Origin of the sequence: Cryobacterium sp. BB736 (assembly GCF_014980265.1) — a bacterium.
Lineage (GTDB): Bacteria > Actinomycetota > Actinomycetes > Actinomycetales > Microbacteriaceae > Terrimesophilobacter.
In genome coordinates, this window is the sequence record NZ_JABXWQ010000001.1 from 230,687 (window position 1) to 342,427 (window position 111,741).

General features: G+C 67.0%; 113 protein-coding genes, 1 tRNA gene and 1 riboswitch (2 of these 115 only partly in view). Of the genes, 44 read left to right on the forward strand and 70 right to left on the reverse strand.

Annotation, left to right across the window (positions count from 1 at the left end; all coding sequences use genetic code 11):
- Positions 1-948, reverse strand: partial view of an ABC transporter family substrate-binding protein gene (locus IRG63_RS01055; protein ID WP_227411685.1) — the 5' portion only. Its footprint begins 855 nt before the window's first position; the window shows 948 of its 1,803 coding nt (coding positions 1-948); it begins with the start codon at positions 946-948; the stop codon falls past the left edge of the window.
- A gap of 258 nt (positions 949-1,206) precedes the next feature.
- Here IRG63_RS01055 and IRG63_RS01060 point away from each other — a divergent pair, with 258 nt between their 5' ends.
- Positions 1,207-1,995 carry a CPBP family intramembrane glutamic endopeptidase gene (locus IRG63_RS01060; RefSeq protein WP_193508929.1) on the forward strand — a complete coding sequence of 263 codons (789 nt, stop codon included), beginning with the start codon at positions 1,207-1,209 and terminating at the stop codon, positions 1,993-1,995.
- A gap of 117 nt (positions 1,996-2,112) precedes the next feature.
- Here IRG63_RS01060 and gcvP read toward each other — a convergent pair whose 3' ends face one another.
- Genes gcvP through gcvT form a run of 3 tightly spaced genes read right to left on the reverse strand, consistent with a single transcriptional unit; the run spans position 2,113 to position 6,523 of the window.
- Complete coding sequence (gene gcvP, locus IRG63_RS01065; protein WP_193508930.1) at positions 2,113-5,007, reverse strand: aminomethyl-transferring glycine dehydrogenase; 2,895 nt, start codon at positions 5,005-5,007, stop codon at positions 2,113-2,115.
- Positions 5,007-5,384, reverse strand: coding sequence for a glycine cleavage system protein GcvH (gene gcvH, locus IRG63_RS01070; protein ID WP_193508931.1), 378 nt, complete (start codon positions 5,382-5,384; stop codon positions 5,007-5,009). The genes gcvP and gcvH overlap by 1 nt, the downstream gene beginning before the upstream one ends.
- On the reverse strand, positions 5,384-6,523 hold the full coding sequence (gene gcvT / locus IRG63_RS01075) for a glycine cleavage system aminomethyltransferase GcvT (protein ID WP_193508932.1): 1,140 nt from the start codon (positions 6,521-6,523) through the stop codon (positions 5,384-5,386). The genes gcvH and gcvT overlap by 1 nt, the downstream gene beginning before the upstream one ends.
- A gap of 142 nt (positions 6,524-6,665) precedes the next feature.
- Positions 6,666-6,759: riboswitch (glycine riboswitch) on the reverse strand.
- A 186-nt stretch (positions 6,760-6,945) separates the two neighbouring features.
- Between gcvT and IRG63_RS01080 the strand changes: the two genes are divergently transcribed.
- The 3 genes from IRG63_RS01080 to IRG63_RS01090 are packed head-to-tail and all read left to right on the forward strand — an operon-like array spanning position 6,946 to position 9,650.
- Positions 6,946-7,716 carry an electron transfer flavoprotein subunit beta/FixA family protein gene (locus IRG63_RS01080; RefSeq protein WP_193508933.1) on the forward strand — a complete coding sequence of 257 codons (771 nt, stop codon included), beginning with the start codon at positions 6,946-6,948 and terminating at the stop codon, positions 7,714-7,716.
- A gap of 14 nt (positions 7,717-7,730) precedes the next feature.
- Positions 7,731-8,702: an electron transfer flavoprotein subunit alpha/FixB family protein gene (locus tag IRG63_RS01085; protein WP_193508934.1), complete on the forward strand. Its 972-nt coding sequence runs from the start codon at positions 7,731-7,733 to the stop codon at positions 8,700-8,702.
- Between the two features lie 21 nt (positions 8,703-8,723).
- Entirely contained in the window at positions 8,724-9,650 is a 927-nt protein-coding gene (locus IRG63_RS01090; RefSeq protein WP_168628021.1) for a cytochrome b/b6 domain-containing protein, read from the forward strand.
- 154 nt (positions 9,651-9,804) lie between these two features.
- Here the strand turns inward: IRG63_RS01090 and IRG63_RS01095 are convergent, their stop codons facing one another.
- From IRG63_RS01095 to IRG63_RS01105, 3 genes are all read right to left on the reverse strand, one after another.
- The gene (locus IRG63_RS01095; RefSeq protein ID WP_193508935.1) at positions 9,805-10,119 is read right to left on the reverse strand and encodes a hypothetical protein; all 315 of its coding nucleotides are present in this window, start codon (positions 10,117-10,119) and stop codon (positions 9,805-9,807) included.
- Positions 10,116-10,979, reverse strand: a complete 864-nt coding sequence (locus tag IRG63_RS01100; protein WP_193508936.1) for a hypothetical protein — start codon at positions 10,977-10,979, stop codon at positions 10,116-10,118. The genes IRG63_RS01095 and IRG63_RS01100 overlap by 4 nt, the downstream gene beginning before the upstream one ends.
- Positions 10,980-11,137: 158 nt before the next feature.
- Positions 11,138-11,635, reverse strand: a complete 498-nt coding sequence (locus IRG63_RS01105; protein WP_193508937.1) for a MarR family transcriptional regulator — start codon at positions 11,633-11,635, stop codon at positions 11,138-11,140.
- 39 nt (positions 11,636-11,674) lie between these two features.
- Here IRG63_RS01105 and IRG63_RS01110 point away from each other — a divergent pair, with 39 nt between their 5' ends.
- On the forward strand, positions 11,675-12,586 hold the full coding sequence (locus tag IRG63_RS01110; RefSeq protein WP_193508938.1) for a DMT family transporter: 912 nt from the start codon (positions 11,675-11,677) through the stop codon (positions 12,584-12,586).
- Positions 12,587-12,604: 18 nt separating this feature from the next.
- Here the strand turns inward: IRG63_RS01110 and IRG63_RS01115 are convergent, their stop codons facing one another.
- Positions 12,605-13,171: a hypothetical protein gene (locus IRG63_RS01115; RefSeq protein ID WP_370566188.1), complete on the reverse strand. Its 567-nt coding sequence runs from the start codon at positions 13,169-13,171 to the stop codon at positions 12,605-12,607.
- A gap of 11 nt (positions 13,172-13,182) precedes the next feature.
- On the reverse strand, positions 13,183-14,331 hold the full coding sequence (locus IRG63_RS01120) for a zinc-dependent alcohol dehydrogenase (protein WP_193508940.1): 1,149 nt from the start codon (positions 14,329-14,331) through the stop codon (positions 13,183-13,185).
- 172 nt (positions 14,332-14,503) lie between these two features.
- Between IRG63_RS01120 and IRG63_RS01125 the strand changes: the two genes are divergently transcribed.
- Positions 14,504-14,890: a RidA family protein gene (locus tag IRG63_RS01125; RefSeq protein WP_193508941.1), complete on the forward strand. Its 387-nt coding sequence runs from the start codon at positions 14,504-14,506 to the stop codon at positions 14,888-14,890.
- Positions 14,891-14,902: 12 nt separating this feature from the next.
- On the opposite strand, the gene IRG63_RS01130 is transcribed toward IRG63_RS01125, so the two are convergent.
- Positions 14,903-15,916, reverse strand: coding sequence for a PHP domain-containing protein (locus IRG63_RS01130; RefSeq protein WP_193508943.1), 1,014 nt, complete (start codon positions 15,914-15,916; stop codon positions 14,903-14,905).
- A 138-nt stretch (positions 15,917-16,054) separates the two neighbouring features.
- Between IRG63_RS01130 and IRG63_RS01135 the strand changes: the two genes are divergently transcribed.
- Positions 16,055-17,245 (forward strand): MFS transporter, encoded by a 1,191-nt coding sequence (locus IRG63_RS01135; RefSeq protein ID WP_370566147.1) that lies wholly within the window; start codon positions 16,055-16,057, stop codon positions 17,243-17,245.
- Between the two features lie 3 nt (positions 17,246-17,248).
- On the opposite strand, the gene IRG63_RS01140 is transcribed toward IRG63_RS01135, so the two are convergent.
- Positions 17,249-17,764: a DUF664 domain-containing protein gene (locus IRG63_RS01140; RefSeq protein ID WP_193508945.1), complete on the reverse strand. Its 516-nt coding sequence runs from the start codon at positions 17,762-17,764 to the stop codon at positions 17,249-17,251.
- Between the two features lie 75 nt (positions 17,765-17,839).
- On the reverse strand, positions 17,840-19,630 hold the full coding sequence (locus IRG63_RS01145) for a hypothetical protein (protein WP_193508946.1): 1,791 nt from the start codon (positions 19,628-19,630) through the stop codon (positions 17,840-17,842).
- Positions 19,631-19,735: 105 nt separating this feature from the next.
- On the opposite strand from IRG63_RS01145, the gene IRG63_RS01150 reads away from it, so the two are divergent.
- The 4 genes from IRG63_RS01150 to IRG63_RS01165 are packed head-to-tail and all read left to right on the forward strand — an operon-like array spanning position 19,736 to position 22,001.
- A complete protein-coding gene (locus IRG63_RS01150; RefSeq protein ID WP_193508948.1) occupies positions 19,736-20,839 on the forward strand; it encodes a hypothetical protein in 1,104 nt (367 codons plus the stop codon).
- Positions 20,830-21,123, forward strand: coding sequence for a DUF1905 domain-containing protein (locus IRG63_RS01155; RefSeq protein ID WP_193508949.1), 294 nt, complete (start codon positions 20,830-20,832; stop codon positions 21,121-21,123). The genes IRG63_RS01150 and IRG63_RS01155 overlap by 10 nt, the downstream gene beginning before the upstream one ends.
- Positions 21,124-21,132: 9 nt before the next feature.
- Entirely contained in the window at positions 21,133-21,600 is a 468-nt protein-coding gene (locus IRG63_RS01160) for an isoprenylcysteine carboxylmethyltransferase family protein (RefSeq protein ID WP_193508950.1), read from the forward strand.
- Positions 21,597-22,001, forward strand: a complete 405-nt coding sequence (locus tag IRG63_RS01165; RefSeq protein WP_168628036.1) for a type II toxin-antitoxin system VapC family toxin — start codon at positions 21,597-21,599, stop codon at positions 21,999-22,001. Before IRG63_RS01160 ends, IRG63_RS01165 begins: the two co-directional genes overlap by 4 nt.
- Positions 22,002-22,007: 6 nt before the next feature.
- Here IRG63_RS01165 and IRG63_RS01170 read toward each other — a convergent pair whose 3' ends face one another.
- From IRG63_RS01170 to IRG63_RS01185, 4 genes are read right to left on the reverse strand one after another with little or no spacing between them, the layout of a single operon-like run.
- Entirely contained in the window at positions 22,008-22,484 is a 477-nt protein-coding gene (locus IRG63_RS01170) for a nucleoside deaminase (RefSeq protein WP_168628037.1), read from the reverse strand.
- Positions 22,485-23,435 carry a hypothetical protein gene (locus IRG63_RS01175; protein ID WP_193508951.1) on the reverse strand — a complete coding sequence of 317 codons (951 nt, stop codon included), beginning with the start codon at positions 23,433-23,435 and terminating at the stop codon, positions 22,485-22,487.
- A gap of 48 nt (positions 23,436-23,483) precedes the next feature.
- Positions 23,484-23,663: a hypothetical protein gene (locus IRG63_RS01180; protein ID WP_193508952.1), complete on the reverse strand. Its 180-nt coding sequence runs from the start codon at positions 23,661-23,663 to the stop codon at positions 23,484-23,486.
- A gap of 7 nt (positions 23,664-23,670) precedes the next feature.
- On the reverse strand, positions 23,671-23,844 hold the full coding sequence (locus IRG63_RS01185; RefSeq protein ID WP_168628040.1) for a hypothetical protein: 174 nt from the start codon (positions 23,842-23,844) through the stop codon (positions 23,671-23,673).
- A gap of 170 nt (positions 23,845-24,014) precedes the next feature.
- On the opposite strand from IRG63_RS01185, the gene IRG63_RS01190 reads away from it, so the two are divergent.
- Positions 24,015-24,974: a zinc-binding dehydrogenase gene (locus IRG63_RS01190; protein WP_193508953.1), complete on the forward strand. Its 960-nt coding sequence runs from the start codon at positions 24,015-24,017 to the stop codon at positions 24,972-24,974.
- Between the two features lie 114 nt (positions 24,975-25,088).
- On the opposite strand, the gene IRG63_RS01195 is transcribed toward IRG63_RS01190, so the two are convergent.
- The 3 genes from IRG63_RS01195 to IRG63_RS01205 all read right to left on the reverse strand — a co-directional run bounded on the left by IRG63_RS01195 (position 25,089) and on the right by IRG63_RS01205 (position 26,935).
- A complete protein-coding gene (locus IRG63_RS01195; RefSeq protein WP_193508954.1) occupies positions 25,089-26,270 on the reverse strand; it encodes an FAD-dependent monooxygenase in 1,182 nt (393 codons plus the stop codon).
- Between the two features lie 67 nt (positions 26,271-26,337).
- Positions 26,338-26,520, reverse strand: a complete 183-nt coding sequence (locus tag IRG63_RS01200; protein WP_193508955.1) for a hypothetical protein — start codon at positions 26,518-26,520, stop codon at positions 26,338-26,340.
- A 118-nt stretch (positions 26,521-26,638) separates the two neighbouring features.
- Positions 26,639-26,935 carry a hypothetical protein gene (locus tag IRG63_RS01205; RefSeq protein ID WP_193508956.1) on the reverse strand — a complete coding sequence of 99 codons (297 nt, stop codon included), beginning with the start codon at positions 26,933-26,935 and terminating at the stop codon, positions 26,639-26,641.
- A gap of 337 nt (positions 26,936-27,272) precedes the next feature.
- Between IRG63_RS01205 and IRG63_RS01210 the strand changes: the two genes are divergently transcribed.
- Positions 27,273-28,220: a superoxide dismutase gene (locus IRG63_RS01210; RefSeq protein WP_193508957.1), complete on the forward strand. Its 948-nt coding sequence runs from the start codon at positions 27,273-27,275 to the stop codon at positions 28,218-28,220.
- 9 nt (positions 28,221-28,229) lie between these two features.
- On the opposite strand, the gene IRG63_RS01215 is transcribed toward IRG63_RS01210, so the two are convergent.
- The 4 genes from IRG63_RS01215 to IRG63_RS01230 all read right to left on the reverse strand — a co-directional run bounded on the left by IRG63_RS01215 (position 28,230) and on the right by IRG63_RS01230 (position 31,952).
- On the reverse strand, positions 28,230-29,666 hold the full coding sequence (locus IRG63_RS01215; protein WP_193508958.1) for a DUF2252 domain-containing protein: 1,437 nt from the start codon (positions 29,664-29,666) through the stop codon (positions 28,230-28,232).
- Between the two features lie 112 nt (positions 29,667-29,778).
- On the reverse strand, positions 29,779-30,696 hold the full coding sequence (locus tag IRG63_RS01220) for an arginase family protein (RefSeq protein ID WP_193508959.1): 918 nt from the start codon (positions 30,694-30,696) through the stop codon (positions 29,779-29,781).
- Between the two features lie 12 nt (positions 30,697-30,708).
- Entirely contained in the window at positions 30,709-31,335 is a 627-nt protein-coding gene (locus tag IRG63_RS01225; RefSeq protein ID WP_193508960.1) for a dihydrofolate reductase family protein, read from the reverse strand.
- A 110-nt stretch (positions 31,336-31,445) separates the two neighbouring features.
- Positions 31,446-31,952 carry a MarR family winged helix-turn-helix transcriptional regulator gene (locus IRG63_RS01230; protein ID WP_193508961.1) on the reverse strand — a complete coding sequence of 169 codons (507 nt, stop codon included), beginning with the start codon at positions 31,950-31,952 and terminating at the stop codon, positions 31,446-31,448.
- Between the two features lie 134 nt (positions 31,953-32,086).
- On the opposite strand from IRG63_RS01230, the gene IRG63_RS01235 reads away from it, so the two are divergent.
- Genes IRG63_RS01235 through IRG63_RS01245 form a run of 3 tightly spaced genes read left to right on the forward strand, consistent with a single transcriptional unit; the run spans position 32,087 to position 34,922 of the window.
- Positions 32,087-32,752 (forward strand): NADPH-dependent F420 reductase, encoded by a 666-nt coding sequence (locus IRG63_RS01235; protein ID WP_193508962.1) that lies wholly within the window; start codon positions 32,087-32,089, stop codon positions 32,750-32,752.
- A gap of 56 nt (positions 32,753-32,808) precedes the next feature.
- The gene (locus IRG63_RS01240; RefSeq protein ID WP_168628050.1) at positions 32,809-33,852 is read left to right on the forward strand and encodes an LLM class flavin-dependent oxidoreductase; all 1,044 of its coding nucleotides are present in this window, start codon (positions 32,809-32,811) and stop codon (positions 33,850-33,852) included.
- Between the two features lie 38 nt (positions 33,853-33,890).
- On the forward strand, positions 33,891-34,922 hold the full coding sequence (locus IRG63_RS01245; protein WP_193508964.1) for an LLM class flavin-dependent oxidoreductase: 1,032 nt from the start codon (positions 33,891-33,893) through the stop codon (positions 34,920-34,922).
- Here IRG63_RS01245 and IRG63_RS01250 read toward each other — a convergent pair.
- The 5 genes from IRG63_RS01250 to IRG63_RS01270 form a co-directional block, all read right to left on the reverse strand.
- The gene (locus IRG63_RS01250; protein ID WP_193508965.1) at positions 34,912-35,805 is read right to left on the reverse strand and encodes an RNA polymerase sigma-70 factor; all 894 of its coding nucleotides are present in this window, start codon (positions 35,803-35,805) and stop codon (positions 34,912-34,914) included. The genes IRG63_RS01245 and IRG63_RS01250 overlap by 11 nt on opposite strands.
- Positions 35,806-35,814: 9 nt before the next feature.
- The gene (locus IRG63_RS01255; RefSeq protein WP_193508966.1) at positions 35,815-36,405 is read right to left on the reverse strand and encodes a carboxymuconolactone decarboxylase family protein; all 591 of its coding nucleotides are present in this window, start codon (positions 36,403-36,405) and stop codon (positions 35,815-35,817) included.
- Between the two features lie 99 nt (positions 36,406-36,504).
- A complete protein-coding gene (locus tag IRG63_RS01260; protein WP_193508968.1) occupies positions 36,505-36,960 on the reverse strand; it encodes a hypothetical protein in 456 nt (151 codons plus the stop codon).
- A gap of 80 nt (positions 36,961-37,040) precedes the next feature.
- Positions 37,041-37,340, reverse strand: coding sequence for a SemiSWEET family sugar transporter (locus IRG63_RS01265; RefSeq protein WP_227411687.1), 300 nt, complete (start codon positions 37,338-37,340; stop codon positions 37,041-37,043).
- A 132-nt stretch (positions 37,341-37,472) separates the two neighbouring features.
- Complete coding sequence (locus IRG63_RS01270) at positions 37,473-37,946, reverse strand: HIT family protein (RefSeq protein WP_193508969.1); 474 nt, start codon at positions 37,944-37,946, stop codon at positions 37,473-37,475.
- Between the two features lie 329 nt (positions 37,947-38,275).
- Between IRG63_RS01270 and IRG63_RS01275 the strand changes: the two genes are divergently transcribed.
- The gene (locus IRG63_RS01275; protein WP_193508970.1) at positions 38,276-40,609 is read left to right on the forward strand and encodes an LPXTG cell wall anchor domain-containing protein; all 2,334 of its coding nucleotides are present in this window, start codon (positions 38,276-38,278) and stop codon (positions 40,607-40,609) included.
- 825 nt (positions 40,610-41,434) lie between these two features.
- Here IRG63_RS01275 and IRG63_RS01280 read toward each other — a convergent pair.
- Complete coding sequence (locus tag IRG63_RS01280) at positions 41,435-42,169, reverse strand: BTAD domain-containing putative transcriptional regulator (protein WP_168628059.1); 735 nt, start codon at positions 42,167-42,169, stop codon at positions 41,435-41,437.
- Positions 42,170-42,532: 363 nt separating this feature from the next.
- Between IRG63_RS01280 and IRG63_RS01285 the strand changes: the two genes are divergently transcribed.
- The 5 genes from IRG63_RS01285 to IRG63_RS01305 all read left to right on the forward strand — a co-directional run bounded on the left by IRG63_RS01285 (position 42,533) and on the right by IRG63_RS01305 (position 47,747).
- Positions 42,533-42,766 (forward strand): hypothetical protein, encoded by a 234-nt coding sequence (locus tag IRG63_RS01285; RefSeq protein WP_193508971.1) that lies wholly within the window; start codon positions 42,533-42,535, stop codon positions 42,764-42,766.
- Positions 42,767-43,318: 552 nt separating this feature from the next.
- Positions 43,319-44,656, forward strand: coding sequence for a glycosyltransferase family 2 protein (locus IRG63_RS01290; protein WP_227411688.1), 1,338 nt, complete (start codon positions 43,319-43,321; stop codon positions 44,654-44,656).
- The gene (locus tag IRG63_RS01295; protein WP_168628061.1) at positions 44,653-45,303 is read left to right on the forward strand and encodes a YfiR family protein; all 651 of its coding nucleotides are present in this window, start codon (positions 44,653-44,655) and stop codon (positions 45,301-45,303) included. The genes IRG63_RS01290 and IRG63_RS01295 overlap by 4 nt, the downstream gene beginning before the upstream one ends.
- A 49-nt stretch (positions 45,304-45,352) precedes the next feature.
- On the forward strand, positions 45,353-45,895 hold the full coding sequence (locus tag IRG63_RS01300; RefSeq protein ID WP_193508972.1) for a hypothetical protein: 543 nt from the start codon (positions 45,353-45,355) through the stop codon (positions 45,893-45,895).
- 103 nt (positions 45,896-45,998) lie between these two features.
- Positions 45,999-47,747 (forward strand): DUF2334 domain-containing protein, encoded by a 1,749-nt coding sequence (locus tag IRG63_RS01305; RefSeq protein ID WP_193508973.1) that lies wholly within the window; start codon positions 45,999-46,001, stop codon positions 47,745-47,747.
- A 55-nt stretch (positions 47,748-47,802) separates the two neighbouring features.
- Here IRG63_RS01305 and ychF read toward each other — a convergent pair whose 3' ends face one another.
- From ychF to IRG63_RS01320, 3 genes are read right to left on the reverse strand one after another with little or no spacing between them, the layout of a single operon-like run.
- A complete protein-coding gene (gene ychF, locus IRG63_RS01310) occupies positions 47,803-48,876 on the reverse strand; it encodes a redox-regulated ATPase YchF (protein WP_193508974.1) in 1,074 nt (357 codons plus the stop codon).
- 27 nt (positions 48,877-48,903) lie between these two features.
- Positions 48,904-49,704, reverse strand: a complete 801-nt coding sequence (locus IRG63_RS01315; RefSeq protein ID WP_193508975.1) for a hypothetical protein — start codon at positions 49,702-49,704, stop codon at positions 48,904-48,906.
- 23 nt (positions 49,705-49,727) lie between these two features.
- Positions 49,728-50,465, reverse strand: a complete 738-nt coding sequence (locus IRG63_RS01320) for a class I SAM-dependent methyltransferase (RefSeq protein WP_370566148.1) — start codon at positions 50,463-50,465, stop codon at positions 49,728-49,730.
- Between the two features lie 100 nt (positions 50,466-50,565).
- On the opposite strand from IRG63_RS01320, the gene IRG63_RS01325 reads away from it, so the two are divergent.
- Complete coding sequence (locus tag IRG63_RS01325; RefSeq protein WP_193508976.1) at positions 50,566-51,180, forward strand: 3'-5' exonuclease; 615 nt, start codon at positions 50,566-50,568, stop codon at positions 51,178-51,180.
- A gap of 187 nt (positions 51,181-51,367) precedes the next feature.
- On the opposite strand, the gene IRG63_RS01330 is transcribed toward IRG63_RS01325, so the two are convergent.
- Positions 51,368-52,858: a CoA-acylating methylmalonate-semialdehyde dehydrogenase gene (locus IRG63_RS01330; protein ID WP_193508977.1), complete on the reverse strand. Its 1,491-nt coding sequence runs from the start codon at positions 52,856-52,858 to the stop codon at positions 51,368-51,370.
- A 108-nt stretch (positions 52,859-52,966) separates the two neighbouring features.
- Positions 52,967-53,881: a LysR family transcriptional regulator gene (locus IRG63_RS01335; RefSeq protein ID WP_168628072.1), complete on the reverse strand. Its 915-nt coding sequence runs from the start codon at positions 53,879-53,881 to the stop codon at positions 52,967-52,969.
- 72 nt (positions 53,882-53,953) lie between these two features.
- On the opposite strand from IRG63_RS01335, the gene IRG63_RS01340 reads away from it, so the two are divergent.
- Together IRG63_RS01340 and IRG63_RS01345 are read left to right on the forward strand one after the other, a co-directional pair.
- The gene (locus IRG63_RS01340; protein WP_168628073.1) at positions 53,954-55,264 is read left to right on the forward strand and encodes a DNA recombination protein RmuC; all 1,311 of its coding nucleotides are present in this window, start codon (positions 53,954-53,956) and stop codon (positions 55,262-55,264) included.
- A 237-nt stretch (positions 55,265-55,501) separates the two neighbouring features.
- Positions 55,502-55,996: a DUF2087 domain-containing protein gene (locus tag IRG63_RS01345; RefSeq protein WP_193508978.1), complete on the forward strand. Its 495-nt coding sequence runs from the start codon at positions 55,502-55,504 to the stop codon at positions 55,994-55,996.
- A gap of 86 nt (positions 55,997-56,082) precedes the next feature.
- Here the strand turns inward: IRG63_RS01345 and glpX are convergent, their stop codons facing one another.
- Entirely contained in the window at positions 56,083-57,021 is a 939-nt protein-coding gene (gene glpX, locus IRG63_RS01350) for a class II fructose-bisphosphatase (protein WP_168628164.1), read from the reverse strand.
- A 221-nt stretch (positions 57,022-57,242) separates the two neighbouring features.
- Here glpX and fbaA point away from each other — a divergent pair, with 221 nt between their 5' ends.
- Entirely contained in the window at positions 57,243-58,268 is a 1,026-nt protein-coding gene (gene fbaA, locus IRG63_RS01355) for a class II fructose-bisphosphate aldolase (RefSeq protein ID WP_193508979.1), read from the forward strand.
- Between the two features lie 140 nt (positions 58,269-58,408).
- On the opposite strand, the gene IRG63_RS01360 is transcribed toward fbaA, so the two are convergent.
- The 4 genes from IRG63_RS01360 to IRG63_RS01375 are packed head-to-tail and all read right to left on the reverse strand — an operon-like array spanning position 58,409 to position 62,358.
- Positions 58,409-59,542 (reverse strand): hypothetical protein, encoded by a 1,134-nt coding sequence (locus IRG63_RS01360; protein WP_168628076.1) that lies wholly within the window; start codon positions 59,540-59,542, stop codon positions 58,409-58,411.
- Entirely contained in the window at positions 59,535-60,746 is a 1,212-nt protein-coding gene (locus IRG63_RS01365) for a sensor histidine kinase (protein WP_193508980.1), read from the reverse strand. The genes IRG63_RS01360 and IRG63_RS01365 overlap by 8 nt, the downstream gene beginning before the upstream one ends.
- Positions 60,747-60,781: 35 nt before the next feature.
- Positions 60,782-61,321: a DUF6264 family protein gene (locus IRG63_RS01370; RefSeq protein WP_193508981.1), complete on the reverse strand. Its 540-nt coding sequence runs from the start codon at positions 61,319-61,321 to the stop codon at positions 60,782-60,784.
- Positions 61,318-62,358 carry a 4-hydroxy-3-methylbut-2-enyl diphosphate reductase gene (locus IRG63_RS01375; protein ID WP_168628165.1) on the reverse strand — a complete coding sequence of 347 codons (1,041 nt, stop codon included), beginning with the start codon at positions 62,356-62,358 and terminating at the stop codon, positions 61,318-61,320. The genes IRG63_RS01370 and IRG63_RS01375 overlap by 4 nt, the downstream gene beginning before the upstream one ends.
- Before the next feature lie 299 nt (positions 62,359-62,657).
- Between IRG63_RS01375 and IRG63_RS01380 the strand changes: the two genes are divergently transcribed.
- The 6 genes from IRG63_RS01380 to IRG63_RS01405 all read left to right on the forward strand — a co-directional run bounded on the left by IRG63_RS01380 (position 62,658) and on the right by IRG63_RS01405 (position 67,690).
- Entirely contained in the window at positions 62,658-63,149 is a 492-nt protein-coding gene (locus IRG63_RS01380) for a DUF2975 domain-containing protein (RefSeq protein WP_193508982.1), read from the forward strand.
- Positions 63,150-63,482: 333 nt separating this feature from the next.
- On the forward strand, positions 63,483-64,763 hold the full coding sequence (gene xseA, locus IRG63_RS01385; RefSeq protein WP_193508983.1) for an exodeoxyribonuclease VII large subunit: 1,281 nt from the start codon (positions 63,483-63,485) through the stop codon (positions 64,761-64,763).
- Between the two features lie 10 nt (positions 64,764-64,773).
- A complete protein-coding gene (locus tag IRG63_RS01390; protein WP_193508984.1) occupies positions 64,774-64,998 on the forward strand; it encodes an exodeoxyribonuclease VII small subunit in 225 nt (74 codons plus the stop codon).
- The gene (locus tag IRG63_RS01395; protein WP_193508986.1) at positions 64,995-65,630 is read left to right on the forward strand and encodes a DUF4245 domain-containing protein; all 636 of its coding nucleotides are present in this window, start codon (positions 64,995-64,997) and stop codon (positions 65,628-65,630) included. Before IRG63_RS01390 ends, IRG63_RS01395 begins: the two co-directional genes overlap by 4 nt.
- Positions 65,630-66,274, forward strand: coding sequence for a carbonic anhydrase (locus IRG63_RS01400; protein WP_168628082.1), 645 nt, complete (start codon positions 65,630-65,632; stop codon positions 66,272-66,274). Before IRG63_RS01395 ends, IRG63_RS01400 begins: the two co-directional genes overlap by 1 nt.
- 9 nt (positions 66,275-66,283) lie before the next feature.
- Positions 66,284-67,690, forward strand: coding sequence for a class II fumarate hydratase (locus IRG63_RS01405; RefSeq protein ID WP_168628083.1), 1,407 nt, complete (start codon positions 66,284-66,286; stop codon positions 67,688-67,690).
- 27 nt (positions 67,691-67,717) lie between these two features.
- Here IRG63_RS01405 and IRG63_RS01410 read toward each other — a convergent pair whose 3' ends face one another.
- From IRG63_RS01410 to IRG63_RS01425, 4 genes are all read right to left on the reverse strand, one after another.
- Positions 67,718-68,488, reverse strand: a complete 771-nt coding sequence (locus IRG63_RS01410; RefSeq protein ID WP_193508987.1) for a hypothetical protein — start codon at positions 68,486-68,488, stop codon at positions 67,718-67,720.
- Between the two features lie 38 nt (positions 68,489-68,526).
- Complete coding sequence (locus IRG63_RS01415; protein WP_227411771.1) at positions 68,527-69,858, reverse strand: PhoH family protein; 1,332 nt, start codon at positions 69,856-69,858, stop codon at positions 68,527-68,529.
- A gap of 195 nt (positions 69,859-70,053) precedes the next feature.
- Positions 70,054-71,187 carry an aminotransferase class V-fold PLP-dependent enzyme gene (locus IRG63_RS01420; RefSeq protein WP_168628085.1) on the reverse strand — a complete coding sequence of 378 codons (1,134 nt, stop codon included), beginning with the start codon at positions 71,185-71,187 and terminating at the stop codon, positions 70,054-70,056.
- Between the two features lie 15 nt (positions 71,188-71,202).
- Positions 71,203-71,988, reverse strand: a complete 786-nt coding sequence (locus IRG63_RS01425; protein WP_168628086.1) for an isoprenyl transferase — start codon at positions 71,986-71,988, stop codon at positions 71,203-71,205.
- Between the two features lie 75 nt (positions 71,989-72,063).
- On the opposite strand from IRG63_RS01425, the gene IRG63_RS01430 reads away from it, so the two are divergent.
- Entirely contained in the window at positions 72,064-72,798 is a 735-nt protein-coding gene (locus IRG63_RS01430) for a hemolysin III family protein (RefSeq protein ID WP_193508990.1), read from the forward strand.
- Here IRG63_RS01430 and IRG63_RS01435 read toward each other — a convergent pair.
- Positions 72,779-73,075 (reverse strand): hypothetical protein, encoded by a 297-nt coding sequence (locus tag IRG63_RS01435; RefSeq protein WP_168628088.1) that lies wholly within the window; start codon positions 73,073-73,075, stop codon positions 72,779-72,781. The genes IRG63_RS01430 and IRG63_RS01435 overlap by 20 nt on opposite strands.
- Positions 73,072-73,986, reverse strand: coding sequence for a mycothiol conjugate amidase Mca (gene mca, locus IRG63_RS01440; protein WP_193508992.1), 915 nt, complete (start codon positions 73,984-73,986; stop codon positions 73,072-73,074). Before mca ends, IRG63_RS01435 begins: the two co-directional genes overlap by 4 nt.
- A gap of 89 nt (positions 73,987-74,075) precedes the next feature.
- Here mca and IRG63_RS01445 point away from each other — a divergent pair, with 89 nt between their 5' ends.
- Positions 74,076-74,474, forward strand: coding sequence for a DUF4307 domain-containing protein (locus IRG63_RS01445; RefSeq protein WP_193508993.1), 399 nt, complete (start codon positions 74,076-74,078; stop codon positions 74,472-74,474).
- Positions 74,475-74,554: 80 nt separating this feature from the next.
- A complete protein-coding gene (gene greA, locus IRG63_RS01450; protein WP_168628090.1) occupies positions 74,555-75,040 on the forward strand; it encodes a transcription elongation factor GreA in 486 nt (161 codons plus the stop codon).
- Between the two features lie 16 nt (positions 75,041-75,056).
- Here the strand turns inward: greA and ilvA are convergent, their stop codons facing one another.
- Together ilvA and IRG63_RS01460 are read right to left on the reverse strand one after the other, a co-directional pair.
- Positions 75,057-76,289, reverse strand: a complete 1,233-nt coding sequence (ilvA, locus tag IRG63_RS01455) for a threonine ammonia-lyase (RefSeq protein ID WP_193508994.1) — start codon at positions 76,287-76,289, stop codon at positions 75,057-75,059.
- Positions 76,286-77,431, reverse strand: coding sequence for an AI-2E family transporter (locus IRG63_RS01460; protein WP_168628092.1), 1,146 nt, complete (start codon positions 77,429-77,431; stop codon positions 76,286-76,288). The genes ilvA and IRG63_RS01460 overlap by 4 nt, the downstream gene beginning before the upstream one ends.
- 125 nt (positions 77,432-77,556) lie before the next feature.
- Between IRG63_RS01460 and IRG63_RS01465 the strand changes: the two genes are divergently transcribed.
- Both IRG63_RS01465 and IRG63_RS01470 read left to right on the forward strand, forming a co-directional pair.
- Positions 77,557-78,771, forward strand: coding sequence for a DNA glycosylase AlkZ-like family protein (locus IRG63_RS01465; RefSeq protein WP_193508996.1), 1,215 nt, complete (start codon positions 77,557-77,559; stop codon positions 78,769-78,771).
- Positions 78,772-78,778: 7 nt separating this feature from the next.
- Positions 78,779-79,039 carry a thioredoxin family protein gene (locus tag IRG63_RS01470; RefSeq protein WP_168628094.1) on the forward strand — a complete coding sequence of 87 codons (261 nt, stop codon included), beginning with the start codon at positions 78,779-78,781 and terminating at the stop codon, positions 79,037-79,039.
- Here IRG63_RS01470 and IRG63_RS01475 read toward each other — a convergent pair.
- Entirely contained in the window at positions 79,036-79,929 is an 894-nt protein-coding gene (locus IRG63_RS01475; RefSeq protein ID WP_193508997.1) for a M48 family metallopeptidase, read from the reverse strand. The genes IRG63_RS01470 and IRG63_RS01475 overlap by 4 nt on opposite strands.
- Positions 79,930-80,039: 110 nt before the next feature.
- Positions 80,040-80,606 (reverse strand): LemA family protein, encoded by a 567-nt coding sequence (locus IRG63_RS01480; protein ID WP_168628096.1) that lies wholly within the window; start codon positions 80,604-80,606, stop codon positions 80,040-80,042.
- Positions 80,607-80,752: 146 nt separating this feature from the next.
- Here IRG63_RS01480 and IRG63_RS01485 point away from each other — a divergent pair, with 146 nt between their 5' ends.
- Complete coding sequence (locus IRG63_RS01485) at positions 80,753-81,496, forward strand: ABC transporter ATP-binding protein (protein ID WP_168628097.1); 744 nt, start codon at positions 80,753-80,755, stop codon at positions 81,494-81,496.
- Complete coding sequence (locus tag IRG63_RS01490; RefSeq protein WP_193508998.1) at positions 81,493-82,227, forward strand: ABC transporter permease; 735 nt, start codon at positions 81,493-81,495, stop codon at positions 82,225-82,227. Before IRG63_RS01485 ends, IRG63_RS01490 begins: the two co-directional genes overlap by 4 nt.
- Before the next feature lie 4 nt (positions 82,228-82,231).
- Here IRG63_RS01490 and IRG63_RS01495 read toward each other — a convergent pair whose 3' ends face one another.
- From IRG63_RS01495 to IRG63_RS01505, 3 genes are read right to left on the reverse strand one after another with little or no spacing between them, the layout of a single operon-like run.
- Positions 82,232-83,635, reverse strand: a complete 1,404-nt coding sequence (locus tag IRG63_RS01495) for a GH1 family beta-glucosidase (RefSeq protein ID WP_193508999.1) — start codon at positions 83,633-83,635, stop codon at positions 82,232-82,234.
- Positions 83,632-84,951 carry a D-arabinono-1,4-lactone oxidase gene (locus IRG63_RS01500; protein WP_193509000.1) on the reverse strand — a complete coding sequence of 440 codons (1,320 nt, stop codon included), beginning with the start codon at positions 84,949-84,951 and terminating at the stop codon, positions 83,632-83,634. The genes IRG63_RS01495 and IRG63_RS01500 overlap by 4 nt, the downstream gene beginning before the upstream one ends.
- Entirely contained in the window at positions 84,948-86,195 is a 1,248-nt protein-coding gene (locus tag IRG63_RS01505; protein WP_168628100.1) for an alanine racemase, read from the reverse strand. Before IRG63_RS01505 ends, IRG63_RS01500 begins: the two co-directional genes overlap by 4 nt.
- A gap of 158 nt (positions 86,196-86,353) precedes the next feature.
- Between IRG63_RS01505 and IRG63_RS01510 the strand changes: the two genes are divergently transcribed.
- The gene (locus IRG63_RS01510; protein WP_193509001.1) at positions 86,354-88,390 is read left to right on the forward strand and encodes a hypothetical protein; all 2,037 of its coding nucleotides are present in this window, start codon (positions 86,354-86,356) and stop codon (positions 88,388-88,390) included.
- Here the strand turns inward: IRG63_RS01510 and IRG63_RS01515 are convergent.
- The 8 genes from IRG63_RS01515 to hisS all read right to left on the reverse strand — a co-directional run bounded on the left by IRG63_RS01515 (position 88,387) and on the right by hisS (position 95,901).
- The gene (locus IRG63_RS01515) at positions 88,387-89,079 is read right to left on the reverse strand and encodes a DedA family protein (protein ID WP_168628102.1); all 693 of its coding nucleotides are present in this window, start codon (positions 89,077-89,079) and stop codon (positions 88,387-88,389) included. The genes IRG63_RS01510 and IRG63_RS01515 overlap by 4 nt on opposite strands.
- A gap of 327 nt (positions 89,080-89,406) precedes the next feature.
- A tRNA-Leu gene (locus tag IRG63_RS01520) sits at positions 89,407-89,480 on the reverse strand.
- Between the two features lie 43 nt (positions 89,481-89,523).
- Positions 89,524-90,843, reverse strand: coding sequence for an NAD(P)/FAD-dependent oxidoreductase (locus tag IRG63_RS01525; protein ID WP_168628103.1), 1,320 nt, complete (start codon positions 90,841-90,843; stop codon positions 89,524-89,526).
- Between the two features lie 9 nt (positions 90,844-90,852).
- Entirely contained in the window at positions 90,853-92,097 is a 1,245-nt protein-coding gene (locus IRG63_RS01530; RefSeq protein WP_349236227.1) for a S8 family serine peptidase, read from the reverse strand.
- Positions 92,094-92,621 carry a DUF501 domain-containing protein gene (locus tag IRG63_RS01535; RefSeq protein ID WP_168628105.1) on the reverse strand — a complete coding sequence of 176 codons (528 nt, stop codon included), beginning with the start codon at positions 92,619-92,621 and terminating at the stop codon, positions 92,094-92,096. Before IRG63_RS01535 ends, IRG63_RS01530 begins: the two co-directional genes overlap by 4 nt.
- A complete protein-coding gene (locus IRG63_RS01540) occupies positions 92,618-93,130 on the reverse strand; it encodes a septum formation initiator family protein (RefSeq protein WP_168628106.1) in 513 nt (170 codons plus the stop codon). Before IRG63_RS01540 ends, IRG63_RS01535 begins: the two co-directional genes overlap by 4 nt.
- Positions 93,131-93,293: 163 nt before the next feature.
- On the reverse strand, positions 93,294-94,574 hold the full coding sequence (gene eno, locus IRG63_RS01545; RefSeq protein WP_168628107.1) for a phosphopyruvate hydratase: 1,281 nt from the start codon (positions 94,572-94,574) through the stop codon (positions 93,294-93,296).
- 73 nt (positions 94,575-94,647) lie between these two features.
- Complete coding sequence (gene hisS / locus IRG63_RS01550; protein ID WP_168628108.1) at positions 94,648-95,901, reverse strand: histidine--tRNA ligase; 1,254 nt, start codon at positions 95,899-95,901, stop codon at positions 94,648-94,650.
- Positions 95,902-95,944: 43 nt separating this feature from the next.
- On the opposite strand from hisS, the gene IRG63_RS01555 reads away from it, so the two are divergent.
- Positions 95,945-96,523 (forward strand): uridine kinase, encoded by a 579-nt coding sequence (locus IRG63_RS01555; protein WP_168628109.1) that lies wholly within the window; start codon positions 95,945-95,947, stop codon positions 96,521-96,523.
- Positions 96,524-96,608: 85 nt separating this feature from the next.
- Here the strand turns inward: IRG63_RS01555 and IRG63_RS01560 are convergent, their stop codons facing one another.
- Positions 96,609-97,130: a ferritin gene (locus IRG63_RS01560; RefSeq protein ID WP_168628110.1), complete on the reverse strand. Its 522-nt coding sequence runs from the start codon at positions 97,128-97,130 to the stop codon at positions 96,609-96,611.
- 9 nt (positions 97,131-97,139) lie between these two features.
- Positions 97,140-97,817 (reverse strand): MazG family protein, encoded by a 678-nt coding sequence (locus IRG63_RS01565; RefSeq protein ID WP_193509003.1) that lies wholly within the window; start codon positions 97,815-97,817, stop codon positions 97,140-97,142.
- A gap of 54 nt (positions 97,818-97,871) precedes the next feature.
- Here IRG63_RS01565 and IRG63_RS01570 point away from each other — a divergent pair, with 54 nt between their 5' ends.
- Both IRG63_RS01570 and IRG63_RS01575 read left to right on the forward strand, forming a co-directional pair.
- Positions 97,872-98,639, forward strand: coding sequence for a type II CAAX endopeptidase family protein (locus IRG63_RS01570; protein ID WP_193509005.1), 768 nt, complete (start codon positions 97,872-97,874; stop codon positions 98,637-98,639).
- A 42-nt stretch (positions 98,640-98,681) separates the two neighbouring features.
- On the forward strand, positions 98,682-100,775 hold the full coding sequence (locus IRG63_RS01575; protein WP_193509006.1) for a RecQ family ATP-dependent DNA helicase: 2,094 nt from the start codon (positions 98,682-98,684) through the stop codon (positions 100,773-100,775).
- A 76-nt stretch (positions 100,776-100,851) separates the two neighbouring features.
- Here IRG63_RS01575 and IRG63_RS01580 read toward each other — a convergent pair whose 3' ends face one another.
- The 8 genes from IRG63_RS01580 to IRG63_RS01615 form a co-directional block, all read right to left on the reverse strand.
- Positions 100,852-102,264, reverse strand: coding sequence for an MFS transporter (locus IRG63_RS01580; protein ID WP_370566189.1), 1,413 nt, complete (start codon positions 102,262-102,264; stop codon positions 100,852-100,854).
- Between the two features lie 103 nt (positions 102,265-102,367).
- A complete protein-coding gene (gene mfd, locus IRG63_RS01585; RefSeq protein WP_193509007.1) occupies positions 102,368-105,925 on the reverse strand; it encodes a transcription-repair coupling factor in 3,558 nt (1,185 codons plus the stop codon).
- Positions 105,926-106,114: 189 nt separating this feature from the next.
- On the reverse strand, positions 106,115-106,693 hold the full coding sequence (gene pth, locus IRG63_RS01590; protein WP_193509008.1) for an aminoacyl-tRNA hydrolase: 579 nt from the start codon (positions 106,691-106,693) through the stop codon (positions 106,115-106,117).
- Positions 106,694-106,702: 9 nt separating this feature from the next.
- The gene (locus IRG63_RS01595; protein ID WP_168628116.1) at positions 106,703-107,347 is read right to left on the reverse strand and encodes a 50S ribosomal protein L25/general stress protein Ctc; all 645 of its coding nucleotides are present in this window, start codon (positions 107,345-107,347) and stop codon (positions 106,703-106,705) included.
- A gap of 192 nt (positions 107,348-107,539) precedes the next feature.
- A complete protein-coding gene (locus IRG63_RS01600; protein WP_370566150.1) occupies positions 107,540-108,055 on the reverse strand; it encodes a gluconokinase in 516 nt (171 codons plus the stop codon).
- A gap of 4 nt (positions 108,056-108,059) precedes the next feature.
- Positions 108,060-108,938: a carbohydrate ABC transporter permease gene (locus IRG63_RS01605; RefSeq protein ID WP_168628117.1), complete on the reverse strand. Its 879-nt coding sequence runs from the start codon at positions 108,936-108,938 to the stop codon at positions 108,060-108,062.
- Entirely contained in the window at positions 108,935-109,861 is a 927-nt protein-coding gene (locus tag IRG63_RS01610; RefSeq protein WP_349236230.1) for a sugar ABC transporter permease, read from the reverse strand. The genes IRG63_RS01605 and IRG63_RS01610 overlap by 4 nt, the downstream gene beginning before the upstream one ends.
- 107 nt (positions 109,862-109,968) lie before the next feature.
- Positions 109,969-111,246 (reverse strand): sugar ABC transporter substrate-binding protein, encoded by a 1,278-nt coding sequence (locus tag IRG63_RS01615; protein WP_168628118.1) that lies wholly within the window; start codon positions 111,244-111,246, stop codon positions 109,969-109,971.
- 115 nt (positions 111,247-111,361) lie between these two features.
- On the opposite strand from IRG63_RS01615, the gene IRG63_RS01620 reads away from it, so the two are divergent.
- A protein-coding gene (locus tag IRG63_RS01620; protein ID WP_349236231.1) for an SDR family NAD(P)-dependent oxidoreductase crosses the window boundary here: on the forward strand, positions 111,362-111,741 show its 5' end (the start). 490 nt of this gene lie beyond the right edge of the window; only the first 380 of its 870 coding nucleotides appear in the window; the start codon lies at positions 111,362-111,364; its stop codon lies off the right edge, out of view.

A 111,741-nucleotide genomic window follows, 5' to 3' on the forward strand; every position in this document is an offset into this window, starting at 1 on the left:
GCCGTTCTCGAGCGCCTGCACTGCTGCCAGCGGGTCCGGGATGAAGCGGACGGTGACCTCTTCGATGGCCGGCTTGTTGTCGCCGACGTACTCCGGGTTCGCCTTCAGCGTGATGAACTGGTCCGCCTGGAAGTCAGTGATGACGTACGGGCCACTGGAGAGGTAGACCTCCGGGTCGTCGGGCAGCGACGTGAAGTTGAAGCCCGAGTTCCAGAAAGCGGACAGGCCGGCAAGCGCCGCGTCGTCCTCGCTCTGGATGGCCTCGATGGCTGCCTGCTTCGCCTCTTCGTTGTCCTCGATGCCGAGAGCGTTCTTTGCCATGACGTGAGCCGGCAGCGGCGCCGAGAAAGCAAGCTCCCAGTCGACGTACGGTGCCTCGTAGACCATGGTGATCGAACGGCCGTCGTCACCGATCTCCGGGGTCTCCTGGACGAGGCCAAGGCCAGCGTCCGGGGTCGCGCCGGAGTCGAAGTACACGACGTCGGTCGGGAAGGCGTCGGTGAACTCACCGGTGTCAGGGTCGGTGAACTCGGCCGGGTCGAAGTCCGGGGTGTCGAGCGCACGCGAGAGCGCGGCCCAGTGGACCAGAAGGTCGGCTGCGTCGATCGGCGTGCCGTCGGACCACTTCACGTCCTCGTTGACCGTGTACTTCACTGTGAGCGGGTCCTCGGAGAGCATCTCGTAGGTTCCGAACGACTCGTCCTGCACGAGCTCAGGCACGTTGTTGTAGTAGTTGAACCCGCTGAGTGCCATGTAGTTGATGTTGTTGTTCGCTGTGGCGTTGCCGAACGAGGTGTTGCCGTTGTACGAGTAGAACGCCTGGTTCCACGCGATCGTGACCTTCGTTCCCTCGTCGAGGCCGGATTCCGCCTGCGGGGTGCAGCCTGCTACCGCAAGAGCGGCAACGGCAGCGACCGCAATCGGCGCTCCTATGCGACTGATTTTCAATTTTCCTCCTGTGCAAGATGGATCGCAGGCAGGCCTTCCTAGCACCAACCCACGCTTGTTATAGAGAACCCTAGGTGGGGTCGACTCCGCTGGCAAAACTGTATGGCCAAACGTTACTCACTGGTAACGGTTGCGCCGGATACCTGCGTTAATACGAACTGTGTTGCGTGAAAACCGCTCCGTCCGCAGCATCCCGACGCTAATGTGCGAAAAATTGAGCGGAAACGACGCGCCGTGAGGCCGCGTACCATCATGGGAATGTCCGTCTCATCAGCACAGCCCGCGACCGGCGAATATGGTCAAGCCAACCGTGCCAGGCTGCGCGCGGAAGTGCTCATCGTCCTCGGGTTGTCGCTTGGCGCATCCGCCGTCTACTCGGTGGTCGCGATCGCGAATCGCCTGACGCGCGAGGAGGCGCTGCGCGACCAGACGGCAACACTGAATGCGCCGCTCAGCGAGCGCGAGGTGTTCGACCTCATCTACCAGCTGCTCGGCATTTTCTTCGACCTGGTGCCCGTCGCGCTCGTCGCGTTCCTGCTCTGGCGCTCCAGCCGGCCGCACCTCGGCAGGCTCGGCATCGACTTCACCCGTCCGGGGCGCGACTCGCTCGCCGGACTCGGCCTGGCCCTGGTGATCGGCATCCCGGGAGTCCTGCTCTACCTCGCGGGCCGCGAACTGGGGGTCACTGTGCAGGTTGTCCCGACGGCGCTCGACGAGTACTGGTGGACGGTGCCGGTGCTGCTGCTGTCGGCCGCACGCGCGGGCATCACCGAGGAAGTGATCGCTGTCGGCTACCTGTTCGCGCGGCTGCGTGACCTGGGTTGGAGCACCTGGTCGATCATCATCGGCAGCGCACTGCTGCGCGGGACGTACCACGTGTACCAGGGCTTCGGCGCGTTCATCGGGAACATCGCCATGGGCATCCTGTTCGGCTGGCTGTTTTCGCGGTTCGGGCGGGTGCTGCCGCTCGTGATCGCGCACGTCGTCATCGACGCGGCCATCTTCGTCGGCTACCCGTGGGCGGCCGCGACCTTCGCCTGGCTCTAGTCCCTCCCCTGAGACGACTTAACCCGTCTCAAGGAGACTTGCTGATCCAGGCATCCGGATGCCTATCAGCAGCTTCCGGATGCCCGGATTTCCTTGAGACGGGTTAAGAAAACGGGGCTAGGACAGTTCGGCGAACGCCTCGGGCGGCGGGCACGCGCAGAACAGGTTGCGGTCACCGTAGGCCTGGTCGACGCGACGCACCGGGGGCCAGTACTTGTTCCGCAGCAGCGACCGCACCGGGTAGGCGGCGGTCTCGCGCGAGTACGCGTGATCCCACTCCCCCTCGATGAGGGCGCGCGCGGTGTGTGGCGCGTGCTTCAGCGGGTTGTCGTCGGCGGGCCACTCGCCCGCTCCGACCGCGTCCGCTTCGGCCTTGATCGCGACCATCGCCTCGATGAAGCGTTCGATCTCGCCGAGATCCTCGCTCTCGGTCGGCTCGATCATGAGGGTGCCCGGCACCGGGAATGACATGGTTGGCGCGTGGAATCCGTAGTCGACCAGTCGCTTCGCCACGTCGTCGACGGTCACGCCGGTGCGATCGGTGAGCGGACGGAGGTCCAGGATGCACTCGTGAGCGACCAGCCCGTTCTCGCCCGAGTAGAGCACCGGGAAGTGCTCCCGCAGCCGCACCGCGATGTAGTTGGCGGCGAGCACCGCCGCGCCGGTCGCGTCGCGCAGGCCGTCTGCACCCATCATCCGGATGTACGCCCACGAGATGGGCAGGATGAGCGGGCTGCCGTACGGTGCGGCCGAGACCTGGGCTCCGGCGTGCTCCACGGTGCCGCCGGCGCGTGAGAAGTGCTCTGCACGCTGCGCGAAGGGATGCGACGGCAGGAACGGCGCGAGGTGCGCCTTTGCGGCGACCGGGCCGACGCCGGGGCCGCCGCCACCGTGCGGGATGCAGAAGGTCTTGTGCAGGTTCAGGTGCGAGACGTCGCCACCGAACTCGCCGAACCGCGCGTAGCCGAGCAGTGCGTTGAGGTTCGCGCCGTCGATGTAGACCTGGCCGCCGGCATCGTGCACCGCGTCGCAGATCTCGCGTACATCGTGCTCGTACACGCCATGCGTGGACGGGTAGGTGATCATCAGGGCACCGAGGGACTCGCCGTGCTCGGCGATCTTCGCGCGCAGGTCGCCCAGGTCGACGTTGCCGAGCTCGTCACACGCGACGACCACGACGCGCATGCCCGCGAGCACCGCGCTGGCGGCGTTGGTGCCGTGCGCGCTCTCCGGGATGAGGCAGATGGTGCGCTCGTTGTCGCCGCGTGAGCGGTGGTATCCCCGGATGGCGAGCAGTCCGGCCAGTTCGCCCTGGCTGCCCGCGTTCGGCTGCAGCGAGACGGTGTCGTACCCGGTGACGGCGGCGAGCCAACGCTCGAGCTGGTCGATCAGCGAGAGCGAGCCGGTGACATCCGATTCCGGAGCGAAGGGGTGGAGGTCGCCGAACTCGGGCCAGCTGATGGCCTCCATCTCGGTCGCCGCGTTGAGCTTCATGGTGCACGAGCCGAGCGGGATCATGCCGCGGTCGAGCGCGTAGTCCTTGTCGGCGAGGTACTTGAGGTACCGCATCATGCTCGTCTCGGAGCGGTGGGTGTTGAAGACCGCGTGGGTGAGGTATTCACTCGTCCGCCACAGGTCACGTGGGATCCAGCCGTCGATGTCGTTGCGCGTCGGCGCGTCGCCGTCGGCCAGCCTGCCGCCGAGCACCGCCGCGAGACCGGTGAGGTCCAGGGCCGTGGTGGTCTCGTCGACCGAGATGCTCACGTGGTCGTCGTCCACCTTGTGCAGCAGGAAGCCTGCCTCGTGGGCGTCGCGCACCAGCGCGTCCGCGCCGCGCGCTGTTGTCAGCGTGATCGTGTCGAAGTAGTTGCCGTGCACAACCGTGTGGCCCCCGTCGGCCGCCGCGTCGGCGAGCATCCGGGTCTTCAGGGTGACCTGCTGGGCGATCGTCTTGAGCCCACCCGGGCCGTGGTAGACCGCGTACATCGACGCCATGACGGCGAGAAGCACCTGCGCGGTGCAGATGTTGCTGGTGGCCTTCTCACGACGGATGTGCTGCTCGCGCGCCTGCAGGGTGAGGCGGTAGGCGGGCCGTCCGTCGGCATCCTTGGACACCCCGACGAGCCGGCCGGGCAGCTGGCGCTCCAGCCCGGCGCGCACCGCGAGGTAGCCGGCGTGCGGGCCGCCGAAGCCCATCGGCACGCCGAAGCGCTGGGTGGTGCCAACCGCGACGTCCGCGCCCAGATCGCCGGGGCTCGCGATGAGCGTCATGGCGAGCAGGTCGGCGGCGACGACGGTGAGTGCACCGGCAGCCTTCGCGGTGGCGATGACCGCTGACGGGTCCCAGATCCGGCCGGATGCGCCGGGGTACTGGACGAAGATGCCGAAGTAGTCATCGGGCAGCTCGCCCGCACCGTCGGCGAAGGCAACCTCGACGAGTTCGATGCCGACCGCATCCGCACGCCCCGCGAGCAGTGACTTGGTCTGCGGGAACGTGTCGGCGTCGACTAGGAACACGTTGGAGGTGGACTTCGAGCCGCGACGGGCGAGGAGCATCCCCTCGACGACCGCGGTGCCCTCGTCGAGCATCGAGGCGTTCGCGGTGGCCATGCCGGTGAGCTCGGAGGCCATGGTCTGGAAGTTGATGAGCGCCTCGAGCCGGCCCTGCGAGATCTCCGGCTGGTACGGCGTGTAGGCGGTGTACCAGCTCGGGTTCTCGAGCACGTTGCGCTTGATCACCGCGGGAGTGATGGTGCCGTAGTAGCCCAACCCGAGAAACGAGCGGTTGACTCGGTTGCGTGCGGCCAGGGCGCGCAGTTCCGCGAGCGCCTCACGCTCGGTGGCGGGGGCAGGCAGCGCCGTGTCGGTGTGGTCGGTGCGGATCGAGCCGGGGACCGCCGCGTCGACCAACTCCTCGACCGAGCCGTAGCCGATGGCCTCGAGCATCGTGGCCTGGGCGTCCTCGCCGGTGCCGATGTGCCGTGAGGCGAAAGCGTCGAAGTCTGTGCGCATTACTCTGCGACCAGCGCGCGGTACTCGTCCTCGGTGAGTGTGCCGCTGAGCGTGCTCGGGTCGATGGTGACCTTGATCATCCAGCCCTCGCCGAACGGGTCGTCGTTGACGAGCTGCGGGTTGTCGATGACGGCCTGGTTGGACTCCACGACCGTGCCATCGACCGGCGCGAACAGTTCACCCACCGACTTGGTCGACTCGATCTCGCCGACGACCTTGCCGCCCTCGATGGCGCTGCCAGCTGCGGGCAGGTCGACGTAGACGACATCGCCGAGCTGGTCGGCGGCGTAATCGGTGATGCCGATGGTGACGGTGTCGCCGTCAAGCGCGATCCACTCGTGGTCGCGCGTGTACTTGAGGTCGGCGGTGTTGGCCATCAGTTCTTCTCTCTCTTATAGAACGGCAGTGCGGTGACGGTCGCGGGAATCCTGGTTCCGCGCACGTCGATGGTCAGTTCGGTTCCGATTTCGGTGAGTGCTGGGTCGACCATTGCCATGGCGATCGGATGCCCGAGCGTCGGCGACAGGGCGCCGCTCGTGATCACGCCCACGTCGGTGTCGCCGTCGAACACGGCGTAGCCCGCTCGACCGGCGCGGCGGCCCTCGGTGACGAGCCCGACGAGCACACGGGCGCCATCCGGAAGCCCCGCCTCGATCGCCCCCCGGCCAACGAAGTCGCCCTCTTTGGTGAGTGCCACGACACGCCCGAGGCCGGCCTGCGCGGGCCGGATGTCGCGGCCGAGCTCGTGCCCATAGAGCGGCATGCCGGCTTCCAACCGAAGGGTGTCGCGGCTGGCGAGTCCGGCGGGGGTGAGCCCGAGCGGCTCGCCCGCGGCCAGCAGTGCTTGCCAGAGCCGTACGGCATCCGCCACGTCGACGTAGAGCTCGAACCCGTCCTCGCCGGTGTAGCCGGTGCGGGCGATGAGCACCGAACCGTCACCGAACCATCCGGCGGTGGACCAGTAGTTCTTGACGTCGCGCAGGGCGGGCTGCCCGTCCATGATGCGCAGGCCCTCGGTGGTCTCGAGCACCTCAAGCGCGCGCGGGCCCTGAATGGCGAGGATCGCGACGTCATCGCTGATGTCGCGGACGGTGAGGTTCTTGAAAGCCGCAGCGCGTTCGCTGAACGCGGCGAACGCGGCGTCACGGTTGCCGGCGTTCACCACCACCGCGTACTCGTTGTCGGCGTTGTGGTAGACGATCAGGTCGTCGATGATGCCGCCGCTGGAGTCGAGCAGCAGACTGTATTTGGCCTGCATGAGCCCCGTCGTCGACAGCTTGCCTGCCAGCGCGTAGTCAAGGAAGGCCGCGGCGTCCTCGCCCGTCACGCTGATGTTGCCCATGTGCGAAACGTCGAAGATGCCCGCGGCATTGCGGACGGCGTGATGCTCGGTGAGGTCTGAGCCGTAGCTGACCGGCATCTGCCAGCCGCCGAAATCGGTGAAGCTGGCGCCGGCAGCGACGTGCAGCTCGTGGAGCGGTGACTGCTTGCTGTCTACGGACGGGGTATCGGACACGAGTTCTCCTGGCACTTGTTCGGCGACGAGCCTGTGCGGCTACAAGAACTCCCCCTCTGTCATGGGCCTGAGAGTTTCACCGGCTGTAGCCAGTTTTCACCGTGGGCGGGATGCGCAAAGCGAATCCACTTTCCAGAGTGGCCGTGCCGATGCGGTACATGAGACCTGAGAGATTGGCGGGGAGGCTTGCTCCTTCGGTGTTCGTCGCCTGCGACGAACTCTCCCGCATCGATTGCTGGCCCGATATTCGATTGTCATCGCACAGCCTAGCAACTGAACGCGGGCATCCAACGCACTCAGCGCGACGAGCACACCAGTCATCGGTACACTGGCGCTCGGCGCACGTTCGGTCGCGACCCGGCCCGCGTTGTGCCCGCGCATCGGCGACAAGGCCACCGGCGACAATGCAAAGGAGCAAGCGAGTGAGGATAATCGCGCTGATCAAGCAGGTACCGGATACGGGTGGTGAGCGACGTCTCGACCTGACGACCGGCCTGCTCGACCGGGATGCAAGCGACAAGATCATCGACGAGATCAACGAGCGCGCGCTCGAGGTCGCACTCGCCTACAAGGACGCGAACAAGGGCACCGAGGTCGTCGTGATGACGATGGGCCCGGAGGATGCCACCGGCACCATCCGCAAGGCCCTCTCGATGGGCGCCGATTCTGGCATCCACATCGCGGATGCGTCGCTGGTCGGCTCGGATTCGGCGTGGAGCGCGGAGGTCCTGGCCGCAGCGCTGCAGCGCGAGCAGTTCGACCTCGTGGTCGCCGGCAACGAGTCGACCGACGGCCGCGGCGGGGTCGTGCCGATCATGATCGCCGAGCACCTAGGGCTGCCGGCTCTCGGCTCCCTGGATTCGGTCGAGTTGTCGGAAGGGTCGGTGCGTGGCGAGCGGGCCACGGAGTCCGGTTCGATGACGGTCAGCTCCGCGCTTCCCGCGGTGATCTCGGTGACCGAGCGGGCTGCCGAGCCGCGCTTCCCCAACTTCAAGGGCATCATGACCGCCAAGAAGAAGCCGATCGGAGTGCTGTCGCTGTCCGAATTGGGCCTTTCTGAGGCATCCGGTGGCCGCTCGGTGGTCCTGTCCACCCAGGAGCGACCGGCACGTACCGCCGGCCAAAAGATCGTCGATGACGGAAGCGCCGCCGCACAGCTGGCCGACTTCCTCGCCGCAGAGCGACTGATCTAGAGAGGGACCGAACAATGTCGAACGTACTTGTACTCGCCGAGGTCACCCCGACGGGCGAGCTCAGCGCCACTGTTCCCTCCCTGCTCGCCGCTGCCGCGAAGCTCGGCACCCCGGTCGCAGTCGTCGCCACCGCGCCCGGTGTCGGCAGCGCGCTGACCGAGCAGCTCGGCTCGCTGGGAGCGCAGAAGGTCTACCTGGCAGAGACGGATGCCGCCGGGTCCGTGCTCTCCGGCGTCCCCGCCGACGCCCTAACCTCCGCGGTCGAGGCGCTGCAGCCATCCGCTGTGCTGCTGGCCGGCTCGATCGACGGTCGGGAGGCGGCTGCCCGGCTGGCCGTTCGCACCAACGGCGGACTGGTGCACGACGCGGTCGACGTGCGCGCCGACGGCGACAAGGTGGTTGCCACCCACTCGGTGTTCGGCGGGGCGTACACCGTCGAATCCACCGTCGAGGGCGGGCTCGCGATCGTCACGGTGCGGCACGGCGCGGTCGAAGGGACGGCGGATGCCGCCACCCCGGAGGTCGTGAACGCCGACGTGAGCGTCGACGCGAGCAAGTACGCCGCCATCGACTCGTTCAACAACGTCAAGGCCGAGACCACGCGGCCGGAACTGCTCGGCGCCTCCAAGGTGGTCTCCGGCGGTCGCGGGCTCGGCTCGAAGGAGGCCTTCGACCTGGTGGAGAAGCTGGCCGACTCGCTCGGCGCCGCCGTCGGCGCATCCCGCGCGGCAGTCGACGCGGGCTATGTGCCGCAGAGCTATCAGGTGGGCCAGACCGGCGTCTCGGTGTCGCCGCAGCTGTACATCGCGCTGGGCATCTCCGGCGCGATCCAGCACCGCGCAGGCATGCAGACCGCGAAGACCATCGTCGCGATCAACAAGGACGGGGACGCACCGATCTTCGAGATCGCCGACTTCGGGATCGTCGGCGACATCTTCACGATCGTCCCGCAACTCGTCGAAGCCATCGAGGCGCGCGCCAAGTAGGCGCGGAAAGGGTCTGACTGCATGTCGCCGAAGGTCAAGGACGCTCTTCGCCAGTACTGGCCGCTGGTCTGGCTGGCCCCGTTCGGCATCATCATGGTCGCAGCGGTCGTGCTGATCGCCATCACCATCCGCGAGACGCCGCTGGTGCAGGACTTCATGACCACCTACCCCGGCCACACCGAGCTGCCGGAGTCGGCGCCGGTCGGGTTCCCTGCCTGGCTGGGCTGGGCCCACTTCCTGAACGCGCTCATGCTGCTGCTGATCATCCGTTCCGGATGGATGGTTCGCACCGTGCAGCGGCCGGATGCGTACTGGACTCGCAACCCGGCGATCCCATTCCGCACCAGGAACTCGCCGAAGAAGATCAGCCTTGACCTGTGGTTCCACCTCTCGATCGACGTGCTGTGGGTGATCAATGGCGTGGTGTTCTTCGTGCTGCTGTTCCTCACCGGCCAGTGGATGCGGATCGTGCCCACGAGCTGGGAGGTGTTCCCGAATGCGCTGTCGACGGCGATTCAGTACGCCTCACTGTCGTGGCCGACGGACAACGGCTGGGTGAACTACAACAGCCTGCAGGTGCTGGCCTATTTCGTGACGGTGTTCATCGCGACGCCGCTCGCGGTCATTACCGGGCTGCGGATGTCGCCGCTGTGGCCGCGTGACGCCGACCGGTTGAACAAGGCGTACCCGATCGAGTGGGCGCGAGCCATCCACTTCCCGGTGATGCTCTACTTCGTGCTGTTCATCATCGTGCACGTCGCGCTGGTGTTCGCGACCGGCATCCTGCGGAACCTGAACCACATGTACGCCATGCGCGACGACGAGTCGTGGTGGGGGCTGTGGATCTTCGCCGCGAGCGTCGTGGTGATGATCGGTGCGTGGCTCGCCGCGAGGCCCATCATCCTGCGGCCGATCGCGCAGCTCACCGGCAAGGTGACGAAGAACTAGCCGCTGGTCGGGGGTACGCCCCCATTCGGTGCTCGAGCTTGTCGAGACCCTCGCGCGCGGGTGTCTTGTGCTCGCGCGGGTGCATCTTCCACCCGCGGGTCGAATTCGACCCGCGTGAGGAAGTTTGACCCGCGCGAGCGACCCCCGCGGTGCGTCAGTCGGCTTCGGAGCGTTCCTTCTCTGCGCGCACCCGCCACTCGTCCAGGGTGCCGTCCTCGATGGCGGCTCGCGCAGCATCCACCTCGGCCGGAGTAACCAGCCCTTCGGCCACTGCCGCTGTGATGTCCGCCGTGGACAGCAGCACCGCCGCGAGGACTACACCTTCGGCGGTGAGGGCATCCGGAGCTTTGACGACTGCCTCCGACTCCGGCTCAGCGGGCGCGGTCGTGCAGCCGGCGAGGAGACCGGCAACGACGAAACCGGTCAGGACCGCGCTGAACAGTCCTGACCGGTTGCGCCGACGGGTCACTTGTTGGGGCCGCCCTTGCCGTTGTTGCCCTTGTTGCCGTTGTTGCCCTTGCCGTTATTGCCGTTGTTGCCCTTGGCGGGCTTGTCCGATTTGGCAGGCTTGCCGGGCTTGTCCGACTTGTCGTTGCCCTTGCCGTTGTTGCCGCGCGGCTCCACCGACGAGGTCTCCTGGATGGTGACGAGCGCTTCTTCAGTGGCTTCCTCGACGTCGCCCTCAACAGCGTCGTCCTGGATCACGATGCCGGTCTTCTTCTCAAGGTGAGCGGCCGCGCGGTCGAGGCGGGCCTTCGCAATCGACTCGTGGTGCGCGAGCTTGGCCTCAGCCTTGGCGAGCTCCTCCTCAGTCATATTCTCGGCGTCGGCAAGGAGTCGCGCCTCGTGTCTGGCTTGGAACGCGGCGATGTTGTTGACCTGCATCGCGTAACGGAACTCGTGGGCGCACAGGTTCGCGCCACCCTCGGCTGCGTCACGGCACTCGGTGAATGCAGCGTGAGCTTCCTCGTGGCCGGTGCGCCACGCTTCCTTGATCTCGTCCCAGACGTTCTTCTGCTCTTCGAGCTCTTCATCGAGCACGCCGTCAACTTCGTCTTCGGGAAGCGTTCCCGGCTCATCGACTTCGCCCTCGGCGATGTCCTCGACCGCGACAGAGATGAGGCCGGCATCCAATGCCTGCTGGACTGCCGCGGCGATCGCGGCCGCGAACGACGGGTCCTCGATGGTAAGGCCGAGGTTCTCCAATGCCGCCTCGGCGATCCAGCTGGAGACCTCTTCAGGAGTCGCCGCCTGTGCTGCGGATGCGATGCCGAACGAGCCAGCGACGAGCGAGCCGATTGCGGCAAGGCCGATGAGTTTGCGCTTCAAGTTTTCCCCCCAGAGTTGAACGCTTCAGGTGGACTGTAGCACCTGTGAATCGCCTGTGTACACCATGTTCGTCTACCCCCGGCTTGGGGCCCCGACCGCCGAATCCGCCCCTCGCGCGGGTGCATCTTCCACGCGCTGGTCGAATTCGACCCGCGCGCTCAGTCCTCGTATTCAGCCAGCCACTTGATGAGGAGCGCCTGCAGCTGCTCACGCTCTGCCGCACTGAGTGGTTCAATCAGCCTCTGCTCGTTGTCCACGTGTGCGGTGAAGGCGCGATCGATCAGCTCGCGCCCGGCATCCGTCAGCGCCACGACCCGCGCGCGCCCGTCGGCCTCACTGCGCCGCCGAGTGACCAGCCCGGCTTCGACGAGCCGATCGATGCGCTTCGTCATCGCGCCGGTCGTCACCATGGTGTGGTCAGCGAGTTCCCCCGGCGCCAGCTCGAACGGCGGGCCCGAGCGCCGCAGCGTTGCCAGCACATCGAAGTCGCCTTCGCCGAGCCCGAAATCCCGATACACCGCAACAAGCTCCTCGGTGAGGAAGTTGCCGAGCCGGTGCAACCGCCCGATGACGCCCTGCGGACTCACGTCCAGGTCGGGCCGCTCCACCGCCCAGGCCTGTTGAATCCGGGCGACGTGATCGGTCATTTCAGCCATGACTGGATTATATCTTCCAAGGAAGTTATTATATCTTCCATGGAAGGTAATGCGCGCTGGCTCCTCATCACCGCGATCGCTCCCATTGCGTGGGGCGCAAGCTACTGGGTGACGGCGGCGTTCCTCCCGCCCGACTACCCGCTGTGGGCCGCGGTCATCCGGGCGCTTCCCGGCGGGATCGTCGTCTGGCTGCTCTCGCGGAAGCTGCCAACCGGGTCCTGGTGGTGGAAGTCGGCGGTGCTCGGCATCCTCAACGTCGGCGCGTTCTTCGTGCTCGTCTACGTCGCGGCGCAACTGCTGCCGTCCAGTATCGCCACCACGCTGATGGCGACCTCCCCGGCCGTGATGATGTTCCTCGCCTGGCCGCTGCTCGCCGAACGCCCCAAGCTGCTGCCCCTCGTCGGCGCAATCCTCGGCTTCGTCGGCGTCTGCGCCACGCTGCTCACCGGCACCGAGCAGGTGAACCTTCTCGGCGCGGCGGCAGCACTGACCGCAATGATGATGTCGTCTGTCGGCTACATCCTCACCAAGAAGTGGGGAACGGATGTTGACGTGTACTCCCAGTCCTCGTGGCAGTTGATCGCGGGTGGGCTCTTCGTGATTCCCTTCGCATTCGCGCTCGAGGGCGCCCCGCCTGCCCTCGGCGGCACCGAGTTGCTCGCGTTCGGCTTCCTGTCATTCATTGCGACCGGGCTGGCCTACGTGGCGTGGTTCACCGGACTGAAGCACCTCAGCGCCGGCGCGGTCGGACTGGTCGGACTGCTCAACCCGGTCGCGGGAGTCCTCCTGGGCGTGCTCGTCGCGTCAGAATCGCTCAGCCTGCTGCAGGGTGCGGGGATCGCGATCGTGCTCGCCGGGATCCTCATCGGGCAGCCGATCGTCGCCCGGGCGCTGCAGCGTCGGAAGACGGCGTCCCGCGAGCTCGAATTGACGACGTCGAGCGCACGCTAGCCGACCGCCGACGACGAGTCAGCGGAGCGCCCGGACGACCGTTCTCCCGAGCGCAAACACGAGCCCGCCAGCCATCAGCCAGGGCCCGACGACCAGAACCGGATCCAGCCACACGTGCTTCACGTCCGCCCGCCCCCGCCCGAAGCGCGACCGAAGCCCGTCGTGCGAGAGCTCGCTGACCACCCCCGACTGTGTGATCGGCTCATCCGGTCGGCGGGTTGCCAACGACGCCACGTGACTCTCCACGGCATCCACTCGGTCTCCGAGAATCAGCAGCAGCCAATGCGCGGCGCGACCCTCGCTGTAGCGCGCGTAGGCCAGCCTCCGGATGCCTCCCGACAGGCCCTTGAGCGGGACGGTGGTGCCGAACACCGGAGGTAGGAAGCGGTGCTCGACCGAGCGCTCCCGCCGGGCCTTCTCCGGTTGCCGGTCGGGGAACTCCCAGTGCGCGCCGGTGGTCAGCGACTGCTCCCGCGGCACGGCCGGGCGGTCTTTCCGGTCGAGGTCGGCGCCCCATCCGGGGATGCGCGCACGCAGCTCCTCCTCCGACGCGATCTGCTGCGGTGCTTCTTTCGTGTACGGAATCATGGGAGCTCCTAGGCGGCTTCCGGGACGATGACCGGCTTGATGCAGTCATCGAGTTTCGACGAGAAGATGTGGTAACCCTCCGAGATGTGCTCGAGCGGGATGCGATGGGTGACGAGGTCGCTCGGCTTCAGGTACCCGTTCTGAACATGCTCGAGCAGCCGCGGCCACTGACGTTTGACCGGGGTCTGGTTCATCCGGAGCGTCAACCCCTTGTTCATCGCGTCGCCGAACTTCACCGCGCTGAACATGGGGCCGTACGCGCCGACGACCGACACCGTCCCGCCCTTCCGCACGGAGTCGATGGCCCAGTTGAGAGCGACCGGAGAGCCGCCCTGCAGCTTGAGCTTGGCCGCGGTGATGTGCTGCAGCAGGTTGCCGTCAGCCTCGGCGCCCACCGCGTCGATCGCGACGTCGGCGCCGAGGTAGTCGGTGATCTTCTTGAGGTGCACGACCACATCGTCGTGCTCATTGAAGTTGTAGGTCTCGGCGAAGGCGAAGTCGCGCGCCTTTTGCAGCCTGTAGTCGAGGTGGTCGATGACGATCACCCGGCCGGCGCCCAGGAACCAGGCGCTGCGAGCCGCGAACAGCCCGACGGGACCGGCTCCGAATACGACCACGGTGTCGCCCTGTTCGATGTCACCGAGCTGGGCGCCGAAGTATCCGGTGGGCAGTGCGTCGGTCATCATCAGCGCGTCTTCGTCGCTCAGCCACTCCGGGATGACCATCGGCCCGACATCCGCGAACGGGACCCGGACGAACTGAGACTGCCCGCCGTCATATCCGCCACAGGTGTGCGAGTAGCCGTAGATGCCCCCCACGGCGGTCGCGTTCGGGTTCACGTTGTGGCAGTTGGAGTACAGGCCGCGGGAGCAGAAGTAGCACGACCCGCAGTAGACATTGAACGGCACCATCACCCGGTCGCCGACCTTGAGATTCTGCACCGAGCCGCCGATCTCCTCGACGACGCCGATGAACTCGTGCCCGAACGTGGAGCCGACCCGCGTATCCGGCATCATGCCGTGGTACAGGTGAAGGTCGGAGCCGCAGATCGCCGCGAGGGCGACACTCACGATCGCGTCATTCGGATGCTCGATCGCCGGTACCTCTTTGTCTTCGACTCGCACCTTGTACGGTCCGCGGTACACCATTGCGCGCATGAGAGCCTCCGGGTTGGCCGATCCCGGCCAGCGTCACACGGCACCCGCGCGCACGGTCGAAATCTCGTGAAGCTCCCCCGTACCTCTCAGCCTGCGCTCACGGCCGGTTGCCGAAGGGATGACCGAGAATGCGCGGACCGGATGCCCAGCACTCACGCGAGGGGACAACGCTATGACCATCACGCACATCAACCCCGCGGCACTGCACTCCAACCCGGCGTTCTCGAACGGGATCCTGGTCAGCGGCGGCGGCAACCTCCTCTTCGTCGGCGGCCAGAACGGAACGGATGCGTCCGGCGCGATCACCGGAGACGTCGCCGAGCAGTCGGCTCAAGCGACCCGGAATGTGCTCCAAGTGGTGAGCGAGGCAGGCGGCACGGTCGAGAGCATCGTGAAGCTCACCATCTATCTCGTCACCGGGTCGGACCTGCAGGCGGCGTACACCGCGGCAATCGAGGTGTGGGGTTCCCACCCGACCACGTTGAGCATGCTGCAGGTCGCCGGCCTCGGGCGGCCGGAGGCCCTCATCGAGCTCGACGCGGTGGCCGTGATCGGCTGACAAACAGACGGGTCAGCGCGCCTGTGCCCACTCCAGCAGCCGCTCGCGCGGCCAGGTGGTGATGATGCGCTCCGGCGGGATGCCCCGCGCCGCCGCGCGCTCCGCACCATAGTCGAGGAAGGCCAGCTGCCCGGGCGCGTGCGCATCGCTGTCGATGCTGAACAGGCATCCGGCTTCCAGCGCCAGGTCGATCAGCTCATCCGGCGGGTCCTGCCGCTCCGGCCGGGAGTTGATCTCGACCGCGACGTTGTTCTCCGCGCACGCCGCGAACACACGCTCGGCGTCGAACTCCGATTGCGGCCGGGTGCCGCGCGAACCCATCACCAGGCGCCCTGTGCAGTGCCCGAGTACGTTGGTGTGCGGATCCCGGATGCCGCCGAGCATCCGTTCCGTCATCGTCGCCTTATCCGCACGCAGCTTGGAGTGCACGCTCGCCACGACGATGTCGAGCCGGTCGAGCATGTCCGGGGTCTGGTCGAGCTCTCCGCTCTCCAGGATGTCGACCTCTATCCCCTTCAGCAGCGTGAAGCCGTCATCGCCGGCGTTGATACCGTCGACGATGCCGAGCTGTTCAGTCAGCCGCTCCGCGCTCAGCCCGTTCGCGATCGTGAGGTTGGGCGAGTGGTCGGTGAGCGCGATGTACTCCCGGCCGAGCGCCTTCGCAGCCGCGACCATGAGCTCGATCGCGGCGTACCCGTCTGACCACTCGCTGTGCGTGTGCAGGTCCCCCCGAAGCGCTGCCCGGAGCTCGCCGCCGCCCTCGGTGAGCGGCCGCGCTCGTTGACGCAGGTCCTCGAGATAATCCGGCACCTGCCCCTCGAGCGCCTGCCCGATCACCTCGAACGTGCGGTCGCCGATGCCCTTCATTCGCTTGAGCCGACCATCGTGCAGGCGGTCAGTGAGCTCGTCAGTGTCGAACTCGCCGATCGCCTTCGCCGCACGCCGAAACGCCTGGATCTTGAACGACGGCGCGAGGTCGCGCTCCAGCCAGAAGGCGATCTCATCGAGCGCGGCAACCGGATCCATGTGTCCATCATGCGACGGATGCCCGACGAGCGTACGAGAAATGCTCCCGTCAACCGGCGAAAGGCCTCCCGTATAGTTGCGAGGTCAGCACTAGAACGACGGTGTTCCTCAGCGGCGAGACAGCGAGAGGGGCACAGCGTGGAGAGCGGCAACCAGAGACTTTGGAGCGGCCGCTTCCTGCTCGCAATCGCAACCAACTTCTTCGTCGCGATGGTCTTCTACCTGCCGATGACGACCATGGCGCTCTATGCGGTCGAGCGTTTCAACGCATCCGACAGCCTCGCCGGCCTTGCCTCGAGCGCGTTCATCATCGGCGCTGTCATCGCTCGAGTCTTCGCAGGGAAGCTGCTCGATCTTGTCGGTCGGCGCCGGATGCTCCTGGCGGCGCTCCTCGTGTACTCGGTGGTGGCGCTCTTCTACGCGCCGACAGGCGATCTCACAGTGCTGATCGTCATTCGCGTCGTCCACGGCATTGCATTCGGCACCGCTGCGACTGTGCTCGCGGCATCCGTGATCAGCCTGATCCCGTTCACGCGCCGCGGAGAAGGCGTGGGCTACTTCGGCTTGTCGGCGACCCTGGGGACAGCGATCGGCCCGTTCGCCGCGGTGGTGCTCGTGAACGCGTTCGGCTACGAGTGGCTGTTCGCATTCACCACCGGATGCGCGGTCGTTGCGCTGCTGCTTGGGCTGTTCCTGCGTCTGCCGGAGCGCATCCCATCCGACGACGAGCGCGCCAACCGCTGGCGAATGCGCTGGAGCGACGTGCTCGACCCGTGGGCGTTGCCTATCTCCCTGGTGATGCTGCTCGGCGGAATCGCGATCTCGGGTGTTCTGGCGTTCCTGAACTCTTACGCGCACGCGAAGGACTTGGTCGAAGCGGCGAGCCTGTTCTTCCTGGTCTACGCGGGAGGCGTCGTCGTGTCCCGCCTCATTGTCGGGCGGATGCAGGACCGGTACGGCGACAACGTCGTGATCTACCCGACGCTCGCGCTGTTCGCCGCCGGGCTGGTCGTGATCGGGATGGCGCCGGACGGCATCGTGCTGATGCTCGGTGGCGCGCTGCTCGGACTGGGGTTCGGCGGGCTGCTGCCCTCCGGGCAGGTGATCGCGGTCAGTCTTGCCCCTGATCATCGGGTCGGCACCGCAACCGCGACCTATTTCCTGATGCTCGACCTAGGCAGCGGATTCGGCCCGATAGTGCTCGGTCTGCTCATTCCGCATACCGGATATCACGGCATGTACGGACTGCTTGCCGGGGTCGTGGTCGTGGCGATGGCCCTGTATCACTTCGCGCACGGGCACAAGCGCCGCGGCGAAGCGCTCGCCTGAGCTTCAGCGTCGGCGTTCGACGATGCCGCGCACGAACGCGGCCTGCCCGGCGTGCTGGAGGTCGTCGGCGATCACGCTGACGAGTCGCACGGCAAGGGTGACTGGCGGGTCCCAGGAGGTGTCAACGATCCGGTCGAAGTCGGCGTCGTCGAGCGTGCCGACGTACTCGACGGTGCGCGCGTGGACGGCGTCGTGGTAGCCGAGCAGCTGCTCAGCGGTGACGCCGGCGAGCGCCGCGACGTCGGCCGAGCGGTGCCCGTAGCCGGTTGAGGCGACGTTGAAGGGCAGGCCGAATCGGTCCGCCCAGCCCGCGGACGTCCACAGCTGCTCGCTCCCGGCGACGCCAGCGACGTGGTCGTCTTGAATGCGGGTGAGGTGCCAGACCAGCCACCCGATCGAGTTCGCGTCAGGGTCGAGGCGGTGCGCAAGCTGGTCAGCACCAAGCCCGGACACCGCGTGATGGACGGAGTCGCGGACCCGGCCGAAAGCATCCGTCAACACGTTTGTTGCGATCGACATGGCTCAACTGTGGATCAGCCACCCGCGAGATTGCTGACGCGACTTGATGGGGACGCTCGCTGGGCGTTCGTGGCATCACGCGCTTGTGACGCCGTGCCGTTCGAGTGCACGCCGAGCCGCATCCCGTACAGCGCTCGGGCGAGCGCGGGCGATGCTATTCAGCGCAGGGAGGAACTGGGGCAATGGTGTTGGCGAAGTTTCGATGAGGCTTATGGCCATGTGAACCGCTTCGTGCCTCGAAAATCCTCCACCGTGCGCTGCTATGGCCAAGACCCCATCCAGAGCGTCCGGATGCGCCTCGAGCATGGGCCACATGGCTTCGGCGCGGACCACGGCGAAGGGCTTGGATGAAAGGTCTCCGAAGGTAGCGAAAAGGACGGACCTTGCAACTTCGTCGTTTGTCAGCCCCAGGGCTGGCGCGAAGTTGACTATGTCGGCGGCCGTCACACTCTGCAGCGGACACAGCCTCCGGAGTGAATTCCACCGGATACCTTCCCGACTGGTCACGAGGCGGATGGTCTGGGCGACCGTCAGCTCCGTCAAACGACCGATCAGGGTGTCATCCAGGACCATGCTCATCGGTGCCGGGACCGTGCTTCCGCCTTCTAGCGCGCGAAGCAGGCCAGGAAGGTCGGCGAGCAGATCGTCACAATGCGACGCGATGAGTTCTTCACGCGCAACCATTCGCGGGGTCCACCCGTATTGTTCGGGCGCGGTCCTCTTCTTCCGAGCTGTGCCCAGCGCACGAGCGCGACGATTCTCGAGCGCGAGACGAAGAGCGTCTGCCATAGTCGCGGAGACTGGCCCGTCCAGGATCGGTCTTGCTGGCTCTGGTTCTCGGTGTACCGCTGCGAGCGGCGCGAAACTGACAGCAGCCATACGAGCGATGGCGGCGTCGAGAACCCGGATTCGAGCGCTCCCGCGGGTGGCCGCCCGAACGGCCGCAAGCGCTTGGGCGGCAGCAATGCTGTCAGGTAATTGCTCGACGATAGCGATGACCCGAGGCAGGTGGCGGGTGTTGCAGGTGCGGAGCACTTCCCGCACCGTGTCGGAATACGCCTCGAAGGGGGTGGCGTGCAGCACCGCCATGACGCGTTGGCGCAGCCACGACGATTCAGTGTCGACTGTTGTGTGCACCAGGAATGGTGCCGCCACTCGCGCGAACTGCGTGCTTCGCTCTGCCCACTCAACGACATGGTCAGCATGCCATGGCGGCAGGATATCGAGCAGCCCACGCACTAGTTCCTGGTGCTCACGGAGCATTGCGGCCGCGCCCTCTAGGTTGACCGCTTCCCTGCTGTTGAACAGTTGGAAGTTGCCAAAATCGAGAAGCAACATCAGAGTCATGTCGCGGGCGTCATCGCCACTCAGCCCTTCCTCCTCGAGTAACCAATGGAGTTGGGCGACGGACATATGGAGGCGTTCTTTGGGCCCACGGTTCACCTGACCGGCGTCGTCGAGCAGCGCGCGGACGCTCCTCGGCAATTCAGGAACCCGGTCTGCACAAGGATTGTCCGATCGCACCTCCGCAAGGACTCGCGAATAGCGAAGGAGGTAGTGCTGGTCTCGTTGCTCGAGAGTCGCGAGCGCCGCGTGCAGGTTCCGGCGCGCCAGAAACAATTCGATCGTTCCCCAGCCAGCGCGCACAGCCGCTATCGACTGTTCAACGGCGTTATCCGAGGTTCCCCAGCCGTGCTCCGGCAACAGTTTCTGAAGCGCTGCTCGATCGCGCGCGCCAATGACAGGTACCCAATCGATCGGCTCCCGGCCAGACAGGTAACGGAGGACAGCGTGCTCGATCTTGGGTGAGCGAACGCGAAAGATGCCAAAGACATCCGCGAACAGTTGCTGCAGGGTCCTGGTCACTCGTTTCCCCAAGAGCTACGCCATCGTGTCCGTATGAATTTGATCACTGTATCGGCCATGAAGAGTTGTGCTCGACTATTCGGTGTCTGAGCCTATGCTCGTCGCATGCAGCCTCTCGCGTCCATCGCGGACGGACCTCGCGGCCGCCGGTTCCTCATGTCACTGCTCGCGGAGCGAGACGAGCAACTCGCGAGCGAAGTCATGCGGGAGGCAATTGCCGCAGACAGTTCAACCGGCTCGGCTCACGTCGTCTTTTCCAAGGTCGATGAAAGTGATCCAGGAATCGACCGTTCTCCGGTGACGCCGGTGTCACTGGCGCAGCGCATCCGCGACCAGGATGCCGACATTGCAGGGGCCGACTTGCTGGCGGCATTGGCCGAAGCAACCCGGACGGCCATGTATTGGCAAGAGGAGGATGGAGAGGATCAGGTTCTCGCCCGGCCAGATATCGCTGATGCCTTGGCCGGTTTCGCGCGTGCGCTCGAGCCGGCACTGAGCGCGACCTGGCTCGTCGAACCACTCGACGCTCCGGCTCAGTTCTTCGTGCAGTGGCTTGGCAAGCACCCGACATCCGAACTTGAAATGTCGGGGGCAGATGCGAAACTCCGCGCATGGAAGAGCGGAACCGTGGCCGGCGAGAGGCGCGCGGATGCTGAGTGGCCGAAGTCCCCCGGAGCACCGTGGACCGGCGAGTGGTGGTCGACACCCGCCTTGACCGAGCTTCCCATCACCACTCGCGCCCTCCCGCAGACGGGACCCGTGAGACTGCAGCTGATCGAGGACACGCTGGGATGGACGGAGGCGCTGGCAGCGCCGGTTCGGGCAGGCGAGGGCATCCGGGTCTACGAGCTGTCGGCACCGGATGCGTGGATTCGCCTCGTCGAGCGGTATGCGCTGCGCGTCACCAACTCGCGCCGGCACGACTGGTGGCGTGTGACCGGGATCGAGTCGGAGTGGTTCATCCCCGATTGGGAGGCGGTCGCGGCGGACTTCGACGCGGTGCACCTCTCGGCTACCGGATACTTGGCGACTGCCGGGCGAGCGCTGCCGGTTAACGGCGGGCATACTGTGCTTGCAGGCTGGGGCCCGGACGAGGCCTACTGGCTCACCGACGCGCTCGTGGAAGCGGGACAGCCCGTCGAATGGCACGCGAGCCTGGACGGCGCCTTGTGGTGGCCGCGCGAAGCGGAGAAGAAGCCGTGGACCTGAGCTTCACCGGCGAGATCTGGTACTGGCGCGGGCCGGCCCCGTTCTACTTCGTGACGGTCCCGGACGATGCCGCTGAGGACATCCACGAGGTCGCGGGCCTGGTCACGTACGGCTGGGGCATGATCCCGGCCATCGTCACTATCGGCGCAACCAGTTGGTACACGGCGCTGTGGCCGAAAGACGGCGGCTACATCGTGCCGCTCAAGGCCGACGTGCGTCGCGCTGAGGACATCGACGTCGACGACATTGTCGAGGTCGGGCTGTCGATCGACGACCAGGGGTAACCTCACCACATGAGCGCCCGAACGGTGCTGCGCAACGTGCCGATTCCGAAGCCGTACCTGGCCGCGCTCGCTTGCGGCGAACTCTTGCACCGGATGCGACCTCTTCCATTCGGCGGAGCACGTAGCCCGCGGCTCCCCTTCGGCGGTGTGCTCGTGTCGTGCTCGGTGGCTTTGACCGGCTGGGCGCTGCGGGCGACGCGTGACGTTGATTTGGAGCATCCGGACCATCTCGTCACCACCGGACCATACGCGCGAGGCCGCAACCCGATGTACGTGGCATGGGTGCTGCTCGCGACGGGTGTGGCCCTTTTGCGCAACTCGAGATGGCTGCTCGTGAGCGTGCCTGTGGCGGCAGCGTTGGTCCACCGGGACGTCCTGCGCGAGGAACGGGAGCTGGCGGGGCAGGACCCGGAGGCGTTCCGGCGTTACACCGCCGCTGTGCCGCGCTACCTGCCGAGACTGAAGGAGCTCAGATGACGAAATACGTGATCGACGCCGGTGTCGCGATCAAGCTTGCTGCCGACAGGCACGTCGTGCCCGACGAGCACGAGTTGCTTGCGCCGACGCTTCTGCGTTCGCAAGTGTTGTCGATCCTGCACGCGGCTGTCGGCGAGGGAGAGCTGACGTCGGCCGAGGCGAAGGAACGGCTCGACTACGTCACCGGGATGCGCCTGCGGCTGCTCGGCGACCGGGTGTTGCGCGACGTCGCCTGGAAGGTCGCCGACAGGCTCGGCTGGTCCGAGACCTACGACGCCGAGTACGTTGCGCTCACCCAGCTGCAGGCGGATGCCCTGATCACGCTCGAACCCAAGCTGGGCAAGGCGGTCGAAGGCGTCGTGCAGATCGCCCCGATCGAAGTCCTGTACCCGGGGCGCTAGCGACCGTCAGCGCTGGTGATAGCGCCGATGGAGTGCGTGGACCTCGTCGGCCAGATCCTCAACAGGGCCCTCGACAGCCACATCCGGGGCCACCTCGGTTATCGGCATGGACTTCACCGGAGAGGGCGGGACGTCCATCGCTTGCAGCCAGTCGCTCAGCTGGGCCGACGAGCTCGCGTACACGATCCGGCCGAGCCCAACCCAAGCATGCGCGGCGGCGCACATCGGGCAATGCTCGCCCGAGGTGTAGACCGTCGCGGCCGCACGCTGCCCCGGGGTGAGATTCGCCGCCGCCCAGCGGGCAATCGCGAACTCGGGATGCTGGGTCCGGTCCCCAGTCGACTCGTGGTTGTGGTCTTCGAAGAGCACCTCACCGTCGGCGCTCGCCAGGACTGACCCGAAGGGTTTGTCTCCCGTGTCCAGCGCCATCCGGGCGAGCTCTATACAACGGCGCAGGTGTGCGCGATCCGAATCGTCAATCATCTACTCAGCCTCCCGCGACCTCCGCGGCCACGAGGAGATGAGCTGGCGAGAGGCCAGGCCGATGCCGGCAACCACGATCGCGATGACCAATGGTGGAATCGAGTTCTGTGCCGTCATCAACACGCTGATGAACACCTCGCCGCCGTAGTCGAGCATCTGGTCGGGCTGCGATGCGATCGCCCGGCTTCCCACCGCAACCGACACCGACACGAGGGCGACCGGCGCGATCCACAGGATGAGCAGGCTGCCGACAGCGGCAATGACGCCCCCGATGGAGCGGATCCCACACCAAGCGATCGCAACTCCGACAATGATGGCCGGAAGGTAGCGGGCCAGGTCGAGCCACCACATCGATGCCTCGGTCACAAAAGTGCCAGGCGGCACGACGAGCGCGCTCAGCCATGCTTCGACCGAGACAGCCGCCATGGCGAATCCCAGCGTTGCGCCGGGGCGAGCGGCCCTGCCGATCAGAACCATCACGAGTGCGCCGACGCCGATCGACACCACAGCGACCGCGATCAGCCCGGTGAGATAGATGGCCGCCAGGCTATCGCCCGGCAATCCACTCGCTACCACCAACGTGCTTTGAGTGGCCGCCCCGATCTGCACGAGGAACGCCCCCAGTGCGATCCCAAGGAACCCGCGCCGGGAGAGCCGCTCACGAAATGTGCGGCCGAGGAGACCGGCGACAGCAGAGCCGAACACGATCAGTCCCACGATGAGCGTGATCGAATACTGGCTGAACGGCAGGAGCGCGATGGGCATCGCCTCTGGGTCGACGGTTGTCTCCCACAGGTTCTGCAACGGCAGGCGCATCCCCGTGATGAGCCAGGGCAGCAAGCCCACGAGAGCTGAGCCCGCTCCGATGGCCAGGCCCCATGCAAAAGTCAGCCACCTCGTGGCCGCAGCTGATGGTGCCGGTGTGTCGACTTGATCGGTGGTGCTGGTCATTTTGTCCCTCCACATTCGCTGTCTGCTCCGGATGTCGACGGCCGCCGATCAATCACCGTCGACCCCCTCACCGAAGTCGCCGGCCTCTGCGGCGGACGGCTCCCAGTCGGTGGTGGTGGATGCGACGGATTCCCCGGGCGAGTCGGCGGCGCGAAGCTGCGCGGCCTGAAGCGCACGCTCGATCGCCGCGATGGTTTCCGGATCCGCGTCCCGCCCGTCGTTCGTCATCACGCCTCTATTCCCGTCCCCGAGGGTCATCCGAGTCGTCGGATTCGTCACGAATCGCCCCGCCTTCCCCCTCCCACCGGTCAAGCTGACGCTTGTCCGCCTTGGATTGGTCGCGCTTCGGCCAGCGGGTTTGGCGCAGCTTCGCTGCAGCCTTCCTGACGCTTTCTCTGAACTTGGCCATGCCCTGACCATACGCCCGGGTCGCGCATCCGGGAAGGGTCGTCGAGCGGGGATTGCCGAGTCCTCCAGCGTGCGGCGGAGACATGCGGCAGGCACAAGGCAGACCGTCAGGCGAACTCCGGACTTGCTTGCTAGACCGGCGAAATCACCCACCCCTAGGAAGGCACTCTCATGAAGGCATGGCAATTCACCGGCACGGATAAGCCGCTCGAGCTGAACGAGGTTCCTGAGCCCAGCGCCGGTCCCGGTCAGGTCGTGGTCGAGGTCAAAGCAGCGGGGGTGTGCCACTCGGACGTTTCGACCCTTGACGACCCCGGCTGGATGGCCCTCTTCCCGACCCTCCCGCGCACCATGGGCCACGAGAACGCGGGCATCATCACCGAGGTCGGCGAAGGCATGGATCAGTGGAAGGTCGGCGACCGGGTCGGTCTCGCCCCGGTGATGAGCGACGGCGACGCCCTCGGCTACGGCAAGTGGGACGGCGGCTTCGGCCCCAGGATGGTCGCCACCGCCGACAACCTGGTGAAGCTCCCCGATGAGGTTCCGTTCGACCTCGGCGCGATGGCGACGGATGCCGGACTGACCGCTTATCACGCCATCATGGCGGTCGGCGGCGCGAAAGCGGGCATGAAGGTCGGCGTGATCGGACTCGGCGGTCTCGGTTACATCGGCGCCCGGGTCGCGGCGCTGTCCGGCGCCGAGGTTTACGGTGCCGAAGTCAATCCGGAGACGCGCAAGCTCAAGGACGAGATCGGCCTGAAGGACGTGGCCGACTCGATCGACGCGTTCAAGGACAAGGGTCTCGAACTTATTGTCGACTACGCGGGTTTCGGCACCACCACCGCGGCCGCGGTCGAGACGCTCGCAGAATTCGGCACCTTCGTGCAAGTGGGCATGGGCCGGCTGGAAGCGACCATCAACACGTACCCGCTGATCATAAACCAGCTGACGCTGAAGGGCTCGAAGTCGGGCACCAAGGAAGACCTCGAGAACCTCTACGCATTGATGAGGTCGGGCGAGCTGAACCCGCCGATGAATCTCATCACGCACGCCGACATCCCGGATGCGATCGACAAGTTGCGTGCAGGAGGCGTCGTCGGGCGCTTCATCGCGATGTACGACAACGCCTGACGCTGTCTGCCGGTGCGCCGCAGCCACGGCGCACCGGCCTCGCGCATCCGCGCCGTCCGTTGTTGACCGCGCGCCACCTTGAACCGCGGCGCGGTCAACAAACCGCCGCGCGGATTACGCGGCCGGTTCGACGGAGGCCGACGGCGGCTGCCACACCTGCACGCTGAGCGCCTGCTTGCGCAGCACTGCGGAGGGCGTCGCGCGCAACGCCAGATCACGCAGCCCGACCGCGAGCCCGCCCCGCACGTGCGCGAGAGCGCCGACCATGCGCGAGGCCAGGGCGATCGGCTGCGTCCGCTTCCGCCGAAGCTGGTCGTACGCGTTGAGTGCGCGGTCCATCGCCGCCGCATCCGGCACCGCGCTCGCCGCGACTGCACCGAGCAGGACCGCGAGCGTGGCCGCATCCTCCAGCGCTTGCCCGCCGCCCTGACCAAGGTCCGGGGTCATCGCGTGCGCGGCATCCCCCAAGAGCACGGTGCGGCCGCGCCGAAAACTGGGAATCGGCCTCGCCAGGTCGTGAATCGGCAACCGAAAGACAGTCCCGGGATCAGTCGCATCCAATAGGGAAGGGATCGGGTCATGCCAGCGCCCGAAGAGCTCCCTCACCCGCTCGAACTCGTCCGGGATCTGTGCGTCCGCGGGCATCGTGGCGACCGCGAACCAGTACACCCGGCCGTCGGCCAGCGGCGCCATCCCGAACCGAAGCCCATGACCCCAGGTCTCCCCCGCTTCGCCGGTCAAATCCACCGGGCCATCGGTGACCCCACGCCAAGCCGCGTAGCCGGCGTAGCGGAGCCCGGGATCGCCCGGCCATCCGGCGCGAGTGCGACTCCGGATGCCGTCCGCCGCGACAACGAGGTCACTCTCCACCTCGGTCTCGCCCGAGTCCTCCTGCACCCACAGCCGCGTGCCATCCTCGGACGTCCGTGTCACGGACGCACCCAGCCGAATGGTTCCCGACTCCAGCGAGCGCGCCAGCAGGTCATGAAGGTCCGCGCGGTGCACCACCCGCAGGCCAGCCACAGCGTCGGACGGAATCGTCGCGAGCCAGCGACCGTCCGGCCGTCGCTGCCCGGCGCGCAGCAGCGCACCGTCGCCCGTGGAGATCGACCGGAAATCGTCTCCCACACCGATCGCATCCAGCGCCGCGAGCCCGTTGGGGAACACAGACAGCCCAGAGCCTGGCATGGTGAGCTCACTGGCGCGCTCGTACACCGTCACCGTCGCACCGGCGCGCTGCAGCCCGATGGCAGCGGCGAGCCCGCCGATCCCGGCTCCGATGATGTGCACCCGCATTTCGGAAACCCTTCCACTACACCTTGGGGCTGAGAACGCCGCAAGACCCCGCGACGCCGAATCTGTTCTACTCGGAGCGTTCGATGTGCTCGCTCGACCGCGTCGGCGCGGTGCCGTGTGCGGAGTACTCGTCGACCTGACGTAGCGGCGCCGGAGTGCTCGTGCGGCCAAGATACAGGTCCTGGATCACATCGCCGGCGCTGACAACAGGGTCCTTCGTCGCCTGCCTTTTCTTGGTCAGGATGAGCACGATACGGACGACGTAGCCAACCGCGCTTCATTGGCCGATCCCTGCCATTCGCTCACTTCTAATCAAAGTTACACCGGCCCGGACTCACAGGTCGGGCCGGTAGCCAGGTTGGCTTCTTTCAGTCACTTTCCGTGGTCTCGGCAGCAGCACGCGGCGGCTTGGTCCGGAGCGGCGGATACCGCACAAGGGCGATCAGGCAACCGAACATGATCACGGTTGATACGACCAACAACAAGACCACGGGTACGAAGTAGGTCCAGGCCACATCGACGTAAATCTCGAGCTTTCGCGAGACGACAAGCGGACCAGCCCAGTCGCCGGTGTAATTGGCGAGGCCTGCGAGACTGGCAATCAAGGAGAAGTAGGCGAGGACCGCGGTGAGCAACGCGAGGAACGACACCACCGGTCGGTACACGGGCCCATAGTTCTTAGGGTCATAGCCGCCCCCGCTAGCCCACTTTTCCATTCGACTTCAGCCTCCCAAGACGCCTGACGCGTGGACTGGGTCACGAGCATCACCGATCTTGAGTTGGACGGTAGCGCAACTCGAACGGTGATCGCCACGACTCGCGATCACCGCCCGGGACCGAAAGCGCAGCATCCCGGTGCCAGTTTGTTGACCGTGCGCCACTTTGAACCCGCGCGCGGTCAACAAACCGGCGCGCGGATCGCGGCCTACGCCGCGAACCCCCGCCTGAGAGGGAGGTGCGAACCCTGACCATGCGCGGGAACGCAGTCGTAGCATGGCCCGCATGTCCGGTCGCATCGTCGCACGTACATTGTTCGCCGCCACACTGAGCGCGCTCCTCGCCCTTTCGGGAACGCAGATGGCCCTCGCCGCTCAGCAGTCGCCGCCCGGCCACTTCCCGGACGTGATCGCGCTGCCCAACGGCTTCCAGCCAGAGGGAATCGACATCGGGCCCGGCGGCACCGGGTACGTCGGCTCACTAGTCGACGGCGACATTTACGTCTTCAGCGTGCGCACCGGCGAGGAAATCACAACGCTCGAGGGTCCCGGCACACCGTCGGTCGGCCTGAAAATCGACAAGCACGATCGGCTGTTCATCGCCGGCGGGCCCACAGGCGAAGCTCGAGTAGTGGATGCCGCCACCGGCGACCTGATCCAGAGCTACCAGCTCACCACCGAGCCCTCGTTCATCAACGACGTCGTCCTCACCCGCGACGCGGCCTGGTTCACCGACAGCCAGCAGGCGCAGCTCTACAAGCTCCCGCTCGGTCCCGGCGGCGCGCTGCCGGACCCGGATGCCGTGGAAACGCTTCCGCTGACGGGCGACTGGGTGCAGCAGGCGGGCTTCAACGCCAACGGCATCGAGGAGACACCCAACCACCAGGCGCTTCTCGTGATCCAGTCGGCCACCGGCATCCTGTTCCGCGTGGATCCGGACACCGGCGTCGCCACCGCAGTTGACCTCGGCGGTGTGACGCTCACCGACGGCGATGGATTGCTGGTCGTGGGACGAACGCTCTACGTGGTGCAGAACTTCCAGAATACGGTCGCTGTAGTCAAGCTCAACGCCTCGGGGACCAGCGGCGAACTCGTTGACCAGCTCACCGACCCCGATTTCCAGGTGCCGACCACAATCGCCCGGTTCGGCAACGGGCTCTACCTGCCGAACGCGCGCTTCGACACTCCCCCGACCCCCGACACCGAGTACTCGGTCGTGCGCATCGACCGCTGACGCAGCGCGTTACTGAACGGCGGCGGGGGCGGCGAGGCGTCCCGAATCGATTGCCGCGATGAACGCGCGGTAGTCGCTCTCGTTCTGGTCGGCGTACGACTCGGCGAAGTCCGCAATCGCCTCGTCGAAGGCATCCGATTTTCCGAGGTAAGCCGCGATCTCGACCCTATCGCCGGTGCGCGAGTGCGCGCGCGCCAGGGTCTCGCCGCACACACGCGCGTACAGCATCGCGCCCCGGTGCATCATCGCCTCGGGATCCAGCGAACCCTTCCAGTCGTGCAGCTGGCGGACGTAGAAGTCCCGCTCGATGCCATCGTCGCCGCGAACCCGCTGCCAGCCCAAGAAGATGTCGCTCGCGGCTTGCATGCCCCGCTGTCCCCTGACCACGCGCTCACCATGGTGGGAGAACTCGCTCGGCCCCAGATAGCCCTCGAGCACCGAAGCGCCCGCCTCCTTCGCCTGGAGGAACAGCGGGTCGGAGTTGTCCTTGCCGGTCAGCAGGATGATCCACGATCGCGTGCCGACACTGCCCACCCCGACGACCTTCCTGGCCATGTGCACGTACGTGTATTCGGCCAGCGGATGGCGCCCCGTGAGCAGTGTCTGGCGGTAGGACGCCAGCATCTCGTGCATACGGTCCTCGATGTCGTCCGCTGCCTGGTGCTGCGCCACGACATCTTCCACCGGCACGACGAGCGGCGGGTCGGCCTTGATTCGCAGCCGTCCATCCTCGACCGTCACGAGCTTGGAGAATGCCCGCAGGCGGTCCTTGGTCCGAGCCTTCGTGACGATGTCGCCCCAGCCCTTGAGCTGTCGGCTGCCTGCGCGCTTGGCGTCGCGTTCGCCGAGCAGCCACGACTGTATCTGCTGGGCGTCGAGCCGGTCGTACCACGCGTCGAGCACAGAGGCATCGGCAGCGCGGCGCATCTGCTCGCGGTAGGCGCGAACGGATGCGAGCACGAGTGCCCGACGTTCGGCATCCGAGAAGGCACGGTGTCGCCCGGCGATTTCGAAACTGGCGGCGAGCCGCTTGACGTCCCACTCAAATGGTCCGGGGAGGGTCTCGTCGAAGTCGTTGATGTCGAATACCAACTGCCGTTCCGGGGAGGCGAACAGGCCGAAGTTCGAGAGGTGCGCGTCGCCGCATAGCTGGACGGTGAGGCCGCTGTGGGATGCGGTGGCGAGATCGGCGGCCATGAGCAGGGCGGCACCTCGGTAGAACGTGAACGGGGAGACCATCATTCGTGTGTGCCGCACGGGTAGAAGCTCCGGGACGCGCGTGGTCTCCTGCAGCTCGAGCAGCGCTACCGGATCGGACCGTGTTGCAGCGTCTCCCCAATCGCGTTGCGCTGACCGGGGTGTTCGGCCGCGCGCGGCCCGCCCCGCTTCGCGTCGCCGCAGGAAGTCGGCCGGCTCAATTGCCGTGTGAACCGTTTCAGCCGTCAACGTCGTTCCCTTGTCTGCGGGTGCTTAAGTAAGAACCTCGCTCGCGAACTTGGGACAGGCATCACCCAACGCGGGTGACCTGGCGACGGCGTGAATCCTTTACCGTCTGGGACTAACGGCTGCCTGCTAGCACCTGGGCCAAGTCCTGAACCAAGCGGATGATCGTCCGCGCGCACGCTCCGTCGGCATCCTGGGCAGGGTCGTAGATGACCAGGCTGATCCCGATGAGCCCCGTATGCCGCGCGGCTGATGCCATGACCGCGGACAGCTGATCCGGGCTGAGCCCGCCGGGTTCGTCGGGAACGTCCGGCACTCCCTGGGCGGGGAAGTGCTCGGGGTCGAGCACGTCCAGGTCGACATGCATCCACCAGCGCTGGTTCGAGCGCGTAACGAACTCGGCGGCCTCGCGAGCAACCTGTCCGGGCTGGGAGGCGACCGCCGTCGCATCCCGAACGTAGGCACCCAGGCCGGCAGCCGAGGCCACGTTGAATCTCCGTCGCCAGGCGTCATCCCGGGGGCCCAGGATGGCGAGGCTGCCCGGGGCAACGCTGGGCAGCAGAGCCGCTAGTGGACCGCGCAGCGTCCTGCCGGTCAACCCCAGGAGGAGGCCGATCTCGGTGTTCGCCGCTTCGCCGTCCTCCGACACGTCCAGCGGCATGGTGTCTTCGTGGCCGTCGAGCACCAGCAGACCGACCCCATCGGCGGTCTCCACCGCACCGGCCACGATGCCGAGAAGGGACGAGCAGTCGCCGCCGATGACGCAGGGAAAGGCTTCGGATGCGGCCGCCCCCGCGACCCTGACCGTGAGGTCCCGGGTCATGGCGATCAGAGCAGATTCGTTGACGAGCGTCGTGTCAGTCCCGCGCTCGGGACTCTGCGCTGGCAGCAGGATGTCTTCGTCAGTGACGACTTCCAGCGGTGCCCACGCGGCCGAGATTCCTGCGTCCCTGATGGCCTGGGCGGCCAAAGTCTGGTTCGCTGCACGGCCGTACCCGTCGAACGGGACCCCGATGATAGCGATTTGCAGCATGTCCACACCACGTCACGCCGCAGCTGCTCCGGGCGGGGCGGCCAGCACGGTGGGCACGTATTCGAGGAGCTGCAGCCGGCCGTCGAACGTCCGGCTCTCCACGAGTTCGAGAGCGACATCCGGATACTGGTCGTAGATGCGCTCGCTCCCGGTCTTGCCTGTGATGACAGGGAACAGGACCACCCGGAATCGGTCCACCAGGCCGGCTGCCAGGAGCGCCCGGCACACACTGAGGCTACCGACGGTGCGCATCGGTGAGGCGCCGCTTCGCTTCAGCTCCGCTACGGCCTCGACTGCATCTCCGTTGATCACCTCGGTGTTCGGCAGTGCCAGCGGCTGCTTCAATGACGAAGAGAAGACCACCTTGCGAGCCTCGGCGACCTCCTCGATGGATGCCTCCTCCTCCGCGGAGAAGCCTGCCTCCGGATCGTCTCGTAGAGCGACAAACCCCGCCATCTGACGGTAGGTCTTGGCTCCCATCAGCAGCGTCCAGTCCCTCTCGGGCTGCTCGGCGAGCCAGCGCAGATACTCCGGGCCCTGCAGCCCCCACCATCCTGGCCAGCCCTCCGCCGATGCATAACCGTCCAGCGAAATGATGAAATCCACCAGCAGTTCCTGGGCGTCAGCTTTCTCAATCATTCTCGATCCCTCCGCTCCTGGAACCTCATCGTCGAGGTCACTCACGGGCCGCGAGTCAAGTACGGGATGCTGAGCGCGAACCCAGCGCCGCATGTCCGCACCCCTCTTGCTCAGGGCAGATAGTCAATGGCTTCGCAGGGATTGGAGTTGGGCTGTGCGCGGTGCACGTCCATTGCGAGTCCACTGAGCAGTCTCGCCAAGGTTCCCGCGTCGTCTGCGTTGAGTCCGGCGAGAAGTTCGGCTTCGGCTGCCTCGACACGCCCTTCGTAGCGATCCAGCAGCTTCCTTCCGTGGGAAGTGGCCACGATCTTGCGTGAACGGCGGTCAGCGGGGTCCGGGGTCCGTTCGACAACCTTGGCCTCGACCAGGGTGTCCAGCAGGTAGGTCAAAACGGTGCGGTCGATGATCAGATGCGCGGCCAGCGCTTGCTGGTTCGGTGGGTCGCGGTGGACGACTGTCGAGAGCACCTGGTAGCCGCGAACTCCACCCGGCATCCCTTCGACTGCTTCTTCGAACCGGGCGTGATAGCCGCGCAGGACCATGCCCAGATTCCAGCCCAGATCCCCGGGCGGCGCTGCTGCCAAGGGTTTGCGTGAGGAGAGCCGACTGGTCGTCATGTGCTCATGATACTGCACCATGTGCTGTTCGACAGATCATCTTGCGCTGAGATAGTCTGTTTCACAACATATTTTATTTGAGACGGAGTCGCGCCGACTAGTCGGGCGCCAGCATGTTTTGAAGGGGTCTCCACATGAACACCGCCGCTACCGGCCCGCGAAGTATCGGCATCCTCGGTGCCGGGCGGGTCGGCACCGCCGTCGCCCGCCAGTCCCTAAGGGCCGGTTATCCGGTGAAGATCGCGACGACCAAACCCGTCGAGGAGATCGCGATGCTGGTTGACATCATCACCCCGGGCGCGCGCGCTGTCGAGGCCTCCGATGCGGTAAACGCGGACCTGGTGGTTATTGCGGTCCCGTTGCATAAGTACCGCTCCCTGAACCCGCGGCTGTTGGCTGGCAAGACGGTGATCGACGTGATGAACTACTGGGCCCCAGTCGATGGACTGATCGATGAATTCGAGAATGATCCGCGCACCAGCAGTGAAATCATCCAAGCGTTCCTGCCCGAGGCGCACTTGGTCAAGTCGCTGAACCACATCGGCTATCACGAGCTAGAGGAAGACGGCAAGAAGGCCGGGGCCGTCGACCGGCGCGCTCTTGCGTTGGCCGGTGACGACGACCACGCCAAGCGGATGGTGGCGGCGTACTTGGACCGGCTTGGTTACGACCCCGTCGATGCCGGACCGCTCAGCGCTGGGCGAGCCTTTCAGCCCGGAACGGAGATCTTCAACGGATCCCACACCGCCGACCAGCTCCACGCAGTGCTCGCCGCCGCCCTGGCCTCCTCCGCCTCCTGACATCCGTTCTGGCGACAAGCTCGCGCGGCACTATCAAAACCAGCAAGGAAAACCCCATGGAAATCGGCGCATACAGTTTCGGCGACACCCCACTGAACCCGGACGGCACGCCGCGGCCGACCGCCGAGGCGATCAGGAACCTGTTCGAGGCCATCGTCCACGCGGACAAGGTCGGCCTGGACTACTTTGGCGTCGGTGAGCACCACACCACGAGCATGCCGGCCTCCTCGCCCGGGACACTAATCGCCGCCGCGGCGGCGGCGACCACGCAGATCACCCTCGGCAGCGCGGCCAGCATCATCGGCACTGATGACCCGGTGCGTGTGTTCCAGCAATTCGCCACCGCCGATGCCATCTCTGGCGGCGGACGGATCGAGATCACTGCCGGGCGCGGATCCTCGGTCGAGACCTTTCCGCTGTTCGGCTACGACCTGGCCGACTACGACGAGCTGTACGCCGACAAGCTCCAGCTCTTGATGACCATCAACGACAGCACAACCGAACACGTCAGCTGGGCGGGTACCGCTCGCCCGGCTCTGGCCAATCTCGCTGTCGTGCCCCGACCGGTCAACGGCCCGCTGCCGATCTGGCTGGCCACCGGCGGCAACGCCGCGTCCTCCGCCCGCGCCGGCAGCCTGGGACTGCCCATCTCCTACGGCATCATCGGCGGGGCCCCTCACCGTTTCGCCCCGCTGGCCCAGCTCTACCGGGCATCGGCCGCCCAAGCCGGCCATCCTGCCGAGAATGCCAAGGTCTCTGTGGCCGCCCTCGGCCTGGTCGCCCCAACCAAGGGCGAAGCGCTTGACCGGTTCTACCCCGGCTGGAACAACCTCAATGTCGAAATGGGTCGATTGCGAGGCTGGCCCGCACCCGACAAACGCGCCTACCTCGCTCAAGCGGAAGCCCCCGGCGCTTACTACGTCGGAGACCCGGACGATGTCGCCGAACGAATCGTTCACCTGCACGGCCACCTCGGGCAAATGCGCCACTTCCTGCAAACCGACATCGGTGGGCTGCCCCATGAACACTTCATCGAATCACTCACGCTGCTGGCAACCGAGGTCAAGCCGCGCGTTGAGCGACTCCTGAAAGCGCAATAGAGACCTTCACCGACCACCCAAAGACAAAAGGACGATCCATGGAACTCGGTATCTACACCTTCGGCGAGATCAACCAGCATCCGGATGGCAAGGCGACCACGGATGTGACGACGCGCCTCGACCAGCTCGTGGAGTTGGCGCAGAACGCCGACCGCGGCGGACTGGACGTGATCGCCCTGGGCGAGCACCACCGACCCGACTTCGCGCTGTCGGCCCCCGAGATGGTCCTCGCCGCCATGGCCACCGTGACCGAACGCATCCGCCTCACCAGCGGCGTCACGGTTCTCTCCAGCCAGGACCCCGTTCGCGTGTACCAGCAGTACGCCACCCTCGATCATCTCTCGCACGGCCGTGCCGAGATCATCGCCGGGCGCGGCGCCTTCACAGAGTCCTTCCCCCTCTTCGGCTATGACCTGGCCGACTACGACGAGCTCTTCGAGGAGAAGCTCTCGATGCTCTTGGAGATTCGCCAACACGACACTCTCACCTGGCAGGGAAAGCACCGGCCCTCTTTGAACCAGGCATCGATCGTCCCGCGCGCCAAGCAAGAACCGCTGCCGGTGTGGGTGGCGATCGGCGGCACCCCGGCATCCGCGATGCGCGCCGGCCTGCTTGGACTGCCCATGATGATGGGCTTCTTCACCGGACCCGAGCAATTCGTCCCGCGCGTCGAGCTCTACCGCCGCGCGGCCGAGCAGGCCGGACACGACCCTGCCCAGTTGCGACTGGGAGCCAGCGGGCACATGTTCATCGGGAAGACATCACAGGGCGCCCGCGACTCCTTCTATCCCTACTACGCCGAGTACATGCGGCAGATGGGCCTGACCGGAGGCACGGTATTTCCGCGTGATGCTTACGATCACTGGATCGAGCGCGGACTGCCCGTGGGCAGCCCGCAGCAGGTCACCGACGAGATCATGAAACGCGTGGAATTGCTCGGGATCGACCGATTCCTCGGCCAGATCGACGTGGGCAACCTCCCCTGGCCGATGATCAACGAGTCCCTCGAGCTCTTCATGACCGAGGTGCTCCCGGTCGTGAAGCGAGAGACCGGCGCCGTCATCGGCTGACGGCCGCCTCCACTTCGAGTCGGCCAAGCTTGTCGGGGTTCGCGATCGAGAAAATCCGCGTGACCTTCCCGTCTTCGATGGCGAGGCTGACGACGCCGAGCAGTTGCCCATCCAGCTCCATCCGAATGCCGGGCTCGCCGTTCACCCACGTCATGACCGCGGCGAGCGCGCCCTTGGCCTTCGCCATCCCGCCAATGACGTATCGGGCCACCCGATCGGCGCCGACGATCGGCCGCTGCGCGGCGCCGCGTGCCTTTCCTCCACCGTCGGCAACGGAAACCACGTCGGGGGCGAGCACATCCATGAGGCCCTGCAGATCGCCCGTGTTGAGGGCGGCGACCAGCCGGCCTACCACTTCCTCAAATTCGGACCGGACCACGCGCACGCGGGGGTGCCGCGCCGTAACGTGGCTCTTGGCCCGGTGTGCGATCTGCCGGACCGCCGCCGGCGACTTGTCGACGGCATCCGCGATCTCGTCGTACGGCATGTCGAAGACCTCACGCAGCACGAAGACCGCGCGCTCGGCCGGACCGAGCGTCTCGAGCACGGTGAGCATCGCGATGGAGAGGTTCTCGGCGAGTTCGACGTCGTCCGCGACATCCGGACTCGTCAGCAGCGGCTCCGGCAGCCACTCGCCCACGTACTCCTCGCGGCGCCGCGTCACCGTGCGCAGGTGGTTGAGCGCCTGGCGCGTCACGATCCGCACCAGGTAGGCGCGCGGTTCACGGATCTCGGATGCGTCCACCGCCGACCAGCGGATCCAGGACTCCTGCAGCACGTCTTCGGCATCCGCGGCCGACCCCAAGAGCTCGTACGCGACGGTGAACAGGAGCCTCCGGTGGACGACGAACGGATCGTCCCCGGCGTGCGCGATGCCGACCATGCCTGGAGCCTACGCGGCGTCCGAGGCGGTTGACGGAACGGCAAGCGGCGGGAGACCGCACGCATCCGCGAACTGCTCGGAGTGGATGCCGAGCGCGACGTTCATCCGTGCGGACATGTTCATGAAGGCAACGCGCGCGGCGAGTTCGACAAGCGCGGCCGGACCGAGATCAGCGAGGAGGGCATCCGACAGCTCGTCGGTCACCGCCGGCGGCGTCTGGCTCGCGGCCTCCGCGTACTCCATCACCCTGCGCTCGGTGGCGGTGAAGACTGGGGCCTCCCGCCAGCGCGGCACCTCGCGTGCCTTCGCCTCGTTGAGTCCACGGTCGTGCGCCATGAAGTAGTTGAAGTCGAGGCAGAAACTGCAGCCGATCGTCGCGGCCGCAGCCATGGCGGCATACGATGCGAGGTTCTGATCGAGCTCGCCCCACTTTTCGACCTTGCCGCCGATGCCCATAGCGTCCTTCATGACGGACTTGTGGTGCCACAGCACGCCGACGGACTTGGGTACGAAGCCCATCTTCTTGCGGGCCGCGAACTTCACGAGCGCTCCGAACACGCCGTTGATCTCGGTCAGGGGGACGCGGGTGTCGCCGGTCATTTCTTTCTCCAATGTGTCGATGGATTGTGTCCTTCAACATGGAGACACCGGGCGGCGCCGGTCTGTGACACTCGCCCGCGAAATGTGGGGCGGGCGGCTCTACCGTGGCCGTGACACACCGAAGAGTTCCAGGGAGCCGTTGCACCCGGAGTCTCCGAAAACGCCCTCATCGAAATACGGCGCATAGCTACGCGCGAAGTGAATCGGCTCTCCAAAGCGATACTCCGGACCATCCTCGGCCGCCACCGATCCTGCCGTCACTTCCACGTCCCGGGGGACCACCACCCGATACAGATCGCCCGGTCCCTCCACCACCTCGACGTACAGGCACCCATCATCCCCGACGGTCAGTACACCCTCGTAGCGAACGTCGTCGATGACCGCCTCCGCGCCGCGGTCGCGGACAAAGGAGATTCCGGCACTCGTCTCAGCCACCAACGATGCGGCATCACGTAGCTCCCCACCGCACGACGCAAGCGTCGACGCGACGAGCAGGGAGGTCACTAAAACGGGAACGAGCCGAATGACTCGCCGACCCGGAGATTTGCCTCCCATGGTGATGACCCTACTCCCCCAATGTCGCGCGAAGGCGACGCCTGCGCACCCCCCTTGCCGCTCAAGCTCGACAGGCCTACTCAGCGATGATCTGGTGCCCCCTCGCGGGCGGGCGCGACTCGGCGGCGGTAGATGTACATCGTGATGAGCAGCGCAATCGCCGTCAGCACCGCGGCGACGTTGGCGATGATCAGCGGGAGGGCTCCGTTGACGATGCCGTACGCTAACCAGAGCAGGAACCCGACCAGAAGGATGCACACCCAGGCAGGCGACGTGCCACCGGCATCCCGGTTACGGACGATGACGCGGATCTGGAGGATTGGCGCGAGGGCCATTACAAGACCCCACGACGTAGCGACTACATCAAGCGTTTCGGACAAGATGACCCCATGACTTCAGAACAGTGGATGGTGGACGCGAGCGCCCTCACCTATCTGAAGTCGCGACGGCTCATGTCATCCCCGTAGAGAGGGAGAGAACGGTTGAGCCGGGTCACGGTTCGAGGCTATCAGTCACCGACGGAAGCCCTTATTGCCTGTCAGCGACGGGATGGCGTTCTTTATCGCTTGCGCATCGCTGTCGAGGAGCGACCTCTCCCGCTCCTCCCCCGACTCGGGATTGACGTTCCAGCCGTCTCCTGCGTAACGGGGGATGATGTGAAGGTGGAAGTGGAAGACCGTCTGAAAGGCGGCTTCGCCGTCACAGAGGAAGATGTTGATCCCCTCGCAGCGCAGGCTAGAGCGTCGCAAGGCTCGCGCCATGTCATGACCGACTGACCAGACGTGAGCACTAGTGGCTTCATCGAGATCTTCTAAGCCGATCGCGTGTCTGCGTGGCACGACGAGAAGATGGCCAGGCGTGACGGGGTACCGGTCCATGAAGACCACAATGGTCTCGTCCTCATACACCACACTTGCCTCGCCCTGTCGGGCGACGATGGCGCAGAAGGTGCACACCGGCGCCGCTGATGCCGCGTTCTGTGTCATACGCGCAATAGTTCCGGTACATCCAGACGGGCGCAACTCAGTTGCTCCCGGAGCCTAACCTCGGCCGACGGCTCGTTGGCAGGAGCGGACCACCAACCCTTATCCAGATGGCCGATAGAAACGCCGCGTTGCACGCTGAAGCGGCCCTGACTACTACACGTTGAAGCGGAACTCGACCACGTCGCCGTCCGTCGGGACGCCAGAACTGGGGCCATGCGGTTGGGCTGGGCGGTTCGTGAGTTGAACTACCCTTATCCGAAGAGCCAATATACCGCAGATGGCACCGGGCCACGTGTGGTGTCTGACAGAGCCCAACATCAAGGACACAGATGCACCCGAGCACACGCCGTGAGCGGCGATCCACCCTCGCGCGCCTCCTGAAGCAGGCGGCAGTTGCCGCCCTTGCCGGCGCGCTGATGTTCGCTGGTGTCGCTCCTGCCGCGGCCGCACCCGCCGACGACCTGGCTGCCCTGATCGCCCACGCTGAGACGCTCGTTAACGGTGACTACACAGAACAGACCAGAAGGAACCTCGAGCACTCGATCTTCGGCGCGGAGACCGTGCTCGAGTACTACCCCACCGATGACGCAGCGGTCCTGGACGCGTACACCCAGCTCGACCACTTCGTCGGTGCTCTCGTCGACCTTTCACAGCTTCGGTCGGCATACGCGTCAGCTACGAAGTACGGCCACCCCGCTCACAGCTGGGGTGTCCATGAAAGCGCTCTCGTGCAGGCGCGGGACACCCTTGACCGGCTTGCCAACCCACGCAACCACGCAGACCAGTCGCAGATCGACCAGTACACCATCGAGTTGAATGCGTCGCAGGCCGCGCTGGTGGACTTGTCAGCTCTCCGCGCCGTGTACGACGCTGCCTGGAGGAGCGGTGACTACACCGCGGCCAGTTGGGCTGCGTTTGAGTCACAGTTTTACCTGACGGCCGATTTCCTCACCGATGCGACGACCTCCGGCATCGGCGTTCTGCAGGCGACCGTGGACGCTTACAAGGATGCCCTCGTCGCAGCGCAGGACGCTCTCGTGGACCTGTCCGCGCTCAGGGCAGTTCACGCCGCTGCATCCGTGACGGGTGACTTTACTGATGTCAGCTGGTCGATGTTGTCTGCCGCGCTCGAGGACACGGAACTGCTCCTCTCAGACGCTGCGAACCCAAGCTTCGATGTTTGGCAAGCTGACGTGGACAGCCTCATCGCCAGCCTGCAGATTTACCGCCACGGCCTTGTTGACCTGTCCGGGTTGCGCAGTGTCACCAACAACGCGATGTTCCACACCCGGTCGAACTACCTCACACACGGGTGGGTTCGGTTCGAGGCTGCTCGCGACGCGGCGGTTGCCCTCCTTGACCTCCCCAACGCGACTGCGGCTGCGGTCGCCACTGCCACGCAGAACCTCATTGACACTGAGGCTGCGCTCGAGCACAGCGGATGGCTTCACGAGGTTCTCCAGACCGTGGCTTGGAAGGACGAAGCCGACTACGGGGAGGCGACCTGGGCGCGGTTTGCGGCAACGGTCGCTGTGCTCGAAGCGTTCGCGGTCCGCGACCTCGCCGGTGAGTTCATCGCCGGGGATGAGGTGTTCGACGCGTTGAACGACTTCTACGCCGCAGAAGCCGGCCTGCTGGAGATGGCACCGCTGCTGGCTGCTGCCACTGACTTCGCGTCGCTGACACCGGCACATTACGCGCCGGTGACGTTCGGTGAGCTCGCTGCGATCGAAGCGGAGATCGACCGGATGATCACCGACTCCACCGACCCTGCGAAGGTGGACACCAACGGTGACGGCAACTGGGTCCCGAGGTACTGGGCGAAACGCGCTGAGATCGTCGACATCCGTACCCTCACTGCGGTGCTGATCCGCGTTGACGGGTTGGACAAGTCGCGGTACAGCGCCCACAGTGCTGCTGCGCTCGACGATCACCGCAACGCGGTAGTTGACCTTCTGGTGAACCACAGCCTCACCGAAGGGGACGTCGCCGGTTTCATCGCCAGCTTGCAGGGGTACGAATCCAGCCTTGTGAGCATCGGCGCACTGATCGACGCAGTCGCCGCGGCGAAGGCACTTGATGAGGGTGATTACACGGCCACCCAGTGGGCTGCCGTGACCGCCGGTGTCACCGCGGCGGAGGCGCTCCTCGCAAGGGCGGCGAACCCGGTCGAAGCTGTCACCTCGACTGAGGTGTCGTCCGCGAACTCGACTCTCGTTGCTGCGGTCGCCGCCAACGGTGCACCGAAGCCGGGCACCCCAGCGTCGGTGAACGTCACTGCCGCTTCCGGTGGGGTGTTGAAGAACGGCTCCACCGTGCGGCACGGCTCGTCAGTGAACATCGCACTGTCAGGTCTCCTGCCGGGAAGCACCGTCACGGTGCACCTGCACTCCAACCCGATCCTGCTGGGAACCTTCACTGCCGCCCTCGACGGCACGGTGAACGGCACGGTCACCATCCCCGGTAACGCACCGGCTGGAAACCACAACCTGGTGCTTTCGTTCACAAATGCGGACGGCACACCGGGCACTCACAGCATCGCGGTGGTCATCCCGTTGCCGAAGACCGGTTCGGACAGTCCGGCGCCTGCCCTGCTGATTGGTGGGCTGCTGCTCGCTGTCGGCGGTGGGCTGTTGGTCCTCCGCCGCAGGGTCGCAATCTAGTCACCACCCATCCTGCTGCCCAAGGAGCCCGCAACCACGCATTCGAATTGCAAACCGTCATGCACGTGAGAAAAGAAACTCGACCACGTCGCCGTCCTCGCCGCCTTTCCGGGCATATCGGCTCGTCAAGAGCAGAGCAGGAGTGAGATGAACTGGGCGATGTCACCCGCCACTATGGTGATGTTCGTTACCGATACCCTCCCATTCATCAACTGACGGGAATCTCATGGCTAACCCGGAAACAAAGAATGAGCCGAAGCCAGCGACCCTGCTGCCTCTTGTCGTTATGGGCGTGACCGTCGTCGCGGGAGTGGCGGGCTGGGCAGTAACCGGCCGTATTTCTGCGGCATTGCCCGTCGGTGCGCTGGTTCTATTCGTCGGCTGCGCCGTGGTCTGGTTGGGACGTAGACGCTAACAAGAAACAACTTCCCTGGGAGCCGCAGCCAGCATCGGTTGACTTGTCGACCGTGCTGTCGAAGTCGTTTATGCCCTGGCCGCCGTCACGCCCTGATGCCAGCTGGCACTAGCGACTTGCCGAAGCGGCTCCGCTCGGCAGGTCACACTTTTCCGTGACGGAACTCCACCACGTTCCGTAGTAGCTGACTAACCCCTGCTGCCCTGGTTACTTGTCGACCGCTTCCTCGCTGTCGGCCTTGAGTCGACCGGCCGTGTGGGAAGGATAAGGCTGCTGGGACGTTGTGCCCGCGGCCGTGTTGATGAAGCTACGGGCACAACTGTTCATGAGCAGCTTAGGCTTGGGCATGTCTACTGATGATGAGAAGGCTCCAGCGTGCCTTTTTGTGGTCGGTGGACTTTACGTTCTGTTCAATTGATACCTGCAGCAACTCTCGCGAGGTGCTCTGATGGTTCTATTCCCAACTCGACGGCCAAGTTGGTCCTGAAAGCCTGGAATGTGCGTAAAGCACGGGCACGGTTTCCCGCCTTCAGCTCCGCGTTGATGAGCAGCGCGACGGCGCTTTCATGCAGCGGCTCCAGCTCGAGGGCGCTCTCGGCCGCTTCGACAGCTTTGTGAACGTCGCCCTCGTCGATCCAGCGGCGGGCCAGCATAAGGAATGCGCGCAGACGTACGTTCCGCAGCCGCTGCTGCTCCACAAACACCCAGTCGTCGTACCAGCCCGGCAGCAAATCTCCGCAGTGCAGGCACGAGAGGCAAGCATCGTCCGATAACTCCGAGCCAAATTCGCCAAGACGCTTGACCTTACTGACCACATCGTGCAGGTCAATAGTGACGCGGTCTGACAAAGACAGCACTTGGCCGTCGTTTACCAAAAGCCCCGGAACCTGGCTGGATGTCAAGTAGACGGATGTTCGCAGACTTTCCATTGCACGTGCTTCGGGTCTGTCCGGCCACAAAAGTCCGCTGTAATAACGACGGGGCCGGGGGCCATAGATGGCCAAGGCAGCTATCAACCGTTGCTGCCGTGACGCGACGCGGATTTCTGTCCCGTCCCGCCACAGCTGGAAGCACTGAAGAAGATTTAACTTGAACTGTCCGTCATTGTCCTGCGCCATACCGTTTCCCAACAAGGGCTGAATCACGTCCACGGGGTAAAAAGAAGTTCGCGTGAGTCCACATACCCTGCGGCTCCCCCTCAAGGGACGCCGGCGATGGTGAGCACTGCTTAGCTCATCAGCGCACTCGTTCTGCCGCCGTTGGCAGGCAAGCGTCGCTTCTAGTCCGTCTCTTCTACTTGTTTGAGACAAAGTACCGCATCAGCCAGCCAATGGAAATGGAGACGGCGGACATTTACGAAACTATGGAAAGGCTTGCGAAAGGTGTTATATCGGTGTCGCGCAGGAGCCTGCTTCTTCAGGTTCCATGATAAGACTTGATGTTGGAATTAACCGACACGGTGACTGTCAAGCAGCTGCCTTGTATCGACGACTAGCAGGAGCAAATCTTTGACAGACGAATCAGCTTCGGAAGCGTCAGACGGCGGCATAGTTTCCAGTAACCTGGGCACTCTGGTGATCAACGTGTGGCGTGAAGCCGAGCACGCGAAGCCGCTCCGGGCCCGCTTTTCCTCCCGGACTGAGGATGACTCCGAGGCGACAACGAGCTATGCCGCTGACCTGGACACCGTCCTTGCGCATGTGACCGATTGGTACCAAGGACTGGCCGAGGCGCAGGAGTAGTAACACGTAGCCCTGAGCTTTCCCTGCAGACTGCCCTGCCTGTTTAGAACGAACGCTCCAGCCGGCGATCACGCCTCAGTCACGCCTCAGTCACGCCTCAGTCACGCGTGTGTCACGGCTCCGGAACTAACCTCCACAATCCCAAGCCGTTTGTGATTTGGAGGCAGACCGTGTTCCTTTTTCTTCTTTGCCGAGGGCCATCCGGGGCAGTCAGGCTCGCCATCCCCGCTCGAGAAGCAGTGGCGGAGCACCTCACATGCCGTACTTTGTCATGCCCATGAGCGTGTTCATGTGGGCGGAGGCCGCACAGTCGGCGCTCCACCTGGGGGGACGATTCCTGCTCATGGTCTCGATGACGTTGTTCCTGTCCTACGTGCTCTTCATGATCGGGGCCGTCGTGGTGTCAGGCTTTCTGAGCACGGCTCGCTCCGACCGCCGGCGCCTCGCGCACAACAGGCCGGCCGCGTCGGGCGCTCCGCGGCCGCGACGCCGATGTGGCAGGTCGACTCCAAGGCCGACCACCGTGGAGCACGGGCGTAGGGAACAAAGACCATGATGATCCTGTACGGTCAGCGCATCGACTTCGTCCTGATCCTGGCCGTGAGCCTGGTGCTCCTGTCGGTTCTGTACGGTGTGCTGATGCTCGTGCTGTCCCGGTTCGAACCGGCGTACGCGCGACGTCGAGCGGTGACCTTCCCAGGAACCGCGGCCGAGAAAGCCGTCATCTTCGTGGTGCCCTGTCTCAACGAGGAGCGGGTCCTCGCCGCAAGTCTCGATCGGCTCGTGGAGATGGACCACCCGCGGATGCAGGTCCTGGTGATCGATGACGGTTCGGACGACGGCACAGCGGCCATCGTGCGAGCCCACCCCGATCCCCGGGTCAGCCTGCTGCAACGACGGCTGCCGAGCGCCCGGCAGGGCAAGGGCGAAGCGCTGAACGCGGCGATCCGGCACATCCGCTCCGGGGCGCTCGGCGCTTACACCGACGCCTCGGACGTCGTCGTCTGCGTCGTGGACGCCGACGGGATGATGGAGCCGCAGGCCCTGGACGAGGTGATGCCGCTCTTCGCCGATCCCCGGCTGGGCGCCGTCCAGATCGGCGTCCGGATCAACAACCGCCACCAGAACCTGCTGGCCCGGATGCAGGACATCGAATTCGTGCTCTACACAGAGATCTTCCAACGCGGCCGCCGGCACCTGGGGAGCGTGGGGCTAGGTGGCAACGGGCAGTTCGTGCGGCTCTCGGCCCTCATCAGCCTCGGCCCCGCCCCCTGGTCCAGGAGCCTATCCGAGGACCTCGACCTCGGCGTGCGACTGCTGATCAGGGGGTGGAACATGGAATTCTGCTCCACCTCGGCCGTGCACCAGCAGGGTCTCGTGGACGCCCGGCGCTGGGTCAAACAACGGACCAGGTGGTTCCAGGGGCACCTGCAGTCCTGGACGCTGGTCCCCTGGGTGCTGCGGGACCTGACCGGCGCGCGCCGCGTAGACCTGCTCTACCACCTGACCAGCCCTTACCTCCTCCTGCTCGCCTCCTTCCTCAGCGCCGCCTTCCTGCTGTGGATCGTCAGCATCGGCATCGGCGTCGTCACGGGGTCCGTGGACTTCTCGTGGTGGTGGGTCTCGGCCTACGCCTTGGCGTTCGGACCCGCGCTGATGTTCGGGGCCGTCTACTGGCACCACGAACGCGGTCACGGCTTCGGGCCGCTGAGCGCCCTCGTGGTCCTACACGTCTACGTCGGCTACGTCGTCCTCTGGTACGTCGCCGGGTGGAAAGCTGCCTTCCGCTCCCTCGCGGGCCGAAACTCCTGGGCGAAGACGGACCGGACCACGGACGACCAGGACTCGGCCGCGCAGAAGCTGGACCACCCGTTGAGGGCACCGGCATGAGGACAGCACTGTTCCTCGGGGCCACGATCCTGCTCGTGGGTTCCATCGCCGCCGCCGTCGGGCTGGGCCAGCGCCACACCGGCCCCTGGTCGGACGGGCAGGTCATCGGACGGTGGACCGTGATGTACACCGGGTACGGTGAGGCCTCGGGCCACGACGACGAGGTCGTGCTCCATCCCCGGTCGGCCGTCTCCGCGGACATCAGCCACGGCGGTCTCGTGCACACCACCCGCTCCTACACCGACCCCACCTTCGAGGTGACGGTGCACACCGAGGCCCAAGTGCGGGACGGCCCGCCCAACGTCTGGGAGGTGGGCTGGGTGCTGTGGAACCTCCGCGACGACGAGCACTTCTACGCCGTGGCGCTCAAGCCCAACGGGTGGGAGATCTCCAAGCAGGATCCCGCCTACCCCGGCAACCAGCGGTTCATCGCCACCGGCTCCGAACCGCAGTTCCCCATCGGCGAGGACTATCGCGTGCGCGTGGAGCACGACTGGCCCCGCATGACGGTGAGCGTCGACGGGCGGGAGCTCGCGACCATCACCGACGACGAACGACCGTACCGCGGCGGAACCATCGGCCTGTACACCGAGGACGCGAGAGTCCGCTTCACCGACCTGGACATCCTCGACGCCGCCCCCGACTGACCAAGGCCTTCGGGCTCCCACCGGACACCAATCGCACGAAGAGCAACCTATGTCTCACTCATCCTCCAGGACGCCCATCTCCGTCATGGCGATCTACGGCACACGGCCCGAGGCCATCAAGATGGCACCTCTCGTGATCGCGCTGCGCGACGATCCGCGCTTCGAGGTCCGCGTGGTCGTCACGGGCCAGCACCGCGAGATGCTGGACCAGGTCAACCAGTCCTTCGGCATCGTCCCGGACCGGGACAACATCACTCCCGGCTCGATCGTGGTGACGGGCAACTCGGTCATCGATGCCCTGTTCATCACCGTCGCCTCCCGGCCGAGGATCGAGAACCCCGCGCGACTGGCGGCCGGACGTCCCGTGGTGCTCGTGACGGCACACCGCCGCGAGTCGTGGGGAGAAATCGTCGACGCGGTGTCCACCCTCATCGAGGACGAACGGACCTACCAGCGCATGGCGAGGGCGCTCAATCCATACGGCGACGGTCACGCCGCCGAGCGGACGGTCCGGGCCCTGGCCCGCCACTACGGACACGACGACACCGTGCAGGAGTTCCATGACTGGGCAGCAGCCGTCCCCGTCGCCTGAGAACCGCCGCACGCGGGCTTCACACCGGTCCACGAAGCCGTCGTCACCCACACCCCGAGGAAGAGCCATGGAGAAGCAGTACCAGTTGTCGAGGAGAGGACGCATGGGGTGGGTGACCGCCCTGATTTCCTTGCCCTTGGTCGCCGCCGGCGCCGTATTCGGCCTCACCGACGACAGCCTCGTCAACGGGGAGAACTCACCGCTGGCTCAGCGCTACACGACGGTGACGAAATCCGGAGCCGACGTGTCGGAGGGGAAGACCGCCACGTTCTCACCGCGCTTCGGCCGACCGGGCGGGGCGCGCACGCTGGTGCTCTACGACGGCACCGGTACCGCTCCGGAGGACGCGGAGCTCTACGGCATTGCCGCCGGGAACCTGGCCACGCACTTCGGCGAGGCCGAGGTCGCGGTCGTGGGCGACTACACCGCGGACACGATGGAGGACTTCGACGCCGTCGTCTACCTCGGAACGGACTACTCAGCCTCCCCGCCGGAGGCCTTCCTCACCGACGTCCGAGAGGGCACCGTGCCCGTGCTCTGGGTGGAGCAGAACATCGACGACCTCGTCGGCTACGAGCCGGACTCCACCGAGGATTTCGTGTCCCGGTACGGCTGGGACCCCACCGCCCCTCTGGAGGTGACCACCGAGCAGGTGGAAGCCGTCTCCTACGAGGACCGCTCCGTGCACCGTAACAAACTGAACTCCGACACCGTCTACAGTCCGCGCGTCGTGGACCCGGGCAAGGCCCAGGTCCTCGCGACTGTCGTATGCGGTGACCCGCAGCACCCTGTTCCGTGTGACGTCTCCGGCGAACCATCGACGACGGCACCGGCCTGGGCCGTCCGCTCAGGCCACCTCACCTACCTGGCCGAGGTGCCCCTCAACTACATCGACCAGAACGACCTCTATCTGATCTTCTCGGATCTGTACTACGACCTGCTCGCGCCGGGGACGGAACCGGTGCGGCAAGCTGCTTTGCGCTTGGAGGATGTAGGCCCCGAAGCCGATCCCAACGATCTGCGGAAGGTCGCCGACTACTTGCACGATGCAGGGGTGCCCTTCCAGGTAGCAGTCATGCCCGTGCACGTGGCCCGCACCCCGGACAAGGACGGATGGTACGGGCTCAGCCTGCTCGATACCCCGCAAGTGGTCGACGCACTGAAGTACATGCAGGCCCGGGGCGGAACCCTCATCCAGCACGGCACCAGCCACCAGTACGGCACCCTCGACAATCCGTACAGCGGCCGAACGGGCGAGGACTACGAGTTCTACCAGTACGGCTGCACGGACACCGCCCGGCCGCCCCACGAGTTCAGGGAGTGCGAGGCCGAGTCCTACATCACCAAGATCGGCCCGGTCGCGGAGGACAGTGTCGAGCAGCACGTCGCCCGGATCGAGCACGGCCGGCAGGTGATGATCGACGCCGGCCTGGGCGCACCGACGATCTTCGAGACTCCCCACTACGCGGCGTCCGTCAACGCCTATGCCGCGATCGCTGAGGTGTACGACGCACGATACGAACAGTCCGACTACTACGCCGGCATGATCTCGGGTGAGGAGATCACCCCGGCGTCCTACTACAGCCAGCACTTCCCGTACACCGTCCACGACATCTACGGCACCACGGTGTACCCGGAGAACCTCGGCAACATCACCGAGACGGAGCAGAACAACCACGCCATCCGGGATCCGGAGTCCATCATTCAACGGGCCGAGGCGCACCTGGTCGTCAGAGAGTCCACGGCCAGCTTCTTCTTCCATCCCTACCTGAGCCTGGACTCGCTCGAGCAGACGGTCACCGGCATCAAGGACCTCGGCTACACGTTCGTCCCGGTCGGCGACCTGAGATGAGGAACGGGCGGCCGGGGTACTCGTTGAGCTGTTTCCGATGAAAAGGATCGTGCTGCTAAACGTTGAAGCGGAACTCCACCACGTCGCCGTCCTGCATGATGTAGTCCTTGCCCTCCATACGGGCCTTGCCCTTCGCGCGCGCCTCGGCGACCGAGCCGGTCTCGACCAGGTCGTCGAACGAGATCACCTCGGCCTTGATGAAGCCCTTCTCGAAGTCTGTGTGGATCACGCCGGCCGCCTGCGGCGCCTTCCAGCCCTTGCCGATCGTCCAGGCGCGAGCCTCCTTCGGCCCGGCGGTCAGGTAGGTCTGCAGCCCGAGAGTGTCGAAGCCGATGCGCGCAAGCTGGTCCAGCCCGCTCTCGCTCTGTCCGGTGCTCTCCAGGAGCTCCTTGGCATCATCCGCATCCAGGTCGATGAGCTCGCTCTCGAGCTTCGCATCCAGGAACACGGCCTTCACCGGCGCGACCAGGTCGGCGAGTTCCTTCTTCTTGCCTTCGTCCATCAGCACGTCCTCGTCGACGTTGAAGACGAAGATGAACGGCTTGGCGGTGAGCAGGCCGAGTTCGCGGATCGGCTCGATGTCGAGCCCGGATGCCGACAGCAACGTCCCCACGTTGAGCACCTCGGCCGCCTTCTGCGCGGTCTCCAGCACGACCGGCTCGACCTTCTTGCCGCGCACATCCTTCTCGTACCGCGCGATCGCCTTCTCGAGGGTCTGCAGGTCGGCGAGGATCAGCTCGGTGTTGATCGTCTCCATGTCGCTGGCCGGGTCGACCTCGCCGTCGACGTGAACGACATCCGAATCGCTGAATCCGCGGATGACCTGCGCGATCGCATCCGCCTCCCGGATGTTCGCAAGGAACTTGTTGCCGAGCCCCTCCCCCTCGCTGGCGCCCTTCACGATGCCGGCGATGTCGACGAAGGAGACCGGGGCCGGCAGGATGCGCTCGGAGCCGAAGATTCCGGCGAGCGTGTCCAGACGCGGGTCGGGCAGGTTGACCACGCCGATGTTCGGCTCGATCGTCGCGAACGGGTAGTTCGCGGCGAGCACCGTGTTCTTCGTCAGTGCATTGAACAGGGTTGACTTGCCGACGTTCGGGAGACCGACGATCGCGATAGTGAGAGCCACGGGGGTCAATCGTACCGGTGCGGCGGGTCAGGGCTTTGCGAACGGGTCCTCAATGAACAGGTGGTCGCCCAGCAGGAACCATCCCGGGCGACTGATGTCCGGCGGAAAACCTGCCGGCGAGAACTCGAAGTTCGGTTCGCCCTGGCCGCCCTCGTAGCCGAGGATCCCGCCCCCGCACATCGACGAGATTTCCTGGCCGTCCACGTAGGCCAGGATCACGCAGAATTGCGCAGCCGAATGCGACGAGCGCGCGGCGAAGAAGCGGTATCCCATGAACTCGCCAAGCATGCGCGTCGATTCGGGCACCACATGGTCCAGTGAAGGTGAGTCGTCGGCGAGAAGATCCCAAACCCCCTGCTCCCTATCGAAGATCGCGGGCTGCGGCATTCCCAGGCGGTACTTCGGTCTGCTCACCTGGAAGTGGGGGTTCAGCTGCAACCAGCCCAGGCCGTTCGAAGCTGCCTGCGGCTCCACTGTGAACACGAAACCAGGACCCTGCTGCATCTCGGCGGCGACGGAGTCGCTCCCGCATGTGAACATCATCACCGCCCCGCCTATGTCGGTGACGGCGACGCAGTACGGCCTCTCCACAGACATGGCCGCCAGCACCACGTAATAGCGATAGCCTTCGACCTCCCCCATCAGGCGCGAGGTCCCCTGAAGCAGGCGCATCCCGGTGGCGAGCTCACCCGGCAGGCGGTCACCCGGCTGCTGTGGACTGCTGAAGAGGTCGAACACCGGCGGGCGTTCCATTGGCGCCACGCAGCCGGTCACCAGCAGCGCACCCACCGCAATGGTGACCGTCGCCAGCAGCCTGCGAGCGCGCATCCGGACCCCCCTCGACCCCGACGCTACAGGCGAACGGCTCGGTAAGCGTGCGTCACATACGGCAGGTCGATGGTGCCGCCGTCGGCCAGCTCGGGCAGGGCGTCGGTCAGTTCGCGCAGCTCGCGGTCGATGCGCTCTTGGTTTGCGGCGTCCGCCCCGATGTAGAAGCTGCGCGAGCGGGCTAGATCCAGGATGCCGTCGGCCGAGAACGGCTTGGCCCAGTGGAACGTCTTCTCCTCGAGCACGCCGAACGGTTCGTGCACGATGGTCTCGCCGTTCGTGATCATGCGCTCCGCGACGCTCACGTGGCAGATCTCGCCGAACCGCCGGACCCATTCGACGCTCTCGTCGCGCACGTTCCAGATGAGTCCGAGCCGACCGCCGGGTCGCACCACTCTGCCCACCTCCGTCGAGGCGGCCACCGGTTCCACCCAGTGCCACGCCTGCGCGAACAGGGCCGTGTCGACGCTCGCATCCGGCAACGGCAGTCGCTCGGCCGAGCCGACGAAGGTGGGGACCCCGGGCACCGCGTCGTGCAGGCTGCGCAGCATCTCGGCATCCGGGTCCACCGCGACCACCTCGCGACCGTCTGCCACCAGCTGGCGGGTGAGCTTGCCGGTGCCGGCGCCGATGTCGGCGACACGCTTCGGCGAGTCATCGAGCAGCCAGGCGACCGCCTCCTCCGGGTAACCCGGGCGGGCGCGCTCGTAGCTGCCGGATGCCCGGCCGAAGGATTGGGACAACGGTTGCTGTTTCGTCACGACACCATCGTTGCGTATCGGGGCGCCGTTCCGCCGCCGATCCGCAGGTGAGCGGGGCGTCGCTTCATGTGGCGTCCGAGGCCCGTGAGACGATGCGCCCATGGCACTGAACTTCACCGCAATCGACTTCGAAACCGCTAACGGGAGCCCGGCATCCGCCTGTTCGGTCGGTTTGGTGAAGGTGCGCGACGGCAAGGTGGTCGACAAGACCGGCTGGTTCATCAAGCCTCCGCTGGGTGTCGACCACTTCAACGAGTGGAACGTGCGCATCCACGGCATCACGCCGACGGATGTCGCGGACGCGCTGCTGTGGGAGCTGCAACTCCCCGACCTGATTGCCTTCGCCGACGGAGATCCATTGGTCGCCCACAACGCCGGCTTCGACATGGGCGTCATCAAGTCGGCGTGTGCGGCGAGCCTGATCGCCTGCCCCGACTTCGAGTACCTGTGCAGCTTGCAGGTGGCGCGCCGTACCTACAACCTTGACTCGTACCGACTGCCGGTCGCGGCGATGGCTGCCGGATTCGAGGACTTCGACCACCACAACGCGCTCGCCGACGCAGAAGCGTGCGCGGCCATCGTGGTGCACGCGGCGAAGCGGCACGACGCGCTCGACGTCGCGCAGCTCGCGCAGATCGCCGGGGTGCGGATGGGCGCGATCGGCGTCGGCGCCCTCACCGCGGCCGCCGAGCGGCAGAGCATGGCGCTTAGTTAGGTCGGAATAACCCTTGTTGTGCAGGACTTTTGGTCTTCAGGAGACCGTTTTCTAGGCATCCGGGGCCGTTCCGGGGACTATGTCCTGCACAACAAGGAATGTCCTGCATAACAGGCCACCAACCGAGCGAGACACCACAACTGAGACAGGGCCCCCGAAATCGAGGGCCCTGTCGTCAGAGGTAGTCCTAGTTGTGCTCGGGGAACCCGAGATTGATGCCGCCGTGCGAGGGGTCGAGCCAGCGGCGGGTCACGGCCTTCTCCTGGGTGAAGAAGCGCACCCCATCCGGGCCGTATGCCTTGGTGTCGCCGAAGAACGACGCCTTCCAGCCGCCGAACGAGTGGTACGCGACCGGGACCGGGATCGGCACGTTGATGCCGACCATGCCCACCGTCACCTCGCGCTGGAAGCGCCGCGCGGCACCACCGTCGTTGGTGAAGATCGCGGTGCCGTTGCCGTACGGGCTCGAGTTGATGAGCTCGACACCCTCCTCGAAGCTGCCGACACGCAGCACCGACAGCACCGGGCCGAAGATCTCGTCCTGGTAGATCTTCGATGTCGCCGGCACCTTGTCGATAAGCGTCGGACCGAGCCAGAACCCGTCCGGCTCGCCGTCGACCTCGGGGTCGCGGCCATCGACGACCAGCTCGGCGCCGTCACCGTTCACCGAGTCGATGTAGCTCTTGACCTTGTCCCGGTGCTCGCGCGTGATGAGCGGGCCCATGTCGGTGCCGCGCATCCCGTCGCCGGTCCTCAGCCCCTTCATCCGCTCGCCGATCTTTGCGATGAGCTCGTCCGCGATGGTGTCCACCGCGATCAGCGCGCTGATCGCCATGCAGCGCTCGCCCGCCGAGCCGAAGCCCGCGTTGACGGCGGCGTCCGCGGCCAGGTCGAGGTCGGCATCCGGAAGCACCAGCATGTGGTTCTTCGCGCCGCCGAGCGCCTGCACGCGCTTGCCGTGCTTGGCCGCGGTCTCGTAGATGTACTTCGCGATCGGAGTGGAGCCGACGAACGAGATCGCCTTGACGTCCGGATGCTCGAGGATCGCATCCACCGCGACCTTGTCGCCATGCACGACGTTGAGCACACCCTCAGGCAGACCGGCCTCGGTGAAGAGACGGGCGAGCCAGTCGGATGCGCTCGGGTCCTTCTCGCTCGGCTTCAGCACCACGGTGTTGCCCGCCGCGATGGCGAGCGGGAAGTACCACAGCGGCACCATCGCCGGGAAGTTGAACGGGCTGATGATGCCCACAACGCCGAGCGGTTCGCGCGTCGTGTAGACATCGACGCCGGTGGAGACGTTCTCGCTGTACTCGCCCTTGAGGAGATGAGGGATGCCGACCGCGAACTCGACGACCTCGAGGCCGCGCGAGATCTCGCCGTGCGCATCCGAGAGCACCTTGCCGTGCTCGGAGGTCAGGATCTGCGCGAGCTCGTCGCGGCGGGCGTTGAGCAGCTCGCGGTAGTTGAAGAGGATCGCCTGGCGCTTCGCGAGCGAGGTCTCTGCCCACGCCGGGAAGGCGGCCTGAGCGGAGGCGACGGCATCGCTGACATCGCCAGCGGTGGCCATCCGCACCTCCTTGGACTTGGTGCCGAGCGCCGGGTTGAACACCGGCGCGGTGCGGGTGGATTCGCCCTCGAACGGGCGACCGGAAACCCAGTGGTTGAGGATGGTCATCACTAACCGTGCTTTCTCGTCATTGAAGTGCCTTGCACCCAGTCTGCTCGGCCGCGAGTCTGCATTCAAGGAGAGAAGGCGCACTGTGCGTGTGCGTTTGTGCACGCCTCAGCGCACGGGCGGCACCAACTCGTGGCTGCGCTCCCGCACTTCGCGGTGCAACGCCTCACGCACGATCGCGACTGGCTCGAGCATGAGGTTGTCGCGGCGGCCGGCCAGTGAGTACTGCAGCCGGATGTCGACCTCACGCGGCAGCACAGGCACCAGCGCCGCATCCGGTTCGGCCATGAACGCGTGCAGCAGGCCGATCCCGGCGCCGCGACGGGTCGCCTCGAGCTGGGCGAACACGTTCGTCGACCCGAATCCGACGTGGCCGCCGAGCACCGGCACGAGGTCGAGGTCGCGCACCGTCAGCAGCGCGTCGACGTAGTAGACAAGCGGATGCGCGTGCAGGTCGGCGAGCGAGCGGATCGGCGGATGCGCGTCCAGGTAGGACTGCGACGCATAGAGGCGCAGCGCGTACTCGGCGAGCGGCTCGAGCGGCAGGTGCACGCTGGAGGCGCCGCCGATGGTGACCGCCAGATCGAAGCCCGAGCTGCGCAGGCTGAGCGGACGGGTCGAGGTGACGAGCTCGATCGTGATGCCCGGATGCTCATCCCGCACCCTCGTCAGGGCGGGTGCCGCGATCGCCGCACCGAACGCATCCGGAGCGACCACGCGCACCGTGCCAAGCGCCCGGCCGGCGCCGCCCGACGCGGCGGCCAGCACCTGCTCGACGATCTGCTCGATGCCTGCCGCGCGGGACGTGATCTCGCGGCCGATGGCGGTGAGCTCCCATCCGTCGGCGCCGCGGTCGAGCAAGCGAGTGCCGAGGGACTGCTCGAGGCGGCTGATGCGCCGCCGCACCGTGGTGTGGTCGACGCCGAGGAGCGAGCCGGCCGTCACCAGCCGGCCGGTGCGCGCGACGGCCAGCAGGAACCGGATGTCATCGACGCTCACCTCGCTGGGTGTGCCACGGGTCATGAGCCAACTTTAGGACGCCGCACGCCGACGGATGTGACCGCCGATGTCCGAGGCCGCTGAGACACTGGGTCCATGGACCCGATCATCGCTCTTCTCCTCGGACTCGTCGTCGGACTCGCAATCGGCACGGTCGTCGGCGCACTGGTGGTGCGCTCGCGCTCGGCCGGCACTGCCAACGGTGCCGACCCGGCGGTGCTCCAGGCGCAGCACCAGGCGGCGCTGGCCGAGCTCCGCGCGCAGGAGCTGGCCGCGCAGGCCGCCCTCGGCAGCGAGCTGGCGTCGGTGCAGGCGACCGCGGATGCGTTGCGCGAGCAGGTGGTGTCCCTCCAGACCCAGCAGCGGGAGCTGGCCGAGCGGCAGCGTGCCGAGCAGCAGGCGCAGGCGGAGCGCGAGCGCGCCGAGAGCAAGGTGCTGCAGCTGCTGACCCCGGTGCAGGAGACCCTGCGCACCATGCAGCACAAGGTCACCGAGCTCGAGACTCAGCGGGAGCGCCAGCACGGCGAGCTGTCGCAGCAGCTGAAGTCGGCGACCGAGTCGGAGGAGCGACTGCGCAGCACCGCCGAGGCGCTCGCATCCGCGCTCAAGAGCAACAGCACGCGCGGCGTGTGGGGCGAGACGCAGCTGCGGAACGTCGTGCAGGCGGCCGGGCTGATCGAGCGGGTCGACTTCGACGTGCAGTCGCAGGTGAGTTCGGATGCCGGGGTCGGCCGCCCCGACATGGTCGTGCACCTGCCCGGAGGCAAGAACATCGCAGTTGACGCGAAGGTGCCGTTCAACGCCTACCTGGAGGCGAGCCAGATCCCGGTGACCGCGACCGGCGACGAGGGCGCCAAGCGGGAGGCGCTGCTCGGTCAGCACGTCAAGGCGATGCGGTCGCACATCGACGCGCTGGCCAGCAAGGCGTACTACGCGGGGCTGGATGCGTCGCCCGAGCTGGTGATCGCGTTCATCCCGAGCGAGTCGCTGGTGTCGAGCGCGATGGAAGCCGACCCGGCGATCATGGACTACGCGTTCGGCAAGCGCGTCGCCCTCGCGTCGCCGGTGACGCTGTGGTCGGTGCTGAAGACGGTGGCGTTCAGTTGGCAGCAGAACGTGCTGACCGAGGATGCCAAGCTGCTGTTCGACCTCAGCCGCGAACTGTACGGACGCCTGTCCCGGCTGTCCGACCACATCGAGAAGCTGGGGCGTTCGATCGAGCGCAGCGTCAAGGACTACAACGCGTTCGTCGGCTCGATGGAGCGCCAGGTGCTGCCGAGCGCTCGCAAGCTCAGCGCGCTGGACGAGTCGCGAGTGCTCGGCACCCTCACCGGCATCGAGGAAGCGCCGCGCGAGCTGACCGCGTTCGAGCTGACCGCGGTGGGCGCTGCCGACGCGGCGGACTGACCGCGGCCGGCGAACGCCGCGCGAATGTGCGAGAGCGCGTGCAATATCCGGTGCTCTCGCACAATCGGGCCGCGCTCACACCCCGCCAACCCCGGATGCACCATACGCGCCCGTTCCGGACATCCGCGGTCCTTCCGCTCCCCCGCGCCCGTTCCGGACATTCGGGCCAGGTGCGCCCGGCGCGGGTGTCCGCACGAGGCGCGCTTGGGCGGATGGTGCCCGCCTACGATCGAAGGCATGTCGAATCAGTGGAGGCGTGTAGCTGCCGCCCTCGCGAATCCGGATGCCAGGCGCGTCTACGCGGAACTGGTCGCCGCGGAAACGGCAGCGCCAAGTGTCGCCAAGCGCGACAGGGCCATCCGAACACTGGCGACAGCCGGACTGATCGAGCCCGACGCATCCGGAACCCCACGCACCAACCCGACAGTCTTCGCCGACCTGCTTGCCGAAGCCGCCCAACCGCGTAAGGCAGGGGTCGACCGGTTCGTCGTCGACGGGCGGATCGCCCAGTACCCGGCACGTCCCACGGAGCGCCTGGAGGTGCTGCGCTGGGCGGTTGGAACGGCAGTGGCACCGGATGAGGTGCTCACCGAATCCGAGGTCAACGAACGGCTTGCGGAGCTGACGGACGACTTCGCAACCCTGAGGCGCTACCTCGTGGATGCCCGGCTGCTCGAGCGCACGCCATCCGGAACGTCCTACGCGCGGACCGCAACGACCGACCACGCCTGAGTCGCGCGCGGGTCGAATTCGACGAGCGCGCGGAAGGTGCACCCGCGCGAGGGTCTCGTGGCAGGCGCATCCGCAGCGCTAGCGGCCTACTCGTCCAACCACTTCGAGACCAGGTGATCCGCCGAAACCCGACGGATGGTGCCCGACTTCGAGCGCAGGATGATGCTCTCGGTGTGGATGATCGGCCCCTTGCGCTGCACGCCCGCGACCAGCTCACCGTTGGTGACGCCTGTCGCGACGAAGAAGGTGTTGTTGCCCTTGACCATGTCGTCCAGGCTGAGCTTCGCGTCGACATCCAGTCCGGCCGCGATCGCGCGCTGCCGCTCAGCGTCGTCGCCCGGCGCGAGGCGCCCCTGCATGAAACCACCAAGCGCCTTGATCGCGCACGCGGTCGTGATGCCCTCGGGGCTGCCGCCGATGCCGACGCACAGGTCGATGCGGGACCCGTAGCGTGCCGCGTTGATGCCACCGGCCACATCGCCGTCCAACATGAGCCGGGTGCCGGCGCCGGCAGCACGAATCTCATCGATCAGCCCGATATGGCGGGGCCGGTCCAGCACGGCGACGATAATGTCGCTCGGCTCCTTGCCCTTGGCTTTCGCCAGCTCCCGGATGTTGTCCCCGATCGACTGGTCGATGTCGATGACACCGTGCCCTTCCGGCCCGGTGACGATCTTGTCCATGTAGAACACGGATGACGCATCCAGCATCGTCCCGCGCTCGGAGACCGCGAGCACCGACAGCGCGTTCTGTCGCCCCGCCGCGGTGAGCGACGTCCCGTCGATCGGGTCGACCGCGATGTCGCACGCCGGGCCCTCGCCGTTGCCGACGAGCTCGCCGTTGAACAGCATCGGCGCCTTGTCCTTCTCGCCCTCGCCGATCACGATCAGACCGTCGAACTCGACCGTGCCGAGGAACTTGCGCATCGCATCCACCGCGGCACCGTCCGCCGCGAGCTTGTCTCCCTTGCCGATGTACGGCCAGGCGCGGATCGACGCCGCTTCTGTCGCGCGCACCAACTCCATGGCGAGGTTGCGGTCGGGCTGTTTGATCTTGTCGGCTGTATCTGCGCTCACACGGCAACCCTATTGACAGATTGCGGGTTCCTCACGGGCAGAGCGCCCGAAAGAACTCAGTAACTTTCGCCGAGAGGCAAGTTGAGCGCGCTTTACAGCATGCGCCCAGTGCTCTCACCATGACCACTCAATAGACTCGGGGCACGACCGTCTGCGTAGAAGGAGATGCAATGCCCGTCGCCACACCGGATCAGTACGCCGAAATGCTCGACAAGGCCAAGTCCAACGGATTCGCCTACCCGGCATTCAATGTCTCGTCATCCCAGACCGTCAACGCGGTGCTCCAGGGCCTCGCCGAAGCCGGTTCCGACGGCATCATCCAGGTCTCGACCGGTGGCGCCGACTACTTCGCCGGCCAGAGCGTCAAGGCCCGCGCATCCGGCGCTCTCGCGTTCGCCGCATTCGCCACCGAGGCCGCCAAGAACTATCCGATCAAGATCGCGCTGCACACCGACCACTGCCCGAAGGACGCCCTTGACGGGTTCGTGATGCCGCTGATCCAGGCATCCGAGGAGCAGGTACGCGCCGGCGGCAACCCGATCTTCCAGTCGCACATGTGGGACGGCTCCGCAGTGCCGCTCGAGGAGAACGTGCAGATCGCGAGGGACCTGCTGCCCCGGATGAAGAACATCAACTCGATCCTCGAGGTCGAGATCGGTGTGGTCGGCGGCGAGGAGGACGGCGTCAGCCATGAGATCAACGAGAAGCTCTACACGACGCTCGAGGATGCCGAGGTCATGGTCGAGGCACTCGGTCTCGGCGAGAACGGGCGGTACATGGCGGCGCTGACCTTCGGCAACGTGCACGGCGTGTACAAGCCGGGGAACGTCAAGCTGCGCCCGGAAATCCTCGGTGAGATCCAGCAGGGTATTGCCAAGAAGTACGGCAACGGCACCAATCCACTCGATCTGGTGTTCCACGGCGGTTCCGGCTCGAGCGACGAGGAGATCGCAACCGCGGTGCGCAACGGCGTCATCAAGATGAACATCGACACCGACACCCAGTACGCGTTCACTAGCTCGATCGCCGACTACATGCTGAAGAACTACGACAGCGTGTTCAAGATCGACGGCGAGGTGGGCAGCAAGAAGATCTACGACCCGCGCGCGTGGGGGAAGGTCGCCGAGTCGGCGATGGCGCGGCGTGTGGTGGAGTCGACCCAGCACCTCGGTTCAGCGGGCCAGTCGATCGGCTGAGCCGGTCGCTCGCGGGCCGGGCACTGTCGGCCGGACGCGCTGCTCGGGCTAACCGCGCCGCCGTTTGTTGACCGCGCGCGGGCTTAATCCGGCGCGCGGTCAACAAACCGGCGCGGCGTTCAACTAGGAGCGGCACGGCGTCAGTCGTCGGGGGACACCCGGAACCGCAACCGGATGCGTTCGCCTCCCTGCCAGCTGAGGTCGTGCACCGCGGTCTTCAGGGTCAGGTAGTGCGGTGCGAGCAGGGTCACGCGTCGCCCCTCCGGCAGGTGCACGTCGATGCTCATCGCGACAGCGACGCTGCCGTCCACTTCGTCCCGCAGCTCGATCATGAGCTGCGGGCGGTCAAGGCTCGGGTCGTCCAGCACCGCGCGCACCAGCCCGTGCAGCGCAGCGCGCTGGTACGGCGTCATCAGGTCGGCCAGGTTTTCCGGGTCGACGACGGTCATCCGGCGCCCGCGCGCGATCGAGTCAAGCCAACTGCGGTTGGACCGCTCCACCAGCTCCTCGCGCAGCGCCCGCGCCAGCACGGCCGCCTCGGCCCGGTCCGCTTCCGTTGCCTGCCCGCTCGCCGCGACGCGCTCGAGCACAGGGGCAACGCGCATCCGGATGCCGGTCAGCTCCGAGCGCAGCAGGCGCAACCGCACGGACTCGCCGAGCAGCTGACTCGAGATCGGCGACCGCGAGCGCCGCCCCGCCCAGCGCAGCACCCGCAGCACGCACTGCTGCTGGAAGACCACCCCGCCCACGGTGGCGATCAGCGGCGGCGCCGCCGCGATGACCAGTCGGGACGCGGGCGGCCAGACGCCGTCCTGGTCGGAGTACACGAGCGCGCCGGCCGCGGCGGTCACGAGGGTCGTGGTACCGCCGATCCACAGCATCCGGTAGGCCGACGTATAGGGAGTCAGCGACGCGAGCGCGAACGCGGCGATGAGGCTGGTCCACCAGTGCTCGATCCGGATCTCGGCATCGACGTAGCCGAACGCGGAGAGGAACAGCCCCGCCCATGCGAACGCGAGCGGCACCAGGGTCCGGCGCGGCGTGAACGCCCCCCGCTGCGGTCGGGTCATCACGAACACGAGCGAGCACGCGGCCACGCAACTGCCGAGCGCGAGGAGCTGCAGCCACGCGCGCGGGGTGGACTCCAGCTCGGAGACAATCGTCACCAGCCCGTACCCGCAGGCGAGAGCGGCGAACACGAGCGGGACGACCGGTCCGGTGAACCAGCTCAGCGGGTCCACCTCGTGCGGCGACCGGCGCCACTCCTCACGCATCCGGCACCCGCTCCTCCGCCAGCGGAACCGCGATCATCACCGACGTGCCGCTGCCCGGGCTGGACCAGAGCCGTACCTGCCCGCCGGCAGCCTCGATCCGGCCGATGATCGAGCCGCGGATGCCGAGCCGGTCGGCAGGAATCGCGTGGGGGTCGAAGCCCGCACCGTCATCCGTCACCATCACGGTCAGCCGGCCGTCGTTCGCCTCGAGGTAGACCTGCGCTTCGGTCACCCCGGCGTGCTTGAGCACATTGTCGAGGCACGCGGTGAGCGCCCCAACGGTGGCCTCGAGGGCATCATTGGTCAGCGGCACGTGCACCGCGTCGCCGCCGGTCACATCCACAGTCAGCCCGCGCCACTGCAGCTCCCGGATGACGGCGAGCAGCTCGTCGCGCAACCCGTCGCTCGGGTGCTCGTCGGTCGGTTCGCTGGCGATGCTGGCCTCCGCGAGCGCCTCCAGGTCGCTCCGGATGCGATCGGCAGCGCGCGGGTCGAGCCTCCCGTGCGATGCGGCAATCGCGTTCAGGTCGTTCAGCACGGTGTCATGAACGAGGGCGGCGGCCTTCTCCTCGAGCTGCCGCTGCCCGGCGAGCCGAGCGGTCTCCGCCTCCAGTTCTTCGAGATTCGGCACCCGGCCCGGTTGCGATTCTCGGATGCGGTCCAGCGCCACGATGATGATGAGGTACAGGATCCAGGTGAGCAGCGGGCCGTTGCCGAAGGCGATCGGCGTACCGGCGGTGAGCGCGGCCGCGACGGTGGAGAGCGCGCCGAGCGCGAAGCCGGCCGAGCACCACCTGATGCCGGAGATCAGCCGAGGCCCGATCGGGCCGACCAGCACCAGCGCGCACGACAACCGATTCAGCAAGTAGGCGCCATCGGTCGCCAGCTCCGGCTCTGCGGTCAGCAGGGACACCTGATAGACGAAATTAGCGACGGTGCCGATGCCGAGGAACAGCGAACCGGCAGCGCGATTCGGGCGTAGGACGAGCAGGAACAGGGTTGCGGCGGTCGCGGCGAGAGTCAGCACGGGCACTATCGCGCCGGTGGGGTCCGATCCGGCCACCGCGAGGTCGAGCGCGATGAGGGCGGCCACGAGCAGGTAGACCGCGGCAATCGCCCAACCCGCGCGCACAATCGAGCGTGCGCTGACGGTGGCAGCGAAATCACGTGGTGGCACCGCTACCCGCACGCGTCCAGCTTGCACGAGCACATGCTACTAGCGGGCAGTGCGCGGGACGGCTAGCCCGGTACGGCGGCCGACGTGATGTAGTCGATGAACGCCGGATCGCCGAGGAGCAGCACCGAGATGACGATGGAGACCGCCACGATCCCCACCACCGCACCGACAAGCGGAACCCACCAGGACTGCTTGCCCCGCATAAGCAGCCTCACCGCGAAATAGGCGGTCGCTGCCCAGATGAGGCCGTGCAGCACCAGCGCAACGACGCCGAGCACCGCGGTCAGCTCGGTCGGCTTGTAGTCGCCGATGCTCTGCTGCGTGTACAGAGTCTGCACGGTGTCGCCGAGCGCGAGATAGCCGGGCGCCGACTGGAACACGCTGATCACGCCGACCGCGAGCAGCATGACAGTGAAGAAGCGGTTGGCCAGCCCTGCCCCAGTGGCCTCCGGCAGCACGGGGCGGGTCATCGGCAACTTCGCCTCGTGCACCTCCTGAGCGGCGGGCTCCGGCATCCGGCCCCCGGATGCGCGAATGGCGGCCTGCTGCTCAGCCGGGGTCGCGTACTCCCCGAACTCGGGACGCTGCCTGTCGGTGCTCATTTCTGCCAGTCGAGACGGCGCGTGCGCCCGCCGAGGGCGCGCTCGTCCTGCTTGCCGTTCAGGTCCTTGCGGAGTTCCTTGGGCAGGGAGAACATCAGGTCCTCCTCTGCGGTGACGACCTCGGCGACGTCGTTGTAGCCCGCGTCGGACAGCTGGTCGAGCACCTCGCGCACGAGGACTTCCGGAACGGATGCGCCAGAGCTGACCCCGATGGTGCGCGCGCCGTCCAGCCAGTCCTGCTGGATCTCATCCGCGTAGTCGACGCGGTACGCGGCCTTGGCGCCGTACTCGAGCGCGACTTCGACGAGCCGCACCGAGTTCGACGAGTTGGAGGAACCGACGACGATGACGACATCCGATTCCGCCGCGACCTTCTTGATCGCCACCTGGCGGTTCTGGGTCGCGTAGCAGATGTCGTCGCTGGGCGGGTCCTGCAGGTTGGGGAAGCGCTCCCGCAGCCGGCGCACCGTCTCCATCGTCTCGTCCACGCTCAGGGTCGTCTGCGAAAGCCAGACGACGTGGTCAGGGTTGTCAACTTCGACGGTGTCGACATCTTCCGGTCCGTTGACGAGGATGGTGCGCTCGGGCGCGTGACCCATGGTGCCCTCGACCTCCTCGTGGCCGGCGTGTCCGATGAGGAGGATCTGGTAGTCGTCGCGCGCGAAGCGCACCGCCTCACGGTGCACCTTGGTGACGAGCGGGCAGGTCGCGTCGATCGCCTGCAGGTTGCGCTCCTGCGCTCCGGCTACCACGGCCGGGGAGACCCCGTGCGCGGAGAACACCACGTGCGAGCCCTCGGGGACCTGGTCCACCTCGTCGACGAAGATCGCCCCTTGCCGCTCGAGCGTGGAGACGACGTGGACGTTGTGGACGATCTGCTTGCGGACGTACACCGGAGCGCCGTAGTGCTCCAGCGCCTTCTCTACGGCAACGACGGCACGATCAACCCCGGCGCAGTAGCCGCGCGGGGCGGCGAGCAGCACCTTTTTGGGTCCGTCGACCGCGACATTGGCCAGTCGGCCACGTTGGATCGGCATCCGCGGGGTCTGAAGAGTGACCGCGCCGTTCGTGATTGTCACGCCTCCAGTCTAGATCGAGGGGGTTGGCGGGTCGCTGGGTGCCGGATCCGGGTGGCGGGTGCTCGTCGGGACCTGGTGCACCGTTTCGGACTTCCGCGCCCAGGTGACCGTGCCGCGCCTGTTCCGGACAACCGCGCCCGGTGCGCCGGGGGCGGATGTCCGGAGCGGGCGCGTTTGGGCGGAAGGTTGCGGTCGCGGTGGACCCGACCCCTGCAAACCTCTTGATATCCGGTGGCACCCGGATGGATAGTCACTGTATGCATCGGTACCTTGTCGCGGCGATCAGGGTGGTGATCGCCACGCTCATCCTCGCCGGATACATCTGCCAGGTATCGATCATCCCGCTGGCCCTCGGCGTCGCTCAGTACTTCCCCGAGCTGGCCTACCTCGCGTTGCCGTACGCGGTGCTGGTGATTGCCTGGATTGCCTGCGCGCAACTGGGATTGGTCGCCACGTGGGCTCTGCTGCCGATGTTCCGCACCCACGAAATCCTCGCCAAGCGAGCGCTCAGATGGGTGAACGTCATAGTCGGCTCGGCAATCGTCGGTACCGTGCTGGCCGTCGGCACGAGCATCCACCTGTTCGGCATAGTGGGCCAAGGCAATCCGCCTTCGGTTCTGGGGCTTGGAACAGCTACGGTTCTGGGTGTCGTCGTGCTGATAGTGATGTTTACAGTGCGTGCTCGGTTGAGAATCGCCGCCGACTCCGCCACGCGCGGCCAACGATCCGCGGTGCCATTCGGCCCATGAGTTGACAATGTCCGGAGCGGGCGCGAACGGCGGAAGTGCGTACGCCCGGAACTGAGTGGCAGCCATCCGCGCGCCGGCTTGTTGACCGCGCGCCAATTCAAAAGGGTGCGCGGTCAACAATCGGCGGCGCAGTCGGCCCATTTTCGGTGGTCGAGCCTGTCGAGACCTCCGAACCCATGTTGTGCAGGACATCCGGTCGCTAAGCGCCCGGATTCCCGACAACTCGCCACCGGGCGGCACTATCTCCTGCACATCAGGGGATGCCCTGCATAACAGGGGCACGGGCTGGGGACGGTGACCGGATGCGTCGGTGGGATCCCCTAGCCTGAATTCATGACCGATGCGACCCAGGCCGGCCAGCCCGCCTCCCAGGTGCACGGTCCGGCGACGGTCGACGCCCCCTGGCCCGTTGCCCTGCTGTCAAGCAAGATCAAGGGCTGGATCGACCGCCTCGGCACCGTCTGGGTCGAGGGCGAGCTCACCCAGTGGGGCGTGTCCGGCGGCAACGTCTACGGCAAGCTCAAGGACCTCACCGCCGACGCGACCATCAGCTTCACGATCTGGTCCTCGGTGAAGGCGAAGATCCCCGCCGACCTCGCACAGGGCGACCGCGTGATCGCCCTGGTCAAGCCGAATTACTGGGTCAAGGGCGGCACCCTGACCATGCAGGTCTTCGACATGCGCCACGTCGGACTCGGCGACCTGCTCGAGCGGCTCGAGCGGCTCCGGCAGACGCTCAAGGCGGAGGGGCTGTTCGACGCCGACCGCAAGAAGCCCCTCCCGTTCCTGCCCGGCGTGATCGGCCTCATCACCGGCAAGGACTCCGACGCCGAGAAGGACGTCCTGCGCAACGCGCAGCTGCGCTGGCCGTCGGTTGCCTTCCGCGTCGTACACACCGCGGTCCAGGGCGACCGCGCCGCCGCCGAGGTGACGAGCGCCATCCGCAGGCTGGACGCTGACCCCGATGTCGACGTCATCATCGTCGCGCGAGGTGGCGGCGACTTCCAGAACCTGCTCGTCTTCAGCGACGAGAAGCTCGTGCGCACCGCAGCCGCAGCGAACACCCCCATCGTGAGCGCGATCGGCCACGAGGCCGACCGCCCGCTGCTCGACGACGTCGCTGATCTGCGGGCATCCACGCCGACAGATGCGGCCAAGCGAGTCGTGCCGGATGTCGCCGAAGAGCTCAACCGCGTGCAGCAAGCGCGCGCACGCGTACTCATGCGCGTCACCAACACCGTCAACCACGAGATCGACCGCCTCTCCCAATTGCGCTCGCGCCCGGTGCTGGCCTCGACCAGTTGGCTCATCGACACCCGCGCGGACGAGATCACCCGCTGGGTGGCACGCGGAGCGGAACTGACCGACCGCCTGCTCGAACGCTCCTGGCTGCAGGTCGCCGAACTGGTGTCGGGCTTGCGCGCCCTCTCCCCCCAGCGCACCCTGGACCGCGGCTATGCGATCGCGCAACTGCCCGACGGTTCCGTGCTCAAGGCGGCAACCGACGCCCCCACCGGCACAGCACTCCTCCTCACCCTCGCCGACGGCAAGCTGGACACAACTGTCGACGGTGTGCATCCGGGCATTGACGCCGGTGACGGCGACGCTCGGTAGTCTTGATCTCGTGGCGGACACAGCAAACGACGACATCGCGAACCTCAGCTATGAGCAGGCGCGCGACGAGCTGGTGCGAGTCGTCGCCCAGCTCGAGCAGGGCTCGTCGACACTCGAGGAGTCGCTCGCCCTCTGGGAGCGCGGCGAGGCGCTCGCGCGCCGCTGCGAGGAATGGCTCATCGGAGCCAAGGCCCGACTCGACGCCGCACGTGCAGCGGCGGAACCAGGCACATGAGCCGACCGAAGCAACCCCGGATCGTCGCTGAGCTCGGACGCCCGGAGACGCCGGAGGAGGCCGCGGCGCGCAAGGCCGAGTCCTCCCGCGCGCATCGAGAGAGCAAGACCCTGTACGGCCTCATCGGCGCACTGCTCGCCTCGCTCGCGATCGTCATCCTGATCGTGCTGGTCGTGGTTCGTCCCGACCCGGAACCCCGCGAGCCCATCGACTACCAGAACCTCGCCGCCGAGGCAGAGGCGAGCCTCGGCGCCGACCTCGCCGCCCCTGACCTGCCCGAGGGGTGGACAGCGAACTCCGCCCGCGTCGAGACCGGTGCCGACGACATCGCCAGCTGGTACATCGGCTTCATCACACCGGACAACCAATTCATCGCGGTGCGCCAAGGCGTCGACGCCAATGCGACCTGGCTGGCGAACGCAGTGCAAGAAAATCGCGCAACCGGCGAACGCAGCGTGGCCGGCACCGTCTGGGACGTGTACGACCGCCGCAGCGTCGACCCCACGGGTAACTTCGCGTACTCGATGACCACGACCGAGGGCGACAGCTTCGCTCTGCACGGAACCGCCGACGATGAGGAGTTCGACGTGCTCGCAACCGCAATCGCAGAGCAGCTGGGCTGGAACGACTGATGCCCGATACGTCGCCAGCGAGGGCCTGGCACGAGCTCAAGCAGGGAAACCAGCGCTTCATCAGTGGCAAACCGCGCCATCCGCGGCAGAATGTCGAACGCCGTGGAGAGCTCGTCGGGCGGCAGGAACCGTACGCCGCGTTCTTCGGCTGCAGCGACTCCCGGCTGGCTGCCGAGATCATCTTCGACCTCGGCCTCGGCGACATCTTCGTCGTGCGCAACGCCGGGCAGATCATCTCCGACTCTGTGCTCGGCTCGCTCGAGTACGCGGTCGAGGTGCTCGGAGTGCGCCTCATCGTCGTGCTCGGTCATGACGAATGCGGCGCTGTCCGGGCGGCCATCGACTGCCTGGAACCGGATGCGCGCGACCTGCCCCCGCACATCCGGAACCTGATCGAGCCGATTCTGCCCGCTGTCAACCGGGTGAAGAGCAACGGTGACGGCCGCCCGGATGCCACCGAGGTGGGCCGCGAGCACCTCCGCGACACGGTGGCCGACCTCGTGCGAGGCTCCGAGCTTCTGAGCGATGCAATCGCCGCGGGTACGCTGGCTATCGTGGGCGCGAACTACCGCCTACTCGAAGGCATGGCAGTTCCGGATGTCGTCATCGGCGACATCGGCGAGCCGGCAGCCGATCATCGCTAGCAGCAAAGGATGTTGAAGTCCGTGAGTGACACAGAGTTCCGGATCGAGCATGACACGATGGGTGAGGTGCGCGTCCCGAAGAGCGCCCTCTACGCCGCGCAGACGCAACGCGCTGTCGAGAACTTCCCCATCTCGGGCAAGGGTCTCGAGCCCGCGCAGGTGATCGCGCTCGCGCGGGTGAAGCGGGCGGCCGCGATTGTCAACGGGCAGCTGGGCATCATCGACTCGTCCATCGCTGACGCCATCGTCGCGGCAGCCGACCGCATCATCGCGGGCGAGCACCTTGACCAGTTCCCGATCGACGTCTACCAGACCGGCAGCGGCACCTCCTCCAACATGAACATGAACGAGGTGCTCGCCAACCTCGCATCCGCCTCGCTCGGCAGCACGGTGCACCCGAACGATCACGTGAACGCCTCCCAGTCCTCAAACGACGTGTTCCCCACGTCGGTGCACGTCGCCGTCACCGGCGCGCTGCTCGGGGACCTCATCCCGGCGCTGGAGCACCTTGCCGGCGCGCTCGACGAGAAGGCCGCGCTGTGGGCCGACGCGGTGAAGGCCGGCCGCACCCACCTGATGGACGCCACCCCGGTCACCCTCGGCCAGGAGTTCGCGGGCTACGCACGCCAGATTCGCCTCGGCATCGAGCGGGTCCAGTCCACCATCGGCCGGGTCGCGGAGGTGCCGCTCGGCGGCACCGCGGTCGGCACCGGCATCAACACCCCGAAGGGCTTCCCGCAGAAGGTCATCGCGGTGCTCGCCGACGACAGCGGCCTGCCGATCACCGAGGCACTCGACCACTTCGAGGCGCAGGGCGCCCGCGATGGGCTGGTCGAGGCATCCGGTGCACTCCGCGTTCTCGCCGTCTCGCTCACCAAGATCAACAACGACCTGCGCTGGATGGGCTCGGGCCCGAACACCGGTCTCGCTGAGCTGCACATCCCCGACCTGCAGCCCGGCTCGTCGATCATGCCCGGCAAGGTCAACCCGGTCATTCCGGAGGCTGTGCTCATGGTGTGTGCACGCGTGATCGGGAACGACGCGACGGTTGCCTGGGCGGGCGCGAGCGGCTCCTTCGAGCTGAACGTCGCGATCCCGGTCATGGGAACCGCGCTGCTCGAGTCGATCCGGCTGCTCGCGAACTCGTCGGTGGTGCTCGCCGACAAGACCATCGCCGGCCTCGAGGCGAACCTCGAACGGTCCCGCGCCCTCGCCGAGTCGAGCCCGTCGATCGTCACCCCGCTCAACCGCGTGATCGGCTACGAGGCCGCCGCGAAGGTCGCCAAGAACGCCGTCGCCAAGGGCATCACGGTGCGCGAGTCGGTCATCGAACTCGGCTTCGTGGAGCGCGGCGAGATCAGCATCGAACAGCTCGACTCGCTGCTCGACGTGCTCAGCATGACCCACCCCAACTAGGTCGGTTGTCTTCGCGCGAGGCGCCCGTCAGTCGGTGACGACGGGCGCCTTGCGCAGCACCTCACCGTCGATCGCGGTGACAAGGCGACCGTCCAGTTCGTCCGAGAGTTGGATGGGCAGCAGCAGCGGCACCCGATCGCGGGGGTTCGGCTCGCACGCGCCGATGCCATCCGCATTCGGGGTGCCGTCCGGGTTGTCCGGCCGGCCGTAGTAGACGGCTACCTCGACGGACTCGGCATTCTCGACCACCACCGCCTGACGCGGGATGCAGTTCGGGTCGCCCTCGACGAGCACCACCAGGTTCGCGAAGTCGAGGGCTGCGTAGCCCGGCGACGGTTGGCGACCGATGATGCCGCCGGCGGTGTCGCCTTCCGGGAGCTCGAGCGTTGCGAGCGAATAGAGGTACGGCGGTTGCCGCCGTTCGCCGTCGACGCTCTGGTACGCGATCGGCGCGACGTAGACGAGGTCGTTCGAGGCGGCGCCGACCGAGGTGACGACCCGGTTGACGACCAGCGGCTCCTCGCCCCACATGCGTTGCATGGCGGATGGCGGCGGCTCCTCCACCGGCAGCGCGGCCTGATACGACTGCCACGCGACGAATCCGCTGACCGCGAGCACGACAACGCCGACACCGGCGATCGCGCGGTAGACGGCGAACGCTGCCCCGCTCGGCTCGTTGACGTGCGGGTCGCGATAGCTCCAGGCGACCAGCACCCGCCACTGACCGCGCGGCCAGAACAGCCCCCAGAGGAACAGCACCGCGAGGCTGACGAGCAGGACGAGTGGCAGGGCGATCACCACTCGACTTTATTAGCTCCGCGCACCACCCGGCTGACTCAGGCCAATTCGTTCGATTCGAGCAGCTGCGTCACGAGTGAGGCGATCTCCGAGCGCTCCGAGCGGGTGAGCGTGATGTGCCCGAACAGCGAATGGCCCTTGAGTGTCTCGATGACGGATGCGACACCGTCGTGCCTGCCGACGCGCAGGTTGTCCCGCTGTGCAACGTCGTGTGTGAGCACCACCCGCGAGTTCTGCCCGACACGGCTGAGCACCGTCAGCAGCACGTTGCGCTCAAGCGACTGGGCCTCGTCGACGATCACGAACGCGTCGTGCAGCGAGCGTCCCCGGATGTGCGTGAGCGGCAGCACCTCGAGCAGCCCGCGGTGAAGCACCTCGTCGAGCACGTTCTGGGACACCACAGAGCCCAGGGTGTCGAAAACCGCCTGGGCCCACGGGTTCATCTTCTCGGCGGCGTCGCCCGGCAGGTAGCCGAGCTCCTGCCCGCCAACCGCGTAGAGCGGGCGGAACACCATGATCTTCCGGTGCTGCTGCCGTTCGAGCACCGCCTCGAGGCCGGCACACAAGGCGAGAGCCGACTTTCCGGTCCCCGCGCGCCCGCCGAGCGAGACGATGCCCAGCTCCGGGTCGAGCAGCAGGTCGATGGCGAGCCGCTGCTCGGCGGACCGACCGTGCAGCCCGAACACATCCCGGTCACCGCGCACCAGCCGGACCGTGCCCTTGCCTCTGACGCGCGCGAGCGCCGAGCCGCGGTCGGAGTGGATGACGAGCCCGGTGTTGACCGGCAGGTCGGCGACCTGCGGCAGCTCGAGAGTCTCGTTGTCGTACAACTCGGAGACCTGTGCGGAGCCGAGATCGATCTCGGCGATCCCGGAGAACCCGGAGTCCACCGCCAACTCGGCCCGGTACTCCTCGGCAGCGAGACCGACCGACGCGGCCTTGACCCGCAGCGGCAGGTCCTTCGAGACCACCGTGACATCGAACCCGTCGTTTGCCAGATTGAGCGCGACCGCCAGGATGCGCGAGTCGTTGTCGCCGAGCTTCAGCCCCGACGGCAGCGCATCCATGCTCGTGTGATTCAGTTCGACCCGCAGTGACCCGCCCTCCCCCACGGTGATCGGGAAGTCGAGTCGTTCGTGGGCAACCCGAAGGTCATCGAGGATGCGGAGTGCCTGGCGCGCGAAGTATCCGATCTCCGGATCGTGTCGCTTGCCCTCGAGTTCCGAGATGACGACGACGGGCAGAACGACCGAATGCTCCGCGAAGCGGAAGATGGCGCGCGGATCGGAGAGCAGCACCGACGTGTCGAGCACATACGTCTTCTCAGCCTGCGGCGTTGTCACCCCCGTCGCCTTGGTCGTGCCGGACAACTTCTTGGGGGTGTTGCTCGAGGCCAATTGCGACTCCGTTCCCGAGCGCTGCACGCTCGGAACTCATCCAACGGCCACTAGCATCGACAAGCGAACTTATGTGGCCGCTTCGACCAGGTGCCCTACCTGATGTCACTGACGCTACGGTGCCGAGCGTTCTGGGCGTCCAGCGACACGCCCGACGAAACCTTCTGTTCAGATCGTGGTCGACGTCGCGAATGCGGCGAGCGCCATCCGGAGCATTCCGAGCGTCTCATCGCTCGTGCTGACGTGGGCACTGAGGCGAACGTGACCGTCGCGGACGGTTGCGCTGAGGCCCTGGTTGAAGAGCGCCGCGGCAAGCGCCGTCAGCTGGTCGGGAGCGGGCTCGAGCACCACGATTCCCGCCCGTTCGCGCCTGTCACGGGGCGACGACACCGGAATGGCGAACTCGTCGGCCACCTCGATCACCCGATCGACCCGCTCAGCGATGCGCTCGTTGACCGTATCGACGCCGACCGCTGCGATCGATTCCAGCGCGGACGCGAACCGCGCTTGGGCTACCGGGCTGCCGCGGGTCACCTGGAACGCGTCGATACCGGATGGCGGTGCCGGGATATCCGGTCCATCCGGGAACTCCTCGCCGACGACGAACCCGGAGAAAACCGGGGTGAGCCGCTCGAGCGCCCGGTCGCTCATCGCCAGAAAGCCGTTGCCCCAGCCGGCGCGCACCCACTTCTGGCCGCCCGACGCGATGACGTCGGCCACTTCGTACGGCGCGTCCACGACGCCGAAACCCTGCACGGCATCCACGATGAGGAGCCGGTCGCCGATGACCTGGCGGATGCCCTCGAGGTCGGCGAGGTAGCCGGTGCGGTAGTCGACCAGGCTCACGGCGACCGCGACAGTCTTCGGGGTGAGTTGCTCCTTCACGATGCCAGCGGTGACCCGGCCGGCGTTCACGTCGTCATCCCATTCGATGAACTGCGGCACCACGACGCCGAGGGCCTCGGATGCGCGGACGGCTGCGAACGTCAGGCTCGGGAACTCGCGGCCGGAGAGCAGCACTCCGCCGGTGAGTCCGAACATCGCATGCATGAGGCCCGTGCTGGTGTTGGGCTGGAAAGTCACCTGCTCGGCGGGGAACCCGGTGAGGGTCGCGACGGCCTCCCGCACGCGAGCGTCCTCATCGAGGAAGCGCTCGATCGAGCCGAAGCGCGCCCGGCGCAGCAGCTCGACGTGCGCCTGCTCCTCCTCGGCGGCGGCGCGTCCCATCGGCCCGACTCGGGCGAAGTCGAGGTAGCCGGGCTCCTCCTCGAACTGATCGGCGTATTCGTCAATTGTGGTCATGGTCGTCTCCTTCGACTACTGGCCGAAGCGGCGGTGCCTGGTTGCGAAATCGCGTAGCGCGCGAAGGAAGTCGACCTCGCGCAGGTCGGGGCCGAGTGCCTCGACGAAGTAGAACTCGCTGTGTGCGCTCTGCCACAGCATGAAGTCGCTGATGCGCTGCTCACCCGACGTGCGGATGACGAGATCCGGATCGGGCTGCCCCCCGGTGTAGAGGTGCTCTCCGATGAGCTCGGGGGTGAGGATCTCCGCGAGCGAGTCGAGGGTGCCGCCCTCCGTCGCCTGCTTGCGCACGATGCTGCGCATGGCATCGGCGATCTCGCGTCGCCCACCGTATGCCACGGCGAGGTTGATGTGCAGCCCGTTCTTGTTCGCGGTGCGCTCCTCGGCGCCCTTCAACGCGGCGACCAGCGCGGGCGGCAACCCTTCGGTGGAGCCGACATGCTGCACCCGCCAGTCCCGGTAGTGCGACAGGTCGTCGGCGAGGTCCGCGATGATCTCGAACAGGTCGTCGAGTTCGTCGCTCGTGCGGCCCTGCAGGTTGTCGGTGGACAGCAGGTAGAGCGTCGCGACCTGGATGCCCAGGTCGTCGCACCAGACGAGGAACTCGCGGAACTTGGCCGCGCCGGCACGGTGACCGTGACCGGCGGTTTCCAGTGCCCGCTGCCTGGCCCAACGACGATTACCGTCCAGGATCATCGCGACGTGTTTCGGCAACTGCTGGCCAGCGAGCCAGCGCCGGATCCGTCGCTGATAGAGCCCATAGAGGAATCCGGGCCCCCACTGCGCTTCCCGCTTTCGCACGTGCCTACGCTAGTGCACCAATTGCCGCTAGTGACTCTCAGCTTGACGTTATCTCTCGCGCAATAGTCTTTGGCAATGACCGCCGATTCACGCCACCAGGGCACCCAGAACGATCCGGGCGAGGACCTGCCCAACGTTCCGCTGCTTGACGACGCTCGTGATCACCCGGTGGAGATCAAGCCGACCTGGCGCGGGTGGATCCACGCGGCAACCTTCCCGCTGACCATCGTGCTCGGCGTCATCCTGATCGGCATGGCCGACGGTACGGCAGCCAGATGGAGCTCGGCGGTGTTCGTGTTCTCCTCGATGCTGCTCTTCGGCGTCTCTGCGCTGTACCACCGCCTGAACTGGGGCGAGCGGGCGAAGCGTATGCTGAAGCGCTTCGATCACGCCAACATCTTCATCCTCATCGCCGGCTCGTATACGCCCATCAGCGTGCTCGCACTGCCGGAAGAGAAGGCGATGCTGCTGCTCAGCCTCGTCTGGACAGGCGCGCTGCTCGGCATCGTGTTCCGTGTGTTCTGGATCGGCGCCCCGCGCTGGCTCTACGTGCTGCTGTACCTGCTGCTCGGCTGGGCTGCGGTGATGTTCATCGCCGATTTCTTCGCCGCCAACTGGGTGATGATGACGCTCATCATCATCGGTGGCATCTGCTATTCAGCCGGCGCGGTCGTCTACGGGATGAAGAAGCCCAACCCGTTCCCGGGTAAGTTCGGCTTCCATGAGATCTTCCACACGCTGACCCTGCTGGCGTTCCTCTGCCACTGGACCGGCATTTTCCTGATGGCGGTCAACCCGCCCGTGGTGTGACGTCGGGGTCGACCGGCTCATCGGGCGCTCCGCCGTCGGGGCCGCCGTCCGGGTGCTCCCCCGTCTCGGCGGCGAGCCGCTCGGCCTCGAGTTTCTCCTTGACCTCGCCCCGATAGCGGGTCCGGCGCATCCGGCGTGTCATGTCCAGGATGAGCAGGACGGTCGCGGCCGCGACAAGGAAGGTGATGGCGAAGCCGATCCAGGTCGGTGTCACATCGTTCGGGTCGAATTCCTCGGATGCGAGGAGGACGAGCCCTAGCTGCTGGATGACGGTCATGGGTGCTCCGAGTTCAGTGGAATGCCGGCAAAGAAGTCGTCTTCGGGGAGGTCGGAGAGCACGAGACTGCGCACCAACTGGAAGTCCTCGTACGGCCAGGCGTCCGCCTGCACGTCGTTGGGCCAGAAGAAGAAGGTGCTGTCCGGCGCCACCTGGCTCGCGTGCGCGCGCAGTGCCTGGTCGCGGCGCTCGAAGTAGTCTCCGCAGTGGATGTGGGTCGTCGCCAGGTCAGGTCGATCTCCGACCCGCTCGAGGTAGCCCTTCAGCTCCTCCACCTTGGGCGATTCCGGGTCGCGTCGCTCGATTTCGGCGAGGATGGCGCGGAAGCGTGAGGCGTTGAAGATGCGGTCGTAGTACAGCTTCGAGACCTGCCACGGTTCGCCGGCATCCGGGTACTGCGCCGGGTCGGCGGCGGCTTCGAGCGCGAAGACGCCCACCTGGTGGGTGCGGATGTGGTCCGGATGCGGGTATCCGCCGTTCTCGTCGTAGGTGACCAGAACCTGCGGCCGGAACTCACGGATGATGCGCACCAGCGGCTCGGCGGAGATCTCGATCGGGATGGACGCGAAACTGTCCGAGCGGATGATGCCGTCCTCGGGCATTCCGGAGTCGGTGTAGCCGAGCCAACGATGATCGAAGCCGACAACGTCCCTGGCGCGCTGCAGTTCGTGCCGGCGCAGGCCAGCCATGTCGCGCTGCGCCATCCGGAAATCGGACGGGTGGGAGTGTTCGAGCCCGGCGTTGAGGATGTCGCCGGCTTCGCCGCCGGTGGCGCTCACCACCAGCACATGCACACCGTCGTCGGTCAGCCGCGAGTACGTGGCCGCGCCCTTGCTGGACTCGTCATCCGGGTGGGCATGGAAGGCAAGCAAGCGACGGTCGGCCGGTCGGCCGGTCTCGCTGGGTGTCACGCCGCTCCTTACAAATACGCCTAGCCTTGAAGGGTCCGGATCCGCACCGGCATCCGGGACAGTTCAACCCTAATCGGCATGGGAGACATGTGACCGACACCACGATCGAGGAGCGCTACGGGCGCACACCGGGGCGCGCTCGACGCGAGCGCCTCATCCTCATCGTCGCCGGGGTCTTCTTCGGCCTGGTCGTCGGCGCGTGGGTCATCTGGGCGGGACTCGACAGCGTCTCCGGCGGGCTGGACACACGCGATCTCGGGCACAAGGTGAACGACGAGTTCAGCGTGGACGTGCAGTACGAGGTGACCGTGCCGCAGGGAACCGAGGTCAGCTGCGCGCTGCAGGCACAGAACGACAAGCACGCGATCGTCGGCTGGGAGATCGTCGAGCTGCCGGCATCCGACTCCTACACACGCCGCTTCACCGAGGAGGTTCGCACGAGCGAGCTGGCTGTCACAGGCTTGATCTACCGTTGCTGGCTAACATAAGATAGTCCGAATCGCTAGAGAGACCGGTCGTGTGGCCGGTCTCATTTCTTTGACAGCGACGAAAGCACGAGGAGAGCACTATGGCTGACGACACTGCCGTCACCTGGCTGACCCAGGAGGCGTACGACCGTCTCACCAACGAACTTGAGTACCTGAGCGGCAAGGGCCGCGACGACATCGCGAAGCGTATCGAGGCAGCGCGCGACGAGGGCGACCTGAAGGAGAACGGCGGCTACCATGCCGCCAAGGAAGAGCAGGGCAAGATCGAGGCCCGCATCCGCCAACTGACGGTGCTCCTGCGCACCGCCAGCGTCGGCACGCCCCCGGATGACGGTGTCGTCGAGCCGGGCATGATCATCACCGCGAAGATCGCCGGCGACGATTCCACGTTCCTGATCGGCAATCGAGAGATCGCCGGAGACTCCGACCTCGACGTCTACAGCGAGCAGAGCCCGCTTGGTGCCGCCATCATCGGCCACAAGCAGGGCGAGACTGTCACCTACACCGCGCCGAACGGCCGGGAGATCACGGTCGAGCTGCTCACGGTGAAGACCTACTCCTTCTGAACCGCATCGAGTCGAGTCAGAAGTCGACGCGCGGGTCGTAACCGGCCGACCGCAGCTTGTCCAACACCTGCTGGACATGCTCGGGGCCGCGGGTCTCGAGGCTGACCTCGAGTTCGACGTCGTTCAGCAGCGCGCCCTTGCCGTGCCGGGTGTGCATGACCTCGACGACGTTGGCGCTGACATCCGAGATCAACTCCGCGACGCGCGCGAGCTGGCCTGGTCGATCCGGCAGCATGATGCGCAGCTTGAGGTAGCGATCGGATGCGGCGAGACCCTGTGAGATGACGCGCTCCATCACGAGCGGGTCGATGTTGCCGCCGGACAGCAGCGCCACGGTTGTGCCGAGGTTCTTCACCGCCCCGGTGAGGATGGCCGCGACGGCGACAGCGCCGGCCGGCTCCACCACGAGCTTGGCGCGCTCGATCAGCACGAGCAACGCCCGGGCGGTGTCATCGTCGCTGACGGTGACGACCTCGTCGACCAGGGAACGCACGAGCTCGAAGTTCAGCTTGCCGGGCTTGCTGACCGCGATGCCGTCGGCGATGGTCGGCGCGATCGGCACCTCGAGCGGCTTACCCTCCGCCAGCGATGGCGGATAGGCCGCGGCGTTCTGCGCCTGCACGCCGATCACGCGGATCGCCCGCCCCTGAGCCCGGGCCCGCTCCTTCATCGCGACCGCGATGCCGGAGATCACCCCGCCACCGCCGATCGGGACGATCACCGAGTCGAGGTTCGGCACCTGGTCGAGCATCTCGAGGCCGAGAGTGCCCTGCCCGACGATGACGTCCTCATGGTCGAAGGGGTGGATCAGCACCGCACCGGTGCTCTGGGCGAATTCGGCGGCGGCGCGCAACGGCTCGTCGACGGTGTGCCCGCGAAGGATGACCTCCGCCCCGTACCCGCGCGTCGCCTGAAGCTTCGGCAGGGCAACGCCGACCGGCATGAAGATCGTCGCGCGGATGCCCAGCTCGCGAGCGGCGAACGCGACGCCCTGCGCGTGGTTCCCGGCGGATGCTGCCACCACGCCTCGCGCGCGTTCCTCTTCCGTCAGCCGGGACAGCCGATAGTAGGCGCCGCGGATCTTGTACGAACCGGTGCGCTGCAGGTTCTCGCACTTGAGGTACACGGGCGAACCGAGCACCTCGGCCAGGTAGTGGGAACTCTCCATCGGCGTGACCTGCGCCACGCTCGACACGATTTCGCGCGCCTCCTCGATCCGGATGAGAGAAGGCGCGTTGTCAGTGATCACCGTGGGATGTCCTCGAGTTGTGGGTTATTGTCTGTTCGCCATCGGCCGCTCGCGACGTACAGGATCATCGCGTTGGCGGTCGCCACGATCGGCACTGCGAACAGCGCGCCGGGGATGCCCGCGACGTAGCTGCCGGCGGCGACCGCCAGGACCACTCCGAGCGGATGCACCTTCACCGCGTTGCCCATGATCAGCGGCTGCAGCACATGGCTTTCGAGTTGCTGCACGGCTATCACGATCGCGAGCATGATGAGCGCGATCACGATGTCCTTGTAGACCAGCGCGATGAACACCGCGAGCGCACCCGTGACGACCGCACCGACGATCGGGATGAAGGAGCCGAGGAACACCGCGATCGCGATGGGCACCGCGAGTGGCAGGCCAAGGAAGAATGCCCCGAGCCCGATGCCGATGGCGTCGATCGCGGCGACGAAGATCTGCACCCGCGCGAAGTTGCTCAGGGTGACCCACCCGACCGCACCTGCCCCGTCGACCGCCAGGCGCGCCCGGCGCGGGAACAGCCGGACGACCCAGTGCCAGATGTTGCGGCCGTCGATCAGGATCAGCAGCGACGCGAACAGGGTGATCAGGAGACCGGCAACCAGGTGTCCAGCGGTGGAACCGACCGAGAGCACGCCGCTGACCCAGACGCTCGCATCGCGCTGGATCGTATCGACGAAGCCCTCCCCGAACTCCGAGAGTTGCTCCTCGGTGATGTGCAACGGCGACTCGAGCAGGACGTCCTTGAGCCGCTCCCATGCGACGAGGGACTGCGCCTGAAGGTCCGGCCAGCCGGCTCGGATCTGGGTGACGATGAGGAAAATGAGCGCGGTGATGACGCCGACGGCGGTAAGCGCGGCCGTCATCACCGCAAGCCACTTCGGCCATCCCTGCCGTTGCAGCCACCCGGCGAACGGCACGAGCAGCGAGGAGACCAGCACCGCGATCATCAGCGGCACGACGATCACACGCAGCTGGATCACGAGGAAGACCAGCAGCGCGGCCACTCCCGCCATGAGCAGAATGCGCCATGACCATGCTCCCGCGATCTGCACGCCGACAGGGACGGCGTCTTCCACGATCCGGCGCCGTGACAGCGGCACCTGCGGCCGTGCCGGACGGGATCGTTTGCCGAAAATCACCGTCTCAGTCTAAATGGGACGATTCCGCCTCCGACGCTATATTCCGGTACCGGAATGCAAACCGGCCTTGTGCGCCGCCAGACTCTGTTGTGGCAGCGTCGGAGGCTCCGACTAGGGTCATTTCTGTGGTGGACTCCCTCTCGCTCGCGCAAGCGCGCCGTGTCGCGCTGGCTGCGCAGGGCTTCGGAAGGCAGCCGTCAGGCGGCGCCGGAACCCGGCAGCTGGCAGCCGGCATCCGGAAGCTCGGGCTGTTGCAACTCGATTCGGTGAACGTGTTCGAGCGCAGCCACTACCTGCCGCTCTATGCTCGGCTCGGCCCGTACGACCGGGCAGCCCTCGACCGGCTCACCTTCGCCCGAGGGGCATCGCACACCGAGTACTGGGCGCACCAGGCCGCCATCATCCCGGTCGACACCAGACCGCTGTGGCGGTGGCGGATGGACCGGATGCGCGAGCGCGAGGGTGTGCAGTGGATCGCGGGGCACACCGGATTGCGGGACTGGCTGCTCGCGGAGCTGCGCGACAACGGGCCGATGCGCGCGAGCGACATCGAACACGACTCGAACAAGCGCAGCGGTCCATGGTGGGGTTGGTCCGACGTGAAGCAACTGCTGGAACTGATGTTCCTCTACGGCGATGTCGTCACGGCCGGGCGTACCAGATTCGAGCGCACCTACGCGCTGCCGGAGCAGGTGCTGTCCTGCGACGTGCTGGAGAGGACCGTGCCGCGCGACGAGGCGCAGCGGATGCTCGTCGAACACGCGACCCGCGCCCACGGCATCGCGACCACCCGCGACGTCGCGGACTACTACCGCATGCGGAACGACGAGACTCTGGCGGCGCTGCGTGCGCTCGAGGACGACGGCGTCATCAGCCAGGTCCGCGTCGACGGCTGGAAGGCACCGGCGTGGCTGCACCGTGACGCGCGCATCCCCCGTCGCATCGAGGCGACCGCGATGCTCTCACCGTTCGACCCCGTGGTGTGGGAGCGCGCACGCACCGAGCGGCTGTTCGGCTTCCACTACCGGATCGAGATCTACACACCGGCGCCGAAACGCATCTTCGGCTACTACAGCCTGCCGATCCTCATCGACGAGGAGATCGTCGGACGGATCGACCTGAAGAGCGACCGGCAGGCGGGCGTGCTGCGGGTGCAGTCGGCGTGGCACGAGCCGGATGCCGACCCGGGCGCCGTGGCCGACCGCCTCGCTCCCCTGCTTACGACGACCGCCGAGTGGCAGGGACTGGAGCGCGTCGAGTTCGCCGGCGCCGGGAACCTCTCATCCGCGCTTGCGCAGCTCTTCCCTGCCTCGGAATCCTCGAAGCTCGCTGCGCGTTAATGCCATCATGCGAGTCCAGCTCTTCACGTCGTCATTCTGCGGTGCCTGCACCGCGACCCGCGAGGTGCTGACGCAGGCGGGAACGTGGGTGCCGTCCGCCGAGATCCAGGAATTGAACGTCGCGCAGGCCCCCAAGGACGCCGAGGCGGCCGACATCCGGAGCACGCCGACCGTGATCATCAGCACCGACGACGGCGCTGAGGTGTTCCGCTCCGAGGGCGTGCCGACGCTTCCGCAGGCCCTCGCTGCGATGGCCCGCGCGCTCTAGAACTTCGTCGCGTTGTCGAGCAGTCGACGGATGCGGTCCTGCACCGGAGGGTGAGTCGAGAACATCCGGTCGATGACGCCGGGCTTGATCGGGTCGTTGAACCACATATGCGCCATGGTCGAGTTCTGCCGCTTCATCGGACGACCGGCCTGGCTGATCTTGTGCAGCGCGCTGGCCAGGGCCTCCGGGTGCCTGGTGGTGAGGGCACCGGTGGCGTCGGCGAGGTACTCGCGCTGACGTGAGACGCCGGCCTGGACGAGCCCAGCGACCAGCGGCGCGATGATCATCGCGGCGAGACCAACGATGAGCAGGATCGGGTTTCCACCGCTGTTGTTGTTGCGGTTGCCGCCCGAGAACCAGGTCATCCGCAGCAGGATGTCGCTGATGAAGCCGATGGCCACCACGAGCCCGAACACGATCATGGTGACCCGGATGTCGTAGTTCTTGACGTGGCCCATCTCATGGGCCATCACGCCCTCGAGCTCGGAATCGCTCAGCAGTTCGAGCAGGCCGGTGGTCGCCGCGACCGAAGCGTGCTCCGGGTCACGTCCGGTGGCGAACGCGTTCGGCGCCGGATCGTTGACGATGTACACCTTCGGCATCGGCATGCCATTGGTGATCGCGAGGTTCTCCACCGTGCGATACAGCCGCGGGTCGTCCTGCTTCTGGATCTGCCGCCCGCCGGCGATCGCAAGCGCCTGGCTGCTCGCCGCGAAGTACTGGATCACGACATAGATGAGCGCGCCGATGATCGTGCCGATGAGGATCGACCAATTGCCCGTGCCGGCCCACATGTAGTTGGCAATCAACCCGAGCCCGCCGATGATGAGCAGGAACACCAGAATGATCAGCACAGTGTTGCGCTTGTTGCGCGCTATAGCGCTGTACATGTCACCCTGTCTGTCGTGTGTGTAGTGGAGAGGATCTCGATGCGCGCCTGGCGGCGCTTACTCGATCTTGAACTTACGGTTGAGGCTTCTACGAAGCGTCAACCTTCAGTTCAAAACTGCACGCGTGGCGGCTCGGCGATCGCTGCCGGCTCCGAGACCTCGAAGAACTCGCGCTCGTGGAAGCCGAGACCACGCACGAACAGGGTGTTCGGGAAGACCTTGATCTTGGTGTTCAGCTCGCGCACACCACCGTTGTAGAAACGGCGGCTGGCCTGGATCTTGTCCTCGGTGTCGACCAGCTCGCCCTGCAGCTGCAGGTAGTTCTGGCTGGCCTGCAGCTGCGGGTACGCCTCGGCGACCGCGAAGATGCTCTTCAGCGCCTGCTGCATGTGGTTCTCCGCGGCGGATGCCTCTCCCGGCGTCTGTGCCGTGAGGGTCTCGGCGCGCGCCTTCGTGACGTTCTCGAAGACGGACTTCTCGTGCGCTGCGTAGCCCTTGACTGTTTCGATCAGGTTCGGGATGAGGTCGGCACGCCGTTTCAGCTGAACGGTGATGTCACTCCACGCCTCGTCAACGCGGACGTTCAGCTTCACCAGGCCGTTGTAGGTGGCCCACAGGTAGATGCCGACGATCACGGCGAGGGCAACGACGATGCCGACGACGATGAGTATTTCCATGGTCTTGAAGTCTCCTCTTGGCTGCGGGTGCCGCAGCGAACACCCCTCGTGGGCTACTCAACTATATCGAGCGCGGGCTGTGCGGCCGCCGAATCCCGCCTGCGTCAGGCCAACACTGGGGGAACATCCGGGGTTACTGTTCTGGCATGGAGCACTCGGCACTGGCGCTGAGAATCGACGGGCTCACAGTCCGCCGAGGCAGGAACGTCGCGGTTCGCGATCTCGACCTCTCGTTGGCCCGGGGCGAGCTAGTCGGGCTGCTTGGACCAAGCGGGAGCGGGAAGACCACTCTCATGCGCTCGATCGTCGGTGTGCAACGCCTCGAGTCGGGCACCGTCACCGTGCTCGGGCAGAGCGCCGGATCGCCGCCGCTTCGCCATCGCGTCGGCTACGTCACCCAGGATGTCAGCGTCTACTCGGACCTGACCGTGCGGGAGAACCTGAGCTACTTCGCCACGGTCCTCGGCGTCGGCGGCGCCGAGATCGACCGCGTCGTGGCCGCCACCGACCTCGGCGGGCAGCTGAAGCAGCTCGCCGGCTCCCTGTCCGGTGGGCAGGTCAGCCGGGTATCCCTCGCCGCGGCACTGCTCGGCACGCCGGAACTGCTCGTGCTCGACGAACCGACGGTCGGCCTGGATCCGGTCCTGCGATCGGAGCTGTGGGGACTGTTCCGTGAGCTCGCGCGCGGTGGCGTCACGCTGCTCGTGTCCAGCCATGTGATGGACGAGGCGACCCGCTGCGACCGCCTGCTGCTCATGCGGGACGGCGAGATCCTGGCCGACACCACACCGCGACAACTGCTCGCGGACACCGGCACCAGCGATGCCGAGGAGGCCTTCCTTGTGCTGATCGAACGACACCCGGGCGAGCGGACCGAGGAGCGGTCATGAGCATCCGCCGTACCTTCTCGACGACCGGGCGGGTGCTGCGCCAGATCTCCCACGACCCACGAACGGTCGCGCTGCTGCTCGTGGTGCCGAGTTTGCTCATCGGCCTGGTCGCGTGGCTGTTCTCCGATACCGACGTTTTCGAGCAGGTGGGGCCGGCCATGTTGGCGCTCTTCCCGTTCATCATCATGTTCCTGGTCACGAGCATCGCCACCCTGCGCGAGCGGCGCAGCGGCACCCTGGAGCGACTGCTGTCGATGCCGCTCGCCAAGCTCGAGTTCATCCTCGGCTACACCTTCGCGTTCGGACTGCTGGCCATCCTGCAGGCCTCGATCGCTGTCGCATTCGCGGTGTGGGTGTGCGGCCTCGAGATCGACGGGCCGCTGTGGCTGCTGCTCTGTGTCGCACTCGCGGATGCCGTGCTCGGCACGACACTGGGCCTGTTCGCGAGTGCGTTCGCGCGCACCGAGTTCCAGGTCGTGCAGTTCATGCCATTGATCGTGTTCCCGCAGGTGCTGCTCGGCGGCATCTTCCTGCCCCGCGAGGACATGCCGGATGTGCTGTACGCAATCTCCGACTGGCTGCCGCTGTCGCACGCGATCGACGCACTCAACGCCGTAGCGGGCGACACCGAAGATGCCGCCTACGTCGGCGGCAAGCTGCTCATCATCGGCGCGTTCGCGCTGGGCGCGGTGATTCTCGGCGCGATCACCCTGCGTCGCCGCACCGCGTGAGCTCTCAGCGCGCCGCGAGTACGCGCTGCAACCACTGGAATGACGACTTCGGGGTGCGGTCGAGTGTGTCGAAGTCCACATGGACGAGGCCGAACCGCTGCGAGTAGCCGGCAGCCCACTCCCAGTTGTCGAGCAGCGTCCACACGTAATAGCCGCGCAGGTCAATGCCCGGCACCGGTTCGATCGCCTCGGCGAGGTGGTCGGCGAGGTACCGGATGCGTTGGCCGTCCCTGACGGCGCCGTCGTCATCCGGTTCGTCGGGGAAGCTCGCGCCGCCCTCGGTGATGTACACCGGCGGCAGCACCTCTCCATACCGCTCGGACAGCTGCTTCAGGGTCACGGTCAGGTAGTCCGGCGCGATCGGCCAGCCGAACCCGGTCTCGTCGTACTCCGGCCAGGGCGCGAGCGAGAACGGGATGTTCTTGACGTCGGGGGTTGTGCCATCCGGAGTGTCCTCATCGGCTGGAGCACCGGAACGCACCCGGATCGGCATGTAGTAGTTCACGCCGTAGAAGTCCAGCGGCTGATGGATGGTTTTCAGGTCGAACGAGTCGACCTCGGTGAGCGCGCGGAACAGCTTGCCCGCGCCGAACGGGGGCTTCGGGTAGTGCCCGAGCAGCACCGGGTCGGCGAAGATGCGGTTGTGGAGCAGGTCGAGCAGCTTCGCGAAGTACCGGGCCCTGATCCCCCGTGCCGGGACGACGGGCGCGTGCACGTTGCTGATGCCGACCCCGCCGGCGACACCGGTCGCGCGGAGCGCCTGGACGGCGAAGCCGTGGCCGAGCAGCTGGTGGTGCGCGGCCGGCAGCGCGTCGAACAGGAGTGTCGAGCCGGGCGCGTGGAGGCCGAGCGCGTAGCCGTTCAAGGTCACGGTCGTCGGTTCGTTGATGGTCACCCACGAATCGATCCGGTCACCGAACGCTTCACCGGCGAGCAGCGCGTAGTCGCCGAGCCGATACGCGGTGTCGCGGTTCATCCACCCGCCGCGTTGTTGCAGCAGCAGGGGCGTATCCCAGTGGTAGAGCGTCGCCATCGGCCGGATGCCTGCGTCGAGCAGCGCGTCGATCAGCCGGTCGTAGAACGCAATGCCGTCCTTGTTGCCGGCGCCGATGCCATCCGGCTGGATTCGCGGCCAGCCCAGGGAGAAGCGGTACGAGTCGATGCCCAGCTGCTTCATCAGTTCGATGTCGTCCCGGTAGCGCTCGTAGTGGCCGGTCGCGACCTCGGCGGTGCTGCCGTCCTCGATGCGGCCGGCCTGGGTCATGAACGAGTCCCACGTCGACGGCCCGCGACCTCCGTGCCGCACTGCACCCTCGACCTGGAAGGCCGCGGTCGACACCCCGATCGTGAAGCCGGGCGGGATCCGGGCGCCCAGCGCTTCCGGATCGTGTGCGTAATCTCCAGTCATCGGCCGAGAACTGTGTCCAGGTACTCGTTTGCGAATAGCCGCTCCGGGTCGAGTCGATCCCGAAGCTGAACGAACTCACCGAACCGCGGATAGACCATGGATAGAGATTCTGCATCCTGAAAGTGAATCTTTCCCCAATGCGGGCGGCCCTCGAACTCGCGGAACAGCGCGTCGGCCGCGCGGAAGTATTCGGTCGGCTCTTCGCGGAAGTACCGGTGCACGGCGATGTACCCGGATGCGCGGCCGGTTGCCGTCGACAGCCAGAGGTCGTCGTGTGCCGCCGCGCGCACCTCGACTGGGAACGAGATGCGCCAGCCGCGGGAGTCGATGAGCGACCGAAGCGCGCGCAGGGCATCCGGGACCTGCTCCAACGGGATGCTGTACTCGAGCTCACGGAACCTGACACTGCGCTGCGTGGTGAAGACCGAGGTCGACACGTCGGTGAACTCGCGGTTCCCGGTGAGCCGGGTGGCGAGCCGGTTGATGCCCGGCACCAGCCGCGGCGCGACGGCGCCGACAACGCAGGTCAGGCCGAACACGCGGTTGGACATCACCCGGTCGTCGAACCAGCGCCGGACCGGTCCCAGTGGGGCGCGGGGCGAGTCGGCCGGCAGGCGGGTGTTGTTCTTCGTCAGCACGGTTCGGGTGTGCGGGAACCACAGGAACTCGAAGTGGTCGACGGATGCCGCGCGGTGCTCGAATGCATCGACGACGGCGTCGAACGGTTCCGGCCGTTCGATCGCGCCCAGCACGAACGCGGGAACGCACTCGATGGTCACCTCGGTGATGACGCCCAGGGCCCCAAGCCCGAGCGCGACCGCCGGCAGCAAGTCAGCGTTCTCGCTCGCGCTGACACGCAGCACAGTGCCGTCGCCGGTGACGAGCACGAGCCCGCGCACCTGGGTCGAGATTCCACCGAAGCGGGCGCCGGTACCGTGCGTGCCGGTGGAGATCGCGCCGGCGATGGTCTGCCGGTCGATGTCGCCGAGGTTCTGCATCGCCAGCCCGAGGGGCGCCAGCAGGTCGGGCAGCTGCCACAGGCGGGTGCCCGCGCCGAGTGTGACGAGGTTGCCGTCCACCGCGAGGACCCCGGCGAGCCCGTCCGGCTCGATCAGGATGTCGGTGGCCACCGCGATGCCCGTGAAGCTGTGCCCGGCGCCCACCGCCTTGACGCGTCGCCGCTGCTCGGCCGCGCGGCGCACGATCGCCACGACCTGATCGGTGGTCGTCGGCGACACCCGCTCGGCCGGGTGCACCAGGGCCGATCGGCCCCAGTTGCTCCACGCGGGCGCCGTCCCGGCGCGCGGCGTGCTCACAGGAACGCCTTCCCCTCGCCTCGGTAGGTCGGGATGCTCTCCACCAACCGATCACCGTCGATCACGTGGAGGGTGTTGACGTGCTCGCTGAGCTCGCCGGCCTTGGTGTGGCGCAGCCAGACCCGGTCGCCGATGCGCAAGCTTGTCGCGTCACGGCCCGTGACCGGTGTCTGCACCTCCCCTGCCTGCTCGCGCGGAAGCATCCGCAACTCCCGCGGCCAGGCAACGCGTGGCAGCCGGTCGGCCCCGGGCGGTCCGGATGCGATCCAGCCGCCGCCGTGCAGAGTCGCGATGCGCGATCGTGGCTTGCGGACCACCGACAGCGCGAGGGCTGCGGCCGGCGCCGGTCGGAATGAGCGGTACCCGTCGAACAGGTGCGGGCCGAACAGCCCGCTTCCGGCCGCGATCTCGGTGACCGCCTGCTCGGCGCTGGTTGTCTCGAGTGAGCCGGTGCCGCCCCCGTTGACGAACTCGAGGTCCGCGACGTGGCGGACGGCGGCGACCGCCGCAGCCCGGCGTTCCGCCAGCTCTGCAGCGGATCGGCGCTTCATCCAGCGCAGCATGGCCGCCCGCGCCGGCTTGCCGGCCGGGGCATCGGCGACGCCTGCGAGCTGTCCCTCATAGGCCATCATCCCGACGAGCCGGAATCCGGGCCGCCTCGCGATAGCCTCGGCCAGCGCTCTGGCCTGTTCGGGGCTGTGGACTGGTGATCGCCAGGTGCCGACATGGCCGAGCAGGCGCGAGTCCCAGGACGCGTCCAATTCCAGGCACAGCCGCATTGCCTGCCGCCGGGCGGGAGATACCACCGCGTCGATGAGGTCAAGTTGGTCCAGCGAATCGACCATGAGCGTCACCGTGGACGCCAACCGCGGGTCGTTCGCGAGTGCACCGATGGCCCACCGATCGGCGCTCGGGTAGCCGACCACGACATCCGGCGTCGACCCGGCGGCGAGCGCCTCTGTGGCGAGCCACAGCCCCTCGGCGAGCGTGTAGGCCAGCACACCGCGATAGCCGGGCACGCGCAGCACCGCGTCCATGACACCGCGCGCCCGCACCGACTTCGACGCCACCCGGATTCTCGTCCCGTTCGCGCGACCGAGCATGTCGAACGCGTTGTGGCTCAGCGCGGGCAACGAGAGAACCGCGAACGGCGGATCGAGGTGCGCCGTCGCGGACTCGAGTGCCGCCCAGTAGGCGGCCGGGTCGTCACGCCACGCAGCCGTCGCTGGTCGAGTGAGCTCCATCGCTTCACCGCCTAAGTTTCGAGTGCCTGTCGACTCAACACTATTCATGGTGTGACGCGGGTGACCGGCAACCGACCGAGGGAGTCTCAGGGGTGTTGGGTACCCTTGAGACGACACCACCCGACCACAGCCCTTGGACCAGTGTGCACACCACAGCGATGCAGCGAGTAACCTCGCGCTGCGGCACCACGATCGTGGCCGCCTTCATCGCTGTCGGCGCTGTCCTGACGTTGACCGGTGCCACCGGGTTCGAGGTGCGCGATGAAGAGCGGGGCGAGGAGGCGGCCGCCGCTCAGGCAGCGCGAATCACCAGCCCAGCCGATGGAGCGTTCATCGGCACCGACTCGGTGACCATCAGCGGCACCAAGGAGGTCGGTGCAGGCATCCGCTTCGAGGATGGCCCCGTCGGCTGCGCGATCGCAGCGAACGCGGAGCTGACCTGGAGCTGCACCGCGACCGGCTTGCCGAACGGCGCCGGATACGTGCTGCAGGCCGTTCACATCGCCGCGGACGGCGAGGAGACGGCACTGGATCCGGTGACGATCCATGTTCTCGCGCCGCCCAGCATCGCCGCCAATGGGCCGATCCTGACCACCGGGATCATCTCCGGCGCCGCGCATCCGGGGTCGACGATCGTGCTTCGAGTCAGCGGGTCGGATCAGGTGTGCCCGGGCGTCGCGCGCGGTGACGGATTCTGGTCCTGCTCGATTCCCACTTCCGGCCAGCACATGGTGTCCGCCTCGCAGTCCCATCCCACGATCGGCGGCGGGCAGCGATCGAATCAGTCGGGCACCGTTCAGGTGATGGTGGACAAGGAGCTGCCGGATGCGCCGATCATCACTTCTCCCCGCTCCCAGTCGCGGCTCGAGCGACTGCCCGCGACGGTGACGGGAATCGGCGAGGCGGGTGCGCGGGTCGACGTCTACCTCGACGGCCTGATCGTCTGCCGGGCCACCGTGGAGGGGACGCGCTGGTCCTGCCAGTTTGCCAACGTGCCGAACGGCTCGCACACGCTGCAGGCGCTGCAGCGCGACATGGCCGGTAACTTCAGTTCGCCGAGCACCCCGATCACCGTGTGGATCGGTCCGCGAGAAACGGCACCCAAGCCGGGCGATCCGCCCACCGTCGCGCCCGAGCCGGAGCCCGAGGAGCAACCCGAGGCGACACCCACTCCAGCGCCGACGCCGGGCGAGCCGACGCTGCCCGACTGGCCGCCGTCGGGTGCTGCGCCGCCAACCCTCGAGGAGGCGCTCACCAACTGGGGCACGCCCACGGGGTTCGGCACCCGGTTGATGACGCCCGCTGGCACACTCGCGGGCGGCAACTGGCTGCTCGCCCTCGGCATCGCCGGCGGCTTCATCGCGCTCATCGCCGTGCCGATGCGACTCTTCGCGACCACAGTGCGCCCGCACCTGCGCGGCCTTCGGCTGACCGGCCGGAACCGGGGCGCCCTGCCCGCTGATACCGCCGCGACCGGGATCCGCCCGTGGCTTGCGGGGATCGTCCCGCTTGCGGTGACAGCGGCGCTTGTGGTGTTCTCCGGCGGGCTTTCCGGGGAGGTGCGCTACCTTCGGCTGGCCTTCTCCGTCGCAGTCGGCCTGACCATCCTCAACGTGGTCGGGGTTGCGGTGGCCAGCGCTCTGGCGTCCCGCGCGGTTCGGATCAGCGGCAGGCTGGTGTTCGTGCCGGCATTGCTGATCGGCGCCGGCGTGACGGCGATCATCTCCCGCTGGTTCGAGTTGAACCCGCCGTTCATCGTCGGCGTCATCATTTCTGCGGTCTACGCGGTCGCGTTGCCGGTCGTGAAGCGCGCGATCGTCTCGCTCGCCCTGCTGATGTCGCTCGCGCTGCTGGCCACGCTCGCGTGGGTGCTGCACTCCGCGATCGGACCGGTCGAGGGCTTCTGGGGCTCGATCCCGAGCGAAGTGCTGGCGACGATCACCATCGCCGGTTTCGGCTCCGTCATCATGCTGCTGTTGCCGGTCGGCGCTCTGCCCGGGCGGGTCCTGCTCGAATGGTCGAAGCTCGGCTGGCTCGTCGCGGCTCTGGCGTTGACGACACTCGGCGCCGCGGTGCTGGTGGGCGAGGCGCTGCATCCGGTCAACGCGATCGTACTGTCGTCGGTCGCCGTCGTCTTCGCCGCGTTCGCTGTCGCCGCGTGGGGCTGGACCCGGTTCGTGCGCCCCGCCGACTAGCCGCGGTCGGCGCGGCTGCCGACCGGTTCCGGGGTGCGCTTCTTCTCGGCGCGAATGGACCGGATGCGCACAACCAGGAACAGGCTGATCGCGATGACCACGGCGCCGATCACCGCGTACTGCAGCACGTCGGCGTAGCCCTCGACGAGGTGCCAGTTCTCCCCCAGCAGGAAGCCCGCGAGCACGAAAATGGTGTTCCAGATCAGGCTGCCCGCCGTGGTGAGTGCGATGAACAGCGGCAGGTTCATGCGTTTCACGCCGGCCGGGATGGAGATCAGGCTGCGGAAGATCGGGATCATCCGGCCGAAGAACACGGTCTTCGCCCCGTGCCGGTCGAACCAGGCCTCGGCCTTGTCGACATCCTCCACGCGGATGAGCGGGATGCGTTCGGCGAGCCAGCGCATCCGGGAGCGCCCCAGCATCGCGCCGATCGCATAGAGGGCGAGCGCGCCGACGATGGAGCCGAGGGTCGTCCAGACGATGACCTCGAGGAGGCCGAGGCTGCCCTGGCTCGCAGTGAAGCCGGCGAGGGGCAGGATGACCTCGCTCGGCAGGGGCGGAAACAGGTTCTCGGCTGCGATGGCGATGCCGGCGCCGAGACCGCCGAGGGTCTCCATGAGGTTGACAGCCCAGCCGGCGATGCCGGTGAGGGCGTTTTCGGGCGCGGTGGAAGTAGGAAGAAGAATCATGGGATACGCGAAAGCGTACCGGCGGTGCCTGAGTGCGAGGTTGGCGGCTGCCGCTACGCGTGGACGGAGCACGAGACCGCCGCCCGTAGACGCCCACCGCACCCGCGGCCTCGCACTCCGTCCCCGTTTCGCTCGCGTTCGCGTCGCGCGGATGCATTATGCAGGCGCGGGTGCTGCAACACCCGCGCGTGAACAGAAGTCCCGCGCGCGGGTAGTTTATCCACGCGCGGGTCCAATTCGACCCGCGGATGGAAGTTCGACCCGCGTGACGGGGATCTCGACAGGCTCGATCACCGAGCGGGGGCCGACCGCCGAGGGCCGCCGGGGTGCCCCCACAGGGATTCGAACCCTGACTTGGACGATTTTAAGTCGTCTGCCTCTGCCAGTTGGGCTATGGGGGCGCACGAATGCAACCCCGAGCCTACCGAGTCAACTGCGGGACGCTCAGGCCTTCGGCCGGGACGCGAACTCCTCGAAAGCCGCACGCGGGGTGATGCGGTCCTCAAGGGAGACGACGTCGCGGCGGAACAGGAAGTTGACGATCCAGTTCCCGAACACGCGAACCTTGCGCTCCCACATCGGGATGGCGAGGCCGTGGTAGCCGCGGTGCATGACCCAGGCGGGCAGGCCCTTCACCGCGAGCCGACCGGACTGGAAGACACCCTCGTACAGGCCGATACCGGCGACAGCACCCTGGTTCTTGTGGAAGTAGTCCACGGGCGCGTCACCGCGGAGCTCCGCGACAACGTTCCTGGCCAGACGCTTGCCCTGCCGGACAGCGTGCTGAGCGTTCGGAACGCAGAACCCGCCGACGCCGCCGCCGGTGAGGTCCGGAACGGCACTCACGTCGCCAGCGCCCCACGCATCCGGAACGACCCCGTTGTCATTGATGACCTTGAGGTCGGCCTGCACGCGCAGTCGTCCGCGCTCTTCCAGGGGCAGGTCGGTGTTGCGCAGGACCGGGTTGGCCATGACACCGGCGGTCCACACGATGGTGTCCGACTCGAACGACTCACCGGTGGAGAGCTCGATCCTGCCGTCGACCGCCGACACCAGCTGGGTGTCGAGGTGCACCTGCGCGCCGCGCTGGGCGAGGTTCTTCAATACCCAGTGGCTGGTCTCGAGGGAGACCTCGGGCATGATGCGGCCCATAGCCTCGATGAGGTGGAAGTGGGTGTCCTCGAACGAGAGGTTCGGGTAGTGCCGGATGAGGTAGCTCGCCAGGCTGCGCAGCTCACCGAACGTCTCGATGCCGGCGAACCCGCCGCCGACGACCACGAAGGTCAGCAGGCGGTCGCGCTCGGGGCCGGGGGGAAGGTTCGCTGCCCGGTCGAAGTTGGTGATGAGACGGTCGCGCACGGCGATGGCCTCTTCGATGTTCTTCATGCCGATGGCCTCATCGGCGACACCCGGGATCGGGAAGGTGCGCGAGACCGAACCGGCGGTCACGATGATGATGTCGTAGTCGAGCTCGTACGGCTCCGCACCCTCGGGTGAGACGGTGGCCTTCTTCTCGGCATGGTTGATACCGGTGACGCTCGCCGTGATGACCCTGGTGCGCTTCAGGTGACGCCGGTGGGCGACCACCGCATGGCGGGGTTCGATCGAACCAGCCGCGACCTCGGGGAGGAACGGCTGGTAGGTCATGTAGGGTCGCGGGTCGACCATAGTGACCTCGGCTTCACCGCGACGCAGCCACTTCTCGAGCTTGCGCGCTGTGTAGAAGCCGGCATAGCCACCGCCGACGATCAGGATTTTTGGCACTGATCTATCTTACCCCTCGTATCGAGTGCCCCTGACCCGGCGCACGAACGCCACGGTCCACCAGACCACAACCACGCCGAATCCGGCGTAAACCAGCAGCGGGATGCCGACATCGCGCAGTTCGTGCAGCGTGGGCAGCACGCTGCCCATCGGGTTGGGCACCCCGGCGGAATCCTCGGCCGGGGCGGGCTCCGGGGCCGCCGGAACCGGCACTGCGGTGACCTCGGGCTCGACGGCGGCGCGCCGGTGCAGCCGGATCCACTCGGTGAGCTGGGCGGCGGGACTGGTGTCGGCGGCGGGAACGTCCGCGGTCACCGCGGCTGCGGCATCCAGCAGTCCGTACCCGTAGATCGGGCTCGGCACTTCGCTGCCGACCGGGCGGGCGGTCGCCGTCACCCTGTTGATGACGTCGCCCGCGCTGAGCTCCGGATGCGCGGCCCGCACGAGCGCGACAACGCCGGCGACGATGGGGGTCGCGCCGCTGGTGCCGGCCCATGAGTAGTAGCCGCCGCCGGGCGCCGCGCCGACGAGTTCCTCGCTCGGGGCTGAGACGGAGATGGTGATGCCCTGCGATGAGGCGTCCCAGCTGGCCTTTCGGCTCCGGTCGACGCCGCCGACCACGAGCACGCCCGGCATGGTGGCCGGTGCGCCCACCTCGGTGGTGCCGCTGCCGCGGTTGCCTGCTGCGGCGACCACGACCACGTCGTGCTCCATCGCGTACAGGAACGCCTCGTCCCAGCTTTCCGGCCACTCGAGCGTGTTGCGGGTGAGGGACATGTTGATGACGTCCGCTCCGTTGTCGACCGCCCAGCGCACCGCCGTCGCGATCTGCTCATCCGCTCCCAGCTGACCGGCGCCGAAGCCCATCGAGACCGCCAGCAGGTTGGCTTCGGGCGCAGCGCCGATGATGCCGCTGTTGCCGCTGTGTCCGCGACCGGCGAGCAGCGAGGCGACCATGGTGCCGTGCTCGCTGTTGTTGCCGACCGGGGTTTGGCCGTTCGGGGTGCCGACGCCCGAGACATCCGTGCCGCCAGCGACCGCACCCACCAGGTCGGGGTGTGTGGCGTCGATGCCGGTGTCGATGACCGCGACGGTCACCCCGGCACCACGCGTGGTGTTCCATGCCTGGCTGATGCCGTAGTCGGCGAGCCAATACTGGCGGTCGCGCACCGCGTCGGCCGACGCGGTGGGTCCGACGAGCAGCACGGATGCGGCGACGCCCAGCGCCGCGATGCCGGCGAGCGCCCGCCTCACTCGGCCACCTCGTCGATGCCGTAGTCGGCGCACTCGCACACCTGCGGCGACCAGCTGCCGCGGTCGAGGGCGCGGTCGCCGATCGGGTTCACCCCCGGCCCGGTCGCGAGGGCATGCGCGGCGAGCGCGTGCAGGCACTTCACTCTGGTCGGCATGCCGCCGGCCGAGATGCCGTCGATCTCGTCGACGTGCCCGAGCTGTGCGCGGTCGGCGAGGTAGGAGTCGTGGGCTGCCGCGTACGCGTCGCGCAGCGCCGCGTCGTCGGCGAGCAGCTCAGTGAACTCGGCCATCACCCCGTCGGCTTCAAGGGTCGACATGGCGGCGGTGGCCACCGGATGGCTGAGGTAGTAGGTGGTCGGGAACGGGGTGCCGTCATCCAGTCGGGGCGCCGTCGCGACCACGGTCGGCGCGCCGCAGACACAGCGCGCGGCGATGCCGACGACCCCGCGCGCGGGTCGCCCCAGCTGCGCGGAGACAATCGCGATGTCCCGCTCGGTCGGCGGGTCGAAGGGCGGGCGTGTCATGGCGCCCCCGGCGAACCCTGGATGACCGGGGCGACCAGCTCGTCCGGTGCAGCATCCGACAGCCCCGCGGTCAGGAAGGACGACAGCATCATCGCGGCCCAGTCGACCTGAGTGGTCTGCAGTTCGTCGCTGATCGGCTGGCCGTCCTGCGTGCTGAGCGTCTGGCCGTCGTCGATCACCAGGTAGCTGTACTCCCCCGGATAGACGTAGTTGAGGCGTTCGCGCGCCTGGGTCTCGATGTAACTGGGGTCGTCCCAGCGCGCCTTCTCGTCGGCGAGTTCCTCCACGCCGGCCTCCTGCTGCCTGACCTGCTCCTCGAGCTGGGCGATCTGCTGGCGCTGCTCGATGAAGACCTTCAGCGACGGCGCGAGCACGACCACGGTCAGCACCAGCACGACCAGGGTCGCGATCGTGAACCCAGACATCCGGATGCTGCGCAACCAGCGTGCGTGCGCGCTCTCCTGCGGCAAGCGCACGGGTACGCGCTGAGTTCTCTCACGCCTGGGCATGTATCGAGCCTAAAGGCCGTTCGCTGGGTGAGCGTGACGTGGCGCCCGGTGTGGCTGGTTGGCGCAACAGCGCCCGCGCAGCTCCCCGAGGGGTCGGAAACCGGCCTTCCCGCCCACGCGAAGGGCAGTTAGCGACCCCTCGGGGAGCTGTGCGACGGCGCGATCAGGCGGTGAAGCGCGGGAAGGCGCTGCGGCCCGCGTACACCGCGGCATCCGCGAGCTCCTCCTCGATGCGCAGCAGCTGGTTGTACTTGGCGACCCGCTCGCTGCGGGCCGGCGCGCCGGTCTTGATCTGGCCGGCATCCGTTGCCACGGCGAGATCGGCGATGGTGGTGTCCTCGGTCTCGCCGGAGCGGTGCGACATCACGACTGTGTAGCCGCTGCGCTGAGCCAGCGAGACGGCGTCGAGGGTCTCGGTGAGCGTGCCGATCTGGTTCACCTTGACCAGGATCGAGTTCGCCGACTGCCGCTCGATACCCTGCGCGAGGCGCTTCGGGTTGGTGACGAAGAAGTCGTCGCCTACCAGCTGCACGCGGCTGCCGAGCTCGCGGGTGAGCGCGGCCCAGCCGTCCCAGTCGTCCTCCGACAGCGGGTCCTCGATCGAAACGAGCGGGTACGCGCCGAGCAGTTCGCCGTAGTAGGCGACGAGCTCGTCGTTGCCAATCTGCTTGCCCTCGAACAGGTACTTGCCGTTCTCGAAGAACTCGGTCGAGGCGACATCCAGTCCCAGCGCGATATCGCTGCCGGGGGTGAACCCGGCCTTCTGGATGGCTTCCATCAGCAGGTCGAGCGCTGCCCGGTTGCTGGCGAGATCCGGGGCGAATCCTCCCTCGTCGCCGAGGCCGGTGCTGAGCCCCTTGTCGTGCAGGATGGCCTTCAGCGCGTGGTACGTCTCGACGCCCCAACGCAGCGCCTCGCTGAAGCTGTCCGCGCCGACCGGCAGGATCATGAACTCCTGGATGTCGACGTTGGTGTCGGCGTGCGCGCCGCCGTTGATCACGTTCAGCATCGGCACCGGCAGCACGTGCGCGTTCGGTCCGCCGAGGTAGCGGAACAGCGGCAGGTCGGCAGAGTCGGCCGCGGCTTTTGCGACCGCGAGCGAGACGCCGAGTAGCGCGTTGGCGCCCAGCGTGGACTTGTTATCGCTGCCGTCGAGCTCGATCATCGCGGCGTCGATCAGGCGCTGGTCGGTGGCGTCGAAGCCCTCGAGAGCCGGCCCGATCACGTCGAGCACGGCGTCGATGGCCTTCAGCACGCCCTTGCCGCCGTAGCGGCCCTTGTCGCCGTCGCGCAGCTCGTAGGCCTCGAAGGCGCCGGTCGACGCACCGGACGGGACAGCAGCGCGCGACACCGTGTCGTCATCGAGGAGCACCTCGACCTCGATCGTCGGGTTGCCTCGTGAGTCCAGGATCTCCCGTGCGCCAATTGCCTCGATCAATGCCACGACGGGCCTCCTTCGTTGGTGTGGGTTTGCTGCCGGCGCAATCCTACTGGCCGGCTTTGCGTGAAGTCCGGGGTCAGCCGAGGTCGCGCAGCTCGAGCTCGGCGGCCGACGTGACATCGGTTCCGACGAACGCGAACCGGCTGAACCCGGATGCGGCGAGCGCGTCGAGCGCGGACTTCACGTTCTTGGGGCGCTTCTCCAGACGCACCCGGTAGCCGACCGTGGCGAGCTTGGATTTGAGGGCGACCAGCGTCGCCGGCTCGACATCCGCGTCGTAGAGCAGCGCGACGGTCTCGCCCGCCGCCTCGTCGGGCAGCTCGACCAGGTCGACTATGCGCTCGAAGCCGATTGAGAAGCCGGTGGCGGGGACGTCCCGGCCCAGGAAGCGGCCGACCATGCCGTCGTAGCGGCCACCGCCGCCGAGCGAGCTGCTCGACTCCGGGTGCGCGACCTCGAAGATCGCGCCGGTGTAGTAGCCCATGCCGCGCACCAGGTTTGGGGAGAAGACCAGCCGCGCATCCGGGACTCCCGCGCGGATCGAGCGCAGCGTGCGGTAGGCGTCGATGTCCAGCCAGGCGGGCGGCTCGTCCAGCAGCGACCAACCGTCGTCGGCGAGGGTCGCCGCGGCCTGCAGGGTCGGGCCGACCACCGGGGAGTCGGTGATGCCGTGCTCCCGCAGTTCGGCGACGACACCGTCGACGCCGATCTTGTCTTCCTTGTCGATGGTGATCATGGCGCGCTCGTGGTTCTCGCGGGCGATCCCGAAGTGGTCGAGCATGGCGACGAGGATGCGGCGGTCGTTGATCCGGATGGACCAGCCGGTGAGGCCGAGGGCGCGCAGGGTCGCCGCGGTCGCGGTGAGCAGCTCGAGTTCCGCGAGCGGACCGGCTTCGCCGATGATGTCGATGTCGCACTGCATGAACTGGCGGTAGCGCCCCTTCTGCGGTCGCTCTGCTCGCCACACCGGAGCGATCTGGATGGCGCGGAACACCGCGGGAAGCTCGGCCTGGTGGCTCGCATAGAACCGCGTGAGCGGCACGGTCAGGTCGAAGCGCAGGCCGAGGTCGGCGAGTTCGAGCGGGTCGGTCGCGGCTGTGAGGTCGTCGTTGGTCAGGCCGCGCTTCATGACGGCGAAGGCGAGCTTCTCGTTGTCGCCGCCGAGGCCCGCGTGCAGACGCGAGCTGTCCTCCATCACCGGGGTCTCGATCTCGTCGAAGCCGTGCGCCCGGTACTGCTCCCGGATGACCGCGAGCACCCGCTCGCGGCGGGCCTTCTCTGCGGGCAGAAAGTCGCGCATCCCGCGCGGGGGGTTCACCGGGTTCGCCATGCATCGATTCTGGCAGGTCGCCGGACGTGCCTACGATCGACCCATGTCCTCGCTTGACGAACTGGTGGGAGCCGTCGAGGGGCTCCGCGCCGCCCGCGGACGCGTCGTGGTCGGCGTGTCCGGCTTCGGCGGCGCAGGCAAGACGACGCTCGTGCGCGCCCTGCTATCCGCTGTCGACGGCAGCGCGCGCATCCGGGGGGATGACTTCCTCGACCCGGAGCGCTCCAAGCACCGGTCGGTGGACTGGGACGGGGTTGACCGTTCGCGGCTGCTCGAGGAGGTCATCGTGCCGTTTCGTGCCGGGCGCGCCTCCGCGTACCGACCGACGGACTGGGTGACCGGTGGGCTGGGCGACCCGCATCCGGTGCCGGATGCAGCTGTGCTGATCGTCGACTCGGTGGGGTTGTTCCATCCGGAGCTGGACGGCGCGTTCGATCTCGCTGTCTGGGTCGACTGCGAGCTTGCCGTCGCCACCGCACGCGGCAAGGCACGGGATCGCGCCGACGGCAACGACCACGACCGGCTCTGGGACGAGGTGTGGATGCCCAACGACCGCGACTTCGCCGAGCGCTTCGACCCGCGCTCCGCGGCCGACCTGGTGTACCGCGCCGACGCGCACTGAACCCGCCCGACGGTGCTGCAGTTTGTTATCGATGCGCCCGCTGTTGCACCCGCATCGATAACAAGCGGAGCAGCGTTGCGGATGCCTAGACGCCGCCGCCGGCCGCGGCCGGAGCGCTCGGATCCTCGCCCTCGCCGATCGCTTCGCGCACCAGGTAGTTCTCGATGTCGAAAAGGTTCTCGGCCCGCTCGATGATGGTCAGCAGCGTCGACATCGACGCGACCTCCTCGACCTGCTCCTTCAGGAACCACAGCATGAACTGCTCGCCGAGCGCGTCGTTCTCCGCCCGCGCGGCGGCGAACAGCGCCTCGATCTGCTGGGTCACGCGCTTCTCCTGATCCAGCGCGAGCGCGATCGGCTCACGCTCGTTCGCGAAGTCGTTGCGCACCGGCGGCACTCCGGGGATCTCGATCCCCAGATTCCGGTCGAGCCGGTACTGCACGAGCATCATCGCGTGGTTGCGCTCCTCGAGCGCCTGCCGGTAGAAGTGCTTCGCGAGCTGGGGCAGGTCCCGGTTGTCGTACCAGACCGCGATCGCGATGTACTGCTGCGAGGCCGAGAACTCGTTGCCGATCTGCGTCTGCAACAACTGGTCGAAGGATGTCATGCCTCGACGCTACCGGCTCATCCCCCGTGACGTCTGCGCCTCGGCCGCATCCTCAGCCTCCCGGATCTCGTCCTGCAGAAGCCGCAGCCGCGCCCGCAGCGCGCGCTCCGCGTCCAGCCCGCGGGCCTTCGCCGACGTCACGACTGCGAGCAGCACGTCGCCGAGCTCATCCTCGGAGGATGGGACCGGCACATCCGGCAACTCCACCTCGACGCCGTGGGCCTTCCCGACGAGCTTGTCGGCGAGCAGCAGCGACGGCATGCCGTGCGGGATGCCGTCGAGCACGCTCGTGCGGTGCGGCTTCTCAGCCGCCTTCAGGTGCTCCCAGTTGGCCATCACCGCGTCGGGTGTATCCGCAACGATTTCGCCGAAGACGTGCGGATGCCTGCCAACCATCTTGCGGGTCATCTGTTCCGCGACATCCTCGATGGTGAACTCCTCGCCCGGCGTGTGCGCGGCGATGTCGGAGTGGAAGATGACCTGGTACAGCACGTCCCCGAGCTCCTCGATCAGGTCCTCGCGGCTGCCGGACTCGATCGCGTCGACCAGCTCGAAGCACTCCTCGATCAGGTAGCGCACGAGCGACTCGTGGGTCTGCTCGCCGTCCCACGCGCATCCGCCCGGCGCGCGTAGCCGCTCGAGCACGGCGATCAGTTCATCGAGCTTGGGATGCGGGGCGGCAGTCATGCGTCAATCCTGCCACCGCCGTGCTGGCAGCCGAGCGACTGCGACAATGGGGCGGTGCTGCCCGTCGACCACCCGCTCGCCCCGGCGACCTACGGAGTGCTGCTGGTCGGTCTGATCGCGGTGCTCGTGACCCGGGCCATCCGGAAGGACCGGCGCGAGTACCAGCGCTTCAAGCGGTACCGGACCACCCGGCGCAGGCAGGCGCTGTACCGCAAGTGGCTCATCGAGTCGTTCGCCTGGTTCGGCGGCTCGGCGCTGGTCGTGCTCCTGCTCGTGTGGCCGTACCTGCCCCTGATGCTTGAGGAGGTCGACCACTGGCCGGCGGTGAGCGCCTTCCACGACCTGCTCGAGGAGGGAGGCGCGCTCGCCCAGTGGCTGATCGGCGGCGGCTCCCTGGCGTTGCTGGCGATGATCACCCTGTCGGTGTTCCTGGCCAGGAACGCGACCGAGCAGGTGCCCACGATCGGCGACATCCATGCGCTGCTGCCCCGCAACCGTGCCGAGCTGCGGTTCGGTGCCCTGCTGTCGGTCAACGCCGGCGTGGTGGAGGAGCTGCTGTTCCGGCTCGCGCTGCCGGTGCTCATCTTCGCGGTCGTCGGGGACGCGTTCGCCGCTGTGGTCGCGAGCGTCCTGGTCTTCGGGCTGCTGCACGCCTACCAGGGCGCTCCGGGGCTGATCGCCAGCCTGGTGGTCGGCGCGATCCTGATGGCGATCTTCCTGCTCACGGGCAGCATCCTGTGGCCGATCATCGTGCACGCGCTGTTCGACCTGCGCTCGCTCGTGCTGATCCCGGTCGTGGTCTACCGGGTGCATGAGAAGTAGCCGCCCAGCGCGCGTGTCGGCGGCACCTGCCAAGCTCGTTGGATGACCGGCACCCGCGAGCAGGCTCTCGACATCCTTCGCACCCTCGTCGGCCATGATGACGCCGATTTCCACGATGGCCAGTTCGAGGCGATCAGCACCCTCGTCGACGATCGTCGTCGCACGCTCGTTGTGCAGCGCACCGGCTGGGGCAAGTCGGCGGTGTACTTCGTCGCAACGCTGCTGCTGCGCCGGCGGGGCGCGGGTCCGACGATTCTCGTATCCCCGCTGCTGGCGCTCATGCGCGACCAGATCGCGGCCGCGCGCCGCGCCGGTGTCCGGGCGGTGGCGATCAACTCCACCAACCCGCACGAGTGGGCCGAGATCCAGACCCTGCTGCGTGACGACGAGGTCGACGTGCTGCTGGTCTCCCCCGAGCGCCTCAACAATCCGACGTTCCGCGACGAGCAGCTGCCCTCGCTCATCGAGCGCATCGGCATGCTCGTCGTCGACGAGGCCCACTGCATCTCGGATTGGGGACACGACTTCCGACCCGACTACCGTCGCCTGCGCGACCTGATCGCCGTCATCCCCGACGGCGTGCCGGTGCTCGCCACGACCGCGACCGCCAACAGCCGAGTGGTGACGGATGTCGCGGAGCAGCTCGGCGGCGCATCCGTCGTCACGATCCGCGGCCCGCTGGCGCGTGCGTCGCTCCGCCTGGGGGTGCTTCGACTGCCGGATGCTGCGACTCGCCTCGGCTGGCTGCTCAGCCACCTGGGCGACCTGCCCGGCAGTGGGATCATCTACACGCTCACGGTCGCGGCCGCTGAGGACACCGCGCGGCTGCTGCGCGAGGCGGGGCACAGCGTGCGCGCCTACACCGGGCAGACCGACACGGCCGAGCGGGAGGAATCCGAGCGCGCGCTCAAGGCCAACGAGGTGAAGGCGCTGATCGCCACCAGCGCGCTCGGAATGGGTTTCGACAAACCCGACCTCGGTTTCGTGCTGCACCTGGGCGCGCCGAGCTCGCCTGTCGCGTACTACCAGCAGGTTGGTCGCGCCGGCCGCGCCACCGAGAACGCCGACGTGCTGCTGCTGCCCGGCAGCGAGGACGAGGCGATCTGGGAGTACTTCGCGACCTCATCGATGCCGACGCAGGAGCGCGCCGAACGGGTGCTCGAGGAGTTGGCGCTCGAGGCGGGCGCCCCGCTGTCGACGCCCGCGCTCGAGGCGAGGGTGAACATCCGGCGCACCCGGCTGGAGTTGCTGCTCAAGGTGCTCGACGTGGACGGTGCGGTGCGGCGGGTTCGCGGTGGCTGGGTGTCGACAGGGCAGCCCTGGGTGTACGACGCGGATCGGTACGACCGCATCGCCGCCGAGCGGGTCGCCGAGCAGCAGCACATGCTCGACTACGAGCGCACCGATGCCTGTCGCATGGAGTACTTGCAGCGCTCGCTCGATGATGAAACGGCCGCGCCGTGCGGTCGGTGCGACAACTGCGCCGGGGTGTGGTTTCCGAGCGCGGTGGAGACGGATGCCGCCAGTCGCGCCTCCTCGTCACTCGATCGCGTTGGGGTGGCTCTCGAGCCGCGGGCGCAGTGGCCGACCGGCGCCGACCGGCTCGGTGTTCCGGTGCGGGGGAACATCGCGCCGGCAGAGCGGATGCTGGAGGGTCGCGCACTCGCGAGACTCACCGACCTCGGCTGGGGCAACACACTGCGCGAGCTGTTCGCGCCGGGCACGCCGGACGCGCCCGCCAGCCAGGCACTGATTGCCGCGTGCATCCGGGTACTGGCCGACTGGGGTTGGGACGAGCGGCCGGTAGCGGTCATGTCGATCCCGTCGCGCAGCAGGCCGCTCCTGATCGAGTCGGTCGCGCATTCTCTGGCCGGCGCGGGACGACTGCCGTACCTTGGCGCCCTCGCACTGACCGGGTCGGGGCCGTCGGGCGAACCGGGGGGCAACAGCGCCTACCGGCTCTCGAGCGTCTGGGGCGCGTTCGAGCTGCCGCCTGCCGGCACGCTGCCCACCGGGCCGATCCTGCTCGTTGACGACCTGGCCGACAGCCGGTGGACCCTCACGGTCGCGGCGCGTGAACTGCGGCTGGCAGGAGCCACCGCCGTACTGCCGTTCGCGATCGGCCTGCGCGGCTGAGCGGCCTGCCCGGTCGACTTGCCCACTTCGGCCCCGGTTCGGGCCGAAAAGTGGGGCGAAAGTGGGCAACTCGGCTTCAGGGGCGCAGGTCCTCCACCGGCTCCGAACCGGGCACGGTGGTCTTCGGCATCCCGAGTCCCGCAGCAGCCGTCACGATCGCCACGACCAGAACACCGGCGAACACCGCGGTCGATCCGGCGATGATGTCGTCGGCGCCGGGCTGGGTGGCGGTGCTGCCGAAGATCGCGTTCGCTATCGCGCCGAAGATCGCCACGCCGACGGCACTGCCCACCGACCGGGCGAACATGTTGGCGCCGGTGGCCACTCCACGCTCGCTCCAGCCGACGCTCGACTGGGCCGAGACGATCGTCGAGGCACCCATGAATCCCATGCCGAGCCCGATGATGAAGCAGGCGGCGCCAGTGATCCACACCGATGGCGTCGAGGCGAAGGCGACCAGCACGGCGGCGCCGACGATCGCAACGGCGAGGCCGATCAAGATCGTGAAGCGAAAGCCGAAGCGGAGATACAGGTGACCCGCCCACGCCGCCGAGATCGGCCAGCCAAGCGTCAGCGCCGCCAGGGCGAGACCGGCAACGATGGGCGCCACGCCCAGCGAGCCCTCCAGGTAGGTCGGCACGTAGCTGGTCAGACCCATCAGGATCGCCCCCATGCCGAGGCTGATGAGCACCGTCTGCCGCAGCAAGCGGCGCGAGAACACCCACAGCGGGAACACCGGTTCGGCAGCACGGCGCTCCACTGCCACGAAGCTGATCAGCAGAGCGAGGCCGCCGCCGAAGCATCCGATGCTCTGCCACGACATCCACGCCCAGGCGTGACCGCCCTCGAGCAGACCGAGGATGAGCAGCGACATTGTGCTCATCAGGAGCATCGCACCGGCGATATCGACCTTGTGCTGTTTGCGCGGCACCGTCTCGCGCAGGTGGCGCACGAGCAGCCAGGCGGCGAACAGGCCCAGTGGCACGTTGATGAAGAAGATGCCGCGCCAGAAGCCGAACTGGGCGAACACCCCGCCGAGGGTCGGGCCGACGACCGCCGCGATCCCCCACACGGCCGAGATGTAGCCCTGCACCCGGGCGCGCTCGGCCACCGTGTAGATGTCCCCGACGATGGTGACTGCGGTCGGCTGGACGGCGCCTGCGCCGATGCCCTGGATGGCGCGGGCCACGATGAGCGCGGGCATGCTCCACGCCAGCCCGCACAGCACCGAGCCCACCAGGAAGATGCCGATGCCGAGCAGGATGATGGGCTTGCGCCCGACCATGTCCGAGAGCTTCGAGTAGACCGGCACCGTGACCGCTTGGGTGAGCAGGTAGATCGAGAAAAGCCAGGGGAACAGCGAGAAGTCGCCGAGCTCGTCCACGATGGTCGGGATCGCGGTCGCCAGGACGGTCGAATCGACAGCAACCAGGCCGATCGTCACAAGGACGGCGAGCAGTGTCGGTCCGCGCTCGGACCGCAAGCCGATGGACAGGTCCTCCTCCTCAGGTGAGCCGACAGCCAGCCGCGTCGTCCGGCGGATCCACGCTACACCGGTGCCGTGCTCCCCGCCTCACAACGCGGGCAGAGGCTCAGGATGCGGTTTCGGCGGCGGACTCGGCCGGCGCCGGCTCCAGAGCCGGGTAGATCGCCCCGAGCAGGGTCGTCACCCACTCGATGAGGGCGGCGTCCGAGTCCAGTTCGGGCAGGGGCAGCATCACGGTGCGTGGCTGCGCGAGGTAGCGCGCGCCCGGGTACATGCGCTGCAGTCGCACCTGGATCGAGTCGACCAGCTCCCGCCCGACGATCCGCAGCTTGCCTGCGGCGCTGACGACCTCGCTGAGCCCGGCCTTCTGCGCCTGCCGGCGCAGCCGCGACACCGCGATCAGGTTGTGAACGGGCTGCGGTGGTTCACCGTACCGGTCGGCCAGTTCCTCGAGGACGAGGTTCAGGGCATCCGGAGCGGCCGAAGGACCACTCGCCGCCGACAGCTTCTGGTAAGCCTCGAGCCGCAACCGCTCGCTCTCGACGTACTCCTCGGGGATGTGCGCGTCGACCGGCAGCTCCAGTCGCAGCTCGGTCTGCCCCTCCGCGACCTCGCCGCGGAAGGCGCCCACCGCTTCGCCGATCATCCGCAGGTACAGGTCGAAGCCCACACCGGCGATGTGCCCGGACTGCTCACCGCCCAGCAGGTTGCCGGCGCCGCGGATCTCGAGATCTTTCAGCGCGATCTGCATGCCGCCGCCGAGTTCGTTGTTCGCCGCGATCGTCGCCAGCCGGTCGTGCGCGGTCTCGTTCAGCGGCTTCTCTGCGTCGTAGAGGAAGTAGGCATAGGCGCGTTCGCGACCACGGCCGACCCGCCCGCGCAGCTGGTGCAGCTGGCTCAGCCCGTACTTGTCGGCGCGGTCGATGATCAGGGTGTTCGCGTTGGTGATGTCGATGCCGGTCTCGATGATGGTCGTCGACACGAGCACGTCGAACTTGCGCTCCCAGTAGTCGACCATGACCTGCTCGAGAACGCCCTCCGACAGCTTGCCGTGCGCCACCGCGATGCGTGCCTCCGGCACCAGCTCGGCGATCTGCGCGGCGACCCGGTTGATGGACGACACCCGGTTGTGTACGAAGAACACCTGCCCCTCGCGCAGCAGTTCGCGCCGGATGGCTGCGGCAACCTGCTTGTCGCTGTACGGGCCGACATAGGTGAGGATCGGATGCCGGTCCTCCGGCGGGGTGGCGAGCGTCGACATCTCCCGGATGCCGGTGACCGCCATCTCGAGAGTGCGCGGGATCGGGGTCGCGCTCATCGCCAGCACGTCGACGTTGGTCTTGAGCTTCTTGAGCGCTTCCTTGTGCTCGACGCCGAAGCGCTGCTCCTCGTCCACGATCACCAGGCCGAGATCCTTGAACCGGATGCTCGAGCTGAGCAGCCGGTGCGTTCCGATGACCATGTCGACGGTGCCGTCGAGCAGGCCGGCGAGGGTCTCCTTGCTCTCCTTGTCGGTCTGGAACCGGCTGAGTGCGCGCAGGTGCACCGGGAACCCGGCGAACCGCTCCGCGAAGGTCTCGAAGTGCTGCTTGACGAGCAGCGTCGTCGGGACGAGCATCGCGACCTGCTTGCCGTCCTGGATGGCCTTGAACGCGGCGCGCACCGCGACCTCGGTCTTGCCGTAGCCGACGTCGCCGGAGAGCAGGCGGTCCATCGGGATCGGCCGCTCCATGTCTGCCTTCACCTCGTCGATGGTGGTCAGCTGGTCGGGCGTCTCCGCGAACGGGAACGCCTCCTCGAGCTCCCTCTGCCATGGCGTGTCTTGGCCGAACGCGTGGCCCTTGCTTGCCATCCGGGCCGAGTACAGCTTGACCAGTTCGACGGCGATGTCGCGCACTGCCCGGCGGGCGCGGCCCTTGGCGGCCGACCAGTCGCTGCCGCCCATCTTGCTGAGCGTCGGCGTCTCCCCGCCGACGTACCGGCTGAGCTGGTCGAGCTGGTCAGTCGGAACGTACAGCTTGTCGCCGGGGTAGCCACGCTTCGACGGCGCGTACTCGAGCAACAGGTATTCGCGGTTGTTCTTCACCGGGTTGCGTCCGCCGGTGCTGACCTCGCGTTGCACCAGTTCGATGAACTTGCCGATGCCGTGCGTTTCGTGCACGACGAAGTCGCCGGCCTTGAGCTGCAGCGGATCGACCACGTTGCGGCGGCGGCTCGCGAGCTTCTTCACCTGCCGGCTGTCGTAGCCGACCGAGCGGCCGAAGAACTCGGTGTCGTTGAGCACCGCGAGCTGGGCTTCGGATGATTCGAAGCCGGCCTCGACGGACGCCTGCAGCAGGTAGGCGACCCCGCCCTCGGCATCCGGTGGCAGCGCGTCGACGATGCGCGCGGCCAACCCCGCTTCGGACAGCACGTCGGAGGCGCGTTCGACGAGTCCGTGGCCGGTTGCGGCGATGACCACGGTCCAGCCGCCCTGCAGCAGGCCGCCGACGTGTTCGAGCGCGCCCTCGGCGTGTCCGGCGAAGCTCGGCACCGGCGCCGCTTCGACCGCCAAGTAGTCGTCGTCTTCGCTGGCGCCGCTGTGGAACCCGCTGAGCGTCCACCACGGGCCGTCCGCGCGCTCGCGCAGCTTCTCCAGGGTGAGGAAGTCGCCCTTCTCGAGACTGATCGGTGCACCGGCGCCGAGCGTCGCGGCATCCCAGGCGGCGGCGAGGAACTCGCGGTTGGTCTCGATGAGGCTGACCGCGCGGGCGGCGACGCGCTCGGGCGTGACCACCGCGAACGAGGTGCCCTCGGGCAGATAGTGGTTGATCGGGACGAGCCGCTCGACCAGCCCGGGTGCGAGCGACTCCATTCCCTCGACCGGGATGCCCTCGCTGATCTTCGCGAGCATGCCGGCGAGACCCGGGAACTCGTGCTGCATCTCCCGCGCGCGCTGCTTGACCGACTCGGTGAGCAGCAGTTCGCGGCTGGGCGGCAGTTCGAGCTCGCTCAGCGGCTCGTCGACTGAGCGCTGGTCGGCGACCGAGAACCAGCGCAGCTGTTCGACCTCGTCGCCGAAGAAGTCGACGCGCACCGGGTGCTCGGCGGTGGGCGGGAACACGTCGAGGATGCCGCCGCGCACCGCGAACTCGCCGCGCCGGGTGACCATGTCGACCCGGGTGTAGGCGAGGGCGACCAGTTGCTCGGCGAGCTGGGTGAGATTGTAGCCGCGGCCGGCCTCGGTGAGCACGACAGGGTCGATGCTGAGCAGGTCATCGGAGAGGGGCTGCAGCGCGGCGCGGACGCTGGAGACGACGATGATCGGATGCTGCGGGTCCTGCTGCCACGCGTGCAGCCGGCGCAGGGTGCGCAGGCGCTTGCCGACGGTCTCGGCGCTGGGACTGAGGCGCTCATGCGGCAGGGTCTCCCACGCCGGGAACTCGAGCACCTCGGCATCCGGCAGCACACTGCCGAGCGCATCGCGCAGGGCCTCGGAGTCGCGCCCGGTGGCGGTGATCGCGAACAGCGCGCCCGGGGTCTGCTGGCGCTGGAGCAGGCCGCCGAGCAACGGCGCGCGCAGCCCATCGACGAGCGAGAAGTCGGCGCTGCGCGTCGCATACGCGAGGGCGTCCTCGAACGTGCGGGCGCGGTTCAGCCTGGCACTTAAGCCCTCGAGTATCACCGGACAATTGTACGCGGCGCCCACTGACCTGTTCCTGTCCAGCTGGCCACGCCTCACCGCGCGTCTATCTGGACGCGTCACTGGTCTCGCGGGGTCGATAACGGCCCTTCCGCGTGCGCGGCAGGGGCAGTTTGCGACCCCTCGGGGATGCCCGCAGCAAATCGAGCGAGGGCTGTGGGCGGGCGGATGCTAGGCAGGCGAGTGGAAGCGCTGCTGCGCGGAGGTGAGCCCGTCGGCGACGATCGCCTCCACGGCGTCTGCGGCATCCGCCAGCAGATTCGGCAGCGACTGCTTCTCGGTCGACGAGAAGTTGCTCAGCACGAAGCCCGCCGCATCCTGACGCCCTGGCGGGCGGCCGATGCCGACGCGCACCCGGATGAAGTCCCCAGTGCCGACCGCGGCGATGATGTCCCGGATGCCGTTGTGGCCGCCGGGTCCGCCACCGAGCTTCAGCCGCACGGAATCGAACGGGATGTCGAGTTCATCGTGCACGACCACCAGACGCTCAGGGCCCAGCTTGTAGTACTTCAGCAGCCCGGCGACCGGGCCGCCGGACAGGTTCATGTAGGTGTTGGTGCCCGCCAGGATCATCCGGCCGGCCGGCGAACGCACCTCGGCGACCATCGCGTTGGCGCGGTGCCGCTTGAAGTTCGCCGAGGTGCGCTTGCCGAGCTCCTCGACGACCATCTCGCCGACGTTGTGCCGATGCGCGGCGTAGCCGGGCCCGGGATTCCCGAGCCCGACCACGAGCCACGCATCCGCGCTCATCGGCGCGGGTTACTCTGCAGCCTCTTCGGCGGCTTCCTCGCCCTCGGCGGCCTCGGCGGCCTCCTCGGCCTCGCCCTCGGCCTCTTCGGCGACGACGGCGGCGGGCACGATGATGTTGACGACGAGCGCGTCAGGGTCGTCGAGCAGGATCGAGCCGGACGGCAGCACGAGGTCCTTGGCGTGGATCTGCGTGCCCTCCTCGGCGCCTTCGATGTCGACGGTGATGCGCTCCGGGATGTGGGTCGCCTCGGCCTCGAGACGCAGGGTGTTCAGGTCCTGCATCGCGATGGTGCCGCTGAACGACTCGCCCTCGAGGTGGATTGGGACCTCGACCTGCACCTTCTCGCCGCGCTTGACGATGATCAGGTCGAGGTGCTCGATGAGCTGACGGACCGGGTCCTTCTGCACGTCCTTGACGAGGACCATCTCGTTCTTGCCCGCGATGTCGAGCTCGAGGATCGCGTTGGCCTTGCGCAGCAGCAGCATGGTCTCGTGGCCGGGGAGGCTCACGTGCTGCGGGTCGGTGCCGTGTCCGTAGATGACGGCGGGGATGCGGCCGGCCGCACGCAGGCGCCGGGCGTAGCCCTTGCCGAAGTTCTCGCGCAGTTCGGCAACCAGGTGGTTGTCGGTGGTGTCGGCCTTCTTCTCAGCCATGTCTGTCTCCTTCGCGGGCCCAGCCCGCTTCGTTGAAGTGGATTGCTTGTCAACTCGAACGCTTGCCGCGTGAGGAAAAACCCTGGTCTAGGCGAAGACTGGAGTGCCCGCTCACCGCGTCGATAACGGATGCCGTGAGAGCATCCCTCGCCGAAGTTCAATCAGTCAGTGTAGCGGACGGCGCCGTGCCCGTCACACGGAGGGCCCGGCAGCCAGCGTCGCCACCACGTCGTCGACGATCTCGGCCGGTGCCCGGCTGATGTCCACCACGACGCCGGTCTCATCGGCGGCGAGCGGCTCGAGGATCGCATACTGCGAGCTCAGCAGCTCGTGCGGCATGAACTCGTGTTCGCGCACCATGATCCGCGCCTCCACGAGTTCCATCGGTCCCTCGGCATCGACCACGAACAGGTCCGGTGCGCTCTCGCGCAGCAGGTCGCGGTACTCGCGCTTGAGAGCAGAGCACGCGGCGACGATGCCTGACGAGGAGCCGTCGGCGAGCACCCGGCCGACCTCCTGCAGCCATGGGCGCCGCTGCTCGTCGGTCAACGGCACCCCGGCCGCCATCCGGACGATGTTCTCATCCGGATGCAGCCGGTCACCGTCGATGAACCGGACGCCCAGTCGCCGCGCGAGGAGCGTCCCGATTGTCGACTTGCCGGAGCCCTGCACGCCCATCACGACGATGGGCGGAAGTGGTGCCTTCACGCGTCTACCCCTTGGTCGCGCCGGCGGTGAGGCCGGACACGATGTACTTCTGCGTGAACAGGGCGATGACCATGATCGGCACCGTCACGACCACCGCGGCAGCCATCAGGCCACCCCAGTCGATGCTCGCATAGGCGACGAAGTCAAAGATCGCCACCGGCAGTGTCTTGGTGCGGGAGCCAGAGAGCACGAGCGCGAACATGAAGTTGTTCCACGAGAAGATGAACGACAGGATGCTCGCGGTCGCGATCCCCGGCACCGACAGCGGCAGCACGATGCGCATGAACGCGCCGATCGGGGTCAGCCCGTCGACCTGCGCCTGCTCCTCGAGCTCGATCGGGAGCGAGTCGAAGAACGACATCATAATGTACACGATGAGCGGCAGCGAGACGAACATGTGCGACAGGATCAGCACCTCGTAGCCGCCGACCATGCGCATGTTGGAGAAGATGAAGTACCACGGCACGAGCAGGCTGACGCCGGGGATGACGCGCGCGAGCAGCACGAGCGCAGCCGACTTCTTCATGACGAAGCGGCTCATCGAGTACGCAGCGGGCAGGCCGAGGATGAGCGACAGCACGGTCGAGCACAGGCCGATCCAGAAGCTGTTGAAGATGTACTGCGTGTAGTTGGCCTGGCCGAACACCGTCTCGTAGTTGCCGAGCGTGGGCGTGAAGTTGAACGCCGCCGCCGGGTTATAGATGTCGACGTTCGTCTTGAACGACGCAAGCAGCATCCAGATGATCGGCGCAACGAACGTGATGACGACGAGCACGAGCATCGTCACCCGGAACAGTTTGTAGCCGCCGCCGCGCTTGCGACGCTTGAGCGGCTTCGGAGCGGTGACCTCAGCGGCCACGGCGGGAGCTGTCGTGGTGGTCATAGCGAGCTCCTCTTCTTGCGCAGGGTCAGTATCCAGATGCAGCCGATGATCATCAGGAAGAACAGGATTAGCACCGTAGATGACAGCCCGTAGCGGTTGTAGTCGAAGCTGAGGCCGTACGCGTAGACGTTGAGTGTCTCGACCTCGTGGAACGAGCCGCCGCCCTTGCCCTTCGTCGCGTACAGGATGTCGAAGGTCTTGATGGCGTCGATGCCGCGCAGCAGGATCGCGGTGATAAAGGTCGGCATCACGAGCGGGAAGGTGATGTACCAGAACCGCTGCCAGGCGTTCGCGCCGTCGACGTGTGCTGCCTCCTCCGGCTCGTCGGAGAGCGAGGTCAGGCCCGCGAGCAGGATGAGCACCACCATCGGCGTCCACTGCCAGATGTCGACGAACATCAGGGTCGGCAGCGCGGTGTCCTGTCCGGACAGCCACGGCTGCGCCGGCAGACCCATCCACTTCAGCAGCTGGTTGGCGAAGCCGATGTTCGGCTCGAAGATGAGGCGCCACATCATGCCGACCGCGACCGGGGTGGCGACGAGCGGCAGCAGGATGGCGACGCGCACCCACTTCTCACCGCGGAACGGGCGCCACAGCAGCAGCGCGATCGCCATGCCGAGCACCATCTCGATGCTCAGCGCGCCGACCGTGAAGAACACGGTGCGTCCGACCGCGGGCCAGAACCGCTCGGTGTCACTGAGAACGGTGAGGTAGTTCTGGAGGCCGACGAAGTCCGACTCGGCGCGCACTGACCCGGATGCGTCGGTGACGCTCAGGTACAGGGTCCAGCCGACCGGGAAGACGATCATCAGGGCGACGAACGCCATGGCGGGGGCGGCGAGGACCCACTTACGGTGCTGGTTGGCCCAGCTGGAAAGCGAGTGCCCGATACCGGGTTTCCGGGTGGTGGCGGTAGCGCTCACGTCTCACCTCTCTTCCCGCAGGGCGTGGGGGCACTGGGGTAATGCAGTAGGGGGAATTGCTGGGGGTCGGGCAGGCAGTTGGCCTGCTCGCCCGACCCCCGAGGGTATTACTTGTTCTCGCCGTCCAGGAACGCCTGGAACTTCTCGTGCGCGTCAGCGATGACCGAGTCGACGTCACCGCCGGTGATCGCCTCGACGATCGGCGCGCCAACGATCTCGCGGGCCTCGGCAACCGAGATCACGAGCGGACGGTCGTAACCGACGCCGGTCTCCGAACCGATCGCGACCGCTTCGGCGAGCGCAGGCGGGAAGGATGCCGTGCCGGCCGGGTCGGCCCAGACCGAGTCACGTGCACCGGGCACGCCGGCCTCCTGGATGTCGAGCGTCATCTCGGGGCTGGTGGCCCACTCGATGAACTTCCACGCGTTGTCCTGGTTCGGCGACGCCTCGTTGATGCCGAGGGCCCACGATGGGACGTTGTACGGCTTGGAACCGGCAGGACCCGCCGGGAACGGTGCGAATCCGACACTGTCGGAGACGGTCGAGTTCTCGGCCTCGGTCAGGTTCTTGTACAGGCTGCTCGCGTCGGTGTAGAACGCGGCGTTGCCCTGCGCGAAGATCGCTGCGGCCTCGGGCCAGCTCATGTCGGTGCTGACGTTCTCGGGTCCGTAGTTGTTCAGCAGGCCGCCGTAGTACTCGTACGCCGCCTTGGCCTCGGGCGAGTCGATGACCGACTTGCCGTTCTTGATGAAGTCACCACCGAAGCTGTACAGGAAGCTGGAGAACTGGGTCACCGCGGCCGAGCGGGCGGTGCGCGCCACGAAGCCGGCGACACCGGGGTTGTCCTCGGAGATCACCTTGGCGGCGTTTTCGAGGTCATCGAGGGTTGCGGGCACGTCGAGCCCGGCCGCCTCGAGCAGGTCGGTGCGGTAGTAGAGGACTTCCTGCTCGGTGATCGTCGGAACGCCGACGACGGAGCCTTCCCAGGTCGTGGCACCGACCGGGCCGGACTGGAAGTCGTCCCAGTTCCAATCGGAGTTCGCGGTGACGCGGTCGCTGATGTCAGCGAGGTAGCCGTTCTGCGCGAAGAGCTTGCCCTCCTGCAGCGGGCGGTACATCATGACGTCGATCTCGTCGGTGCCCGCGTTGAGCTTCACGTTGTACTGGTCGGACAGCTGGTCCTCACCGAGCTGGGTGAGCTCGACGGTGAGGCCGGTGTCCTTCTCGAACTCGGAGATCCGGTCCTTGATGATGTCGGTCCAGACGTGGTTGGCGAGGGTGACGCGGACGGTATCCGAGCCCTCCCCCGCTGAAACGGAAGTGCAGGATGCCAGCGCACCCATGGCGAGAACGGCGGCCGCGGTTACCCCGACTGCCTTGAACATTGACTGATGCTTCACTGCATCTCCTCTTCTGTCTTGCGCGTGCTGTGTCGCGCATTACCCGGGGGTGGCATCACCCAGATGCCGAGAAGTAAGACTACTCTAATAAATCATACGAATGGTCATCCGAGACCGGAAAGTGATCCCGGCAAAGCAGCCGGACCAGAAGGGCACCACCGAAATGCAGATCGACCTCAGCGGCAAGTTGGCAATCATAACCGGAGTCGGAAAGGGCATCGGGCGAGCGATCGTCAGGACGCTCGCGGAAGAGGGCATGACCACGGTCGCGCTGGATGTCAGCGAGAGCGACCTCGCCGAGGTCGGCGATGAACTGGCCGGACTCGGCGTCCACCGCCAGTACCAGGTGGACATCCGGGACTCCGCCCGGATCGACGAGGTCATCCGAGCGGTGCGCGATGAGTTCGGCCAGATCGACGTGCTGGTCAACAACGCCGGCGTCGGCGGCAACGGCCCGATCGAGTCGCTGAGCGAGGAGGT

What these genes read in the sequence shown, in the direction of transcription:
- hisS (WP_168628108.1), bottom strand. Translation starts at nt 95,901, where the DNA reads ATGGCGAACCCGGTGAACCCCCCGCGCGGGATGCGCGACTTTCTGCCC.
- IRG63_RS01375 (WP_168628165.1), bottom strand. Translation starts at nt 62,358, where the DNA reads ATGCCGATCCAACGTGGCCGACTGGCCAATGTCGCGGTCGACGGACCC.
- IRG63_RS01480 (WP_168628096.1), bottom strand. Translation starts at nt 80,606, where the DNA reads ATGGAAATACTCATCGTCGTCGGCATCGTCGTTGCCCTCGCCGTGATC.
- IRG63_RS01090 (WP_168628021.1), top strand. Translation starts at nt 8,724, where the DNA reads ATGTCGCCGAAGGTCAAGGACGCTCTTCGCCAGTACTGGCCGCTGGTC.
- IRG63_RS01175 (WP_193508951.1), bottom strand. Translation starts at nt 23,435, where the DNA reads ATGACCAGCACCACCGATCAAGTCGACACACCGGCACCATCAGCTGCG.
- IRG63_RS01340 (WP_168628073.1), top strand. Translation starts at nt 53,954, where the DNA reads ATGGACCCGATCATCGCTCTTCTCCTCGGACTCGTCGTCGGACTCGCA.
- IRG63_RS01395 (WP_193508986.1), top strand. Translation starts at nt 64,995, where the DNA reads ATGAGCCGACCGAAGCAACCCCGGATCGTCGCTGAGCTCGGACGCCCG.
- IRG63_RS01105 (WP_193508937.1), bottom strand. Translation starts at nt 11,635, where the DNA reads ATGGCTGAAATGACCGATCACGTCGCCCGGATTCAACAGGCCTGGGCG.
- IRG63_RS01150 (WP_193508948.1), top strand. Translation starts at nt 19,736, where the DNA reads ATGCAGCCTCTCGCGTCCATCGCGGACGGACCTCGCGGCCGCCGGTTC.
- IRG63_RS01190 (WP_193508953.1), top strand. Translation starts at nt 24,015, where the DNA reads ATGAAGGCATGGCAATTCACCGGCACGGATAAGCCGCTCGAGCTGAAC.
- fbaA (WP_193508979.1), top strand. Translation starts at nt 57,243, where the DNA reads ATGCCCGTCGCCACACCGGATCAGTACGCCGAAATGCTCGACAAGGCC.
- IRG63_RS01475 (WP_193508997.1), bottom strand. Translation starts at nt 79,929, where the DNA reads ATGTACAGCGCTATAGCGCGCAACAAGCGCAACACTGTGCTGATCATT.
- IRG63_RS01305 (WP_193508973.1), top strand. Translation starts at nt 45,999, where the DNA reads ATGGGGTGGGTGACCGCCCTGATTTCCTTGCCCTTGGTCGCCGCCGGC.
- IRG63_RS01125 (WP_193508941.1), top strand. Translation starts at nt 14,504, where the DNA reads ATGACCATCACGCACATCAACCCCGCGGCACTGCACTCCAACCCGGCG.
- IRG63_RS01255 (WP_193508966.1), bottom strand. Translation starts at nt 36,405, where the DNA reads ATGACCGGCGACACCCGCGTCCCCCTGACCGAGATCAACGGCGTGTTC.
- IRG63_RS01560 (WP_168628110.1), bottom strand. Translation starts at nt 97,130, where the DNA reads ATGACATCCTTCGACCAGTTGTTGCAGACGCAGATCGGCAACGAGTTC.
- IRG63_RS01360 (WP_168628076.1), bottom strand. Translation starts at nt 59,542, where the DNA reads ATGCGTGAGGAGTGGCGCCGGTCGCCGCACGAGGTGGACCCGCTGAGC.
- IRG63_RS01380 (WP_193508982.1), top strand. Translation starts at nt 62,658, where the DNA reads ATGCATCGGTACCTTGTCGCGGCGATCAGGGTGGTGATCGCCACGCTC.
- IRG63_RS01295 (WP_168628061.1), top strand. Translation starts at nt 44,653, where the DNA reads ATGAGGACAGCACTGTTCCTCGGGGCCACGATCCTGCTCGTGGGTTCC.
- IRG63_RS01485 (WP_168628097.1), top strand. Translation starts at nt 80,753, where the DNA reads ATGGAGCACTCGGCACTGGCGCTGAGAATCGACGGGCTCACAGTCCGC.
- IRG63_RS01120 (WP_193508940.1), bottom strand. Translation starts at nt 14,331, where the DNA reads ATGCGCGCAATGGTGTACCGCGGACCGTACAAGGTGCGAGTCGAAGAC.
- pth (WP_193509008.1), bottom strand. Translation starts at nt 106,693, where the DNA reads ATGAGCGCGGATGCGTGGCTCGTGGTCGGGCTCGGGAATCCCGGGCCC.
- IRG63_RS01140 (WP_193508945.1), bottom strand. Translation starts at nt 17,764, where the DNA reads ATGTCGATCGCAACAAACGTGTTGACGGATGCTTTCGGCCGGGTCCGC.
- glpX (WP_168628164.1), bottom strand. Translation starts at nt 57,021, where the DNA reads ATGGAGTTGGTGCGCGCGACAGAAGCGGCGTCGATCCGCGCCTGGCCG.
- IRG63_RS01160 (WP_193508950.1), top strand. Translation starts at nt 21,133, where the DNA reads ATGAGCGCCCGAACGGTGCTGCGCAACGTGCCGATTCCGAAGCCGTAC.
- IRG63_RS01470 (WP_168628094.1), top strand. Translation starts at nt 78,779, where the DNA reads ATGCGAGTCCAGCTCTTCACGTCGTCATTCTGCGGTGCCTGCACCGCG.
- xseA (WP_193508983.1), top strand. Translation starts at nt 63,483, where the DNA reads ATGACCGATGCGACCCAGGCCGGCCAGCCCGCCTCCCAGGTGCACGGT.
- IRG63_RS01595 (WP_168628116.1), bottom strand. Translation starts at nt 107,347, where the DNA reads ATGGCTGAGAAGAAGGCCGACACCACCGACAACCACCTGGTTGCCGAA.
- IRG63_RS01430 (WP_193508990.1), top strand. Translation starts at nt 72,064, where the DNA reads ATGACCGCCGATTCACGCCACCAGGGCACCCAGAACGATCCGGGCGAG.
- IRG63_RS01330 (WP_193508977.1), bottom strand. Translation starts at nt 52,858, where the DNA reads ATGACCATCCTCAACCACTGGGTTTCCGGTCGCCCGTTCGAGGGCGAA.
- IRG63_RS01220 (WP_193508959.1), bottom strand. Translation starts at nt 30,696, where the DNA reads ATGCTGCAAATCGCTATCATCGGGGTCCCGTTCGACGGGTACGGCCGT.
- IRG63_RS01535 (WP_168628105.1), bottom strand. Translation starts at nt 92,621, where the DNA reads ATGACACGCCCGCCCTTCGACCCGCCGACCGAGCGGGACATCGCGATT.
- IRG63_RS01260 (WP_193508968.1), bottom strand. Translation starts at nt 36,960, where the DNA reads ATGGGAGGCAAATCTCCGGGTCGGCGAGTCATTCGGCTCGTTCCCGTT.
- gcvH (WP_193508931.1), bottom strand. Translation starts at nt 5,384, where the DNA reads ATGGCCAACACCGCCGACCTCAAGTACACGCGCGACCACGAGTGGATC.
- IRG63_RS01300 (WP_193508972.1), top strand. Translation starts at nt 45,353, where the DNA reads ATGTCTCACTCATCCTCCAGGACGCCCATCTCCGTCATGGCGATCTAC.
- IRG63_RS01370 (WP_193508981.1), bottom strand. Translation starts at nt 61,321, where the DNA reads ATGAGCACCGACAGGCAGCGTCCCGAGTTCGGGGAGTACGCGACCCCG.
- IRG63_RS01250 (WP_193508965.1), bottom strand. Translation starts at nt 35,805, where the DNA reads ATGGTCGGCATCGCGCACGCCGGGGACGATCCGTTCGTCGTCCACCGG.
- IRG63_RS01565 (WP_193509003.1), bottom strand. Translation starts at nt 97,817, where the DNA reads ATGACTGCCGCCCCGCATCCCAAGCTCGATGAACTGATCGCCGTGCTC.
- IRG63_RS01185 (WP_168628040.1), bottom strand. Translation starts at nt 23,844, where the DNA reads ATGGCCAAGTTCAGAGAAAGCGTCAGGAAGGCTGCAGCGAAGCTGCGC.
- IRG63_RS01490 (WP_193508998.1), top strand. Translation starts at nt 81,493, where the DNA reads ATGAGCATCCGCCGTACCTTCTCGACGACCGGGCGGGTGCTGCGCCAG.
- IRG63_RS01420 (WP_168628085.1), bottom strand. Translation starts at nt 71,187, where the DNA reads ATGACCACAATTGACGAATACGCCGATCAGTTCGAGGAGGAGCCCGGC.
- IRG63_RS01615 (WP_168628118.1), bottom strand. Translation starts at nt 111,246, where the DNA reads ATGTTCAAGGCAGTCGGGGTAACCGCGGCCGCCGTTCTCGCCATGGGT.
- IRG63_RS01195 (WP_193508954.1), bottom strand. Translation starts at nt 26,270, where the DNA reads ATGCGGGTGCACATCATCGGAGCCGGGATCGGCGGGCTCGCCGCTGCC.
- IRG63_RS01505 (WP_168628100.1), bottom strand. Translation starts at nt 86,195, where the DNA reads ATGGAGCTCACTCGACCAGCGACGGCTGCGTGGCGTGACGACCCGGCC.
- IRG63_RS01540 (WP_168628106.1), bottom strand. Translation starts at nt 93,130, where the DNA reads ATGCCCAGGCGTGAGAGAACTCAGCGCGTACCCGTGCGCTTGCCGCAG.
- IRG63_RS01240 (WP_168628050.1), top strand. Translation starts at nt 32,809, where the DNA reads ATGGAAATCGGCGCATACAGTTTCGGCGACACCCCACTGAACCCGGAC.
- IRG63_RS01575 (WP_193509006.1), top strand. Translation starts at nt 98,682, where the DNA reads ATGACCGGCACCCGCGAGCAGGCTCTCGACATCCTTCGCACCCTCGTC.
- IRG63_RS01180 (WP_193508952.1), bottom strand. Translation starts at nt 23,663, where the DNA reads ATGACGAACGACGGGCGGGACGCGGATCCGGAAACCATCGCGGCGATC.
- IRG63_RS01245 (WP_193508964.1), top strand. Translation starts at nt 33,891, where the DNA reads ATGGAACTCGGTATCTACACCTTCGGCGAGATCAACCAGCATCCGGAT.
- IRG63_RS01335 (WP_168628072.1), bottom strand. Translation starts at nt 53,881, where the DNA reads ATGACCCGTGGCACACCCAGCGAGGTGAGCGTCGATGACATCCGGTTC.
- IRG63_RS01085 (WP_193508934.1), top strand. Translation starts at nt 7,731, where the DNA reads ATGTCGAACGTACTTGTACTCGCCGAGGTCACCCCGACGGGCGAGCTC.
- IRG63_RS01345 (WP_193508978.1), top strand. Translation starts at nt 55,502, where the DNA reads ATGTCGAATCAGTGGAGGCGTGTAGCTGCCGCCCTCGCGAATCCGGAT.
- IRG63_RS01315 (WP_193508975.1), bottom strand. Translation starts at nt 49,704, where the DNA reads ATGCGCGCTCGCAGGCTGCTGGCGACGGTCACCATTGCGGTGGGTGCG.
- IRG63_RS01230 (WP_193508961.1), bottom strand. Translation starts at nt 31,952, where the DNA reads ATGACGACCAGTCGGCTCTCCTCACGCAAACCCTTGGCAGCAGCGCCG.
- gcvP (WP_193508930.1), bottom strand. Translation starts at nt 5,007, where the DNA reads ATGCGCACAGACTTCGACGCTTTCGCCTCACGGCACATCGGCACCGGC.
- IRG63_RS01495 (WP_193508999.1), bottom strand. Translation starts at nt 83,635, where the DNA reads ATGACTGGAGATTACGCACACGATCCGGAAGCGCTGGGCGCCCGGATC.
- IRG63_RS01325 (WP_193508976.1), top strand. Translation starts at nt 50,566, where the DNA reads ATGGCACTGAACTTCACCGCAATCGACTTCGAAACCGCTAACGGGAGC.
- IRG63_RS01605 (WP_168628117.1), bottom strand. Translation starts at nt 108,938, where the DNA reads ATGACCACCACGACAGCTCCCGCCGTGGCCGCTGAGGTCACCGCTCCG.
- IRG63_RS01290 (WP_227411688.1), top strand. Translation starts at nt 43,319, where the DNA reads ATGATGATCCTGTACGGTCAGCGCATCGACTTCGTCCTGATCCTGGCC.
- IRG63_RS01435 (WP_168628088.1), bottom strand. Translation starts at nt 73,075, where the DNA reads ATGACCGTCATCCAGCAGCTAGGGCTCGTCCTCCTCGCATCCGAGGAA.
- IRG63_RS01210 (WP_193508957.1), top strand. Translation starts at nt 27,273, where the DNA reads ATGTCCGGTCGCATCGTCGCACGTACATTGTTCGCCGCCACACTGAGC.
- IRG63_RS01060 (WP_193508929.1), top strand. Translation starts at nt 1,207, where the DNA reads ATGTCCGTCTCATCAGCACAGCCCGCGACCGGCGAATATGGTCAAGCC.
- IRG63_RS01275 (WP_193508970.1), top strand. Translation starts at nt 38,276, where the DNA reads ATGCACCCGAGCACACGCCGTGAGCGGCGATCCACCCTCGCGCGCCTC.
- greA (WP_168628090.1), top strand. Translation starts at nt 74,555, where the DNA reads ATGGCTGACGACACTGCCGTCACCTGGCTGACCCAGGAGGCGTACGAC.
- IRG63_RS01225 (WP_193508960.1), bottom strand. Translation starts at nt 31,335, where the DNA reads ATGATTGAGAAAGCTGACGCCCAGGAACTGCTGGTGGATTTCATCATT.
- IRG63_RS01130 (WP_193508943.1), bottom strand. Translation starts at nt 15,916, where the DNA reads ATGGATCCGGTTGCCGCGCTCGATGAGATCGCCTTCTGGCTGGAGCGC.
- IRG63_RS01400 (WP_168628082.1), top strand. Translation starts at nt 65,630, where the DNA reads ATGCCCGATACGTCGCCAGCGAGGGCCTGGCACGAGCTCAAGCAGGGA.
- IRG63_RS01165 (WP_168628036.1), top strand. Translation starts at nt 21,597, where the DNA reads ATGACGAAATACGTGATCGACGCCGGTGTCGCGATCAAGCTTGCTGCC.
- IRG63_RS01515 (WP_168628102.1), bottom strand. Translation starts at nt 89,079, where the DNA reads ATGATTCTTCTTCCTACTTCCACCGCGCCCGAAAACGCCCTCACCGGC.
- IRG63_RS01235 (WP_193508962.1), top strand. Translation starts at nt 32,087, where the DNA reads ATGAACACCGCCGCTACCGGCCCGCGAAGTATCGGCATCCTCGGTGCC.
- IRG63_RS01405 (WP_168628083.1), top strand. Translation starts at nt 66,284, where the DNA reads ATGTTGAAGTCCGTGAGTGACACAGAGTTCCGGATCGAGCATGACACG.
- IRG63_RS01110 (WP_193508938.1), top strand. Translation starts at nt 11,675, where the DNA reads ATGGAAGGTAATGCGCGCTGGCTCCTCATCACCGCGATCGCTCCCATT.
- IRG63_RS01510 (WP_193509001.1), top strand. Translation starts at nt 86,354, where the DNA reads ATGCAGCGAGTAACCTCGCGCTGCGGCACCACGATCGTGGCCGCCTTC.
- IRG63_RS01270 (WP_193508969.1), bottom strand. Translation starts at nt 37,946, where the DNA reads ATGACACAGAACGCGGCATCAGCGGCGCCGGTGTGCACCTTCTGCGCC.
- IRG63_RS01170 (WP_168628037.1), bottom strand. Translation starts at nt 22,484, where the DNA reads ATGATTGACGATTCGGATCGCGCACACCTGCGCCGTTGTATAGAGCTC.
- IRG63_RS01555 (WP_168628109.1), top strand. Translation starts at nt 95,945, where the DNA reads ATGTCCTCGCTTGACGAACTGGTGGGAGCCGTCGAGGGGCTCCGCGCC.